Below are 115,343 nucleotides of genomic sequence, written 5' to 3'. Positions count from 1 at the left end.
CACCACCAAAATTGATGGTTTCACTCCGGATCAGCGCTTCTTTTTGTCTATTGCCAGGATCTGGAGAGTGAAAACCCGTGAGGAGTTTTTGCGCACCTATGTGAACACCAATTCACATTCACCAGCCATGTGGCGGGTAAACGGGCCGCTGATGAACTTCACGCCGTTTTATGAGGCCTTTAACGTGCAGCCGGGCGATAAGAACTACAAGCCGGTAGATGAGAGGATCAGGATTTGGTAGAGGGGGAGGAAGTTGGAAGACGGGAGACGGACTCTGGGAGGCGTCCGTACGGTAGCGAAGGGAAGTGCGAAGGAAACTGTCGGCCGCCAGATTAAATAGCAGAAGCTTGGAGGAGACCGGAGTTGGAAGATCGAAGGACATCTCTGGGAGGCGTCGGTACGGCAAGTCGGCCCATTGCGGTGGGGCCGTCAGCCGCCGGAAGGGTTGGAAGAGAGACGGAAGACAGAAGCTGTCGGACTCCCGGGAGCTAGAGGAAACTTCTCAGTGAAATACTCGTTGTCTGACGGCCCTTGCAGGGGTGGCTAGTGGCCGTGCCGACAACTTGGCTGAGCCGGTAGCACCTGCGGGTTTTCACAAAGCGACCTCATGACTTTGCCATGTATGCCTCAATCAGCTCATCCAGTTGCTTTTCCGTCTCGGGGTTGATCACCTGCCTTGAAGCATCTGCCTCAAGCCAGGCCAACGTCCGCCTGATGCCTTGATGAAAGGGAATAACGGCCTTGAACTCCGGCACAAAGCTTTTGATCTTCGTATTGTCAAACACGGCACTATGCGCCTTGTCACCCAACAGGTTGCCAGTTTGGTCTGGCCAGTGCTGGCAGATAAAATCGGAAGGGATGTGGACAATGTTCGGCGCAACGCCTACGGCATCTGCCAGTCCCTCGTAGACCTGGTTCCAGCTCAGCACATCATCGGAGGTGATGTGAAATGCATGACCAATCGCTTTTGGATGGCCCAGCAGACCAACGAACCCGACTGCAAAGTCGTCGGAGTGGGTTAGCGTCCACAGAGAGGTGCCATCGCCATGTACAATGATCTTTTTGCCTTTGCGCAACCGGTCGACAATATTGTATTCCGTCCAGCCGCCCAGAGCCGCTGGTATTACCGTGTCGTAAGTATGCGAGGGGCGAACAATAGTGATAGGGAATCCGTCGTTTCTGTAGGCCGACATCAGCGCATCTTCGCAGGCGATTTTGTCCCTTGAGTACTGCCAGAATGGATTGAAAAGGGAAGTGGATTCCGTGACCAGATAGTGAGAGGCTGGTTTCTGGTAGGCCGAAGCAGAGCTGATGAAAATGTATTGCTTAGTTTTACCGGCAAACAGCTTGATGTCTCGCTCAATTTCCTCTCTGGTGAAGGCAATCCAGTTGACCACCACATCCCACTGATGACCGGCCAGTGCCGTCTCCAACTGCTCAGGCGCATTGATGTCACCTACAATTGAGTTGGCTCCCGGTACTTTCAGGGTACTTTTCCCCCGGTTAATTAAGTACAAATCTATCCCTCGTGACACGGCCAATTTGCTGGTGGCCGTGCTGATGTTTCCTGTTCCTCCAATGAATAATACCTTCATTTCTTATCGTTCTGCTTAGGTGGCTAAGGTACGAAGATCGGGGAACTTCTGGAGTAAAGAGGTCGCTCTGTCCGCAAGCATAGAGCGACCTCTTTACTCATCGGCGCCCTCTAAACCGTCAGTCGCCTGATCACTTCGGCCGCCATGGTCATGCCGAACATGGCCGGCATATAGGAAATGGTACCATAAAACGACTTTTTGTATTTGCTGCCGTCAGTAAGCTTTAGAGAATGTGCAGGCTGCACTTCCTCCGAATAAACACACAAGACCCCTTTGGTTACGCCTTTGCCTTTCAGGTTCTTTCTCACCTGCTGGGCAAACTTGCACTCCCGGGTTTTGCTGATATCAGCGAGTCGTATTTTGGATGGATCCAGCTTGCCGCCGGCACCCATAGACGAAATGAATTTGAGCTTCATTCGTTTCAACGTCAATATCATCGACATCTTCGGAACGATGCTGTCGATACAGTCCATGGCAAAGTCAAAATGATTCTTCAACAGAAAATCGTGCATGACATCAGGCTCCATGAAGTTGTCGACTACCTGAACCTGCAGGTCAGGATTAATGTCCAGAAAACGATCTCTGAGTACAAAAGCCTTCTGTTTGCCGACAGTGGAGTTCAGTGCCTGGAGCTGCCTGTTCTTGTTGGTAGGGTCTACTTCGTCGCCATCAATGATGGTAATGTTGCCCAAGCCAGCCCGTACCAGTGTTTCGGCAGCATAGCTCCCTACACCACCCAATCCCACCACCAGCACATGCGCATTGCTTAGCTTCGCCAATGCTTCCTTACCGATCAATAGCTCGGTTCTTTCTAACCAGTCACTCATATTCCGAAAAATGTTCTAGCGTTGCTGTTTATCTGTCGCTGAAGTTCAGTCATCTCTATTTCAATCAATCCAGCTAAAGTTTCATACACGTCAATAATACTTATGCCAGGCATACTATCCGTTTCCAAAAATAGATGATCGATAGGTAAAGACTCAAACAGGTCTATGTATTTAGCAGGAGGGAGGCCCGGCATGAGCGACAGGTAAAAGCCCTGATCGATCAGCTGCTTTGCCAGTGTGGCATGACGGCCATAGCCATGCACGCACCATTTCTCAATACCAGGAAACTCTTTCTTGATTTCACTGAGCTGACCAAAGGCCCGGACGCAGTGGATAATGACGGGCTTCTTCATTTCATCAGAGATCTTCAGCTGGCTTCTGAGAATGTCCATTTGAACTTCTATCGCCGGGCCTTTCAGGTTATCCAGGCCCATTTCGCCCATGGCCAGACAATGGCTGTCGGCCAGCAGCCTTTCCAACTCCGTTCGTTGTTCGGGAGTCGCCGCCTGCTCTGTCCACCAGGGGTGCATGCCCACTGTGAAGTATTTATGCGCCTTATCTTGGCCCAGGTGCAATGACACTATCTCCATCACATCGGCACGATCTGCCTGCCTCATAGTGTGGGTATGGAAGTCAAGGAAGTGGGAGTCGTGGAAGATCGTTTTCATTGTTGGGCGCATGGCGCTGTTGGAGCCAAAGATAGCGCTAAGTGATTACTACAGTGTGGCCTAAGCTTACGAAAAACCTTTGCAGAATCTATCTCATGATCTGAACAGCTGACAGTAAGCAGCCAGAAAAAAGACGCAAGGCACATACCTTACGTCTTAACTTTTGCTTTAATATTTATATTTTTACTTACTTAATACCAGTGAGTTAAACACCAATTTAAATGTCCCATGCGTTTGAACTCTAAGCTGTGGACGGAAACCTATCATCACTACCTTTCCCCGGCCCAAACCAACGGAAACCATGGCAGTCTTCTCAGCAATAACGTCTTCTCCCAGCAGCCAACCGCTTTGCAGAATGTCTCTTTTTGGATAGGTGATGATCCGGTCTATGGTATGACCCACGTCGGAGCGCACTACCTCATACACATCGTTGTTGCCTACAAACAACCCATAACCTGAGTCAGGCATACCGTAGGCCAGTGGATTCGAATTGTCGAAGTTCATCCGAAGGGTAGAGCCAGGCGACCAGAACTCCTGACTGGCCACATCTTTCACCACATTGCGAATCGGTAGCTTGAATTTTTCGATAGGCAATTCACCTGCGCTACCGAAGGTTACCAGAGTTCCCCCGTTTTCAACAAACGCCTTTAGGGCATCCACGCCTTTTTGCCCAAAACCACTCCTGTATTCGGGCGGAAAGTCTTCCGCCCGGTTCCGGCCACCACCGCCTTCGCCCGTCATCGCCGACATGGCGTCGTCAGGCAACACAATCACGTCGTATTTCTTATTGAGTTCACCGGCAAGAATCTCTTTGTCCATCAAGGTGGTATAAGGAAATTTGAAATTCTCCAGCAACAGCCTTGTCCAGCCTTCATCCATATTGCCGCCCATATAGCGCTGAAATAGTGCAATGCGCTGACGTGTCATCGGTTGGCTAATAGCAGCTACATCTGCTTCTAATGGCCTGAAGTCCACACCGGTTTGAGCGGAGATACTGCTGGCGACGTCGGCAGATACTGTGGACACCACGAAGTCGCCAGGTTGAACTCCGCTGCCTGCTTTGGTTACCCTGCTTACTTTTACTTTATTGTCCCACAGCAGGTTAAGCGCTGTAAAACTATCGTTGTGAGTGCCCGACAACACGTATCCTTTGCTCCCTTTATACACAGTGCCTTTAGAAACCACCTTTTCCGTTACCCTGGGGTAATTGCCTGCTAAAGGTGTGCTTACCGGATCTACCCGCACGCCCATGTACTCGGCCACGTTGTCTGTTGACATATCGTAGGGCCTGATGGGGTCATTGTTGCGGTCACGGGTGTATTCATTATCAGGGTAAAACGTACGGCCCAGCAACCAGCGAACCACCCCCTGCTTAGGTTGTGCCATGCTGACCACATAAGAACCGGCGCCATACACTTTACCCTCGTGAATCAACTGCGAGTCAATTCTCTTCACTTCCACACCCTGACCCAGAAGCACATTTACCAGTTTGTTGGCCGTGAGTACATCGTGCTGCTCTGCCGGAATGATGTAGGCTTTTACTTCACCTTCAGCACCACGTTGCGTTTGTCTGGAAGCTTTCAGGTAAGCATTTTTCAATACGGTTTCTCTGTTGCGGCCTGCAATGTCCGCAATGGCCAGTGCGGCAATCTTTTGCTGCTCCACAATGTCACGCACTCGCCACCATCCGCCTGGCCATGGGTTAGGGAAGGAGGTTTGTGCTTCGTACTTCGGCATGCCGTGAATACTTCCTTCCAACTGATCGGGATGCACGAACAAAGGAGTAGCTAGTCTGGCACTGGCTGATTCCGTAAGCATACCGGCGATATTGTGGAAGGGCGTGATCCAGTGAAAGCCAAAATGGCCCCAACCTGAGTAAATCGCCGCATTCACCACACCCGACTTGTTGTTCTCTTCCTCTTTGTAAGCAATGTGTGCGCCGTACCACGACATCTCTCTCCACACCAGGGGATCGCCGTCGGGGCGGATGGGCTCTGCATAAGGCGGCACATAGATCCTGGCGCCATAAGCGCCCATTTGGTGATGATCGACATACGCTTGCGGCATCCATTGTCTGAAAATGATGTCGGCACCGTAAACAGATTCAATAGTGTTTTGCATGTAGGCATCCCGGTTATTGTCGTGCCCGATATAATGGTGGTAGAGGTATGGCATGCTGTTGCCTTCGTATTCCGTGCCTACATACTTCCGGTACCATTCGGTGATCATGATCTCCCCATCAGGGTTGAAGCAGGGAATGACGATAGAAATGACATTATCGAGAATGGTCATCATTTCCGTGTCTGTACGGGTAAGCATGTCATAGGTAAACTCGGCTGCTGTTTGAGACGCAGCCACCTCGCTGGAGTGAAGCCCGAACGACTGCACTACAACAGCCTTCCCTGTCGCAATGATCTGGTCGATTTCGCTTTGTGGGACGCCTCTGGGGTCACTCAGTTTGGCGTTCATGGCCTTGTACTCGTCGAGTTTGGCCAGGTTTTCCGGTGAAGAAATGTACAACGCAAGGAAAGGGTTGCCCAGGGTAGTTTTACCCATGTTCACCACTTTCATGCGTGGGCTGGCCTCGCCCAACTGGTTATAGTATTTCACCAGGTCGTTCCAGTGAGCCAGCTTGCGGTCGGCACCCATTTGAAAGCCGAAAAACTGTTCCGGTGTGGGAATTGCCTGCGCTTGAGTGTAGGAGGTGGTTAGAAATGCTGCCAGCAGGACTAATCCCAGGCAGCGTTTTATTAACAGTAAAGCATTTTGAGTCATGAGAGATAGTTTTGGATTGATTGATACAGTCAATCTATTTGAACTCTACTGAAATTGAAAGGGCTCAGGTTATGGTTTGCTCTATAGGATGAAGGGCGGTTGGTGGTGAGGCACATCGTTGATCTTATTATCGTCAGGTTATGGAACCGTTAAGCGCCATTCAAAGAAGGACAAGCACCTATCAGCCCACATTGATGATTTGCAATTCGCAATAACATCTTGTTTTTCAAGGGCAAACAGTTTCTTCTGAAATAGTAGAACTAGCGGCCGAAAATTCCTGCATGCGTTCGTTCGAACTATACATTAAATGCTCATTAACTAACCTCCAAAAGCTTAGTAAACCACTAACCTAAGCTTAACAGAGAGTTTCATTTACTCATTGTGTTCCGCTTTTATTTTGGGTTTCCTTTAGCCGGGAGAAGGCTGTAAAGGAAAATTTATACATCCATAATTTCTAAAAGCTTTTCTATGAAAAATTTGTACCAGCTGCTCCGTGCGGGGCGCCACCTGCTAGCAAAGGGAGTAAAGTCCTTTTTGATAGTGGGATTGTTATTCTTCATCAGTCTGCCGTCACAAGACCTGCTGGCAAGAGGCAATATGTTTCAGGCAGGAGTAGTTGTGACTGGAAGCGTAACAGATGAAGAGGGTTCGGCAATGCCTGGAGTGAACATTCTGGAAAAAGGAACCATCAACGGAACTGTGAGTGACGTGAATGGCAGCTACAGACTAACAGTGTCGTCTGCAAATGCTGTTTTGGTTTTCAGCTTTGTGGGGGCTGAAACAAAGGAAGTGGCAGTGGGAGGTCAGTCGGAGATTTCTGTGTCTTTGGCTGGGAGCTCCGAAACACTGGCAGAGCTTGTGGTGATTGGTTATGGCACGCAGAAAAAATCTGATGTAACGGGTGCCATCAGTTCGCTAAAGAGAGAAAATTTTAACAATGGAGTTGTTACAAACCCCGGTCAGCTTTTGCAAGGCAAAGTTTCAGGTGTAAATGTAACTGCTGCCAGTGGTGAACCCGGTGCTTCGCAGAATGTCATTATTCGTGGTATTGGAAGTTTGCGCTCAGGCACGCAGCCACTTTACGTAGTCGATGGCTTTTTGCTCGACAATTCCTCTCAGGGCATTGCCACCAACCCTCTTAACTTTCTGAACCCCAACGACATTGAAAGCATCGACGTGCTAAAGGATGCAAGTGCTACAGCGGTATATGGCGCAAGGGCGTCGAATGGGGTTGTTGTGATAACCACTAAGAAAGGGAAAGCCGGAAAAACTGAAATGAATTTTTCGGCATCAACAGCCTGGTCATCTATGTCTAATCAAATTGATGTATTCAGTGCCGACGAGTTTCGCAAGCAGGTAGTGGCAGAGGGTGGAACCCTGGACGACTTTGGAGGAAACACAAACTGGCAGGACGAATTGACTCAAACAGGTCTATCAAAGCAGATCGATTTATCTATTGGTGGAGCGGGCACTGAGAAATTCTCTTACTACACGTCGGTAGGTTTTCAGGATCAGGAAGGCATCCTGAAGAATAGCAACTTAAAACGCTATTCGGGTAAGTTAAATATGAACCAAAAGGCGCTTAACGGCAGGCTAAATGTAGACTATAATCTTACTGCCTCTCATACGCAAAATCTACGTCCCAGTATCACTTCTACAATCAGTGATATGCTCAATTTGAACCCCACTGTTCCGGCCTATACCAACGGTGAGCCTACCTCATTGATCACAAATGCCCTAAATCCCCTGAAAAGGTATGAACTATACAGTGACCAGGCTATCAATAACCGTATTTTGGCCATTATTTCGCCTTCAATAGAGATTCTTGATGGCCTTGTTTATAAGCTGAACCTGGGTGTTGACTATTCCGCTACAACCAGGGATCAGCAGTACAAGCCGTTTACTTCGGTAATAAATGAGTCCAATATTTCCGATGGGTCACTATCCACACTAATTAGCGGAAACACCAATCAGCTGGTAGAGAATACGCTTAACTACAATTGGCGCAAGGATGTTCACAACTTTACTCTATTGGCGGGACATTCTTACCAAAAATTTCTACTGGAAGACAGGGAATTTTCTTACCGGGGCTTTGCCAATAACAATATCGAGCCCAGGTACCAGGATCAAACCAGTTCAACAGTATATCCTACTTCAGTAGACGCCTCTGCAGTTAAGAACGAGCTACAGTCTTACTTCGGAAGACTTAACTATACCTACGACGACAAGTATATGTTTACCGCCACGCTTCGGGCCGATGGATCTTCGAAGTTTGGTGAGAACAATAAATATGGTTATTTCCCTTCTCTGGCCCTGGGATGGAACATCAGCAATGAAGACTTTATGGCCAACTCAGTTTTCAATAACCTGAAGTTGCGTACCAGTTGGGGTCAAACGGGCAACCAGGAGATACCGTCCAAGATCACCAAGGCCAGTTATTCGGAAAATAGGTTGATAACAGGCAGCCAAAGCCTTAATACTTATCCTCTCGATCCGGATGCAACTGCCATTGGCGGGTACCCATACGGAATTGTTTTCACACGGTTGGCGAATCCTAATCTGCAATGGGAAGTCTCTACGCAAATCAATGCAGGCATTGACTTCACAATCTTTGACAGCCAATTGTCGGGCAGTGTAGACTATTTCAACAAAGAGTCGTCGAATATACTGTTGGAAGTTACTCCTGCCGACCCTGTTCAGCCTACCGCTACGTATTGGACCAACATCCGTGACATGAAAATCCAAAACAATGGTATCGAGTTAGCACTGGACTATAATGGCAGACCTCGTGGTGACTTCTCGTACAATATTGGCGGTAATATCACCTACATTCAAAACAAGGTGGTTGACTCCCCCTACACAGTGCTGACCACAGGATCGGCCCAGGGCTCTGGCCAAACTGGTGCAACTATTAACGGCTATATCAACAATGAACCGATAGGCGCTTTCTATATGTTCCAGTTTGAAGGTATTGGTGAAGATGGGCTGAACATATTCAAGGATATTAACAATGACAACGCCACCCTGGATAACGACCGTAGTGTGGTGGGCAGTGCTATTCCAAAACTCATTTATGCCTATCACCTTAACTTCAAGTACAAAGATTTTGACCTTGGCTTTAACTTCAATGGTGTGGCAGGAAACAAGATTTATAATCACACAGCCATGACGCTGTTCACCAAGGCGCAATTGACCAAGTCTAATAATACAACGGACTTTGCGGTTCAGTATCCAAATGAGGCCATTTCAAATGCCAATACAGTATCTACACGCTATTTGGAGAATGGGTCTTTCCTGAGGTTGAATAACGCCACACTGGCATACAACCTGAACTCAGACAAAATCGGATTGAGCGATGCATTCCAAAACATCCGCTTGTCAGTAACTGGTCAAAACCTGTTCATAATCACTGATTATTCCGGATATGACCCTGAAATCAATACTGGCTCTACTTCTGGAGGAATTCAAACTTTTGGGATCGACTATTTTACCTATCCTAAGGCAAGAACATTTCTGATCGGCCTTAATGTAACATTCTAAAAAGGACACAGACGGTTCTTTTGTAACACACAAAAAAAGAAATCAGATGAAATAGCCATAAGGAATACCATACCCAACGGAAATGAATAAGTGGATCGAAAAGCTAAATATTCATTCTCATTGGTAAAAGCTATTCCATGTGGCCGCTGAGAAATAAATTATATACACATGAATAACATAAGATTTAACAAAGTACTGCCAGTAGCTATATTCTTGCTTACGTTTTTCGGCTGCACCTCTTTAGAGGAAGATATTCTCGACGAGTCCCTGACCGGAACAGGCCAGGCGGAAGTTGTCAGCGGATCGATAGCGCCAGTGTATGGCCTTCTCCGGCAGGTATGGTTGCATACCGTTAATTTTGGGTTGCAGGAGGTTGCCTCCGACGAGGCCATCCTTCCTTACCGTGGCGGTACCGATTGGTACGACGGCGGCAAGTTCATCGCAGTACATCAGCATCTAATGACCCCAAGCAACGCCCTGGTGGGTGACTCGTGGACGTACATCACGTTATGTCTGTCGAGAGCAGTTATAGCTGAGGAGAGACTACGCCCCGAAGCCGAAAAGGGTAATCAACAAGCTCAGGCGGCACTCTATGAGATGGTTGCTATGAATGCATACCTCAACATGCTGGCGCTTGATAACTGGGGCCTTGTTTTCAAGAAAGAGCGGTCGGATCAGGTATCTGTCATTCTGAGAGGACAAGAAGCCATCGATTATATAGAAGGCAAGCTGCTGTCAGTAGTAGACGTGATGGACAACGATAACGGCCCGGGGAGGCTTAACAAAGACGCTGTGAGTGGCTTGTTGGCTCGTTTATACCTGAATGCTGCTGTTTACCGTGATCCTTATGGCACGCCTAACTTTACAAAAGAGGACATGGACAAAGTAATTCAGTATACCAGCTATGTTATTTCCGGATCACATTCGTTGTCTGCCGAATACTTTGATGTGTTCAGTGATGACAACCACACTAACTCTGAGCTTATTTTTGCGCTTGACCAAAGGGGTGTACTTGAAACCGAACACAGCCGCTGGGCCTATTGGCCAATATCCGGTGATCAGGTACCAAGACCAGAATTTCCAAGCACACGAGGCACCGATGCAGTAGCAGCTACTCCTGACTTCTTCCAGCATTGGGTGGACGCTTACGGGAGTGAAGATCCTGCCGATGCCGACGCCCGCTTTTTTATGGAAAACACGATTATCCCCGAGGAGCTTAAAGACCTTACAGGGGTGACCCCAGAAAATGATTCAGAACATTACTATTGCATTGAGGCTGAGAAGTTTGAAATAAACAGAGGCATACTTCGTGGCATCATATGGGGACCCAGAAAAGATGCTGGAGGCAATATTTTGAAATGCGACGATGGCACGGTAAGAATCTATCCCGTTATCAACAAAAGAACCAGCGGTGCCAACATTCGTTATGTGGACCATAACCTCAATGTTGATTTCACTGAACAGGGGAGTCTGCATAACACAGGCTACAGGTTTTCGAAATACCAGTTTAGCCACACAGCTACCAACTGTTGTTCATATAGCAGCGTGGATGTGGTTTTGATCCGGTTGGGTGAAATGTACTTGATGCGTGCTGAAGCTAAGTTGAGAAACGGTGACAATGCCGGAGCGCTCGAAGATGTGAATACCCTGAGAACTTCCAGAACGGCCCGCCCGGCACAGACGCCAGCGGCTTTGACTTCCATCGATCTGGAGGTGTTGTTCCGTGAAACTGGTTTCGAATTGTATTGGGAGGGCCTGAGAAGAACCTATCAGATACGCTTTGGAAAATACGAAGAGAGCTGGACAGGTAAGACCGATAGTGACGTGCACAAAAGATTGTTCCCAATTCCGCAGAAAGCCATCGACGGCGCTTCCAGTGAAAAAGGATTTTTAGTCCAAAACGAAGGCTATTAATTTTATAACAAAGTAGAGTATTGATTAAAGGTCGGGAGCCTAAGCTTTCGACCTTTTTTACCTCACCCAACGCCTATGAAGCCCTTACATAAATTCTTTATTTTCACCGTAGCCGTTTGCTTGTCATTTGTCTCCTTAAAAGCTCAGGAGCTTAAAATGAACCAGATGCAGGTTATTGGCAGCCACAATAGCTACAAAATCGGTATCGAGAAGCCATTGATGGACTTGATCGTATCCCAAAATCCGGAAGCAATAGGCTTGGCCTATACACACATTCCCTTGACGCAACAGCTGGATTTGGGCCTTAGAAGCCTCGAAATCGATGTTGTGTATGACCCGGAAGGAGGGCGATTCTCACATCCCAAAGGACTTGACATGCTTACCTCCATGGGACTGGAGCCAGAACCTTATAATGCGGAGACCATGAACGAGCCTGGTTTCAAAGTGCTTCATGTGCCGGATATCGATTTCAGGAGTCACTGTCCTACCTTCAAAGGATGTCTGTCAGATATTCGTGATTGGTCACAATCTCACAGCGATCACCTGCCGATCATTATTACCATCAATCCAAAGATCTCAGGGCTGGAGAGGCCTGGTTTTGCGGAAGTCCTGCCTTTTGACAGAAAAGTACTGGATGCCCTGGATGGGGAGATTCTTGAGATTTTCAATGACAGCGAACTAGTTACCCCGAAACAGGTTAAAGGGAAGCAAGCAACGTTACGAAAAGCAATTATTGACAAAGGCTGGCCCGACCTGGCGAAGGTGAGAGGAAAGATACTTTTCGTATTTGATGCCGGAAATGAGCTGACGGAACTGTACATGGAAGGCGATGAAAACTATGCAAGACCCATGTTTTCTAGTACCAACAATGATAACCCACATGCCGCTTTTTTCATCATGAACGACCCTGTTAAACAGGAAAAGCAAATAGCTGAGCTGGTAAAACAGGGATTTATGGTTCGCACCCGTTCTGATGCCGACACCAGGGAGGCACGTACTGGAGACAAGACCAGGTTTGAAGCAGCCACTCGGTCTGGAGCGCAGGTGATCACTACCGACTATTATCTGAAGTCGTTGAGCCCTGACAAAGATTTTGAGATTATTTTTGTTGATGGCAGGTATCAGCGATGCAATCCTGTGTTGACAAATTCATCAACATGCGATCTGCCATAATGCAAATGTTTAAATACCCTTCGGGAACAAATCCTATTAACTTTATAACCTTTAACTAAACTCTCAAGCCAGTGAAACGCCGCACTTTCCTATACCAAACTTCAGTAGTATCACTCGGTTTTTTGTCGCTGTCCAGATGTGTGCAGAAAGGCACCGATGCAGCCAAATCCACCGTTTTGCCCCTAAAAGCTGATCCAAAGAATTACATGGACCTGCCAGAAGGATTCTCTTACAAAATCATTTCCAAGGCTGGCAGCACAATGAGCGATGGCTTGCTGGTTCCCGGCAGAGCCGACGGAATGGGAACATTTTTGAGAAAGGATGGCAAAGTCATCATTATCCGCAACCATGAGAACAGCCCTACACCATTGGAAAACAGCCCTTTTGGGTTGGAAAGGGAGTTGCTTGCCAAGGTCGATATCTCCAGGCTTTATGATGCTGGAAGGGGAGAGCTTCCAGGATTGGGTGGCACGACCACATTGATCTATGATGAAGAAAAGGGAGAGGTAATAGAAGAATTCATGAGTCTGGCGGGAACCTACCGCAACTGTGCGGGGGGAGTTACCCCATGGAACAGCTGGCTTACCTGTGAGGAAGACACAACCAAAGCCGATGGCGAAAACATCGAAAAAGACCACGGCTATGTGTTTGATGTACCTGCTGACGCCACCGGACTGGTTGAACCACGACCTATTAAAGCCATGGGCCGCTTCAATCACGAAGCCGTAGCGGTAGACCCGCAAACGGGTATTATTTACCAAACCGAAGATGCATCGGACAGCCTTATCTATCGTTTTATTCCCGAAGATCCCAAAGACCTGCATAAGGGAGGAAAACTTCAGGCGTTGGCCGTGGGTAATCAACCCAAACTAGACACCAGAAACTGGAAGGAGCGAGGCGTAGAGCAGGGGATAGGTTACCCTGTGGTATGGCAGGATGTCGACGATGTAGATTCTCCGCTTGACGACTTGAGAATCAGAGGATTTGAAGGGGGAGCCGCCTGCTTTGCACGGGGAGAGGGCATGTGGAATGCCGACGGCCAAATCTACTTCGCCTGCACCAATGGTGGGCCCAAAAACTTCGGGCAAATATTTAGATATGACATTGAAAAAGAGCAGCTAGAATTGTTCGCTGAATCAGAAGACAAAACGGTGCTACACATGTGCGACAATGTGACCATTGCTCCCTGGGGAGAAGTTTTAGTTTGTGAAGACAACGGTGAGCTCAACCGCATGCACCTCATCAGCAAGGATGGAGAGCTGCGCCAGTTTGCCGTGAACCGGAGCTCAAAATCTGAACTGACAGGAGCTGTTTTTTCACCTTCAGGCAAAACGCTCTTTGTCAATGTGCAGGAGAATGGAGATACGCTGGCTATCACCGGGCCCTGGGAAAAGCTTCAGGCAGTGTAACATACGGCTTAAAAGAAGGGGCTGTTTTGGTGAACCAGAGTGGCTCCTTAACTTGCGTGAAAATTCACACAAACCATTCTCCTTCCTCTATGTTTCACGGCGCAGATTTCCCCACAACACTTGACGAACAGGTTTTTAACGATTGGCTGGAAGCTGGCCGAAACAGCAAGCTTAGCTACACGTATATGCTCATCATTTGGGACGAACTCGACTCGAAGTATTTGCCAGTCTATGCCGAGACCCGGGAAAAAATACAGACTTACGAAAGATACCCTGGAGCCAGCAGCAATGAATCGCTGATAGCTGCCTATGATTTGTATTCTGAGTCGAAGGTGGGGTGAAGGTGTTTGCCTGTTTCAATGCTTGTCCAAAGGTTTTTCACTAATTCTGAACAATTATTGTTTGATACTCTGCCGAATAGGGCTTCGTTGCAGAACCGATATTCATCTGTGAGATGACAAAATCGGAGTAACTAAACCCATCCAGGTAAATAGTAAAGGTATTATCCTTTGGTGCCAACGATTCGACTGAAAGAGATGGATAGAGGTCAACAATTTCGTTGGGGATTTTTGAAAACACTTGCTTTCCTCCAGGTGGGGAATATACCCTCCAGGACAGCACGCTGTTGTAGTCGGCTACAAAAGCGGTCCAACGACTACTTCTCAGATGATAGTCACCAGAAAAAGAAAACTCAGGATTGACAAAACCACTGTTGTCAATCGAAACGGCGTTATCAGGAAAAGGGATGTTAGTAACTGGAGAGCCCAACTTAAAGTATTGCCTCGAAACCTTGTCGCTGCTTTTACTCATCGATGTTCGATAGACATCAAAGCCACTGTTGTAACCCCATTGCTGGGAGCTATTGGAACCGTTGTAATTGAGAAAACCCTTGATGTAGAAGGGATCAACCCCGGGTATGTCGGAAATGCCGGACACACTGCCATAAAAGGACTCATTTACCAACAATTCAATATTGAAAAGATTTTCTAAAGGTTTAAAATCGGTAGTGTAAGCAGCGGTTATCCTGTCTCCGTCTTCTATATCATTTGCTTCAAAATAAGAGGGAATCCCACCTATTGTGTGAGTTGCAAATATCCTTTCTGGCGACTTGGAAAGGTCAATTGTCACATCGCTGGTAGGACTTGATGGCCTTGTAACATATGACTTTGTATTGGTTGAAATATTTATTGCCAGAGGAACAAAGGAGCCCGCAGTCGTGATATTAAATGTAGCAGTTCCTATTTTGGAAGGTGAAAAAGAATCTTCCCTTTTAACTACCCAAGTCTGACCGGGAGTTATGCTCAAGTAACTTGTAAATTCAATGGTTTCGGTGTTTGGTTGGAAATAATGAAAAATTGTAATGTTGACTTTATCGGAGGAGGTTACTCTGTCGCTTTTCAATACAGTTGTTTCACCTGCTTCAAATTGCTTTATGTCGAGGATGTCTCCGGTTTGACTTGTGGCAAATATCCAATCATCGGAAGAGGATGTGGGGAGACTGGCGTCTCGAGTAAATGTTAACAAAGTTATTTCAGGGAGGGAATCATCATTTTGGCAAGCTAAAAACCCAAGCAGCAGACAGATGATTACTATTTTGTTCAATTTCATGATATAGATTCCAAATTATCAATCATAAATATATATTTTTTCAATATGATCTTGTTTAGAACAAAAAAATGGAGGTTTCATTTTGAAAGTATAAATGTTTTTATCTCATAAATTACTATCTTTCATTGACTTATGAACAGAAAAACTAAGCATCCTTATCAAGTTTTTTGTCCGTTCAATTCATCTTCCAAGACAGCCAATGTCACCTTATTTAGGTAATTTCTTACTTTTATCAAATGCAGAAGAAAAATGAATTAGAGGTGATGTAGCTAGGTTGCCGATTGATCAAGCGATCTAGACTATTTTCTTTCTTCTGCGAAACCATTCACCTATGGTGGACACTTTAAAGCATCCTTTACCAAGTCAATAATGTACCACAAACTGTCTTTTATAGCATTTCTTCTTTTTGCGCAGGTGGCCACTGTAGCAGCTCAAACCAACCATGCCTCCCTTGTCAATCCCTTCATCGGCACGGGCGGCCACGGACACACCTACCCCGGAGCGAGTATGCCCTTTGGCATGATGCAGCTAAGCCCTGATACCAGACTTGAGGGGTGGGATGGATGTGGTGGCTACCACTATTCCGACTCGCTGATGTACGGCTTTTCACACACTCACCTAAGCGGCACAGGCATCCCCGACTATTGCGATGTCCTCGTCATGCCTTTCACTGGCGAAGTCCATTGGAATAACAGCGAGTATCGCTCACCATTTTCTCATAGTGAGGAGAAAGCCGAACCTGGGTACTATGAGGTACTGCTCAATAAACACAATATTCTTGCAAAACTCACCACGGCCACACGGTCAGGCATGCATGAATATACATTCGAAAAAGCCGGCGAGGGCAAAATTTTATTGGACCTCAGGCACCGTGATGTAGTGCTGGAGTCTTCCCTGGAGATAGTCAACGACTATGAAGTCAGAGGCATGCGCCGCAGCAAAAGCTGGGCTGAGAATCAGGGGGTGTATTTTCATATCAAATTCGACAAGCCAATCAAAAACTACGGGATCGCCCTGAACGATACCCTGAAGACCGGGGTAAAAGCCGCCGATGGGCTAAACGTCAAGTCTTATTTCAGTTTCGATTTGAAGGCTGACAAAAAACTCAAAATGAAGATTGGTATTTCGGGAGTGAGCATGGAAAACGCCTTGCTCAACCTCAATGCTGAAATACCTGGGTTTGATTTTGAAGAAGTGAAAAAAGCGGCGCATACTGCCTGGAACAGGGAGCTGGGCAAAATTGACATAAAAGGTGGCACCCACGACCAGCAAGTGGCCTTTTACACCGCTCTCTACCATACCAGCCTTAGCCCCAATACCTACACCGACGTAAACGGCGACTACCGTGGCACCGATTTGAAAGTACACACAATAGAAAAGGGTACTTATTACAGCGTTTTTTCACTTTGGGACACCCACCGGGCCCTTCATCCGCTGCATACCATCATCAATCGTGCCCGCACTACCGATTGGATCAACACTTTTCTCACGCAATACCAGCAGGGTGGCATGCTGCCTGTTTGGGAGCTGAGTGGCAACGAAACCTTTTGCATGATTGGCTACCACTCAGTGCCCGTGATAGCCGATGCCTACCAGAAAGGCATCAGAGGCTTTGATGCTGGCCTGGCTTTGGAGGCTATGACCGACTATGCCGAAAGCGACAGGTTTGGGCACAGGCAGTACATTCGGCAGGGCTATGTAAGCAACGATGTCGATCATGAAAGTGCTTCCAAAACAGTGGAATACGCCTATGACGATTGGTGCATTGCTCAGATGGCCAATTGGCTGGGAAAAAAGGACATCAGCGAGACCTACCTGCTGCGTGCCCAAAACTACAAGAACCTTTTTGACTATAACAACCGGTTCATCAGGGGCAAAGTGCAAGGCTTTTGGTATGCGCCTTTTCAGGCGAGCGAAGTCAATAATTTCTATACCGAAGGCAATGCCTGGCACTATTCGTTTACAGCCCAGCAAGACTTAAGCGGGTTGATAAAACTCTATGGTGGAAAGGAGCAAACAGCCCAAAAGCTTGAAGAGCTGTTTACCACAAGTGAAGGCCTCAGCGGACGTGACCAAAGCGATGTAACAGGGCTAATCGGCCAGTATGCCCATGGCAATGAACCCAGCCACCACATGGCTTACCTGTTTGACTACGTGGGAAAACCCTGGCGTACACAGGAACTTGTGCACCAGATCTGCACTGAGTTTTATCCCAACCAGCCCGATGGACTGATCGGCAATGAAGATTGTGGACAAATGTCGGCCTGGTTTGTCTTCAGTGCCATGGGTTTTTACCCTGTCACACCCGGCAGTGGTGTCTATGCCATAGGAACGCCCTTGTTCACCGAAATGAAAATCCACATGGAGAATGGTAAAACGTTTACTGTAAGCGCTCCTTCAGCATCAGGTAAAAAGATCTATATCAACAAGATAACACTGAATGGTAAAGTAAAAAATGAAACGTACTTCCATCACGAAGACTTGGCCAAAGGCGGTAGCCTCACATTCGAAATGACCGACAAACCCAACAAGCAATTAGGCACATTGGAGGGGCAGATGCCATACACGGCCATTGCTGAAGGCGATTTTGTGGCGGTACCCTATTTCAATATGGACAACTTCAAATTCCAGGATTCGCTTCAGGTAGATATCATGTCTATGACTGAAGGAGCGGAAATTTTCTATTCCCTCAATGGCGGTCAGTTTGAAACATACGCAACACCATTTTGGGTGAAAGAGACAGCAAAAGTGGAAGCTTATGTCAAGCGAGGGGCTGTGAACTCGCCAACAGTGGCTCAGCAGTTCTACCTGCTCCCCAACGACAAAACCATAGAGGTACTCAGTGAGGTGTATCCCATGTACACTGCTGGAGGAAATGGAGCATTGATAGATGGGATCATTGGGACGGAAAATTGGAAAGCGGGGCAGTGGCAAAGCTACTACGATCAGGACTTTGAGGCCGTGATAGACCTCAAAACTGAGCGCCCAATCAAGCGGGTGGCTGTGCATGTGTTGCAGGACGTGAGCCCCTGGATTGTGTATCCAGAATCGGTAACCTTCGAAACGAGCAACGACGGGAAGATATTCACTCCGCTCACCGCTGTCAAAAACACCGTTCCGAAAGAGATGATTGCTGCTGAGGTGCAGTTTTTAGGAGCGGCGGTCAACGTAAAGGCCCGCTACGTAAAGGTAAAGGCCAAAACTGGTGGCAAGCTGCCGCCTTCTCACGAAAGTGCCGGCAATCCCTCGCATTTGTTTGTCGACGAGGTGGTGGTGGAGTATTGAGCTCTCCAACTGACAGAAGTCATTGTGGGCATTGGGATTACCACTTAACTTTCCTTTATGTCAAGTTTTAGGATAAGACCCAGGTTCAAGCACCGTATTGAGGCCACTCAAAAGGATGTGCTGGAAAGTACTATTTGTGCTGCGCTGGAGCAGAACAAACAATTCACTTTCACACACTTTCCCGACCATCTGTACATAAAGATAAACCCCGGCGAACGGCATATTTGGTCTCCACAATTGCATCTGTCATTTGACCAGGAGGGGAGCGACGTCACAGTAAGAGGTTTATACGGCCCTAATCCAACTATTTGGGCATTTTTCTTTTTCGGCTACGTGACCATTGGCATTCTAGCACTTTTCCTAGGCATGTGGGGAGCCAGCCTCTGGAGTTTGGGTAGGGATGCATCGATCTTGTGGAGCATTCCAGGGCTCTTCTTTGTGGCATTGAGTTTATACGCTTTTAGCCAGGCGGGACAAAAGTTTGGTGCCCAGCAAATGTTTGACATTCATCATTTTTATGAGGAAATCACTCGGGATAAAGTGATTGTGAGCTAAATGCTTTCAAGTTGGATTTCTTGGAGCATAGCATTCATTGAAGGTGAGAAGCTATTCTTTGGGCGGAAGGTCTATCCAAGCCATTTTCAAAAGGACTTACGGCCCGAATGAAGCCGACATCCTCAAATAGGGACACGCCGCTTGAAGAAAGTGTTGATGACCACCACGCCAGCCAACGAATAAGATATAAATATTATCCATTTCAATGAAAAGTCGAGTTATATTATTCACTTCGCAGCATTAACAGTGGTCTGGAAATGAATAGAAATCGGAATTTTCCGTCTCCTTCCCGAGGCAACCCTGATACCGATCAAAAAGGGGGGAGGTATAGTATCCGTAAAATCCTTGTAGCAACGGGAGCAGTAATAGGTACTATGTTGCTGCTTTTCAAGGTGCTTTATCCTGCATCAAAAGGTAAGACTGAAGACATGGTGCCCGTTGCGGTGCTTTCAAAAGAAGAAAATAGGGCAGTACACCGTTACGTTAACGATTACCATCTTGAGGTAGCCAAAGCGAAAGGACTGGCAAAGCCTTTGGTATCAAAAGCTGAGCACAAAGCAGACGCCAAAGCGTTTAGTAGCCGTTACAAACTCCATGAAATAACCGACAATAAGTACTATGAAATTCCCTATTTAACCAACTCATTACCTTACCTGCAGCCGTCCGCTGCAGAGTTTCTAAACCTTATTGGGGAGAGGTTTTGCGATCGACTCGGGGAACTAGAAATGACAGATTATCGGTTTTCGGTCACATCAGTATTGCGAACCATTGAAGATCAAAAGTCGCTGCGGAAAAACAACCTCAACGCTACGGCTAATAATTCATCGCACTACTATGGACGAACATTTGACATTGCCCAAACACGCTTTTTCGAAAGAGGAAATAGCACGCCCGTTTATTCCTACCGCCTGAGGAATCTATTGCTGCGTGAATTAATCAAGCTGCAGGAGGAAGGCAAATGTTATGTACTCCTTGAAAGTCAAACCAAGTGTATTCATGTGACTGTCAGGTGATTGCAAATATTATCAAAGATCGAGCAAATGTCATATATCTAATTGATATTAAGATACTTATTGTTTATTTATTCAAGTTATGAATCAACTCAGTGCCAACTTGTACCACTTACCCATCGGGCAGCTCTGCACGCTGGTAAAGCAGCATTTTCCGGCACACGAGTACCACTTCAAAAAACACGCTATCGTATTAAAGGATGCTGACCTGAACCCAGTAGGAAGTGTCCGACTGCCACTTCATCTTTCACTGAACGAGGATCTGAATATCATTACCGACCAGGCCCGGGTGCTCTACATAAGTATGGAATCGGGTTATGCCACAATCAGCATGATGCAGGGTGAGGAGAATGTGTATCATACCTCGTTTGGGGCCTACATGACCCGCAAGAAGCAAGGCTTCAGCCAGATCAAGTACCTGAAAAAGAAAGGGAAATCCCGGGCTGGTTCGAGGGTGAGATTGGCTGAAACAATTGAGTTTTTTGAAAAGATCAATTTGACGTTGACTGAGCTTTTGGAGACCTATTCCGTCGACCGACTGGCGCTCAACTGCAACACCACCCTGATCCCTTATTTGTATCAATCGAAGGTGAAGTGTCCATTTGAGAAAAACGATTCCAGGCTGTACAAAATACCAGTGCACATCCCACAGTCGAACTTCACTCACCTGGAGGCAGCGATCAAAAAACTAAAGGCACCTGTCTTGTTTTATGAGGAGCCAAACAAACCCCAGATGGAGCCTCTGATAGCCGCTGCTGGATAGGCAGGCGTAGTATGAATGATGGCATTTCGAAGCATTTTAACCCGTCTACTCTCCCTTTCTGCATTTGATCAGAAAGAAAGGGAAGCTCTCATTGACTTCCGTTATTTCAAACAGCCCAGCCTTGTCAAACGCTGCATGAATGGATTCCCTATCGTAAAAATACATTTTCACTCCTTCGAATATTTCATACCTGTCTTTGCTCACAAGCTGGCCTTTTCCATAGGTGTGCGCTTCTTTAGAAATGGCAGTAAAAACCATGTGGCCGCCTTTTGAAAGTTGATTGTAGCAATCACGGATCAGTTTCTCCCTTTCGTCGGCGTCCAGCAAATGAATCAGCGCATAGCAAAATATCCCATCATACTGATGGTCATCAAACGGCATATCTACTACCGAACCATGATGGATAGTCATGCCTGACCCGTAAAGCTTTCTGGCCAGCTCAATAGCCGTTTTTGATATTTCTATTCCGGTTACCGCTATTCCGTTGTCTGTGAAAATTTGAGCATTCCTTCCGTAGCCAATGCCAGGAATAAGCATGTTCTTCACCGATTTCTGTACGAAAAAATCCTTTGTCAAAACGGCTGACCTTGATGGCTCAAATCCCCACATGGTCTGCTTCTCAACGAAACTTTCTTCCCAAAACTCTGCCATGTTATTTGCAAATTTTATCTTCTAACACATCGCACATAAACCCGGCTTCATTTACCGCTACTCTTATGTTTTCCGGCTGAAATGTGGCCCCTTCTGCCCTCAAAATGCTATGACCGCAGGGAAAGCCAGCTGCTGAATCAGATAGGTCAATATTGACTCTTAAGTAAGGAAAGCCAGTTTGAAGGACATCTAAAATGCGCTCTGCATGCATTTCATTCCGGATACTTGTGACAAAAACTTCTACCATCTTTGTAGGGTCAAATCAAAACTCTTCGTCGGTCAGCTCCTTGTTGATCATGGCACCGACCACGTTTCCGCCATAAACCGCAGTGGCAACAGACCGCATCATGGTGCTGTTATCCCCACAGGCGAAAACACCTTCAATGGTCGTCTTTTGAAAACTATCTACTTTGATATAACCATGCTCTGTCAGCTCACAACCCACCAAAGCTGGAATGTCCGAATGTTGGGTGAAGGGAAGGGCTGCGTAAATGCCGTCAAAGGCCATCCTGGCACCCGTGCTAAAGACGATGTTTTTGACCTGCCCGTTATGATGCTCAATTTCCGAAACTTCGGTCTCAACGATCTCTATATTGTGCCTCTTGAGTTTTGAGATTTGCTCCGGCTCAAACGCTGCTTTTCCCGACGTGAGCACAGTGAGGTTGTCAGTAAGGTTATTGACCAGCGAGGCCAGGTGAAAGGCCCTTTCTCCATTGGCCATAATGCCGGTTTTCCGATTTCGCAATTCATATCCGTGGCAGTAGGGGCAATGCACCACCGAAATCCCCCAGCATTCAGCAAAGCCCTCGATGCCAGGCATGCTGTCTTTTATACCGGTAGCAAACACCAGTTTCTTCGCCGTGAATGCCTGGCCTGCTTGCGTGGTGATGGCAAAACCGGCGGCAGTCTTTTTCCCGCTAACGGCAGAGTCGTTCAGGAATTGCACCGAGCTGTACTTCAAAACCTGTTCTTTGGCTTTCCCGACTATTACCCCTGGCTTTTCACCGTCCTGGGTAATGAAGTTATGAGAATGGGGCGTTTGTCGGTTACAAGGCAGCCCGCTGTCGATAATTAATACCTGGCGCAAAGACCGTCCGAGTGCCATGGCTGCAGAAAGCCCGGCATAACTGCCCCCAATAATGATTACTTCAAAATGCTGTTGGTCTGTCATTTCATTAAGTTGTGTAAATGCTGCTGTAGAACCGGCTAATGCCGATGCTGTCAGAGCAAGCCCGCCATATTTCAATACGTTTCTCCTTGTCACTTTTTTGTAAGCTGTTTGCAAAGCTAGGTATCACTGCCGTTATTGCAACAGAGTCGCAATATTTAATTGCAAATTTGTCGCATTAGAATGAGAAGAAGAAACACAACATCCAAAGAGGCAGTGCTGTCGGTATTGACCAATGCAAGAAAAGCAATGAGCCAGGACGCCATCGAAAGGGAAATGGATGTGGACGCCAACAGGGCCACCATTTACAGAATACTCAATCGCTTTTGCGAAGATGGCATTGTGCACAAAATTGTGGCCGATGACGGCAAGCAGTACTTTGCCGTATGTGTGAAGTGCGACGATAAGGCCAAATTGCCCGACAACCACTTTCATTTTCGCTGTACCAACTGCCAAACCATTGAGTGCCTTCCGGCCCTTGTTCACTTTTCAGTGCCCACAGGCTACAAAGTCGGAAGTTTAAATTGCGTGCTTATCGGAGTGTGTAGCGATTGTTCGTAGGTGTGCAGCTTCTGGTGTGTTATCCAATGGGCCCCGCCGACTAATTTTTGACCAATCTTGCAGAGCGAACGGAGGTGCCATCAAAGACCTGAAGGACATAAACGCCTGGTTTGGCATCCGAAATATCGATTAACGCAAATTTGTCTTTCGCTGTAATTGAAGCCTGCACAATCTGCCCCAGGCTGTTGCATAGCCTGACTTGCGTTAAGTCAAAATGATCGATCGACAGTGTATATTGCCCATCGGACGGGTTGGGAAAGACATGTAGATCTTTCTTGCCATCGAACTTTACCAGTACAATGGGCGAATAGTCAAATTTTCCGTCAAAATCGGTTTGCTTGAGCCTGTAATACGACCTCGTGGTAAATGGACTGGCATCGATAATTTGATATTGACGTGGAGTTTGAGTTGTTCCCGCTCCATTCACGATGGCCACTTCCTGCCAGCTCTCTGCATCTCTGGATTTCTCAATGGTAAAGAAATCATTATTGAGTTCAGAAGCTGTACGCCATTTTACAGTGACATAATCACCGGTTACAAATGCCTTAAAGGAGGTAAGTTCTATAGGCAAAGGAGATGACAAATCTGTGTTGCCCAATGTAAACCGATCTCCGTTCTGGAAATTGACATTTGAGAACACCGCAATATTGCCTGAGACAGTTCCAACTATTGGTGTCACATCGTTGTCGGCAAAACCATCTCCGTCCCGGTCAATCAGGAGCCTCAGGTTAGAGCCGAGGGGATTTCCTATGCCATTGAAATCAAAAGATATGGAAACCGTTCCCACATCACCTGTCTCACTTACTCTCCAAATTCTGTTGTAACGCTGCTCAATGATAATTCCATCGACGCCCGAAGTGGTACCGGTAAGGGCGGCATTGTCATGTCCCCACATCAAATACTCATTGTTTCCAAGTGCGCTGGGGTTCCACATTCTCACGATGCCGAGCCCCCTGGCATCCTTATGAAAGCTACCATCGCTGGCCTGGCCAATGCCCGATACCTGAAAATCGAAGTTCCCATTGCCTGGTGTGTCCATCGTATGAAAATCATTGGCAATGGCGATTCCATATTTTGAGGATAAATAATTGCTTAAAATTATTCTCTTAGTGTTGTCCAGGACAGAACTAAAAACTATCGTTTCAGCTATGTCTCCCTCAAGAAACCGATCCGGAGTGCTGCCGGCAGCATTCACAGTTCCACCGATATATAACGGAGTGTTGTGAGAGGTGATTGGACCTGCATAAGAATCCGTAGAAGGGCCACCTTCGTTGACAAAGTGCTGCATCCCCGGATCAGCATATATACCCGTGTGAATGGCATTTACCCCGTAAGAAATGGCACTTTGTGCTTCGTTACCCAGTGCGTCAATTGCAAACGATACGCTCTGTAGATTATTGTTTCTTAGCAGCGCATATCCATTAAATCCAGCAACGCCCGATTGAATTTTGGAAAGAAACGACGCATAGGCAGTAGAGGAAGCTGCCAAATTACCCACAGTGATCAGCGTTACGTTTTGAATATCAAGGGATGCATCGTCAGCAACTTGCAAATAATCAGAATTTGCGTTTACAAACTGAACTGCGGGAAACCCATTTAGCTGGCCAGTTCTAAAAACAGGCTCCCGACCAGCAACAGCCGCAGCATCGTTGCCATATCCTGAAAGGTCAGTCCATGCCGTCACATTCGTGCCTGTTGCCTGATTAATCGTATTGGCATCTAGCCAAAGCCTGACATCGCCTGATGCGGTGGTACTGCCCACCCCGCCGGGCCCGGAATTTCCCGACGAGAAACTGCCGGTAGGGGTAATAGGAAATGCTCCACAATTTGCCGTACAAGTCACAGCAAATGTACCACAAACCTGACTCAGCGATCCACCATTGAAAAATTGGATGGTGGGATCAGCCCCGCCATTCCCCAGGTTCATCACGCCCTCGCCGCATAAGGTGGCATTTGTCCAGTCAATGTAGATATCGTCTGCGCCGAAAGAGAGGTTATTAATGATTGTTATACTGTTGCCAGACAATATCAGGTCATCAGTGTTTGAAAAATTTCCATTTTCAGCAATCTCAAAGTACCCCAAATTAACAAGGTCTTCATTCACAGTGAGCGTTCCGCCATCTGCTATGAGTGTGTATCCGGCGAGCATCAGCTCCTCGGTGGAAGTAAGCAATCCACCGTTCGCTATAACTATGTCGCCTGTGTGATAGAACATTTGATCAGTTGAACCAGTGAATGTGCCAACATTAGCCAGTGGCAAGTCATCAGGTGATTGCGAACATGGATCGTTGTCGTTGACGTTATCAATAGCAATGGTATGCCCATTTTGAATCACCACATTATTGGATCTTCTCGGATAAACTCCCACAGGCACTGCCCCACTGGAACCATCCGGCGTAAAAGACCAGGCAGTATTAGATTCCCACGCAGTTGGCCCCGCCAGGCGTGAGTAAAATGTATTTCCCTGAAGGCCGGTGTCCTCGAAGGTGATAATTTGCCATGGTGCATCAGCCGATGAACCTGTGCCCACACCTCTGGTGATTTGAAGGTTGGTGGAGCTCGTAATTTGATAAGTAAACCAGTTGTGTCCAGTGTTGTCGTCTGTGGAAAAGCTGGTGCTACCTTGTCTGCCGAAGTTCCCGGGGGCAATTACTCCCGATGCGCTTGTGGCAGTAATGGCAACGGCTCGTGTAGTGACGCCCGCTGTAAAATTTTGTGTGCCTCTTGTCACAGTTGAGCCATCCGTAAATTCGACTACGTAGGTTACAAAGTTCATATTGGATGTTGTGCCCGCCCTTGTGTAAGTAACAGTTGACGCATTTGATAGCTCAGTACGTGGCAAATCAAAAGCATTTACGTCGCCCTCCCACCAATGATTACTCACAACGAAGGCCTTCGAGAGTGTGCCAATGGCCGGGGAAATCGTTGCGGTTGTGGACAGGGATCCGGCAGCCAGTGTCGTCACCAGCTTTTTTACCACAGCTCCCTGATATTCAATCACCTGCCAATAGGCTTCTTCCATATTAGCTCCACCAGGCCCATTACTGCTTATCATTAGCTGCATGTTAGTTGACGTTGTCAGGTTGGCAGATACCCCGTCATCTGCACCAAGTTGCGAACCGCTTTTTCTTGCACTAATGAGTACAAAACTTTTCGTAAGATCCACACACCCAATGGCCACGTTAACGGGCGTTCCTCTGGCAACATTTGTAGAAGAGCCATGCTGCACATAAACACCGCTTTCAAACTCAAAAACCTGCCAGCTGATAGAAACCACGCCTGAATTCCCCGTTCGTGCAAAGGTTAACGTAGTAGCATTAGTGATGGCACCACCAACTTGAAAGTGCTGTGGTTGATTAGAATCAATGGTGGAAGAGAAGACCAGGAAAGACTTCGATCGATCAATTGCAGTGATGGCAATTGTCTGGGTGGTACTTCCATTGGCTATAGTAGTTGTGCCAGATTGCTTCCTGGAAAACTCAGCGCCAAAGGAAACACCAATTGAAAGGGAAGAGGCCAGAAAAAACGCAGAGCACAGCTTCAAAAATCTCATTTTCTTTACTTCAGATTTACTTAAAAACAAACCTTTAAAACTGCCGGAAAGCTGGTATGAAATATTAAAGTGGACGGATAAAAGAACGCAATCCCACGACTACATACACCGTAGCCTTGCCATTAAGGTAGGCTACTTTTACGAATTGTCATATTTTTTATCAAAATAGTTGTAAAACCCAACGATAAGACTTGATCCGATCCAAAAGAAATAAAAAGTCAGGAATTGGGCCAAAGGTGAACGGGTGCAGAAACTCCGACATGACAGTTAATGGATTTAATTCCAATTTCTTTATCATTGTATAACCTTCAACTAAAGTTAAACAACCAATGGCTGAGAATTCTAACGGAAGCAGCAAGACCGCAGGTGTGATCATCATCCTGGCGCTGGTGCTGGTGGTATTGGCGGGCGGATATTACCTGTTTATGTATAAGCCTCAGCAAGAGGCAAAAGAAAAGGCTCGTTTGGAACAAATAGCCAAACAAGAAGCCGAGAAAAAAAGACAGGAGCTGGAGGCTCAGAAGAAAGTTAAATACGAAGAGTTGATAAAAAATGCCGATGTGGCATTTGCGGAAGAGAATTGGGAGACTGCACATTCCCTTTATGCTGAAGCGGCCTCTCTTTTACCGGATCAGCAATATGCAAAGGATCAATTGGCGCTGGTAAGGGCCAAGCTGGATGCATTAGCCGCCAAACAAACACCCGGAACAATTGAAACTGTTGCTTCACCAACGGGACGCTTCTACGTGGTCGTTTCAAGCAGTGTGGATGGCGACCTGGCCATGGACTATGCCAATAAACTGGCCAAAGAAGGAAACAGCTTGAAGATAATTAACCCTTCCGGCACCAATAAGCTATTCCACCGTGTGTCTGTTGGCGATTATCCCACGTGGGACGAAGCGGTAGCCGCTACTTCATCGGCCAGTGCGTTTGGAGAAGGCGTTTGGGTGTTGAAGTATTGAGATCTGGTTCAGGAAACTACAAAATATTTCCAGTTGTGATCCACTGGCATGCAGCGATTGAAGGTATAGAAATATCTACCTCTGTTCTTGGTTTCTTGTCAACAAATTGAAAGAGATTCCAATATCCCCAATCCATGGTATAGTCACTAGATGCCGGAATCGGTTCGAAGTTTTTCTTTCCCTATCAACAAGGTGTTTAAAGCCACTTCGCCTTTATGTCTTTGTATTTAGTTCTTCCAACAGGGATAAGTACGCCATTTTTAAGCTCGGCCATATATTTGCTGCCAGGCTTCACAATAATTTCCCTTACCTCAGACATCTTCAGTAAGTATGATTTGTGGACACGTTCAAAAGTAGGGGACAATAGCTGTTCCAGCTTTTCGAGTGATTTATCATGCAGTTCTTTTGTTCCGTCTGTCAGAAATAGTTCGGTGTAGGCTCCTGCACCTTTAATAAAAAGTAAGTCTTCAATGGGTATCAGCTGTATCCTTTGCCGTTTCTTTACGGCTAAAAATTTAATCTTATTCGCTGCTGTTTTTTCTTTGGTGATGGCACGGTTGAAGGCTTGCTCCAACCGACCTCTGTTAAAGGGCTTAGGTACAAAATCTAACACTCCATATTCAAAAGCCGTAATTGCCAGGTCTTTGTAGGCTGAAATTACGATGGTATGAAACGACTCAGAAACCGCCGTCGTTAGGAGGTCAAAACCACTTTCGCCATTAAGATTCAAATCCAGGAGAACGAGGTCCAATGAGCTATTTTCAATAAATTTCAATGCCTCATGGAGTGTGTTAATGTGGGTGAGAGAGTGTAAGTTGTTGCCAAGAATGTCACGGGTCATCCTTTCAATTCTTTTGGCAATTCTTAATTCATCTTCAACGATTAAAACATTCATCTCGTTAAGCGTATATTTTTAAGACGTTTTTCCAACCATGGGTTGTTGGTTCGGAGGTGAAATCCCAATTCGAATGGTAACTTTCTGTCAATCGAGCCCTTATGTATTTCAGTCCTGTGCCTTCATCTCTATCTCCCGATGCTTGCCTCGCACCAGCAGCAAACGTCAAAAAGGTAAAACACCTGTACTGACTAGTCGATTCAAATACCAACTTAAATTTGATGCTATTGTCTTCCAAAGGCAAGCTGTGCGTAATGCCATTTTCCAATAGCGTATGAAGAATGGCGGGGGGTATTTTTTGTTCAGGGTCTATGCCTTCTTCTTCCCAGGAATAGTTGATTTCTTTCCGGTACGCCATAATCTCAAGATGCGTACGACACAGCGCTATTTCTTGAGCAATAGGGATCAATGTTTGATTTTCTATCTGATTAAATAGATCAAATTCTTTGGCTAGTGCTTCTATGAACAAAACTCCTTTTTTGGGAGATTCTTCCACCCAATCTATTAATGAGGTCAGGGTATTCATTAGAAAATGAGGTTGAATATTCTTTTTAAGTAATTCCAGGCGCAGGCGAGTGGATTGAATGAGAGAAGTTTCATAGGCCAATCGTTGTTCTTTGATATTTAAAGACAGCAAATACAGCATGCCCAAAAGTATAAGTCCCAGGCCCACGTGCAGGCTAATGTTGAAACTGGTTGCAAAATATACCGCCAGGGACAAAAGTAACGTCACCAGTACGAGACGGGCACCTCTGACATTTTTATACCCTCCATATGCGACCATCCCAAAGGAGAAAACCCACATGCTCAAAACCATATTGAGCGCTTTAAAGTCAAAGGCATGATCTTTAATTAGGAAAATGGACGTCAGTATTCCTGCATATAGAATGAGTAATAATTTTTGCCTGGGAAAGGGGAACTGCATCGAGAAATAGAATGGTATCAAAAATGATATTCCCAACAAAAATGTGCTGATGATTTGTAATCTTACGATATGCAGACTGTAATGCATCGGCACATAGTTTTTGCTGTACACGGTCAATACCAGTGCGAAGATGAGAAAACAGCAAATGCTAAAAATGAGTGTAGGATACTCACTATTGTTGTTTAGGAATAGAAAAAGAAAATAAATAGATGTTATCAAAAAGGCACCTGCAAAAATGTGCATATAGGTAGTTTCTATCAGTCGCTGGGTCGTTAGGTCGTCATAAGAATCTATCTCTAAATCCCATATGCCCGTGTGATCCGGAAAATGATTTATACTGGATCGGATAGCTAAAATATGTTCTCCTACTTTCGTAAGATGAGTAGGAATAATATTTGTAGTCCATAGCTTACCCTCAGCACCAAGTTCTTTCTCTTGTCCTGGATTCCCATTTTTTCCGATCAAAACACCATCCCAAAACACTTCATACTCTCCATAGACATGTAGCTGAATGCCATACGGATTCAGGTCTTCGGGTGCCTTTAAAATGTCAATCAGCGTTCTGGACCAGTAAATCTGACCTTCATCTACAAGCGGCTTTCCACTCAGCCAATCCTGATCGTTTAGATCTTTGGCAGCCCATTCCTTTTGATCACCTGTTTTAAATAAAGTACTGCGTTCTTCGAAAACAGGATCCTGGGCATGTGCGGCCTCGGGTAGCAGGAGCAAAAGAAAGAAAAGTAGCGGTCTCAAGTTCTTTGACAATGATTTACCAATACAAGCTAACCATTATAAATGGCTTCTTTGAGTAGTTCATTCATGCATAGAGCAGTTGGCAAATTAAACGATGCACATCAACAACTCTTACAAGAATTTTGATGTATACCCTTCAAAAACTCAACTTCAACTTATGACCATTTTACTCAACTATATCAAACATATCAACAATAGGAGGGGAATGCGGATCACGAAAATGCTCCTATTGGCGAATGTGATCTCTCTCAGTACGGGGCTTGCTCAAGAAAATATTGCAAATGATGCTAACTATCCGCCTTTAGAAGATCGCTACCTCGGTCAAAAGCCTCCAGGCTTAATTCCTGAGGTTTTTGCTCCTGGTATTGTTTCAATAAATGGAAGATATGAAGGTGCTGTTTCCTTTTCTCCTGATTTAAAAGAAGTCTATTTTGGAGCTAATGATGAAGCCGAAGAGACACATATCTATTTTTCAAAACTCGAAGGCAACAAATGGACGCCTGTAGCAAGAGCGAATTTCACCAAAGGGAGAAAAAAAGAGGAACTACACCCATTCGTCAGCCCTGATGGCAACAGAATATATTTCACAGCTTTGGATGCTGTTTTTGTGAATGAAAAAATATGGTATGTAAACCGCATAGGGGATTCATGGAGTGATGCCGTTCTGCTTGATTCACCTATCAATGACGACCTGGTGTTTTTTCCAAATCAGGCTAAAAACGGAGACCTGTACTATTTCAGTTTATCAGCAAGAAAACCGTTTTATGCGCCCAACAAAAACGGCGAATTCCCTATGGTGCAGGAAGTTGAAATTGAATTTGGTCATCACGCTTTCATTTCCCCATCTCAAGATTATGTACTGGTTACTGCTCGAAGCAAAGAAGAGGAAAGCAGAAAAGACAATGATATTTATGTCTGTTTCAAGAATCACGACGGCACATGGGGGAAACCCATTAACCTTGGAGGTGCAGTAAATTCTGATTTTAGTGAGAAAAACCCCACTGTCACTCCAGATGGTAAGTACCTGTTTTTTGGCAGAGCCGAAAGAAGCGGAGAGATTGGATTAGCCAATATTTATTGGGTCAGTACAGAGGTTATAGATGAATTAAGACCAATTGCTCTTGAAAAGAATGCTGCTTCAGTATTTCCATTGCTCACGGGGCCCTATATGGGGCAAAAGCCTCCGGGCATGGTGGCAGAACCATTTGCTCCGGGTATCATCTCCAGAGAAGGCTGGGAGCTAGAGGGCGTCTTTGCCCCGGGTATGAAAGAGTTTTACTTCACAAGAGACCTCGGTGAATACACAAGCTACAACACTGACAATTTCCACCCGACCGTTATTGGCTTCCGGCAGGAAAACAATGTTTGGGAGAAATACACTGAATTCAAGCGGAAAGGTGAAATCGTTTTCTCGCCTGATGGCAATCGCATGCACATGGCCAAAGGGTATAAAGATCGTGTTGGCGACGGTTGGTCGGAGCGCAAAAGCCTTGGGCCCATGTTTGACCGGGAAGACTGGGGGATTATGCGCCTGTCGGCATCCGCAAAGGGCACCTATGTTTTTGATGACTACAAAAGCAATGATGCGATTCGCATTTCGACCATCAAAGATGGCAAGCGCCAGGAGCCTGCGAGAATGGGACCGGTGGTCAACTCAGGCAAAAAGACCGCTCACCCATTTATTGCGCCGGACGAGAGCTACCTCATTTGGGATAGCGAGCGGGAGGGGGGGTATGGAGACTCTGACCTTTACATCAGCTTCCGACAAAAAGATGATTCGTGGGGGCCTGCCATCAATATGGGTGACAAGGTCAACTCCGCTCAATGGGATGCCTATGCTACCGTTACCCCTGACGGCAAATACCTTTTGTTTAATAGAAAGGTAGACGGCAGAAATACGGACATCTACTGGGTTGACGCACAAATCATCGAGACTCTCAGGCCCCAATAACAACTCATCAAAAAAAGGAAGCAACCATGAAATAGCCATAAGGAGAGCCATACCTAGAGGAAATGAATAAAGTCGGAGAACAGTCGACTATAACTTCCGAAATGCTATTGGGTATTCCATCGCTCCGGTGAACCGGTGGCCGCTGAAAATCAAAATTTATACAGATGAAAGCAATAAAATTACTAATGTTGGCATTTTTCATTTCAATCAATACAGCTCTTGCTCAGGAAAAAATTGAAAACGATGCCAGCAAACCGCCCTTAGAAGATCGCTATTTTGGAGAAAAGCCACCGGGCCTAATTCCTGTACTTTTTGCTCCTGACATTGTTTCTCCAGAAGGACTTTTTGAAGGTGGTAACCATTCTCCAGACATGAAGGAATACTATTTCACCAGGAAAAATGGAAAATATGAAAAACGCACATTTTTTGTTATTCGATATGAAAATGGGAAATGGGGGAACGAAACAGAGACTGATATAAAATGGCCAGGATTCTCTGAGGATGGCAATACAATGTACCTTGGAAAGGAGTATAGGGAACGAACTGCAACAGGGTGGTCTGAACTCAAAAGTCTGGGTGAATTCTTAAAAGATCAGGCACATGGTATGTCGATTTCAACTCGGGGAACCTATTATTTTGCTGTTTATAAAAAGAATGATAGTGCGGTAAACGGCTCCATCTATTATTCTGGTTTCAGAAACGGCAAACAAGAAACACCGGTCAAAATGGGCACCGAAATTAATACAGGAATAGATATTGCGCATCCTTACATTGCTCCGGATGAATCCTATTTGATATGGGATGTTGTAAGAGAAGACGGGTATGGTGGGTCTGATATCTATATTAGTTTTCGAGCGAAAGATGGTTCTTGGGTGCCAGCAATTAACATGGGAGCTCAAATAAACACAGGGCTCGAGGAAAGTGGCGCACATGTGACAGCTGATGGAAAATATCTGTTTTTTTCGAGGGGAGAGTGGGAGGTTAGAGAAGATGGAAGTACTAATTGGGTAGGAAAACCTTATTGGGTGGATGCTCAGGTTATTGAGAACCTCAGGCCCCGATAACAACGTAGAGTACATAGGTAAACAGTAACTGACAACCGGGCGCACATTTAATTCTCACCAGAGTAGTTTGCAGGCAACAGCTCCACGATGGACCTGTTGCCTGCTGTTTTTTAGTCAAAAGAGCTTTTTTTCTAGCCCGCACGCCCTTCGTTAGCAATCACATTGATCACCACATTTCCCTTTTTTCGAAATGACTCCACGTAGGTGTGGGCCTCCCTGATTTGTTCCAGGCTGTATCGTTTATCAATGACTGTGATCAGCTTTCCTGCCTCAATGAGGGTTTTCAGCACTGTCAGGTCATCATCCTTTGCCTTCGCATTGCCGGCTACCGAAATGTACTTTCCGGCTGGTTTCAGCAAATGCCGGAGTTGAGATTTACTCGCTTTTCCCACTGCATCAAAAACAATGTCGAAACGTTCCGGTGTTGTTGTGTGTTCATCTTTTGTATAATCCAGAATGGACTCAGCCCCCAGCTGGGCAACCAACGGGATGTTCGCCGTGCTGCACACCCCCGTCACCGTTGCTCCAAAAGCCCTGGCAAGCTGCACACCAAACGTACCCACGCTTCCCGATGCACCATATATCAATACTTTGTCGCCAGGTTTGATGCCGCCGTGCCTCAAAAATCTCAGAGCCGTTAGGCCACCAACGGGAACGGTGGCAGCTTCTTCAAACGTCATGTTCGATGGCTTGATGGCCATCAAATGGTTGGCGGGAAGGCAGGTGTACTCGGCATAGCCGCCAAACCTCAGACCACAAGAGGCGAAAACAGCGTCCCCCTTTTTGAAGGCACTCACTTTGCTTCCGGCTTCTTCAACGATCCCGGCTAACTCAAAGCCCAGTATTTTCACCCGCCTGGGTTTAAATAGCCCATTGAAAAGCCGGGCCAGGAAGGGGTCTGCTTTTCGCAAGCGCCAATCGCCTGCCGTGACCGTGGTAGCGTAAATTTTTATCAGGACTTCATTTCCCTTCGGAGTTGGTTTGTCCACCTCTTTTAGCTTAAGCACTTCGGGTGAACCATATTTGTCATAAACGACAGCTTTCATTCGTCAAAATTTAATTACGTGTTAGTCTTTTTTAAAAGGAACCCTGGGCAAAAGGATGGCCCTGTATCAAAAGCCCTGAACTCATGCCAGGTTGAGCCTTCAAAAAAATGTGGGTTTCGACCCCAACCTGGACGGGGGCTCAACCTGACACATTTTTTTGAAAGCTCAGTGCGACATTGTTTTCGCATTGCCCGGGTTATCGAACCTTCTGCTGATCACCTAAGAGGTTTTAAAGGCTGTGGCGCAAGGTTCGCTATAGCCGACGGCCTGAACCCTTTCCTTATCAGGTAAATCCCCAGCGAAAGCTCGAAGCCAGCCACCAGCACAGCGCTTAGCCCGGCCAGGGGATCCCGTTGCCCGATCAGGCCGAACATTGCCGAAAAGGTGCCCGCCAGCAGCACCGGCCCGCCAATGATTCCAATGAGTGACAGCCCTCTGGGCACAAGACGGGACTTGTAGAGCAAGATGCCAAGCACAACGTCGTTGATGGCAGGCATGAAGCTCTGGCCTATCAGAAACATCCGGTCGTACATTGTCACAAGGGTTCGGCTGATATCCAATGCCCCTGCACCAGCACCCGACTGATGCAGTGCCACCACCGTAAGCAGGAACATCACGCCGACAAAGATGGTAGCCGCCTCCAGCACCCTAAAGCCGACAAGGCTCAGCGCCATGCCCTCATTTTGCTTTTTCAATACTGGATAAAGTGCCACTGCCGTGCCAATGCCGGTGAGCCCCACCACGATTTCCAGAATACCCCCGATGAGAACGGGAGTATCCGGAAATGAGCTGACAACGTAGTTTGCATCGTGAATCGACCCGTAAAGCGCCAGGGTAGGGACGGACACGAAGGTGAGCAGGTACAGTATGCCCGCCGCCAGCGAAGCTTTTCTGTTTGAATCTAATGCTTCCATCAGTTTTGAATTTTGTTACAGTCAGACTAATGCGCTGGATGCCGGTTATCTGGCAAGCGGATTTGACTTCCAGGGCTGGATGAAATACACACTGATGTTGAGGTTGCGGTTGTACAGTTGATCGTTTTGAGCAATGTTGGTCAGCCCATGAGCATACCGCACATCCAGAGCGTACTGCTTTTGCTTGATACGAAAGGTGAGTCCGCCACCTACCTGAACGCCTGCCTCAAACCGCTTAAGTCCTTCGTCGCTATCAAATGACACTTTGGTTGACTTGCCATCTGCCTTAATCTTACCACCGAAGTTGTAGGCGAGCGAGGGGCCTGCATTGACATGGAATTTGCCAAAATGAAACCTGGCCAGCACGGGTGCCTCTACTGCATGCAGCCGCAGCGTTCCATTCTCAGTGGTTAGGGGGTTATACACTCCAAGCTCACCGCCCTTCACCATATAGTACACCTCCGACACCATTGAAAAATGGGAAGAGATGCCACCCTGAAAAGCCAGGCCAGCCTGGAGAGACATCACAGGCTTTTCGTTGCCTCCAATAGCCTTATTACCTTTTTCGTGGTTCAAGCTTGTGGCTGCCAGGTTAAGCAATGGATGCATGTACGTGACGGGCGCTTTTTTGTGAGTGATTTGAACGGACGAACTGTCAATAGTTTGAGCCATTGAGCTTGCGGACAAGGCAACCATACCTAGTACGATGGCCTTCTTGATTGTTTTTTTCATTGTTCCTTGGTTAATTTTTAACAAAGGAAAATGAGCGGCCCGGGCCTTGAAATTTTATTATGCAACGGCCGGGAAGATGTCTGCATAGTGCCGCATTTAGTCTGCGAAATAAATGGGGAAATTACGCCCTGCTTTGGATCAGGTGGTAAAACACGTCCTTGTAAGTATCGGAAATCGGTATCAGCTGGTCGGCTATCCTGATGCGGCCACGCTCTACGGATACAATTTTGCTCAACGACACCATATACGACTTGTGCACCCGGCATATTACGCCCGGCGGAATCAGTTTTTCGAACTCACTGAAATTCTGGAGGGTCATGATCTTCTTCGTAGGCGTGTGGATTCTGCGGTAGTCACGCATCCCTTCTATATAAACTATTTCATTGAGCATGATTTTTTCTAGCCGATTTTCCGTTTTCACGAATATGAATTCCGGGGCCGGTTCCGAATGGCGGTAGGAGAGGTTCTCCTGCGCTTTGTTCACTGCCTGTATAAACCGGTTGAACGTAAAGGGCTTCAGTAAATAGTCCGTTATTTTCAGCTCGTAACCTTTCAGGGCATACTCCTGGTAGGCAGTGGTAATGATCACATGGCTGTTAATTTTTGTGCTTTCCAGGAGCTCTATTCCTGACAGCTCGTCCATATTGATATCGAGAAAAAGCACATCCACTTTGTGGCTGTTGAGATAGGCGAGGCCGGTGAGAGCGTTGTCAAATGTAGCACTCAAATGCAGAAAGGGCACTTTTTCTACAAAGCCCTTTGTTTTCTCCAACGCAAGGGGCTCGTCTTCAATGATCACACAGGTATATTTATCCATGTTGAATGGCCAGGTTTACACAATATCGCTCATTGTCGTTATCCACTACCAACTCATGCTTGCCAGGGTAAATAAGGCTTAGCCTTTTCTTTATCAGCTCATTGCCAAGGCCGCCGTGTGCCTGGGGAGCCATTTTTGAATCGTATTTATTGCTGCAGGTCAGCCGTACGTTGGTGTCATCAATACTGATCTGTATGGTAATGGCATTCTCCACTTTTTTGTTGGTGGTATGCTTAAAAGCGTTTTCGACAAAGGGAATAAACACCATGGGAGCAATCAACTTGTCGCCAACCGTGCCTGTTATCGAAAAATGGACGTAGGTTTCATTGGCTGTCCTTATTTTTTGCAGGGCAATGTACCTTTCCATGTATTCGATTTCCTTCGAAAGCGGGATTTTATCGGCCTTGGTTTCATAAAGCACAAACCGGATAATGTCGGACAGCTTGTTCAAATAGTCGGAAGCCAGCACGGCGTCTTTCAAAATCAGGGAGTCGATATTGTTGATGGTGTTAAAGAAAAGATGGGGGTCAAACTGGTTTTTAATCAGCTGTAGCTCCATCTCGTGGTTTTTCTCCCGCAGAGCCTCCTTCAGTTTAATCTCATTGAACCAGGTGACAAATCCCTTCATCACCAGGGCCACGCCACCGCTTACCAGGCCGATTACAGACATGACCACGATGGTTTGAAGCGCTGTAGACCTGCCGTGCCGTCCTCCTTCATCCATGTCATAAATACGGCCCGTCTCAATGAAAAAGCGGATTAAAATATAGCCCACTACGCCAGCCAGGATGGCCATCAGCAATCCGACGAAGATGGCTTGAATAATTTTCTTCTTCTGGAGGTACCTGGGAAACAGAAAATAGTAGTAGGCGTAAAAGCACAGGGCTGAGGGCACTACAGCAAAAAGCAGTACGCTGTACAGCGCATTCATCAGGCGATCCACATCATGATGGCTTCGATAATACAAGCCCAGCGCAATAAACACCAGCAGGAAATAGCAGGCCCAAAAGCCCACATGAAGCAAAATGACGAAGGGTCGTTTCATCTGTATAAAATTTACTTTTTAGCGGCCAGATGGAATAGCCAAAACCTTTCGGAAGTGATAGTTGTTTGTCTGCTGACGTTATACATTCCGTTGGTCATAGTATTCTTGTCGCTATTTCATAGCGAAATGTAGCGAATAAAACGAGATTCAAAATCAGGTAGGGGTGGTGAAAAATGAGTCGGGGCACGCTGATTGGGCAGGCAACAGAGTGTGTGCAGAAAAACTATTAATAGCCTGGGCAAAGGGCCCGGCCAGCGTAGGCCCAGGCGTTGGCAAAGCAGCTCCAGAGAGCTATTTTGGTTATACTACTTCTGATACTCTATTTTAAGAATTTTCCATACAAAATCACCCATTTTGGTTTTAACGATGGCTTCGTCTCCCACAGTTTTACCAAGGAGCGCTTTAGCCATTGGGGAGTCCATAGAGATATAATCTTTGTTACCTATTAACTCTTCGTAACCAACAATTCGAAGGCGGTTTTGAAGACCTTTCTCTTCGTTTTTTATTTCTACCCAGGCACCAAAATTCACTTTTCCTTCCTGGTTGGGGTGGTAGTCAAAAATTTTAAAGTCATCAATACACTTACGCAAATAACGAAGGCGATTATCAATTTCCCGAAGACGTTTTTTGTTGTAATGGTAATCGGCATTTTCTGAACGATCCCCCAAACTTGCGGCCCATGCGACCTTAGCGGTAACGTCCGGACGTTCAACTCGCCACAAGTGATCATGTTCTTCCCTTAATTTTTGAAGGCCTTCGGAAGTAATCATTTGCGAGCGATTGAGTTTTGGTAGCGTTGATTCCGGGATTTTTCGCCTCATAATAAATGACCTTGTTTTGACAACTTTCGCAAGATAATAATCCAACGCATTTATCCAGGTTGGAAAATGGCCATACCTCGACGGTGCTGTTGCTTAGTATCGGCCAGTTGCCCAGCCAGCGTGGCCCGGCCAACGTGGCCCGGCCATTTCGGCGGGCAAAAGAGTGTGGGAAGAAAAACTATTAATATCCCGGGCAAAGGGCACAGACAGCACAAGCCAGTAGCGTAGGTTGATGTTCTTCTACTAAAAATGATTCGTTGTGAGATCCGTGATTTGCTTTATCATAAAATCTATCGTTATCGTACTGCGTAGCGATAACTGATTTTATGATAACCATTCCGCCAACCGGCGGACTGGATGCAAATCACTATATTAGTTATATAATTTATATTATGTTAAGTAGTATTGCCAAATACCACGCTGCTCTTTCCTCACTTCAAATCAGCTGTTCATCGAATCAGGCATCTCGTTCATCTATAACACCCTGTCCCGCCGGTTACTATATAGCGTTGAGACGTATTTTTAATCAAACACTTGATCGTTATCTTTGTATGAGACAGCTATTGAAATTTATACCTACCTACTTTACTTATGACTGCAGATAAGAAACCATACCTCATCTGGTTGCCTGTTGCGCTTGTCACAGCTCTGCTTTCGTTAAGTATCTTCTACACGTACTATAACCAGCAGGTCATTCACGAAAACCATGTGATAGAAACTGAGGCCGAGCAAATTCGCAGCAACGTTTCCGAAGTTCTTTGGGGCACTATTCAAGGAATTGATTTGGGTATCAGGGCCTACGGATTAATTCGGGAAGAACGTTTCATAGATCCAATGGAAAAAGCCCTGGCAAACAAAGATTCTTTGTTTGGCGACATAGAAAAAGCTTTGCTCAAACAGGGGTTTGAAATGCCCGTCTATTACCAGTTTCGTGACTCTTTGGAAGCGTACGTGGAATTCGTAAATAGGATGAATTTTGAGCTGAAGCAAGGCGACGATTCAACTTTTCTTGCCATGTTGAGTCAGGATTTGGGCTACAATCTTTGGCTCAATTATGACCAATTTAGGCAAAGAATAGACGCCTTTGAGAACCAGGTGAAAGCTGAGGCCGATGGGCGCTATCAGTCGGCATCGATGAACCTCTACCTGGCGCAAATCGGCTTGCTAATGGTGTTGTTTCCCACAATGATGCTGTACGTTTACTATTTCCGAAAGTCCCTCCGGGTATCGGCGCAGCTCATCGAAACCAGGGATGCACGTGCTGAGCTGATCCGAAAGCAAAATCAGGAACTGGAGAACCAGGTATCGGAGCGAACCAAGGCCCTTAGAATGCAAATGAGCATTATTGAGTCACAGCACGAAGAGCTTATGGCCGTGAACCAGGCCAAGGACAAAATTTTCTCTGTCCTCTCCCACGACTTGCGTGGCCCGCTGAATAACCTGCAGAGTGCTATCATTGGCTTCCATAATAAGATTTTTACGCCGGAAGAAGCGGACATGCTGCTGCAAAAACTGGAGACCAACTTTGAGCAAACCAATGAGCTACTCAATAATTTGCTTGTATGGTCAAAAAGTCAGATGAAGGGTATATCGCTGGAAAAAGACGATTTTGACCTGACTGAGAGCCTCACCGACTTAACCGAAGTCTTCAGGGAGACTAGCAATGCGAAAAACATAACCATCACCAACGATTCCGATGAGCACCTTCAGGTGAAGGCCGGCCGTGAAATGATAGAGATGGTGATCAGGAACCTGTTGAACAACGCCATCAAGTTCACGCCCGAGGGCGGCGTGATCAATATCCACGCAGAAAGTAAAGACGACGCAGCTGTGGTAGAAATATCCGATTCGGGTGTTGGGATGAACGATGAAACTGTGGACACCATTCTCAAAGAAGGCTATGTGGCCAGCACGCCAGGTACCAACAAAGAAAAAGGAACAGGCATGGGACTTATGCTGGTCAAAGAGTTTATCAAGCTGCATCACGGCACCTTCGAAATTATCTCCAAACAAAGCCGAGGCACAACGATAAGGTTCTCAATTCCTAAAAACTAAGTAGTTAGTTGTTGTATGCTTCGTGAATGCATGCAATACACTATCCTCGACTAAGTCCCTCGATGCCTTCCAGCAGTCTGTCCAGGTCGGCTACGCTGTTATAAAGATTGGGTGTTACCCTCACCACCTCCCGGTCTTTCAGTTGACGCTTCACAGTAAATACGCCATATTCATCCAAAAGTCTTTTGACTGTGTCATCAGCGCTTATGCCCACAACACTGAAGGCAGCAATGGCACCACTCTGGCCAGGGGCCAGCGGCGTGTGTACCTCTACCCTTTTCATGGCAGCAGCTTTCGAGGTCCAGTAAGCTTTCAGGTAGTGTAGCCTTGCTTGCTTAACTTTAATCGTCACGAGGTTATTGAATTTACCTGCCACCGGAATAGTTAACAGCGCCGGGCTGGCCAGCGTACCAAAGTGTCCCAGTTTATTGATGCTGTCAGCCGGTTGTGTGAAGTCGCCAAACATGGGCGATAGCTTATTGATTTTTTCCTTCTTCACATACAGCAAGCCAGCGCCAAGCGGATTGGAATACCACTTGTGAAGGTTGACGCCAACCATATCGGCACCCAGGTCGGCCAGCTTGTAGTCCAGATGAGCAAAGCTGTGTGCTGCATCTACCATCACCTCTACGCCTTTGTTGCGGGCCATTTCGCAGATCTTTTTCACTGGTAGCACCTGTCCTGTCAGGTGGGTCAAATGCGTAACCAAAATGAGGGTTGTTACGGGTGAAATAGCCGATTCGTACAATTTTACTACTTCATCGTCGCTTTTCGGCAACAGTGGCACATCGATAAATTTGAGCATTATACCCTTCCGCTTCTCCAGCATTTGAAAGGCCTCAATCATGCTGTGGTAGTCGTGGTGTTGAAGCATTACTTCATCCCCTGCCTTGAGCGGAAACCCGTTGATCAGAATGTTCAAAGCTTCCGTGGCGTTGCGGGTGACCAGCAACTCTTCTTTAGAAGCACCAGTGAAGTCGGCGAGGCTGTCCATCACCATTTGCCAGTCGTTCCAGTATTCCTTTCGCATATAGCGGGACGACTCACGGTTGACTTTGTCGACAAACTGATGGTAGGCAGCATTGACAGGAATTGGCTGAACGCCAAAGTACCCATTTTCCAGGTTGATGAAGTCGGGAGATATGTCGTAAAAATCTGCTGCGAAGCGTTGCCAGAAAGCTTCGTCGCTCACAATAGCTTCGCTGAACTTCCCCTCCCATTGTTCAAATAAATCATTCGGACGTTCTGGCGGCAACTCCCCGTTATAGTTTCTGCCATAAGCCATCAGTGGCAATGAGCCTACTCCAGCTCCCAAAATTTTGAATAGCTTCCTTCTGTTCATGGACAAAGTTTTATGTGTGGACTGCCAGGCGATGAGACACACCACTGACTAAGAGGCGTTTATACATTAGGCCAGGGCTGCTGGTTCTTTTCTGGCTTTTAAATTAGCAATAAAACCTTCAAAAAGTCTTTAAGGATTTGTTATTAATACAAAGCAGATAAACCCGTCAGAAAGCAAAGTAAAATTGGAATTGGCTAAATGTTTCCGCCTATCAATGACTTATTCATAAAAATAAGTATTGTGTTTGGTATTTATTTATCAGGAGTATGTGGAGCTACCGACCTAAGTGAGGAATGAGTCAGTTGTTGGCGCTTGGTTAAAAAAAGGGAAGGAAATCCATGTCGATAGCTTCTATGACTGTATTTTCCCTCCCTACCAGCCTAACCTTTGAGCATTATGGTTTGTGTAGAACCATAACTAAAGTATCAACATATATTTATTTTGGCAACTATTTGGGACAAAAGACAGAAAATAATCGATGAACACCCGATAACGGGGGACGAAAATTTTGGATTTTTCTTTTTTGGACGATTTTGAGAAAAAGATATGGCTTTACCGGGGTGGCTAATGTGCCGGGCAAGGTGTTTCAAAGACCAAATTGACCACCTTACTGCATCAGATTGAGTCTGCGTATCAACTCGTCACGATATACTTTCCCAAGTGGAATCAGGTGTTCAGCGATTTTTACCTGATGCAGGTCGATGGCCTGCACATGCTCCAGGTTAATCACATAAGAGCGGTGCGCCCTGAAAAATGCATCTTTCGGCAGGTGATCCAGAATATCCTTCAGGCTTGACCGAACGACATACTTTGATGCTCCGGTAACAATATTGGTGTAGTTACCATCCGGCTCCAGCCAAAGCATCTGGTCAAATTTCACCTTTACGAACATTTGTCCATTCTTAACAAACATGCCATCCTTTACCAGCATTTCCGTTTGCCGGGAAGCTTCGGGTGCAGCGTTCGAATTAACAGGTATGGCAAAATTGACGAGGGCAATTTCTATTGATGAGTAGAGCTCGTCTGCATTAAACGGTTTCACCAGATAGCCGTTGGGCTTGGTTGCCTTGGCCTCTTCCACAGTGGCCTTGTCGGCGTGCGATGTGCAGTAGATAAAGGGAAGGTCGCAGTTGCTTCTTATATGGCGAGCCAGCTCAATACCGGAAGGCCTCCCTCCCATCATAATATCCAGCATGACCAGGTCTGGCTGATATTTGTCCAAAGCCTCCAGCCCCTCTTTGAGGTTCATTGCTACAAAAGGCACCTCATAACCCATTCCCTCGAGCAGCTCACGCATGTCTTCAGCTATGATCAACTCATCTTCTACAATCAGAATTTTTATTTTACTCATCGGCTTGGCGAATCCCTCTACACGGCTAGAATCTAATATAGACCAAAAAGACTAAAGGTTAAATGCTTTTTTAAAAATGAAAATCTTTTGGGAATGCCTCAGGTCGAAAAACTATGTTTCGCCCTGCTTAATGTTGTTTTTTCAATGCTGCAAAATCGCTCAATACGCATGCCTGAGCAGCAACTTTCGCTTTGGGTTGCAATGGTAGCGATTGGTGGCTGAATAGCAAAACGATTTAGTATAAACGTAAACCAGCGGCCAGTCAACGCTGAAACCAGTGTCTATTCCTCTCGGAAATTTGTTAAGTGGTAAGCCTGTCCTCGTGAAGCACAATAGAGAAATGAGCCCCTTTCACCGAGTGAAAGGACAACTGTCCGTTGAGCTGACGGGTGAGAATATTGACCAACTTTAAGCCCAGCGATTTCACGTTGTCGATGCTGAAGTCCTCTGGCAAACCGTTTCCGTTGTCGTCAACAGCAAGTTGCAGCTGGCCATCCGCAGTTCTTGTCAGCTCTACGCTTATTTCTCCTTCCGGCTTTCCTTCAAAAGCGTACTTGTATGCATTTGAAATTAACTCATTGAGTATAAGGCCCAAAGGTATGGCGAGATCAATATCTAGTTTAATATTTGATCCAGCTACCTTATTCACAATTCCGTTTTGTCCATTTGGGCTAAAAACAGTGGAGAGATGTTCCACTAATTCTTCTGCGTATTCCCGGAAATCAATCTCGGAAAGCTTCTCTGTCTGGTAAAGCTTTTGATGGATCAGGGCCATGGCTTTCACCCGGCTCTGCCCTTCCTGAATGGCGGAAATCATCTCAGGGTTGGCTGTGGACCTGCTCTGCATGTTGAGGATGCTGCTGATAACCTGGAGGTTATTTTTCACCCTGTGGTGTATCTCTTTAAGCAACGCCTCCTTCTCGCCCAGCGACCGGGCCAACTCCAGGCTTTTTTCCTCAATCTCCTGATTTTTCAGTTGAAGCAAAGTGTTGGATTTCGATTTGACTCTTTCGGAGCGGTAAGCGTAAACCAGGAAGACTGTCAGCAATGCAAGGCCGCCGAGCAGCAGGTACCTAAGCCGGGCCTCCGACCTGAGGCTTGACTGCTGCTGGGCGAGCGTCACCTGATTCAGGGCCAGCTCCTTGTCTTTTTTTTCACTTTCATATTTGGCTTCAAGTTGCATCACGGTTTCTCCTCTTTCAATGCGCTGAAGAGAATCCGAAAGCTCCTTCCAAACCAGTGTATAAAAATAAGCTGAGTCTATTTGATTAATGGCAGCAAATGACTCACGAAGCCCATCAGTGGATTTCATGCGTAATTCCAGGAATTTGTACTGCCTGGCCAATGCTATCGAAGCCCTCTCATGCGGAATGGCCTTTTCAGGAAAACCGCCCCGCCGGTAGTTGACAGCCAGGTTGTGGTTGGTGCTCGACATTCCATATTTATCGCCCGACCGGCTTTTCACACGCAGAGATTGCGTGTAGTAGTAGAGCGCCGAATCAAACTGAAGATTCTCGTCGTAGGTTACTCCCATATTATTGTAAAAAGCACCAAAGCCCCTGAGGTTGTCATCTTCTTTCAGCCCGGCCACTGACCGGCGGTAATAGCTCCGTGCCGAATCATACTTCTTTAAATTCATATAGGCCAGGCCAATATTGTTGTATGCACCTCTGATTCTGTTATCAGGAGCTCCTCCCTCAATGAGTAGATCGTGTGCCTTTTTGAACTGCTCTAATGACTTTTGATGCTGATCCTGAGCTTTGTAAACAAACCCAATGGCATTAACAGTGGAAGAAAGGGCTAGCGGGTTTCCCAACTTCTCCTTTATTTCGAGGGCGTTAAGATAGTACTCCATCGCCAGGTTCATGTTGCCCAGCCGGTCGTACACCAGTCCTATATTATGGTAGGAACCTGCCATTCCGCTTTCATTATGGCTGGCTTTTTCTACGCTTAGCGCTCTCTCAATATACTGTATGGCCGAATCCATCTCTCCTTGTTCTTCGAAAGCCCGTCCGTAGTTTTTATAAGCGTAGGCAAGCATCACGCTATCATGAGCGGCTTCTGCCAGTGCCTTTTGCAAACCAGCATAGTAAACAGAAGAATCAAAATTTTGCTGTACGAAACTGTACGACAGTTCATCAAGAAAAACCAACCTGAGTGAATCCGTGGGGGCTGTTTTGAGCTGTATTCTCAAGTCGTCAAACCTGTCATTTTGGGCAATTGCATTCACAGAGGCGAGGAGCAAAAAGGCAACAAAGAGTCTCCAAATACGCCGCATTGCATTGCTTGACGAACCCATCATACGCTCACTTTCATGTTTTGAATGACAATTGAGAAACGGGCTCCACCTGTGGACTGCACGGTAAGTTGGCCGTTGAGTTGCCGTGTAAGTATGTTCACCAGTTTCAGCCCCAGAGATTTCGCCTTCTCCAGATTGAAGTCGGCCGGAAGACCTTTGCCGTTATCAGCTACTTCAAGTTGCAATTGATCCTCTCCTACTCTTTTCAGTTCTACGCTGATGGCACCTCCAGTTTTTCCTTCAAAAGCGTACTTATATGCATTGGAAATCAGCTCGTTAAGAATCAGTCCCAGGGGAATGGCCATATCGATATCCAGCTTAATGTCGGGTGAGGTAACCGTTTTTACAATGCTCTCTCCGGTAGAGGACTCAAATATAGAGGAAAGGTGATCCGTGAGTTCTTCGGCATATTCCTTAAAGTCAATTTCTGATAACTTTTCAGTCTGGTAGAGCTTCTGATGAATCAGAGCCATAGCTTTCACCCTGCTTTGTCCTTCCTGGATGGCCGTGAGCATTTCGGGACTTGCTGTCGACCGGCTTTGCATGTTCAGAATGCTGCTGATCACCTGGAGGTTGTTCTTTACCCTGTGATGGATTTCTTTAAGGAGCGACTCCTTTTCTGCCAAGGCCGATTCGATGAGCTTATTTTTAGTTTCTATTTCCTGGTTCTGAATGCTTAGCTGATCGTAGGCTTTTGTTTTGGCACGCTCACCCCGGTAGATCAATCCGGCTAATAAAAGCACAATAATCATCCCTCCTATGAGGACAGACCGAAGCCTGGCTTCCTGTGTGAGCAATACCTGCTGCCTGTCGATATCGGCCTGTTTGAGTACCAGCTCCTTTTCCTTTTTCTCGGTTTCGTACTTAGCCTGCATATCATGAATGACCTGGCTGTTTTCAATATTGTAAACGGAGTCTTCCAGTTGTTGATATTGCTTATGATAACGCAGCGCCTGCTTGTAATCACCCAGCTTTTCATAGCTTTCTGACAGGCTGTGGCTCAGGTTAATCCTCAGCTGGTGATTGTTTATCTTTTCGGCTAGTTCGAGGGACTTGTTGCCGTAATAGCCCCCCTTTTCCGGCATGTCGATGCTGTTGTACAAACTATTCAAATGGAAATAGCTAAAGGCCATCGATCGAAGATCCCCCCTGGGTTCAGATAGCGCCAGCGACTTGTTAAAATAATACAAAGCGCTGTCCGGCATTTTCAGGTCAGTGTAGTCGTTTCCTATGTTGTTATAAGCACTTGGCAGGTTGGGTTCGTTGTCAAGCCCCTCATAGATAGCAATAGTTCTCAGATAGTTTTTAATGGACTTTCTTGAATCACCTTCTTCTCCGTAAATGATAGCCATGTTTGACAGCACCACGGCCACTCCTCTTTGATAGCCGATGCTTTCGAAAATATCCATGGCACGGGTGTAATGAAGGATTGCGTCGTCATGATAGCCAAGATAATTCTGTGAGTTGGCAATTCTATTGAGCACCTTGCCAGCCTCCAGGGAGTCGTTGATGCTTTCGTAGTAGGCAAGGTTTTCAAACAGCACTTTAATGGCTTCTGCGCTTCGATCTTGTTCTTCGTAAAGTTCAGAGAGTTGCAAATTAGCACTGGCAACCCCTTCCTTGTCTTGCGATTCACGATAGGCTGCGAGGGAAGCATCAACATACTTTTTTGCCGAATCGTAGCTGAAATGCTCATAGTGAAACTTTCCGAGCGCCAAATTGGCGTCGCCACGTTCCTTTGTCAGGTTGTGCTCTTTCGCAAGTCCAAGCGCTCTGTTCAGGTAGTTTAAGGCAGCCGAAGAATCGGTCTCAGTACTTTGCTGCCCCATGGTAATCAGCAGGGAAACTTTCACACCTGGCTCTTTGGCTGCTTGAAAAAGCTGCTGCAGGCTATCTGTCTGGGCTTGCAAATAGCCGGAGGCTACCAATACAGCAAAAAGCAACAGGCATGTTTTCTTGATCATCTTTCAGCTTGCTTTTGATACGTGCAGTCCTTCGTTGAGAGGCTAATATAGTGCTTTTGAGGGCAATTGTGCAGATTAATCAATGTTTGTACATCAAAGGAAGCCATGGGTTATGGACAGCTCTGTTATATGCGTGATCCGGAAAAAATATCAAATAATTGTTTGTAACGAGGCTACAGGCCAAAGCGCAATATAATTCAATTGTAACTAATTGATTATAAATTAAATATATAACCTATCATAAAGTATCAAGTTAGGTATGGTTTTTTACTGTTTTTTCAAAAAGCAGCATTCAGTTACGCACCTGATAAAACCCAGGCGGGTTTGCTTTCGTTATTTGTTTTGTCGATTTTTGACCCAGTTTGAAAAGAATCCTACAAATAGCGCTTGTTTTCACTTGGCTCCTCTCCATTGCAGGGGTAGTCGTGTCAAGGCATTATTGTGGCCCTTTTCTTAGGAACGTTGAGCTGGGGCACTCCACCAAGCACTGCTGCATGGATGCTGCCGACGAACCTAACGACTGCTGTGAAAACACAACAGAATACCAGAGCCTGGATGGAAATTTCGTTAAGGTTGAAAAACTGGCGCTTGGAACTCCCTCTCTTTATGTGCTCTACGCTATTGAGCTTCCCGACTTTCTGTCCTACGACGAAGAATATTCAACTCATTCACTATCATTTGCTGCAGATACTGGGCCACCTTTGCCTTTGTATCCCGCCTATATTTCCTTCGGTGCTCTTTTGATTTAGCCATTGGTCTTTTGCACAAAGCATGTTCCCATGCTTTAATATCCATTTGCATCAGACCAATGAATTTACTTTATGCTAAATCAAATCATTCGTTTTTTTCTACATAACAGGCTGGTTACTATCCTTATATTGATAGTGCTGGTGGGTTGGGGCATTGTTACGTCGCCATTCAATTGGAAGGTAGACGCTCTCCCCAGAGATCCTGTGCCGGTAGATGCCATCCCCGACATTGGCGAAAACCAACAAATTGTTTTCACCGACTGGGCAGGCCGATCACCGCAGGACATCGATGACCAGATTTCATACCCTCTAACCACTTACCTGCTGGGCATACCCGGTGTTAAGTCGATCCGAAGCTCCTCTGTTTTCGGGTTTTCGATGGTCAATATCATTTTTAGTGAAGACATCGAGTTTTACTGGTCCAGGTCCAGAATCCTTGAAAAGCTAAGCTCTCTGCCATCCGGTTTGTTGCCCGACGGCGTGCAACCCATGCTGGGGCCCGATGCCACAGCCCTAGGTCAGGTATTTTGGTATACACTCGAAGGCAGAGACAAAGAGGGCAATCCCACGGGAGGCTGGGACCTGCATGAAATCCGCACCGTGCAGGATTTCTATGTAAAGTATGGGCTCAACGCTGCCGAAGGGGTATCAGAAGTCGCTTCTATAGGCGGCTTTGTGCAAGAGTATCAAATCGACGTCAATCCCGATGCGCTCAAGACCTACAACATTCCCCTGATGGCAGTCATGCAGGCTGTGCGGCAGTCGAACAGGGATGTAGGCGCCAAAACCATCGAAATGAACCAGGCGGAGTACCTGGTGAGAGGCCTCGGCTATATCAAGTCGGTAGAAGATATTGAGAAGGCTGTTGTGGCCGTGCAGGACAATGTGCCCATCCGCATCAGTGACATTGGCCGGGTGAGCCTTGGCCCGGCTGCCCGACGTGGGGTACTTGATAAAGGAGGCGCAGAAGTCGTGGGTGGCGTGGTAGTGGCCCGGTATGGCTCCAATCCTCTGGAAGTAATCAACAATTTAAAAGCCAAAATTGCAGAGATAGCGTCGGGGCTTCCCAAAAAGACGCTGGCCAATGGTGTCGAAAGTCAGCTGACCATCGTGCCATTTTACGACCGTACCCAGCTCATTCATGAAACGATCGGCACACTTGAAACAGCGTTGTCGCACGAGGTACTCATTAGTGTGATTGTGGTGCTCATTCTCCTGCTCAATCTCCGGGCCTCTATTATCATTGCCAGTTTGCTGCCCGTGGGCGTGCTGGCCACGTTCATCGTGATGCGGTACTCAGGCGTTGATGCCAATGTGGTGGCCTTGTCGGGCATTGCCATTGCTATTGGCGTGATGGTCGACGTTGGGATTGTTTTCGTGGAAAACATCATTCGCCACCTGGAAATGCCGGAAAACCACGGCGCCAGCGGCACTGCGCTCCTGAAGGTGATTTATGAAGCCACAGTAGAAGTGGCGTCGGCCATCACCACTGCCCTTGCCACCACAGTGGTGAGTTTCGTTCCCGTGTTTGCCATGGAATCAGCTGAAGGAAAACTGTTCAAGCCACTTGCCTTCACAAAGACCTATGCGCTGCTGGCCTCATTTGTACTTGGCCTTGTGGTGCTCCCTACCCTCGCCTATTTCATTTTCGGCGTCAACTACGACAAGAAGAAAGTAAGACGGGTATGGAATTGGAGCTTCGTGGCCGCCGGCATTATGCTGGCCGTCTATTTTCAGATGTGGTTGCCTTTGGCACTGACCGTTGCCGGTATTAATAACATATTGGAAAGCAAATGGCCTCAACAGATCAGGCGATATACCAGCTACCTCAATCTGGCACTAGCCGTGCTCATCGCTACCTATTTTCTCGCTGAAGAATGGATGCCGCTGGGTGTGGGAAACTCACTAGTGCTGAATTATCTCTTTGTCATTGTGTTGATAGGGTCAATTTTGCTGGCACTTCTTTCGGTGGTGCATTTTTATGAACCGATCTTGAAATGGTGCCTGGTGAATAAGGGCAAGTTCATGCTGCTCCCGGCGTTTACCATTTTGCTTGGCGTTGTGATTTGGCTCGGGTTCGACACCGTTTTCAGTGTAGCTGGCAAAAAGGTGAGAGCCTCCCGGCCATGGAAGGTGCTGGCTGAAAAATTCCCGGGTATAGGTTCAGAATTTATGCCTTCGCTCAACGAAGGAAGTTATTTGCTGATGCCCACCTCCATGCCTCATGCCGGCGTGGAGCAAAACCGAAGAGTGCTTGGCCAGCTCGACATGATGGTGAGCCAGATTCCCGAGGTAGATATGGTGGTAGGGAAAATGGGCAGAACGGAGTCGGCACTTGATCCGGCGCCAATCTCTATGTACGAAAACATCATCAACTACAAGCCAGAGTACGTGGTGGATGAAGACGGCCACAGGTCAAGGTTCAAAACTGACACCGACGGCAATTTTGTGTTGACCTCCGGGGAGTCGCTATCCAACGAAGAGGCACTGCGGCTGGGAACAAGATACAGCCACCTCATTCCCGACAAGGACGGTCAATACTTCAGGAACTGGCGCCCCCATATCCAGTCTCCCGACGATATATGGGACGAAATTGTGCAGGTGACGAAAATACCTGGCGTCACATCCGCTCCGAAGCTCCAGCCGATTGAAACACGCCTGATCATGCTGCAAACTGGCATGAGAGCGCCCATGGGCATCAAAGTTTATGGCCCCGACCTGCCAACCATCGAGGCGTTCGGCATGCAGCTGGAGGGTATTTTAAAAGAAGTGCCCTCAGTAAAAGCGGAGGCTGTTTTTGCTGACAGGATTGTAGGCAAGCCCTACCTCCATCTCAATATCAACAGGGAGGCGATTGGCAGGTATGGCCTGACAGTTGAAGACGTGCAGCAAAGCATCGAAACGGCTATCGGCGGTATGAAAATCACCACGACGCTGGAAGGAAGGGAAAGGTTCCCGGTGCGGGTTCGCTATCCAAGGGAGCTTCGGGACGACCCGGAAACATTGGGGCGGATTTTAATCCCCACTCCTTCCGGCGCTCAGATTCCATTGGGCCAACTTGTGGAGATGGAGTATGTGAGGGGTCCGCAAATGATCAAGAGCGAAGAGACGTTTCTGGTCGGCTATGTGCTGTTTGACAAAAGGGACGGCTTTGCCGAGGTGGAAGTTGTTAATAGTGCACAAGCCGCCATTCAGGAAAAGATCGATGCCGGGCTTCTCAAAATACCTGCGGGTGTCAGCTATAAATTTTCAGGAAGCTATGAAAACCAGGTAAGAGCTGTGAAGCGACTGTCTATCGTGATCCCCATTAGCTTGCTGGTGATCTTCCTGCTGCTTTACTTCCAGTTCAAAACGGTCATTGCTTCCTCGATCCATTTTTCCGGGGTGTTTGTGGCGTTCGCAGGCGGCTTCATCATGCTTTGGCTCTACGGCCAGGAGTGGTTCCTGAACTTCTCCGTGGCTGATGTCAACCTGAGAGACCTGTTCCAAATGCACACGATCAACCTGAGTGTGGCCGTTTGGGTGGGCTTCATTGCCCTGTTTGGCATTGCCACCGACGACGGCGTGATCATGGGAACCTATATCCATCAGGTATTTGAGGAAAAGCAACCAACGACCATTCAGGGAGTTCGTGAAGCGGTGCTGGAAGCGGGCAAAAAGCGAGTCCGGCCAGCCATGATGACGGCGGCTGTTGCCATTATTGCGCTGCTGCCTGTCCTGTCATCCACTGGTAAGGGCTCAGACATCATGGTGCCCATGGCCATCCCGACATTCGGCGGCATGACGATTCAAATCATGACCATGTTTGTAGTGCCGGTGCTGCAGGCATTTTGGAGGGAAACAGTGATCAAAAAACAAATCAGGGAGGCAAAATGAAAAGCATCATCTATATCATCTTGATTTTGGCTGCCGGGGCAATTCAAGCACAAACGCTTGAAGAGTACCAGCAAATGGCCGCAGAGAACAATCCGGGTCTGAAGGCAACTCACAAGGCATTTGAAGCAGCCCTCGAGCAGGTGTCGCAGGCAAGTGGCTTGCAGGATCCGAATCTTACAGTCAGTGCTTTTGGCCAAATGATTGAAACACGTGTGGGGCCCCAAAGAGCCAGGTTCAGTCTTTCTCAAATGTTCCCCTGGTTTGGCACGCTGAAGGCGCAGGGCCATGTCGCTGCCTTGATGGCTGAGTCGAAGTACCAGGCATTTTTGGACGAGCGAAACAGGCTGTATTATCAGGTGGCCGCTGCTTATTATCCGCTTTACGAGCTCAACGCCTTCAAAACCATCGAAGCAGACAATATCCGGCTTCTGGAATCATACAAGGCCATAGCGACAGCAAAATTCAGTAGCGGCAGCGGTACGATGGTGGATGTGCTCCGGGTGGACATCATGCTCCAAAGTGCCAACACCAGGTTAACTATTCTTGACAAGGAAGAGGCTTCGCTGAAGACTGCCTTCAACAACCTTTTGAATCGGGATATAGGTGAAGACATAGTTGTTATCGATTCGCTGGCAGTGGACGACGCCCTAACTGCCGGCGATTCATTGCCCTCCACTCACCCACGGATAGCCGAACTGGAGTTGAAGATTGAGGGAAGCCAGGCAGCTGAATATGCAGCCCGTAAGCAGGGGCTTCCGAAACTGGGCGTCGGACTCGATTACATTATTGTTGGGGAAAGGACGGATTTAGCGGCAGGGGCTGCACCACCAGCCGACAATGGCAAGGATGCTATCATGCCAATGGTGTCTGTCAGCCTGCCGGTTTTCAGAAAGAAATACCGGGCGGCTGTGAAAGAGGCACAACTGATGCAGGAAAGTTATGCCTTTCAGAAGCAGGCCACTGTCAATGCCCTTGCTACCGACTACGAAGTCACAAGGTTTGAGCTTGCTCAACAAAGGGAGTTGGTAGGTCTTTACGAAGGACAATCCACTCAAACTGACCGTATGCTGGAGCTTCTTTTCACAGCCTACAGCAATTCGGAAGCTGATTTTGAAGAGGTGCTGGCCACGCAGCAACAATTGCTGCAGTATCGGAAAATGAAAGTCGAGGCAGCCGCAGCTTACCAGGCGGCACTCGCCAAATTGTATTATGTGACAGCTAAAGTTTATTGAAATGACAATAGATAAAAAAACAATAATAACCGGCCTGGTTACCCTGGTAATGGGGCTGTTGATTGGATGGCTGATTTTTGGGGATTCTCCAAAAATATCAGCAAATGAAGACCATCAGCATGGTTCAGCAGAAGAGACAATATGGACATGCTCGATGCATCCCCAGATTCGTCAAAATGAGCCTGGGCAATGCCCCATTTGCGGAATGGACCTCATCCCACTTGAAAGTGGCATGGACGAAGGCATTGATCCAATGGCCATCAGCATGTCGCCTGTGGCTATGCAGCTTGCCAATGTGAGCACAGCCGTGGTTGGTTCAATGGCGCCAGTCAAATCGGTGAAGCTCATTGGCAAAGTACAAGCCGACGAGCGCCTGATTTTTTCGCAATCATCTCATATTCCTGGCCGTATCGAAAAGCTACTCATTAATTTTACGGGAGAATATGTACGGAAAGGACAAACCATCGCCTTTTTGTACTCCCCTGACCTCGTGAATGCGCAAAAAGAGCTTTTGGAGGCATCGAAAATGAAGGCCACCCAGCCGCAGTTTCTGGAGGCAGCCAAAGAAAAGCTTAGAAATTGGAAGCTGACCAATAGCCAGATCGATGAAATACTTGAAAGCGGCGTCGTCAAAGAATCGTTTCCGTTGCTTGCCGATAACTCTGGCTATGTAATTAACAAACTAGTGAACCGGCATGACCACGTTGCACAGGGCCAGGTAATCTACGAAATAGTCGATTTATCCAGCGTATGGGTGCTTTTTGATGTTTATGAATCGGATATGACGTGGGTCAAAAAAGGCGACAAGATACCTTTTAATGTAGCGTCTTTGCCAGGCGAAACCTTCAGCGGCACCATCTCTTTTATCGACCCCATCATTGACGCCCAAACGAGGGTGGCAAAAGCAAGAGTGGAAGTGAAGAACAGCGCATCGAAGCTGAAGCCGGAAATGTTTGTGTCGGGTACGCTGGAAGCCAACCTTCCCGGCAAGGCTGAAAATATCGTCGTTCCCAAAACTGCAGTGATGTGGACAGGTCAGCGGTCGGTGGTATATGTAAAAGCAGCCAGCAGCCAGTCAGTTAGCTTTGTCATCAGAGAGGTGGTGCTTGGGCCTGCCCTTGGCGATAGCTATATAGTGAAGGAAGGCCTCGAAAACGGCGAGGAGATTGCAGTCAATGGCACATTCAGCATCGACGCAGCCGCACAGCTGGCAGGAAAGCCCAGCATGATGAATCGTCAGCCTGATGGTAAGGCGGCCTTTAATCACGACCATATGGTCATGCTAACGGATCAGAAAACAGCCGAGAGTCAATCCGGTTCGGGTGTGCCTGCGGCATTCAGAAACCAGCTGACAGATTTCGCCATGGCTTACATCAGTTTGAAAAATGAGTTGGTCAACGACGATCCCGAAAAGGCTCAAAAACTGGCGGGAGCAGCAAAGGAAAAGTTATCGAAAATTGACATGAAGCTCTTGAGCGACCACCAGGTTCATATGGCCTGGATGAGCACACTGGAGTTGTTGGAAGAAAACTTAAAGTTGATCGCCAACACCGGCGAGTTGGCCACTCAGAGAGCAGCCTTCGTGCCCCTGTCTTCTGCTCTCATTCAGGCAGTGGAGCAATTTGGCATAGCGAACACAACCTTCTATCAGCAGCATTGCCCTATGGCCGACAGCAACAAAGGTGCCGACTGGCTTAGCCTGGAGAAAGAAATAAGAAACCCCTACTATGGAGATGCTATGCTCTCCTGCGGGTCTGTAGAAAGAACAATTACCCCTGTAAAATAATTATTAACTAATTTTAATCCCTATTATGAGAAACATTGTATTGACTTCCCTTTTTGCTGCAGCATTGGCATTGAGTGCATGTAACAGCAACCCAAAAACTACTGAAGAAGCAGCGACGCATGATGACGCTCATCACCACGAAGCAGCTGCCTCCGACACTACTGTGGCAGCCGCTTCCTATATTTGTCCTATGAAATGCGAAGGCAGCGCAAGCGATAAACCTGGCAAGTGTCCCGTTTGCAAAATGGACCTCGTTGCGGTGGAAGAAACTCCTGCTGAAAAGTAAGTGATGAGAGTTATTCATATAGTATTGGTCTGTGCGGTTTTTATGTTGGCTGCCTGTAGCGACGGAAATAAGTCTGGCACAGCGAACTCCTCCGGACAAAAGCTGGCTGCGAAAGACATTTCTCTTGCTACACTGAAGCTTCGAAACCTCGACGGTAGCGAGTTGGATGTCACCACCTTGGCGGGCAAACGGGTTTTTGTCAATTTCTGGGCTACCTGGTGCAAGCCTTGTTTGGCCGAAATGCCTTCCATTGAAAGAGCAACCGAATTACTTGCGAAAGAAAACGTCGTGATGCTGGCAGCGTCGGATGAAAAGCTTGAAAGGATATCGAAATTTAGAGAGAAGAATAGCTATTCTTTTGATATTGTTGCCACGGAAGCCGACTTGGGTGTTTTGGAAATATTTGCCTTGCCCACTACTTTCATTTTCGATGAGCAGGGAAAGCTGGTATACAAGGAAACTGGTGCCCGGGAATGGGACAGCCCTGAAAGCATTAAGTTAATTAACGAGACAAATAAGCTATGAAGAAAGAGTTATTTGGGGCCATCATTGTTGGTGGTTTGATTTTAAAAGGATGCGCACCGGCGCCGAGTGAAGAGCGGATGCCTGTGCAAAGACTTGAGGCCACTCACCTGAGTGGAGCCTCGCTGCCTTTTCTGTCAACGGATGCATCTGGCAAGGTTATCCTCTCTTATGTGGTGGACAACGATTCTTCGGCGGCCTTGCATTTCACCACACTTGCTGACCAACAGTGGAGTGCGCCGGTGAAAGTGGCTGAAGACACCAACTGGTTTGTCAACTGGGCCGACTTCCCGTCGGTCATTTCCTGGGGCGATGGCAAAATGGCCGCACACTGGCTGGAAAAAAACTGGACGGGAGGCACAAACTACCACGTAAAAGTCAGTCGGTCTCAGGACTTCGGTGCTTCATGGAACACACCGGTTACTTTGCACAGCGATACGCTTCCGAGGGAGCATGGCTTCGTTTCGCTTGTTCCCTTCCCTAGTGGCCGCATGTTTGCTTCCTGGCTCGACGGACGCAAGTATCCACCCGCCAGCGAGCATAGTGGGCACGACTTGAGCAATGAAATGACCCTTATGGGTGGCTATGTCGCAATTGACGGACATGTGGAAGGAGAAGAGCTGCTCGACGAACGGGTATGCGACTGCTGCCAGACAAGTTCTGTTTTAAGTGACCACGGCCTGATTACCTTCTACCGGGATCGCTCCGATGACGAGGTGAGAGATATAGCCGAGGTGAGATGGACAGAAGAAGGATGGACAGCGCCCAGTCTGCTTGGTGAGGATGGCTGGGACATTATGGCCTGCCCGGTAAATGGCCCTCAGTCGGACGCCATCGATGAGCAGGTGGCTGTGGTCTGGTTTACAGCAGCCGATGAGAACCCCAAGGTGCAGCTGTCGCTGTCAGGTGATGCTGGGGAGCATCCCTCGGTTCCTATCAAAGTCAGCCATAAGTCGACTGTTGGAAGAGCAGACGTCAAACTTATCGACAAAGACTACGTGGCCGTAAGCTGGATAGAGGTAGTTGAAGAAACCGGCATTTTAAAAGTAGCTGTGTTCACTATAGATGGGCAGCGGCTTGAAGAATGGGACATCACAGAGATTTCAACTGAGAGGAAGACAGGGTTTCCACAGCTGACTTCTGACGGAAAAAGCCTTATTATTGCATGGACTTCTGACAATGCTGTCAACACGGCAATGATAGCACTCAAAGAACTCTAGTATATTCGTTCAATTAATCTGTTGTTAACTAAAACCCTTATAAGTAATGAAAAACGTTAAATTATTTTTTGGTGTATTGGCTGTTATCCTTTTCGCTACAGCGAGCCAGCGTGCAATGGCTCAGCTTCAAGCTCCTGCGCCTAGCCCAGCAGGTTATGTTTCGCAGAATGTTGGCTTTACAAAAATTAGCGTTGACTATTCATCGCCAGCAGTAAAAGGCAGAAAAGTTTTTGGTGACCTGGAAAAGTACGGTGTAACCTGGAGAGCAGGTGCCAACGGCCCAACGATGATTGAATTCAGCACCGGTGTAAGCATCGGCGGAAAAAATGTAGGAGCCGGAAGGTATTCTCTTTTCATCACTCCTCAGCAGAGTGGCGAGTGGACTATCCACTTGAACAGCAAAGGCAATTCAGTATTTGCCTACATGAAAGATGGTAAAATTGACGAAGAGGCAGTAGCCAAAGATGATGTGGTTGCTGTAAAAGCCGCCCCAGTAATGGCTGCCGATTCGATGGAGAGATTGGCGTATTCTGTTTCTGCTGAAGACAACAAAGTGGCTAAAGTAACCATGGCCTGGGATAAAGTGAGACTTTCATTTATGGTCGACACTCAGGTTAGCCAGAAATTGGAAGGATTCACGAACACGCTGAAATAAGCAGTAGCTGTTTCCTCAGAGACTCAACGGCCCCGTTCAAACGATTTTGGACGGGGCTTTTGTTTTATTAAAAGGTTTATGTCGCAGCAGCACCTATCTTTGGAGTTCGCCAATCAACACAAGCATGAAAACCATCAAAATAGCTGTTATCATATTTGCCTTTGCCTGTCTAATAGTCAGTCATGCAGGGGCTCAAAGCATTTATAGCAAAAGCAACCTTTTTGCATGGTGCATTGTGCCCTACGATGTTAAGCACCGCAGCCCGGCTGACAGAATAGCCATGCTGAAGGAACTGGGCTTCAAATCATATGCTTACGATTGGAGGGCAGAACATTTGGCTACTTCGGTTGAAGAGTGGAAGCTGGCAAAAAAGAACAACATCAAAATAAATGGGGTTTGGATTTGGATAGACGCCAATACAGATAGTCCCCAAAAGCTTAGCAGCGCCAATCTTAAGCTTCTTAGCTACATAAAGGAAACCAAACTGAAAACGCAGCTGTGGGTGGGTTTTCATGCCAACTTTCTGGAAGGGCTCGATGAGGAGACGAAAGTTCGCAAATCAAAGGAGATGCTGGACTATCTTCATGCAAAAGGTGCCGAGGTTGGATGTACCGTAGCGCTTTACAACCATGGCGACTGGCTTGGAGAGCCTGCCAACCAGGTGAAAGTAATTAAGGCCAGTGGATTCAAGGACGTAGGCATCATCTACAACTTCCACCACGCCCATGAGCAACTTGACGAGTATACCGATATTATTGATGTGGCTCTCCCCTATTTGTGGGCGGTAAATCTGAATGGCATGAGGGAAGAAGGACCCAAGATATTGCCCATCGGTTCAGGCGACCGGGAAAGTGAGATGATGGCTTACCTGACGAAGGTCGGTTTCAAAGGCCAGATTGGTATCCTGGGGCATATCGAAGAGGAGGATGTGGCGATTGTTTTGCAGCAAAACCTTTCTGGTCTCCAGCGCATATTATCATCAATTGGAGACAAAGAAGCCCTGAGTACCTACGGAAAAAACTAAGCGAAGCCGGCCGAAGCTCAGGTCGATATATCGTTTGAATGTCCGGCCTTCATTTGGTCGGCGTACTCCGATGGGCTCTGCCCAAAAAGTTTCTTAAAGCAATTTCTGAAGTACTTGGGATCATTGAAGCCAACCATATAAGCTACCTCCGAGATCGAGAAGTCGCCCTCGGCCAATACTTGTGCGGCCCTCTTGAGCCTGATTGTTCGTATTACTTCATTGGCCGACTGACCTGTCAAAGCCTTCAGTTTTCTAAACAATGTGGCTTTGCTCATCCCCACGTCTTTGCACAGGTCGTCAACAGAGTAGCTGGTATTTGATATATTCGCCTCTACGCTCTTAAGTGCCTGGTTGATAAATGTTTCATCTCGTGAGGTTACAGTAATATTCTTAGGCTCAAGCGTCAATGTCCTGCTGTCAGCGAACATTTCTATCAGCTTCTTTCTTCCGTCCAGCAAATTACGCACCTTGAGTGCCAACACTTTGCTATTGAACGGCTTTGTGATATAATCGTCGGCACCTGTTTCCAGCCCCTCAATCTTATATATCTCGGAAGTTCTCGCTGTTAATAAGATGATTGGGATATGACAGGTGGCTTCTGTTTGCCGAAGAGCATTGCAAAGAGCAATCCCATCCATCACCGGCATCATCAAATCTGATATCACCAGGTCAGGGCTAGTCTCTAAAGCCTTCTCAAGTCCCTCTTTGCCATTGAAGGCCGTTACTATTTGGTAATCCTTCGACAGAATAGACTGGATATAACCTGACACTTCCTTGTTGTCTTCTACAATCAAGACCGTCGGCGTGCCTTCAGGATGCATGATGGGGTCCGGTGCAGAAATTGCAGGCTGCCCGTGAGAATGAAGACCACGGGGCGAGGTTACCGACATATCTATTCTTCCTTCAACAACTTCTGTAGGCTTAAAGTGAACATTGCCAAGTGGCAGCGTTAGGATGAATCGTGCAAACTGTCCCTCAACACTCTCCACATCAATAGATCCATGGTGCAATTCGATGAGGCTCTTGCTCAGGGAAAGACCAATGCCCGTGCCTGTAGAGTGCCTTCCTTCCTCGTAACTAAAAAATGGTTCGAAGATAGTCGTTAAGTGTTCCCTTTTTATTCCCGTGCCATTGTCGAAAACAGAAATATAGACTTTGTCGGGCGTTTGCTCCAGTTTGATACTCACCACACCCTTTTTAGGTATTTTTTTAAATGCGTTCGAAAGAAGATTGAAAATCACTTTTTCCATCTGATCCGGGTCAAACCAAACCATGATTTCCTCGTGGCTGCTCTGCAACGTAAAGTCGGCGTTCATTTCCTCGGCCAGTGTATCGAAAGAATATTTGATCTCCTTAATGAAGCTGACCAGGTTACTTTCCATGGCCGTCACTTTCATATTCCCCGATTCCACTTTGCGGAAGTCGAGCAGCTGATTGACCAGCTTATGGAGCCTCAGCACATTGTGGTTAACCGCTTGAAGCTTTCCCTTGATCCCTTTCTCAATGCCCTCTGAGTCGATCAGGTTTTGTATGGGGCCTATAATCAGCGTTAAAGGCGTTCTGAACTCATGAGAAATGTTTGTAAAGAATTGCAGCTTGGTTTTGTTTAGCCGCTCCACACTTTCGAGCTTCAGTCTCTCCAGCCGCAAGTCATTGATAAAGTGAGCCCTGATCAGCGTAATCCTGCGAAACAGGTAAAGCAGGGATATCACAATCGCTATGTACCCCATGTAAGCCCAGGATGTTTCCCACCAGGCAGGAAGCACAGTAATGGCCAACCGGGTTGGGTTGTCGTTCCAAACGCCATCGTTGTTGCTCGCCTTTACTTCAAAAACATAAGTTCCCGGATCAAGGTTGGTATAGGTGGTGGACCTGGTTTCGCCCACAAAATTCCATTTGTCGTCAAAGCCAATCAACCGGTAGGCATACTGGTTCTTATCACTGGCCGACATATTGAGTGCTGCGTATTCGATACTGAAAATGTTGAAGTCACTTTTCAGACTCAGCTCCTTGGTTTCGCTAATGTGTCTGGTAAGAATGGAATCTCCGCTGTTAACCCTGACCGACTTATTGAACACTTTAAAGTCTTCCAGCACCACCAAAGGAGGATGCGGATTGTCCAGAATTTCTGACGGATTGAAAGTGATGATTCCGTTGCTTCCTCCGAAATACAGCAGCCCGTCGGCGTCTTTGAAGGATGAATTTCCCTTAAACCCATTGACCAACAGCCCGTCGGAGTCGTCGTAGTTTTTAAAGGTTTCATTTTCTGGGTCAAACACGCTCATTCCATTGCTGGTGCTTATCCACAAGTGGCCCTGGTTATCCTCCAATATGCCTTTTATGTTGTGATTGGTGAGCCCGTTGTCAATGGTGTATCGCTCAAAGGCATCTTTGCTTTTCAGGTGATAGAGCCCCGATTCTGTGCCTGTCCAAAGACGTCCCTTACTGTCCTCGAACAAGCAAAAAATAACCGAGAGTATATTTTCACTGTAGTTTTCGCTCTCTGCAAACACAGGCTCCATTTTCATTTTCTCCGAGTTATACAGCTTTAAACCGCTGTTCGTCCCAACCCAGATATTGGAATGTTTGTCCTCGAAAATTATTCTCAGGTTATTAATAGAAGCGTCTTCTGCCCAGGTTGAATCCACAATATGCGTGAATGATTTTTCATCCTTCGAGAAAAGTACGTTAAGGCCATAGTACGTCCCCATCAGAATATTGGCCTTCTGCCTGTCCTGATGCAAAGCATATACATTTTGATTACCTAAGTCTTTTCTCGAACTCCCTACAGTTGCGTACCGATCAAAGCTTTGCGTGGCTTCGTTAAAAACAAAAACACCTTCCGCCCATGTTCCAACCCAAATATTGTGGTTGCGGTCTTCGTAAATCGTCAGCACAGGAATTCCGTTCTGGCCCGATTCAATAGGATCATTCAAGTAGTAAGAAGTATTGCCTTTGTACACTTTCATAATACCGCCTTCGGTACCTATCCAGAACCGTCCTTTTGAGTCTTTATACAATGCGTTGACAACCGTATTCTGATAGGCCGCCTTTAGCGATGTAAACTTGTTTTGATACGGGTCTATCACGCTCAAACCAAATGAAAACGTACCGATCCATAGCCTCCCTTCATTATCTTTATACAGCGCCTTAATGGAGTTATCGCTGATTGACTTTGGATGGTCTTTGTCAGCCACATGGTGCTCAAACTTGTTTGTGCGAATGTCGAGCCGGCTTAGACCGCCATTTTCGGTACCCGCCCAAATGTAGTTACCATCGGGACAAACAGTTCTCACCACATTTACCAAAGGACCGTTTTCTCTGTTTTCGGACGTTCTGTAGTGAGTGAATTTGCTGGACTTGACATCGAGCTTGTCCAGCCCACCTCCCCTGGTAGCAATCCATAAATTCCCTATATCATCTTTTGCAATAGAGTATAAATAATTGTAGCCCAGCGAATTAGAATCTTTGGGATCATGAGCGTATACCTTCAGGTTGCCTGTCTTTCGGTTCCATTTGTAAAGCGCAGTGTCCGCCGCTACCCAAAAATCACTCTTGTGAATTTGCTCGATGCCGATAATCGACAGGCGCCCCTTAAAATTGCCGGTATGGTCAGTCCAGCTATTGTCTGACAAATTAAGAGACTTTATTGTGGTGCCCACGAACCATACCCGTCTTTCGCTGTCTTCTCTGATGTCATTGATCACCAGGTTATTAAATTCAGGAACCCGGATAAAAGTATCTAATTCTCTATTGTACCGGTGCAATGTGCCCTTGGCTGTGCTTACCCATAGCGTGCCGCTGCTATCTTCAAAAATTGAAAGGATTCTATTTGTTAAAAGCGTGTGCTCGTCAGACGGATCGTTCCTGTAAATCTTAAATTCATAGCCATTGTAACGGTTGAGGCCGTCCTCAGTGCCTACCCACAAATAGCCTTTGCTGTCTTTATGGATGGCAGAAATAGTGACCGACGAAAGTCCCTGCTCTACAGAAAGGCTCGAAAAAGACTCATTCTTGCCTTGCCCATGTGCCGCCAGCGGTAAAAACAATGAAATCCACAAGAAAAGTGAAAGCAGGTAAAATGGTCTCATAAAATATGTAAAAGTCTAATGGGCGCACCTGGCTCAGAACAACATTCGGGCTACTATTCAGCTTTGGTAATTTAGTTGAATATCTTAAAAAAGTCTAATCTCCGATCAAACTACAGGCAGGCAGTAAAAGGCAACAGCAGACATCTTCCGAGTAGGCTGCGCAAAATACTGACTGTTTTCGATATCACAATTGTACAATTATCCACAAATATAATAAGGAAGGTTGAGGTATTTGCAGTGAGTCACCAAGAAGCCCATGAATAGGTTTTGGAAACATTTGTCATCTATATTTGAAGGATTTATACCTCCTCAATTGTTTTATTCTTCTCAACTTGTGTCAATTGCCATAATGCAAAAAAGTGCTACGTTATGTGTGTATTACCGCTTGAAGTATCAAACCCAATATTGAACACAATGGCACTTCGAAAAATCTAATATTTATACTATCTTGTACTATAACCTCGTAAAGCTTAAATGATTATGCCTATGAAATTAACCCCTAAAGCAAAATCCTTAAACCCCAAATGTGGAGGATTCAGTTCCTGACTCCCTGCACACCCGGTGTATACTATAAACACTGGTTAAATCATTTTAAACCAATTCATTCATGTTATGAAAAACAATTACCTACTTATTAGCTTATCGCTGCTTTTCTTTCTGGCATGCTCAACAGCATTTGCCCAGCAGAGAACTGTAAGTGGTAAAGTAGTTGACCCTAATGGCACAGGTTTTCCCGGTGTCAACGTAATTATTAAAGGGACTGCTACCGGTACCACTACCAATGCGGACGGCGAGTACAAAATCGCTGTTCCCGACAACAACACTGTTCTCGTGTATTCCTTCATAGGATACGCTGCACAGGAAGTAACAGTTGGAAGTCGCTCTGTGCTGGATATTACCCTGGCAGAAGACGTGACCCAGCTTAGCGAAGTTGTTGTAACTGCCCTTGGGGTAGAAAGAAGTGTAAAAGCGCTTCAGTCATCCGTGACCACAGTGTCAGGTGACAACTTCACTCAGGCTCGTGAAAACAACCTTGGTAACGCCCTTTCAGGAAGAATTGCTGGTGTAAACGTTAGCAAAATTTCTGGTGGCCCTGCCGGTTCTTCACGTATCGTTATTCGTGGTAACAAAACACTGGGCGGACAAAACCAGCCTTTGTATGTAATCGACGGTGTGCCTATGGACAACTCTGGCTTCGGTCAGGCTGGTCTTTGGGGTGGTCGTGACGAGGGAGATGGTCTTACCAGTATCAACCCTGACGACATCGAGTCTATCACAGTGCTTAAAGGTGCTAGCGCAGCTGCCCTTTATGGCTCACGTGCTGGTAACGGTGTTATCAACGTGGTAACCAAAAAAGGTACCAAAAGAAAAGGTCTTGGTATTGAGTTCAACTCAAACTACGTGGCAGAAACTGCTATCAACCTGAGTGACCTTCAGAAAGACTATGGTACTGGCAACTATGTTGATCAGTCCAATGATGGTATTCGTAATGGAGTTGCCACAAAGCCGAGAGATGCCCGTGAGGCATTTGGGTGGGGCAATGTGGCCTGGGGACCGAAATTTGACGGTAGCCAGGTTTTGCAGTTCGATGGTGTGGCTCGCCCCTACTCCTATCAGGGTGACAACTGGAAGCGCTTCTATCAAACAGGTAATGCTTTTACCAACAGTGTGTCTATCAGTGGTGGAAGTGACAAGCAAACTTTCAGGTTGTCAGCGGCTGATTTGAGAAGTAATAGTATCATCCCTAATTCCGGGTACGACAGAACTAACCTTTCATTGTCCACAAGCTCAAGGTTTGCAGACAAGTTAACTGTTACATCAAAAATGATGTACACCCATGAAACTGCACATAACCGTCCGGTGCTTTCTGATTCACCAGGTAATGCCGTTCAATCCATTTGGAGAACACCAGGCAATGTCAATGTAGAAACGTACAAAGGCGACCCTAACAAGCTTGGAGCTATTCCCGAAGGCACAACTCAGGAGCAGTTGATAATTTATGGACAAGGAAGCAATGCCAATGCCAGAAGACCAGGCCAGGAGTTGCTACCCGCAGCTAACAACTGGGGACAGAACCCTTACTGGGCTACTGAACAGTTCATCAACGACGATACAAGAGACCGTTTGATCGGTTCTGGTGATGTTCGCTATGACATTACCGATTGGTTGTATGCTTCAGGAAGTATCCAGATGGACTGGTACACCAGAAGAGACAAGTCTTTGACTCCTCAGGGAACGGGCTACCAGCTTGGCGGATCCATGTCTGAAGGCGAGGATCGTGTGCGTGAAACCAACACTCAGTGGATATTGGGCGGAAACAAAACTTTCAGCCAGATCAGTGTCAACGCTTTCGTTGGAGGTAATGTGATGCGGAGGTCAAGTGAAAGAATCGCAGCCAATGGTAATGGATTTAACGTGGACTTCTTCCCTGCCATTAACAACGCCGCCACCAGAAACTTTGGTTATGGCTTCTCTGAATCTGGCATCAATTCTGTATTTGGTTCAGCTGAGATCGGTTACAACGGTTACCTATTCTTAACTGCTACTGCCAGAAACGACTGGTTTTCAGTTTTGAATCCCGACTACAACAGTATATTATATCCTTCAGTTGGGGCTAGCTTTGTATTCTCAGACGCATTCACAGGCCTTCCTAGCTGGTTGAGCTTTGGTAAAGCAAGAGCTTCTTGGGCACAAGTGGGTATCGTAAATATCAACCCTTACGATGCTAACCTGACATATTCATTGAATGGTAACTCACACTTGGGGCGTACCATGGGAACGTTCTCATCAGCAGGTGGAAATAATGGAAGAATACCTAACCCAACCTTACAACCTGCAACCTCAACGGAAGTAGAAGTTGGATTTGATACCAAGTTCTTCGACAACAGATTTGGTGTTGACTTTGCTTATTATCACCAAAAAACTACCGACGATATTCTTGGGATAACTATTTCTCGAGCCTCTGGTTTCGGTCAGACTTTCATTAACGTAGGAGAGTTAGAGAATAAAGGAGTAGAGCTGCTTTTAACAGGTACACCAGTGCGAGGAGAAGTTACCTGGGATATCTCTGTAAACCTGGCCAAGAACGTAAACAAAGTTATTAATCTAGTAGATGGCCTGACAGAAATCACATTGGAAGAACCACGTACCAGAAACGTGTTTATTAAGCACATCATAGGTCAGCCCTTTGGCACCATTACTGGCCGGGTACAGCAGATGAGCCCTAATGGAGAGCCTATTTTCCTTCCGGATGGCAGACCATTGGCATCAACAACTTACGTTCCTATTGGCAATGGTTTGGCTGACTGGACAGGTGGTATCAACAACTCTGTTTCCTGGAAAGGTGTTAACCTAAGCATGTTGATTGACATCAAGCTTGGCGGAGATATCTTCTCTGGAACAAACAACCGTTTGACCCAGTGGGGATTGCATCAGCAATCACTTATCGGACGTGAGGGTGAAAAACCACTACATATCAAGGGTGTTACAGACAACGGTGATGGTACCTTCACCCCTGTTGACAGAGACCTCACTCCACATGAAGCAAACAGCTATTGGGGTTCAGTAGGCGGCGAAAGCACTGCCATCTCAAGCATGTTCCTGTACGACGCTTCTTTCATGAAGTTGAGACAATTGACTTTGGGCTACAGCTTGCCAAGAACTATGCTAGAGAATACTCCCTTCCAGAATGTGTCACTTTCTTTTGTGGGAAGAAACCTCGCTATTCTTTTCAAGAATATCGACAACGTAGATCCTGAATCTGCCTATTCAGCTAATGCTGGTGCACAGGGCCTTGAGTATTTTGCGATGCCTACTACTCGTAGCTACGGCGTCAACTTAAGAGTAGGATTCTAACCATTAAATAGCTAAGAAATGAAATACGTTAGAAATAAAATAAACAAGATCATCATCGCCTCTGTCGCAATATTTGTATTCACGGCAAGTTGCGATACGGATGAATTGCATGAGTTGAATATCAACCCCCAGGCCCTGAATCAGGTAAACATGAATTATTTGTTTACGGCAGCTCAGCTTGGTTCTGCAGCGGGTGGTTCAGCTGGAGACAACCGCTATATTGACTGGAGAACAAACATTGGCCTGTGTGCCCATGCTATTCAGCAGCTGGCCAACGTTAGTGGCGGTATAGCTCCCGGTGACAAATACACTGACAACGTTGAATCCTACAACGCACCATGGGAGTTTATCTATGGTGATCAGTTGAAGAACCTTGCTGAGGTTCTCAGACAAACCGGCCCTGACGGGTTTGAGGCAGGTCAGAGAAAGAACATGCGTGAAGCCGCTAGAATCCTTCGTGCATTTAATTTCCACAGACTGACCGATTATTATGGTAATATTCCTTATTCCGACGCATTGCAAGGGATACAGGGTACTTTCCTTCCTGAGTACGACGATCAGCAAACCATCTATATGGACTTGTTGAATGAGTTGGATGAAGCAACGGCTGCTTTAAGTGCTTCCAATCCTGACGAGGGCTTTGCTGCGGCTGATTTGTACTATAACGGTGACGTTACCAAATGGAAGAAGTGGGGTTACTCTCTGATGCTTCGGTTGGCCATGCGTATCTCTAATGCGGATGCGACCGCTGCAGCCACGTATGTAAGCAAGGCTGTTTCTGGTGGCGTTTTCACCAGCAACGACGACAACACATGGGTACCAATGGATTTAGGCCCAAGTGAGTGGACTAACCAGAACGGTATTTCGAGAGCATTTGCTTCCGGTGACGGTGGTCAGCCATCCATTCTGAGCAAGACTTTTATTGACATGCTCAAGGGAGCAAATGCTGCAAGCACAGCAGATGATGATCCAAGACTTCTCATCTTTACCGATGGCGTAGGCGGAGACAAGGATCCACTGGTTCAGGAAGGTATGCCAAACGGACAAGATGGAGGTACCATAGGTGCTTATATTGGCGAGAAGTTTGGTGACCCTACATTGAGCCCTAGTTCTGTTTTCTCTTCCATTAATGTTGCTCTGCTTGACGATAACGATCCGTACATGCTGATGAACTATGCCGAGGTTGAGTTCTTACTTGCCGAAGCAGCTGAGCGTGGAATAGGTGGAGTAACTGGAGCTTCTGCTCACTACAATGCTGGTGTTCGTGCGGCTATGCAAATGTACACTCCTTATGCACAGGGTGACCCCGATGTTGAAGAAGCTCTTTCTGTTACTGATGCCCAGGTGGACGCCTATCTTGCCGCCCACCCCTACACAGGTGGTGCAGCCGGTCTTGAAATGATTGGTAACCAAATGTGGGTGAGTAAATTTTTCAACTGGTGGGAAGCCTGGTCTGATTGGAGAAGAACTGGATTTCCAGTGTTGGTTCCCGTCAACTACCAGGGTAACGTGACTGGAGGCACTATTCCAGTCAAACTGAGGCTTCCAACACACGAAGTAGCAGTTAACTCGGCAAATATCAGTGCCGGCGCTACTTTGCCTGACCAGCCAACCACAAGAGTTTGGTGGGATGTGAATTGATTTCAATAAACCATAAATCAAATAAATAGTGGAAAGTCCCCGATGATAGTCGGGGACTTTTTTCATTTGGGGGTCAATAGAAATTCATTTAACTTGATTGAATAATGAGAAAGCAATTCGGTCAGTTCTTCATCATGCTTTTGCTTGTTGCCACAGGCGCTTGCCTGGATCCCCTGGATCCTGCCACTTCAGATTGTGAAAGGTCAGGGTTGGCCATATCAATTATTAATGTTACGTCCACAGATTGCGGCATACCAAATGGGCAGATCGAAGTATTTTCATCTGGTGGTTTGGGCGATAAAACATTTTTCTTAAATGACGGACCAGCACAGAAAACTGGTGTGTTTCATAGCTTGAGACCTGGTATTTACTCAGTCTCCGTGATGGACTCATTGTACTGTCGCAGAGCGGTGACGGTGCATATCTCATCTGGAATTTCTTTTAAAGAATCGATACAGCCTATCATCGAGAATAGCTGTATCATCAACACTTGTCATGATGGTTCGGGTAGCATCAGCTTTAAGGTGTTCGCCAACATCAAAAAATCAGCGGCTGACATCAAGGGGCTCACTCAGGCACGAGTTATGCCTAAGGTTGGCAGTTTAACAAATGACGAAATTGAGCAAATAGCCTGCTGGGTAGATGACGGAGCACTATTTAACTAGCTCTACAAATCTTTTTTTTCACCTGACCGCTAGCCAGCCGAAACAATTTCTTGGTATTCCTGTTTTCCAGGAATGGATGCCAATCACTTTACTAAATTTGTTTTGTTGCTTTTTCTAATCACGGTAACCTCTTGTGAGCAGGAGACTGATGTAGTTGATAAGGACTGTACCGGATCAGGGCTGACACTGACATTACTTGGTTCGACGGATACTTCTTGTGGCGCTTCAGCGGGTGTAGTCGAAGTTGAAGCGTCCGGCGGTTTTGGAGACTACAGGTACCAGCTCGATGGAGGTGCCCTTCAGTCCAGCGGAACGTTCGGCGGCGTTGGTCCGGGGAAATATATTGTGGGGGTAGTAGATTCCGAGGGGTGCACCAATACCCTGGACGTTCAAATCTATTCCGGCGTAAGCTTTGCAGCCTCCATCAAACCAATTATTGAGGCCAATTGCGCCATCAGTGGTTGCCATGATGGCTCGGGAAATATCGACTATAATAATTTTGACAATATTAAGCTTAACCCATCGGACATAAAGGCACGCACGCAGTCGGGAGACATGCCGAGAAACGGAGCGCTTACTGCGGCCGAAATAGACATGATAGCCTGCTGGGTGGATGATGGGGCTTTGAACAACTGAATGCTTGGTAGAATATCTAGGAGGCCCCATCAACGAATGAATTTAAAACCTATACCCCACAAAAGAATATAATCTGGTACTGGTCGCTTTAAGTGCGTTATAGTTTACCATCCCATTTCCTTTTTCTAACCGCATTTCAATACTCAATCTACTGACTTTAACACCTCCCCCAAAAAGAATGCCTTGCTCATATTTTCTGGTTTCGCCAATAGCCTTTGTGGTCTCAAATACAGTTTCTCCGTAGAATTGACCTTCGTTTCTGCTTTCATTTGTTTCGTTTATTGCTATTCCATTTGAGAAACCCAGGTTAACAAAAGGCTCTACGTTTCCAACGGGATACTTGAAGCGAATCATATTGTTCATTTTTACATAAGAATACCCGATTGTCGAGTAGCGTTTTGTGTAGTAGGCTTCGTTTTTGTAGTCGTTGAAGAACCCATTTACCTTATAGGAAGAATAAATAAGCTCGTTGTTAAACGAGAGTTTACCATTGTTCCTTGGAGCTATCGCTTCAAAGAAAACCCCAACAGAAAAATTATAAGAAGGGTCATAAATTCCGTCTATGAGCATGTAAAACACCTCATGTTTCCCTTCAAAATTTAATGTAGCTATCGAAAGCCCTGCGAGAGCTCCGAATTGCGAAGTAAATTTCTCAGTCTCTTTTCTGAAAATAATATTGCTGCTGGTACAATCATAGTAGCGAAGAAAGAGCTTTTCAATACTACTTTTGGAATAGCCGATATTTGACGTGTATTCTCCAATGTTGGGGCAATCAAAAAGATAACTCATCAGTTGAATTTTAAAGGTTTTATCTTCTTTGATTTCATTGGTTGTTACACCTTGTGATAGGTACTTTTTATATTTCAAAAGTATAAACTGATCATTATCCCCAATAAATAGATTCTCATTTCCATTGCTATTTCGATAGTAGTAAAGACTTTTATCGCCCCGGACAATGACTTGCAAAAGAACTGTATCAACTTCAATTTGTAGCGACTGGTCAAAGGTTAGATAGTTAATTTTCGAAGGGCTGATTTCTGTATCAACAATAGCACTAACATAAATTTCATCTAGCACATGATACTCACGAATCTGATTGAAAGATAGGGTGTATACATCGCCATTCTGAATCGTCTTGAATGATACTTTCGTCGGATTAACTTCGGAGTTGTTATACCTAATAAAGCAACTTAAGGTGTCACCCTCTGATTTGATAATTATACCTGGAAAATAGCTATTTTGGGCAAAGACATTGAAGAAAATTGCTGTAGAAAGAAATAAGATTAAAGCAGTAAATAAAATATTTTTTTTTCTCATCGCTGTGACGCTCCTTTTAGTTACTTCAATTGAAATATTGTCCAAATTACTACTGTGCTTTTTGGAATTTTCTAAATTTCAAAATTTTATCTAATTATAACAAAAGGCCGGCCATAAATGCTCTTAAAAATTACTGAAAAAATAATGGCAGCTAATTCAAACTCAGCTCCCCCCTTCTCAAGCTATACTCAACTCCCGTCTTTTCATTAGTAAGCCGTAGCTCTCTGCCGTACAACCACGCTTTCCACTCAGTCTGGTCATTTTCAAAAATGATTTTCCGGTGCCTTGTGTTGATGACTGCCACGCCACTTTCCTGGATGTCACCCGCAGCAACAATTGAATAGTTCCCGCTCTCGTCGATGCTGAAGACTGTCTGCTGTAGTCTTTCCACCTTGTTCCGGTTCCTTATTTTGTAAAGCTCCCACTCCCCTACAATGGTGCGCTCGAATTCTTCGAAGCCAGGCACCTCGCTGATTCGGGTAAAAGACAATGTCACATTTCGGGCTCTGTCGTCTTTCCCTTTCAGCTTAAGGAGATCTTTGTACCGAAATACCGACCAGGTAGAGTTGAACCATTCCACGTCCGTACTGTACATAGCCAGCTTGTCTGACTGTAGCTTGTACACACCACTCAGGTCTCCTTTTACCCTTGAAACGGCAAAGCTTCTGTTGTCATTGATTTCTAAAAAGACGGGACTAAACGATTTTGCCAAAGCGTCTTGCTCGTAGGTTTCCAGTTGCCAGAGTCCTTCAATGTCCTGGATTTGGTAAGTCCTTTGGCAGCTTGCGAAAACAGCGGCCAGAAAAAATAGAAAACTTGTTAAAATCCGTGCCATTTCAGTCAAGTTAAGTAAAATATAGCTGAACACAATGTTATTCAATAACCGGCAACTGAGCACTTTTTTTGCAGTGTTTAGGTTCGATTTGGCAGCAAACCGACTGGAACACTATTCAGTTTTCAAAGACTCCACAGGGTTGCCCCGAGCAGCCTTCCACGTGCTGTGACTAACTGTTAAGACAGACACAACAAGCAGCAAAAAAGCAGGTACCACAATGAACTCCACACCCATTTCGACCCGAAAGGCATAGTTTTCCAGCCACTGTTGTCCGCCCCAAATCACCAGCGGAATGGCAAGTGCGCTAGCGACAAGCAGCAAAACCAGATATTCTTTAGACAAAAGGGTCATCAACTGTCCAACTGAAGCGCCCAGCACTTTTCTAATACCAATTTCTTTGGTTTTCAGGCTGGCAGAAAAGGACACCAGGGCAAAAAGGCCCAGACAGCTAATGAAAATGGCCAACACTGAAAATGCCGTGAACAAGTTGCCAAACTGCAGATCAGCCTGGTACTGGCGGTTGAAGGCATCATCGAGGAAGAAGTAATTGAATTCGTTCCCAGGATATACCTCATCATATGCAGTCTTGATGTAGTCAATGGTTTGAGGCATATCAGACAAACTCACCCTAATAGAATAATAGGCGCCATAGGCATTATTTAACATGTAAATACTGGGAATCTGAGCTTCTTTAAGTGAGTGCCAGTGAAAGTTCTTCACCACGCCGACGACTTCAAGTGTGTCACCGGCTGACACGACAACCTTCTGGTGTAGAGCATTCTGCGGACTGCCGAGCCCCAACTGTTTCACGGCTTCTTCATTGACAATAGCAACTCCTGCATATGACGCTTTCATCAGATCTTCACGGAAGGGCTCACCTGAAAGAAAATTCAAATCAAAGGTTTTGGTGAAGTAGCCATCTACTTGATCAATAGACACCAGCTTTCCGTCATCAAGTAGTTCACCAAGTCGCCAAACGTCACCTGTCCACATATTTCCCTTTCCTGGCACCGACCCTGTTCCCGAAATGCTTTCTACGCTATGGTGTTGTACTACCTTCTGTTGGAAGGCACTAAAATTTGACAACATTGCGTCAAATTCAAAAGTTTGGAACCGAGGCCCGTAAACCACCAATATTTTCTCCATATCAATGCCCAGATCCTGATCTCTCATATACTTCACCTGCCTGTAAACCAGCCATGTGCCAGAGATCAAAAGAATTGACAGAAAGAACTGAAACAAAATAATTCCCTTGCGAACCACCAAACCCTGACTGAACCCTCTAAATGAGGATTTAAGCATACTTACGGGCTTAAACGAGGATAGCACAAATGCTGGGTAAAGGCCCGACAATAGAGAGCCAACAACAACAACTATTACAAACTGTAGCCAAAATCCTGAAGACTGCATAATAGTAAAAGCGAGCGTTTTCCCCACCATTTGATTGAGAACAGGCAAACTCAAAAGTGCAATACCAAAAGCAAGTATGACTGCTAACCCATTGATCAGAAATGACTCTACCAGAAACTGGCCGATCAGCTGCCTCTTGCGAGCGCCAATGGCCTTCCTGACCCCCACCTCTTTGGCTCGATGCAACGAGCGTGATGTAGATAGATTAATATAGTTTGCCCAGGCCATCAACATGACAAAGACTGCAATGACACTAAACAGCTTAATGTTAGCTATATCTTCATTGTTACCCGACGGGTCTTGTAAGTTGTCAGAGTAAAGATGGATCTCCTTGAGCGGTTGTAGATCAAATGTCCATTTCTCATTGCTTGCTGCTAGCTCCTTTCCAAAGTATTGGTCGGCAATTAAATCGAATTTGTCACTTACCACGTTAGGGCTCGCTGTTTCCGGTAATAGTACATAGGTTGAAAAATTTCTCCACCCCATTCCGTCGTTGTTCTTGTAAGATGGCTCTTCACTCAATAGCAGCTTCATAGGCAATAGAAAGTCGAACTGCATGTGGCTGTTCACTGGCAACTTTTGGAGCACACCAGTAACTATATAGTCACCACCTGGCCATCCACCGCTGATGTGAAGCGTTTTACCAATTGGATCCTTTTCACCAAAAATTTTGGAAGCCATTTGCTCTGTCAACACGATGTTGCGCTTTTCACTAAGTGCGGACTCTCTGCTACCAGACAGCAGTGGAAAGTCAAATACGTTCAAAAAACTATCATCGACAAACCAGACATTGTCTTCCTGATAAGGAATGTCATTTTCAGGGTTGAAAATCCCCAGTTCGTAGCGCCAAAGGTTGATACGAACTACTTCTTCAATCTCTGGAATATTTTCTTTTCCAAATTTCCCAAGTTCATGAACTGTGCTGATGTCTCGTCCCTGCCTTACACCATTCTTCAAGTCGGTTTCAACAAGTCGATATATCCGGTTCGACCTGCTGTGAAACTGATCATAACTCAACTCAAAACTGATGTACTGATAGATCAGTAAACAAACACCCAAGCCCACTGCCAAGCCGAGGATGTTGATGATTGAGTAAGCCTTACAACGGCTCAGGTTGCGAAACGCTATTTTTACGTAATGACTGAACATGGGAATAGATGATCTGGATGGCTGTTTCTTTTTCACAAGAAACCACAAAGGCAAAACAGTGAGAGTGTCCCAGAAGAAGCTAACGCTCGCCCTACCCCTTCCCCACTCTTTGGCTCTGTATTCATACAACTCCAAAAAGTCACCTTTCAAGTCTTGTCGACTAGGCGGGCAAAATCTGTCAAGAAGCCAAAGCAATATTTTGGGTGCAGTTTTCAATTAGCTATTCGTTTTGGGAAACAATTGAAATACGCCTGCCGGTATGTCTTTCCATAGCTTCTGCCTGTCATCCATGGCGTCCTTAAGCACACGTTGCCCGCTGGCAGTCACCCGGAAGAACCGTTTCGGTTTGCCTCCCCTTACTTTGGTGGCTTCTCCCAACCTCGACTCCAGATACCCTTTTTCCTCCAGTCTGTAAAGTCCGGTATGCAAGGCACCCATGCTGACCGAGCGTTCCAGCCGTTTCTCTATTTCCATTTTAATGCCCAGCCCATAGGCCTCTTCGCCCAGCACCCCTATCGTGAGCATTACGATCTCCTCGAATTCCCCCAGGTTGTTTCTTGTCGTCACTATTCTATTACTTTCTATTTGCAGGTAATTTATAGAAACTTATTATACCTGCAAATAGAAATAAAATAAATCACTTGAATCGGAGCATACGCATTTGATGTTGGATCCAAAAAAAGGGCATGATGCCCCTTTTCCTATTTCATTGGTTATTAAGTTCTCCTATTCACTCATCCTTCAGCGTTCTCGTCGGATTCACACTCGCTGCCTGATAGGACTTCACGCTCACGGTAAGCGCCCCCACCAAAAATGCTGTGAACCCAGCCAGCAGAAAAGCGGTCAACGTTAGGTCAGTTCTAAAGGCAAAACCGTTGAGCCATTCCTGCATATAATACCAGGCCACCGGTGCCGCCAGCACAAAGGCGACGATCATCAGCCTGGCGTAGTCTCTGGAAAGCAGCATGACTAACCCTGCTACACTGGCACCATGCACTTTTCTGAGACCAATTTCCTTGGAGCGCAGGTCGGCTGAAAAGGATGACAAGCCAAACAGCCCCAGGCAGGAAATGAAGGTCGATACTATGGCGAAAATGTTTACCAGAGCGCTGAGCGACATTTCCGTGCGGTAGGAAGCAGCATAGCTGGTGTCCATGAACTCATACTGAAAGGGAAAAGCAGGGCTAAGGGCCGTTGTTACCTTCTCAATAGCTGCGATGGCCCCGGGTATGTCGTTTTGAAGTCTGATGAGTGCTACCGAGGTGTATAGAGGATTGTAGGCGACGACAAGAGGTGCAATCGGCTCATACAGGCTCTGCATGTGGAAGTTCTTCACGATGCCGATCACTTTGCCTTTGGTGCCCCAAACAGACAAGTTTTGACCCAGAGGCTCGTCGAAACCCATGATGTTGGCCATTACTTCATTGATAATGTAATTGGCAGTGTCTGAGGCGAAGTCCTTCGAGAAACCACGACCGTCAACTATCTCCATTCCCATGGAAGAGAAAAAACCCAAATCCACCATCAATACATTGACTTCAATTTCTGCATTGGGATCTTTGCCGTCCCACTGCGAGCTGCCAGTCGAGCGGCCGTACTGCAGTGGATTGCCGCTGGCAAAAGAGACTTCCTTTACCTCGGGTATATTGAGCAACTCGGTTCTGTATACGTCCCTTCGGTTGGCCAGATCCTGCGGCATGTACAGGTATGCCATGTTTTCTTTGTCGAGGCCCAGGTTTTTGTTGAGCACAAAGTTCATCTGCCGGGCGACCACCAGGCTTCCAATGATCAGAATAATGGACAAGGCAAACTGGAAAACGACAAGGCCGTTTCTGAAGTAGATGCTTGAGGCAGACTGCCGAACTGCTCCTTTCAGCGAGTTAGTCACTTTGAAGGATGGCAATAACAAGGCCGGATAACTCCCGGAAAGCAAGCCGGTAACAGCAATCAAAGCGCTTATGCCCATCCAAAACCTCGAGTCAGTAAAATCAAGGTAAAGTTGCTTGTCGGTAAGGCCATTGAAGTAAGGAATGATAAGCAGCACAAGCCCAATGGAAAGCAATGCCGCTACAACGGTGATCATGAATGACTCCACCATAAACTGCTGGCCCAGCGTGCGCCTTTGGGCACCAAGCACCTTTCTGACGCCAATTTCTTTCGTTCTGCGGCTTGCCCTGGCGGTAGATAAATTCATGAAATTGATACAGGAAATCACCAGCAGAAAAATAGCGATGATCGTAAGTATTCTAACATATTGAATTCGTCCGCCGGAGGGTACACCGTTTTTAAAATTGGAATGCAGGTAGGTGTCGGTGGCTTTAAGCACCATGAGCCGCTCATCAGCTGCATTGTCAGTATTGTTGTTGATCTCTTGCTCTATCCTTTGCTGCACGGCGGCCAGATCGGCGCCGGGCTTCACAGTAAAGTAGATACTAAAGCCGCCATTGAACCAGCTTTTGATCCATTCGTTGCGGGCGATATACTCGTGGGCAGGGAGCACAAAATCAAAAGTCATTGAAGACTGACTACCGATGTCTCCAAAAACACCACTCACTGTAAACTCCTGACTTTCATCTATTTTAATCACCTTACTTAATGCATCTGTTTTCCAGCTTTCTCCAAAATACTTTTTAGCGAGTTTTTCGGAGATCACAACCGAATGCGGGTCATTCAAAGCGCTCGCCGGATCACCGGCAGCAAAAGGAAAACTAAAAATGCTGAAGAATTCAGGCGACACATACCTCCCCTTTTCATAAGACACGTTTTCCTCGAGACGAAACAACAGCTCCAGTTCCCAGCTGTAGTAGGTTACTTCATCCACTTCAGGATAATTGTTGGCCAGCGCCCCTCCTAAAGGGCCGGGAATGCTTCCGGTGGTGATTACCTCTCCGTTGGCCTGGTACATATTGCGCCATACCTGATAGATGCGGTCGGTGTTTACATGAAACTGGTCCTTTTCTACCTCGTCGTTGACCCACAGTAGAATAAGGATACTCGACGTAAGTCCCACAATGAGCCCGAAAAGATTGAGAGCAGTGTACCCCTTGTACCTCAGCGCATGGCGAATCGCCATTTTAATGTGATTAAATAGCATAGCGTTGTTATTTTGAGTTGTGACAAATGCAAAGTTTTTGACGATACCAGGGCGAAGGAGCTTTACTACATCCAACGCAAATAGCCACCGTGCCCGGGTTGGACTGGTTTCCTCCCGTTGCTCGAACAATTCGGTCAGATCGCCTTCCACGTCTTCCAGAAGGTCTGGATCGCAGAACCAGCGAAGAAACGCCAGTAGCCACTTGGGCGGCGATGGCGTGGGCTTTTCTGTAGGTTTGTTGCTCATATAAACTTAAAGTCGAAGGCGACTGAAGGAATGGCCTCCCAAAGTTGCTGACGAGCCGCCATGACCTCTTCAAGCGCCTTCTTCCCAAAGGGAGTTACTTTGAAAAAGCGCTTTCTCTTCCCGCCCCTTACGGCTGTGGCTTCGCCAAACTCGGAGGTCAGAAAGCCTTTCTTCTCAAGCCGTTTAAGCGCAATACGCATGGCACCCACACTTACTGACCGCTTGAGCCTCGTTTCTATTTCTTCTTTGATGGTAATGCCGTAGGCGTTGCCGTAAAGCACCGCCACGGTCAACAACACAATTTCCTCGAACTCCCCTATTGAATACTTGCCCATGATTTTTATTTTAATACTAAATGTAATTAAAATATTTAAATCCTAAAAGCAATCTTAATAGAAATGAACACAAAGCATGTGGCTTCATGGCGCTATAACTGCGATGAATTGAAAAAGTAACGGGGGGATCCCAAAAGTATTTCTTGTCTACAAAAGATTGCCTGCCTACCGCCCTTTGTGTTACTGTCATTCCGTAAGGTACCTGAGCCGACGCCGGAACGAAATCTTCTACGGCATTGTGGTTTGTTCTTCGTAGGGAGGGTTAGTTCTACTTGGGACTAAGGAGAAGATTTCTCCGTGTTACTACGAAATAGCTTCGCTAAGTGATGATACCGCTTCGAAATTGGAAACTGAGTCGCCGGAGTATGTTATCCTTCAACCGTCTGACCTAACAGCCGCCCCCGTGTGACAGCCATTCCGTAGCCCTGCGGAGGAATCTTCTAGAGTACGATGGTTCTTGGCGTGGGTTTATCCATTACGCTACGAAATGTCTTCGCTGATTTGAAAAGTCGGTTTCGAAAGGGAAAAGAAATTAGCGTGGCAACATAACCTTGAAAAGATCGCCCGATCGATCACGGGGACCCCAATTTCCCATAAGCATTACCGCTATCTTTCGTATATTTCATTGAATTCACTGGCCATTAAACACTTATCACCATGAAAGCTTTTCCCATCAACCGAGATTTCTATTTTTTTGGAAGCTTTCTTATCGGCCTGTACATTGTCGCTAACACACTCCAAACAGTTGTTCAAATGTGTGTGGGCTACCAAATGTTCTGGCTGCCGTCGTTTGGTAGCTGGTTGCTTGTTACATGTGTTATTTACATGCTTCCGTCCCTGTTCCTCTTGAAATACTATCACCAAAATCAGTACCGGCTGGCTTTCTTCGGCACTGTGGCATCCAGCATCATGGTGTTACTACAAGTGATTGTCTTTACAGCCATATTACGAGCACGACAATTGCAGGATTTTTACAACCCGGTACTTTATTTATTGCTTTTTGCAGGCCTTCTTCACGCCGCAGGTCTTTTGACCTCTGATGCCCGAAAGAAGCCCTTGCTCAAGACCGTCGGCCTCGTGATTGGTATAGTGAACGTGATCTTACTCATTTCCCTCACCTGGATGTTGCTTTCGGGCAACAATTCTTCCACTAGTATCTTTGTCCAAAAGCTGGCGGAGTGGGCAACCATTGCCGGAGGGCTCGTTTGGGTATTGTTCATCAGGCAATTTATGGAGGAGCGCAGCCTGCTAATAGAAGAACAGGTAAGCACAGAGAGCAGGAAATCGATCGCAGACATATATGCTTTCCTCAGTTTTATGGGGGTGTTTTTTCTCCTGCTTTTTGGGTTCATGATAGTCAAGCAAGGCTACTATAACACTCACGCCACCCCGGCCGCCAAAAAAATGGCGGATCCTTACGAGTTTCGCTCCTACACCAGCAGCAAAGGTGTAACGTTGCAGTACAGGTTTCTGAAACCTCTCGATTACGAGCCGGGGAAGAAATTTCCGATGGTCGTTTGCTTGCATGGTGGCGCTGGATGGGGAACGGACAACACCAGGCAGTTTGATGGATCATTGGCAGCACAAATGCTTTCTGACTACACCAGAAGGGAAAAGTACCAGGCATTTCTTTTTGTCCCCCAATGCCCTCCCATGCATAGCTGGGGAGGCATACCTGCCTATAAGTCTATCGACACGCTGGTATTTGAAGCCATGGCAGCGCTGGAAAAGGAATTTGACATCGATGAAAAGAGGCGCTACGTTATGGGGAGTTCGCTTGGCGGCTATGGCACCTGGCACTTTATCAGCACCCGTCCTGATTTGTTCGCAGCGGCTGTACCTGTTTCCGGTGAGGGCGATCCACAGTTTGCTCAACAAATTGTGGATGTACCGGTGTGGGCCTTCCATGGTCGAACTGATGTCAATGTGCCTGTATCAGGCTCTCAGCACATCATTCAGGCGGTGAAGAATGCTGGTGGTTCCCCTCACTACACCGAGTACCCCGACCGTGGCCACGACATCTGGAAGCAGGTAAGGGAAACTCCTGGTTTGATGGACTGGATGTTTGCGCAAAAAAAAGAATAGCCCGTGGCACCCAAACAATCCTGATGAAGTTGTTCAATAAGCCCTGCCCACTGTAGATTGTTCAGACATATAAACCGTTGTTGGATAAACCCTTACCAGGAAAGAATTTCCATGCCTACCTTTGGGCAAAAGAGCTTTGTGAAGCCGCAAGGTTCGACCCAACTGCCCCATGACCAACCACCGTCCTAAAAGTAAAATCTCTCTGATCTTCATCCTGGGGCTGCTTACCGCCATCGGCCCCTTTTCAGTGGACATGTACCTGCCAGCTTTTTCGGGTATTGCCAAAGGCCTGAACACCAGCGTGGATCAGGTCATGCTATCGCTGTCCAGCTTCTTTGTGGGTATTTCGGCCGGGCAATTGCTCTACGGCCCTTTGCTGGAGAGGTTTGGACGCAAAAACCCTCTCTACTTCGGACTGAGCCTGTATCTGGTGGCTTCCGTTGGTTGTGCGATGGCAGGTTCGGTAGAGGTATTGATTGCTGGCAGGTTTTTGCAGGCATTGGGCGGCTGTGTTGGTATGGTGGCTGCCCGTGCTATGGTACGTGACTTGTTCGAAGCAAAAGAAAACGCCAAGGTCTTTTCGTCGCTGATGCTGGTGGTGGCGGTCTCCCCTATTATTGCCCCAACAGCCGGTGGCCTCATTACTTCAGTGTTTGGCTGGCGTTATGTCTTTGTCGCCCTTGTTGTGGTGGCCATTGGCGTTCTGGTGGGAGTCTATTGGTTGTTACCGGAAAGTAAAAAGCCTAACCCTTCCTTTTCACTGATGCCCAGGCCTATCCTGCGAAACTTTGCCAGCGTATTCCGATATGCCCAGTTCACTACATTCGCCTTTACGGGTGCAGTGGCTGCAGCTGGCCTGTATGCCTACATCAGTGGTGCCCCCCATGTGTACATGGAAGTGTTCCAGCTCACGGAAGGTCAGTTCAGCTGGGTGTTCGCAGTTATTGCCATGGGGTTGATTGGCTCTACTCAAGTCAATAACCTCATGCTCAAGAAATACTCCAGCGAACAGATCATTGGAGTGGGACTGTCTTTTCAGGCCGCCGCCGGAATGGGATTGGTAGCCCTGAGTTTCCTTGGCCTGGCGGACTTCTACAGTGTTACCGCCCTTGTGTTTATCTTTTTATGCTGCCAGGGCTTTATATTCCCCAATTCCTCAGCCCTCTCCATGGCGCCTTTCCACACCAATGCAGGCAATGCATCGGCGCTGATGGGTGCCATTCAAATGGCCATTGGGGCAGGTGCTTCGGTGCTGGTGAGTGTTTTCAACGACCCCACTCCTCTTCCCATGGCTGGCGTAATGGCCTGCTGTGCTTTGTCGTCTCTGGGTATTTTCCACCTCGGGAGAAACATCATCAAGCACAAGGCTACCCTCAAAGAGGTGGAGCAGGAAGAAGTGGACATGATTGGTACGTTATAGCCAGGAGTTGAGCTTACTGGAGTAAGTTGCTTATTTGATTTTTACCGGTATTGGCCCGCCGCTCGACACATAGCTACCTCCTAGCTCGTCAATATTTACATCCAGCTCGTCGCTGGTATCTATTCCCACAATGTTTACATCCAATTCATCACTTGCACTTATTTTCACCGTGATGCTTCCGTCTTCATTGAGAGGGACGAGACCATAATTTGTACCTGATATCATTGCTGGACTGGTCGATTCACCTGCATATGCCTTTGGAAAAAGCTCAACCTGCTCAAACGTCAACACTGTTAAACAGAGGGCGATTACTGTCAGCACAAATTTTGTGTAGTTGTCAACTTTGGAATTGTTCATGATTGTATGATTTGAAGTTTTAATGCCACTGGATAAATAGCAAAAACTATGCAGGTATTGAGAACGCTCCGAAGTATTGTTCTGTACGATTTTCTTTTACTTTTAGCCACAAAGGCACTAAGGCTCGAAGCAGAGCGTATTAAAACTTTGCGGTTTGCTCCGGCAAACTTGCGCCTTTGCGTGAGTACTTTTCTGACCTTTCGAATAAACTCTTTCTTTTTGCCACAAAGGCACTAAGGCTCAAAGCATAGCATATAACGGCTCTGCGGTTTGCTCCGGCAAACTTGCGCCTTTGCGTGAGTACTTTTCTGACCTTTCGAATAAACTCTTTCTTTTTGCCACAAAGGCACCAAGGCTCGAAGCATAGAATATAACGACTTTGCGGTTTGCTCCGGCAAACTTGCGCCCTTGTATGAGTACTTTGGTGACCTTTCGAATAAACTCTTTCTTTTGGCCACAAAGGCACTAAGGCCCTAAGTATGCCATATCGAGAACTTTGCGGTTTGCTTCAGCCAACCTGCGCCTTTGCGTGACTATCTCACCATCTTTGCGCTACCACAGACAAGAGTTGATTAGCTGACTAGCGGAACGAGAAAAGCCTTGTGTGCCCAGTCCCGTAGGGACGATATGCCGGTAACACCGGCTCACTAAAATCGGGCTTACTGCGAGTGCCGTAGGTACGGCACATCTACAACCTTTGCGGTTTGCTCTGGCAAACCTACTCTTTTGCTTGTGAGCCTGGATAGTTGGCCTGCTTCCTTTCAGCCATGAATATACTGGCGATAGACGGTTGGAAAGAAAAGTTAACATTTACTTCGTCAAAACGAGTGGGTTTGTAGTGTGTTGAAAGGCCTCCCCATTGTTGAGGATAAAAGATAGTTGAATTGAAAAGGAATCACCTTTGCCAGGAGCATCCGACAATTTAAACTGAAATTGCTGGTCGATAACACCATTATGGTTGTCTACGATGTAGTTCGACAGGGGTACAAATTTCTCAAAATCGTCGTAGAAAAAGATCCAGTCTTTTATCAGAACGATTTGATTGATGGTGTCTCCTGCAGCATAAGTGTCGTTGTAGTCATACATCGTACGAACAAAAATAGTATCAACCCCAATCTTGTCCCCGGCATACCCCTGCTCAGCACACTCAAGGGCCATTAAAGATTGGCCGTAGTCCGACACAATGGCAGCAATATAATCCGCTTGAAAATTGAAGCTTATAAAAAAGCTATCCCAGAGGACTTGCTCGTTTCCGATAATTTTTCTCCAGGGATTTGGCTCCGAAGTGGTAAGCCTCATGTTAGTAGATTCTATCCCCTTTATCCTGAAGTGAGGAGGGCCGGATTCACAACTGCCATCCCTGGTCAGGCATGAGACAATACATGCACCCAGCATAAAAAAAATGATAAGCACTGTTTTAGTCACTCTCATATCACTGTCGTTTTTCCAAGCTTAAAAAATTCTTTGCCTGAAGAGCGTTTTCTCCACACTTTCTCCCAAACCATCTAGCAGTCCGACGCCGCACCCACACCGATTACTGCCTACCACTTACTATTTACCTACTACCTCCCTCGTACCCCTTCCACATCCAAACCAGCGTATTAGCCAGGGTCATTTCATATACCTTGGTGTCGCAGTGCTTGGTGGCTTTGCTGAAAACATAGCGGTAGTCGTAGCCTTTGGCTTTGAGGGCGTCGGCAGTGCGGTTATTGGCCATTACCCAGTTGTGGTAGGTTTCCTCGGCGTCGTCATAGCGCAGGTCGAATTCCGATACATGGGTAAAAACGTGGAGCGGTTTCTTGTCCGTCGTTTCGATGAGCTTCATGCCAGAATGGTATTCCCAGGCCCCTAGTGGATAGGTGGCCTCTTCGGCTGCATCATCGTCCTGCTGATCGACGAAAGTGCCGGAATAGGTTATCAGTCGCCTGAAAAGGTCTGGTCTGAACCAGCCCATGGTCAGCGCAGCAGCACCGCCCGAGCTGCAACCCATCACGGCTTTCCCCCAGGGGTCAGCAGTAAAGGCGATGTTGGGATAAGCCGCTTTGATGGCCTGGTTGCTGAGCACAGCAGGCAGCACCTCATCGTTGATAAAACGGGCAAAGCGATCCGACATAGTATCGTATTCAAGGCCCCTCTCGCTGCCTTTGGCATCATCTCCCCCATTCTGCACGGCGATGGTGATGAAGGCGGGCAATTTGCGAGCCGCATCTGTCGAAATGGTGAGGTTGTCAAGGGCGTTGCGCACAAGGTCCAATCGGCTGGGGCCATCCAACGTAACCAGAATGGGTGCTTTCGTTCCATCTTTGTAAGCAGCGGGAACGTAGACAAAGATCTGCCGAGTTTCCCTCACTGGCTTTTTAGGGTCGAGCGTAGCATCGGTGCCAGGAAAAATATTGCTGTCGGCTAAAGGCATGGAAAACTCGAAGTACTTTCCATTGGGGTTGCCGAGGTCGGTGAGTGCCGGGTCAATTGTATAGTCGGGGCCAACGACAAAGTTGCCATTGCCATTTTCGCTAGCTGACTGTGCTGCTACAGTATAGGTAAGCAAGCAGCAGCCAATGGCCAGCGGGAGAAATGATTTAAAAAGCATGGTAGGTAGTGTTTAATGATCGGGGGTGCACAGGCGCAGCCCCGAATGAAGTTAGGCTTTGGCACAAAGAATTGCAACACTGGCATGGCTATTCAGCATTGGCTGTCTTTCCTTATTTCTTTGTGTTGTCCTGCAGGAGTTTGTCAAATTGAGTCCAGTTCAGGGAGATGATTTTTGCATACCTCGGCGTCCAGTCAAGACCTCCTTTTGATATTTTTAAGGTGCCTAATTTGCCACCGTCCTGGGTCACATCAATGATTACGTCGGAACTTCCAATCTCAGTGGAAGGCAAATTGAGTTTTACGCTGTGTTTGGGCATGGTAAATGTTTTGGTTTGTGTACTGGTTGAGTCTTTATCAGGCTTTGATCGTTTTGACTAACAGCAATTCAATCAAATTGGCCTACCGAATATACACAATCACATTTATTTCTTTTGCAGTCGCAGGTAGATCTGGTTTTTGATTTACCCTATCGCCCTCCACACCTCAAATCCCCAGCACCTCCTTCAACTTGGCATAGCCACTCTGGCTCAGCGGAATGCGGGTACCACTTCTTAAAAGCGCCAGATGGCTGTCTTTTTCGGCGGGCTCAATACGGGTAAGTTCCTGCAGGTTCATCAGGTAAGAGCGATGGATGCGCACAAACTGCTTGGGGTCAAGCACTTTTTCAAAGTGACCCATGGTCTTCTTTTTCAGGTAAAACCCCTCTTTCGTGTGGATTTTCACATAGTCGTCGTACGCTTCCAGATAATGCACGGTCTGAATGGGGACAATCACAATGTTGCTGCCTTTCTTAACCACAATGCGCAGCCGCTCTTCGGGCAACGAGGTATTTTCGAGCAGTTCTGTGGTGCCCTGCTGTGCACCTCCCTGCTGGCTTCTCCATTTTTGAATCGCCTTGTCGAACCTCTCTTTGCTGAAGGGCTTTAGCAGGTAATCCAGCGCATGTTGCTCGAAAGCCTGAATGGCATACTCGTCGAAGGCAGTGGTGAAAATGACCGCTGGAGGGTTCTCTACCAGTTCGAGCATTTCAAAGCCATTGATTTTTGGCATCTGAATGTCGAGAAAAATAAGGTCAGGCTTGTGTTGCGCAATCGCTTTTACGCCTTCAAACCCGTCGTTGCATTCGTCAACAATGGCAATGTCGGCATAAGCGCTGAGGTATTCCTTTACCATGCTGCGGGCCAGTTGCTCGTCATCTATTAATATCACTTTGATCATATCGATGGCGGAATTTTGATAGTGGTGGTAAATTCTCCTCCCTGCTGTGAGGTGAGAAGCAAATCGTTTCTATGATAAAGCAGGTACAGTCTGCGTTTTACCGACGACAATCCAAAGCCAGTTCCTCTGGCAGTGACTGACGTTTCAGGATCGAAAGGGTTCTTTATTTCAATTTGCAGCATGGTACCCTGCATGGCGGCCTTCACGGAAACGGTGATTTCTCCTACCGTGTCATACAGCCCGAATTTAATGGCGTTCTCCACTATGGGCTGCAACAGCAGCGAAGGGAGTTTGTGGGCCATGCAATCATCATTTTTTAAAATTTCTACTCGTAGCCTATGACCAAACCTAACTTTTTCGATATCCAGGTAAAGCTGTAAATGCTTCAGTTCTTCTTCCAGTGTCACTAGCTTACCGTCTTCTTTTTTGACGGTGCCCCTCAGAAAATCAGATAGCTGCTGAATCATGCTGCGGGCTTCCTCGGGGCGTGTACCTACCAGTGCGCTGATAGAATTGAGGCTATTAAATAGAAAGTGGGGCTGCAATTGCTGGCGAAGCTGGCTGAGCTCTGCCTCACGGGAGAGCTTCATGGCATCCTCTTTCCGTTGTTCAGTTTCCGTCCTTTCAGTGACGTACACCCAAAACCAGGTAAGTATGGCCACCAGCATCATCGTGAGCAAGCCAACCATACCCCGAACCGCCAGCGTATTCCCAAGAAACGCTTCATAGCCAGGGGTTTTGGCATTGACCTGTTCAAGGATGAATTGTTGAGCGAAAAGGCAAATAACGCTTAACACAATTGCTCGCATAAGCACAAATATTGCCGTCCTTCTGCCCGGTTGATAAGCCTGCATGGAGGTGTTCATGGTGTAACCTGCCACAGCATAGATCAATTGAGTGATGGAAGCATCCGTCAGTGCCGTTTCCCAGTCAAAGCCAGCAAGCAGCATAGCGTAGGTTTGAACGGCCATCCAAAGCATCCACCAGGCCAGGTAGCTCAGGGCGATGGTGGTGTAGGAAACGAGTGATTTGGTCATGTTACAACACAGGGTTATGCATCAGCTGGAGCAAGGCTGCCTTTTGATGCACATAATGAACATAGGCTTTGCTTTCTTCCGGCTCGTGAATTTGCGAAAATAATTCAACTCCATCTTTTAATTCGTCGACCGGAATCACGTCGCAAACGTCGATGAACTTCCACTTCACTGTTTGATTATGCACATTGGCAAAAGTATCTTCTTCACTACGGCCAAGCATTCGTGCTTTCTGAAAAGCCTCTTCATCACTATTGGCTTGTATCAGCCGCAGCGTTTCATCAAACTGCGGCCGATCTCCTGCGCAAATCTCAAAGACGATTTTTGACAAGTACCATTCCATCACTAGTAGCTCTTAATATCCAGTCCGCCGAACATCACTGTGCCCTTCAGTATCAGGACTTTGCTGTTGTCATCGGCCTGCACTATTGGTCGCTTGTCGTCGATGCCTCCCAAAATGGCAGTGGCCTCGTTCCTGATGTTCCAATGAGGCGGCACTATCAGCTTAACGCCACCGAAAGCCACACTGAAATCCATCACGATGGTGCCCTGGAAATCGGCTTGCATCAAATCCAGATCGGTGCCACCAAAAATGTTGTCAACTCTTCCTCCCTGGAAGTTCTTAGTGATTATCTTTTTTTTCACACCTCCGAAAAGCACAGATGAGTCGATAAAGTCATCGGAAGAGTTTTCCATGGTAAGTCCTCTCTCCCACCGGTTATGTTTTGGTCTCAGGATCATATAGAGACCAGCGCCTATGATGATAACAGGCCAGAAAACATGGCGATACTCATAACCCAGTAGTTCATCCTGAACAAGAAAGATGGTTCCAATGACAATAGGCACTATCCATCCACCAGGCTGAAACGACCTGCGTGCACCAATGAACAATCCTACGCCGATCAGGATCATTTCCCAGGAGAAGATCCAGCGGGGCACATCGAGGTGCATTTGCCTGGCCAATAGCACCGAGCCAATGACTATCAGAATTACTCCCGCAAGCGGGCGATTAGATTTTGGAGAAGCCCTTTGGGCGTTTTCCGGAGAAGTGTTTCGTGTATCCATTTGATTAAGTTTTTCTGAAAGTAACGGCAGAAAAATGACCCTGGCTATTGCAAAACGGCCACGACCGGAGAGAAGTCGGTGAACAAGGGGTTAGCGTCGGTAAACGAAGTCACCCCCACTTCAACCCCACGCCCCAGGCACCAACAGCACTAATAAGAAGCACTGAGCCTTCGTTGTACACGTCGTCGAGAGAGATGCTTAGGATATTGATGCCCAGCACATACCAAAGCCCAACGGCCAGCAAGCCTACCAGCACGCCGCCACTGAACGATTTCCAGGAAAACTTGCTGTCGCTCTTGAGGTATTTAACGCTGGCTCCAATGAGCCCACCTATGAGTGTGAAAAGGAGAAAGGTGTAAGGAAAGTCGTACTGAAAGCCCTCCAGATTGGAGCTAAAGCCGGTGGAGAAGGCGGCCAGCTTCACAGGCCCATCGCCCTGGGAGCGGATGTAGACGGTTTTTGTTTCGTTGTTGCTCAACACAAAGCTCTCTTCCGACAGTGTGCCTGCTCCCTCTTCAAACGAGAACCTGATCTCAGCGCTACCGCTTCCAATTCCTTTCAATATCACCTCAACGGGCACCTCCTGTATGCCATAGCCCTGTGCGAACTTCTTGCGGGCTTTGATAGTAAGGGGCGACTTCACCCCCACTTTGGCGATATATCCTTCCGGATTCAGCCGGGTACGGAGCCTCAGCTCTGCCGAATCCTTCAAGTTGACGGTAGCTGTAAGCTTGATACTTGATGAGGGTAGGTTGAGGTGATCAATCTCTATCCAGCCCGGGCTAATGCCTCCTATCTCCAGAGAAGCGGGTTCGATGAAGACAGGGTCAATTGTAGGTAAATGGCCGCCGCCCGACTCAGGCAACAGAATGAAATTGATGCTGCCCAAAAAGGCGTTCTGAGAAAAGTCGTACTGTAGCGGCAGCGCCGAGGTGAAAAAGATGTAGTATCTGATGTCCTGACTTTCGGTTTGGCCCGGCAGCACAAACACTTCGGGGATCAGCTGTTCTGGTGATACGGTTGTGTCGCCGGTTGTGAAAACTGGCCTTGTTTCCTGCTGCTGGAGCACCTCCCTGGCTTCGGCACCGGCTACTTCCACTTTGTCGCCAAAGCGAACCGCCTTTAGTTGGTTTTGCCGCAGGGTGATTTCACCGTCTTCAACAATGTTGATCTCAGGCACCGCTTCTTGCTGCTGAAACGTGGCCTCTCTTAGCTGTGTGGAATTGGCTTTGAAGATCTTACCAAGCTTGTCCCGGTCGATTTTTCGGTCCTGTCCCCACACACTTTGCTGGCTAAGAATACCAATGAGTAGAACCATTACCCAGCGCATGAAGCGTTGTTCTTGTATCTTGAAACTCATAAAAAATAAGGATAGCTATTATAAATATAACTATTAAAAAACTATATCTGCCGCTCACCGGCTTTTCTGCTCAACCGAAAAGGCTGTCTACATGAGCGCATCCACTTTGCTTTCCAGTTCATCGATGCCAATCGTATCCAACTTGTCTTCGAGGTTAAAAAACAAGCGATCAAACTTATTCTTTAGTAAAATATCGGTGGAGCTCTTCATCATGCTCGTGACTTTGGGCTTAAAAATAGACTTCTTCTTCGAAGGAAACTGACCTGCATACCATGTACCAACCCTTACCCCCATGTATAAAACAGACGCCTCCCGATTGGTGCAACCGTCAAACTTGCAGGCTTGAAAAAACATTTTGTCGGCCTTCTTTCTATCGGTGGAACTAACATCGGGGTTCGCACCCTCGCCTACAAAATAGTCGTGCACAACCGATGCCCGACGAAAGGCCCCTACATAAGGCGACCCAATGATGCTCCAAAAAGCAACCGGGATGGTCGCTCCATTCAAAAAGCTGCCCGCAGGCACGCTCCACTCCTTTCCAGCCGGGTCAACATACCCGAAAGGCTCCAGCAGCTTCATGTCCCTGTGATTAGCGCTCCAAATTGTTTTTACAGTACCTATAAATCGTTCTGCCATGGCTTGTTAGGTTAAATGATTAATATTCCTGCTTCTGGCCTGCCTGCAATACCAAATTATCAGTACTTCCAGCTATCAGCAGCTTGTCTATGCTGTCGAAACAGATCTCACAACCACAGGACTTAGCTCCAGACAGGGGTCCGACTTCCATGGACTGCCCTTTTCCAGCGACAGGTACTCCGCTACCCTACCATCGAATTGCTTGATATTGATGCCAGGGTAGAAACCCTCCAGGTCTTTAAAGCGCTTCACCAGGTCTCTCTGTCGTCTTAGAGTGGTTTTAATGAGGTGGATAACGATCTCCCTTTTTGTGTCTTTGCTGACCAGAAAATCATACAACCATTCCGTTAGCTTCTCTTGTTTCTTTTTTACCTGGCTCAGGTAGTTAATCACTGCAAAAGGCGGTAGCGGCCCATAGTGATCCACAATGGTGTGCTGCGGGCCTTCCACTTTCGAGCCAAATTCTACCTCCCATTCATTCATTTTGTCGATCGACGGCAGATCAATATCGGTAATGACCAGTGTGTCGTACCAAAACCTCTTCGAGGAGGGCAGGAATTTGTGCGTTCTGAGAGGAACTTCGTTTTTCTGTGACCACTCCTGCATATGCCGAAAAAGCGGCTTGTTGAACGTCAGTATATCGTGATGCGACGTCAAATGATCAGGTTTGCGCTTGAACACCGCCTTGAATTTCTCATACTGCGCATCGAGTTCAGCCTTGATCTGATCAACAAAAGCTTCCCGCTCGTAGTCAGTGTCGAAGTCAGTGTATTTGCGAAAGTATTTGCCATTGAGCAAGTTGCTGACATTGCCAGCCGAGACCGGCTCCCCCGAAGTAATGGTAAAGTGCAAGCCTACGTGCGTAGTGTCGTACAGCTTGCGGCTGTCACCCACCCTCTCATACGTACGCAGGAAATCGTACCAGCCCCTCAGGTAGTCGCCATTGGCGTCGTTGGGCCGGTTAACAAACACGGCAATGGAATTGATTCTACCATACCTGAGAGCTACTTTAGCGCCCATATCAATATCGTCCACCACACCAATATCATCGGCAGTGACAATTAGTTTCTTCTCTATAAATGGTATTTCGGAACTGGCATTGATGGCGCCGCTCCACACAAAGGTTTGGTTGGCTAGCACATACCACATGTCAACTTCCTTGTACATCTCACCTCTGATGGCATGCGAAATCTCTACCACGGTTCCGACAGGCAACGCCGGTGCCCTTTTTGCCCTGACGGTCGGCTTATCCAGTCTTACATTCACCAGCTGAGTGACGGTTCCTTTGATCTTTCCCATTACCCAACTGCTTTAGTTTCCACCGCATCTGCCTTTCTGGGGTCTTCCTTCGCTGCCACCGGCATTTGCAGGGAGCTTCTGATTTTCACCAGTTTATTCAGCAGGTCGAACCAAAAGGGGCCACCCAGCGAAATAGCAAAGGCTGTAATGAGGTAGCCAAATCCGGGCCAGGTGTCGGTTTCTTCTTTTTGGCTGCTCAACACAGCATTGTATTTAGCAATTTCGCTTTTTACGGAGTCCATGTACTGCTTCTGCTTAGTAAAAGCCTCCGCATCGACACCGTCGGGGTGCTGGGCCAGAAACTCAGTGGCCCCCGCAACAAACATTGCCCTCATGTCTTCGTTCTTCGACAGGTCTGAGGCAATTTGAATAGTGTCAACCTTAAATGATATCGCCAGGCCGAGTCCGATCAGGAAGGTCAGGAAAGTCACCTTACGCTTATACCAGCCGACAATGCGATCCATTTGCTCGTTGTACCATTTCTCTATCAATGCCCTGAATTTGTCAATGTCATTGGCGGCATCGTACCAAAGCGATTTCAGCTGGTAGTTGGTTTCTTTATCGATGGTAAAGGGTTGGAGAATTTCAGCACTACTGCGATTGGCTTTCTTTTGAAGATCGCCTTTGAGGTAGGCCAACTCCTCAGAAAACGCCTCGAATTCAAACAGATCCTTTTTTGCGTCAAGCTGGCTGATATCGCTTTCGAGCTGATCGATCCGGCCTTGCAACTCTTTCAGGTCAAACCGGGGAATGATGCCGAGCGAGGCACTGATATTTTCTCCTTCGTCGTCGTAATCACCACTTCTCAACAGGTCGATCATGGCAGCACTGAACCTCTCTGGTGCGATATAAGAAGGCCTGCTGGTTGCCAGGCTAACTAAGCCCTTCTGTGCCAGAAATTTGATAGACGGATGCTTGTAGAAGGCTTCCGTGAAGCCGTTGCCACGAAAAGCAATAAAGAGATTGAGAAATGTGTAGTTGAATCTGTTGGTGCTTTTGTCATCCGAAAGCATCCTGTCAATACCTGCGAGAAGGTTTTTGCCCCTGGAACCAAAAGAAGAGGTGACAGACTCCACAATGGTGGTAGCAAAAAGACTGTACAGCAAAAAAATGAATATCAGGCTGATGAAGACATCGAGCACAACTAATCCAGTCATTACAGTAGGTGGTTGATAAGACAATGAATTTCAGTAAATTTTCACACCCTTGCAATCCCTATTTATCGGTATTTTGATGGTAACGACTTAATAATCATACGATTATCGGTTGTTACAGATGGTATTCAATGAAATGGACTCGAAAAAGGTGTCTTCGATGTCAGCCGACTTGCCAGGCCTTATGTAACATTTTACAAGGCGGGTTGACCACGTGACAATATATTTGGAGGACGATTGCTATCTTCACTCCATGTCTAAACGTCTGCTGCTTACCCTCGCACTCCCCATAGGTTTCGCCCTCGCCATTATTAGCTGTAACTCACAGCCTGATGAGGCTACCCTGGCTAAGGGCAAAGACTTGTTTACCAAACACTGCATGTCATGCCACGGGCTACAAGATGACGGCATAGGCCCACCGCTTGGTGGGGTGACTTCAGTGGTAACTGATCAACAGCTTATTGACTTCATCAAAAACCCATCAAAATACATTGATTCACAGGACATTAGATTTTCATTACTAAAGAAAAAGTATAAGCTGGTAATGCCGCCTTTTGAATGGTTGCCGGAAGACGATATCAGCGCTATTGTAGCCTACCTCAAGCAGCAGACTGAGCTGTTCGATATTCCCCCTTTGGATGTGGCGCAACAAAGCAAAGAAGCAGGGCTCTCAGGGCAACTAGTAAGTGAACCTCAACCATCAGGTATCAGTATAGAACTGGAAGAGGTCGTTCAGCTACCAGCCCTGGGTGAATCTTCCGACCTTGGCGTGGTCACGCTGCGCTCCTCTCCCATTGGCGATGGTGCTATGTTTGCCAGCGACCAGCACGGCGTCATCTATCGCATCAAAGATAGAAAGGCGACTGTATTTATAGATCTCAGAAACGAGCTTCCCTACTTCCAAAGTGGCCCCGGTATCGCCACCGGCCTTGGCGCCTTCGATTTTCACCCGGACTTCCAAAGCAATGGTCTGCTCTATATCAGCCATGCCGAAGCCTATAAGGGCCAGCCAGCCGACTACGTCATTTCCGACACACTTCGGTCGGTGGCGCAGTGGATCGTTGGTGAGTGGAAGGCCAACAATCCAACGGACACAGTTTTCTCAGGAACCTACAGAGAATTACTGCGGGTGCATGCCCCTACCTTTGCCCATGGCATGCAGGACGTCGGATTCATCCCTGGGTTGGAAAAAACCCACCCCGACTATGGCCTGCTCTACTTTGGCTATGGCGACGGTGGCTCCAACAACATCCACCACCCGGAGCTGGGTCATCACCCTCAATCGTTCCTGGGGAGCATTATGAGGATTGACCCCGCTGGCAGCAACAGCAACAACGGTAAATACGGGATACCAGCAGGCAACCCTTTCTCACAGGATACTGGCGATGGCGTGGTCAGGGAAATATATGCTTACGGATTCCGTAACCCCCACCGCATGGCTTGGGACGAAACCGACGACCATAGGATGTTCGTCACCGACATCGGGGAGGCCAATATTGAAGAGTTGAATATTGTACTAGCCGGTGGCGACTATGGCTGGCCGGTACGGGAGGGCAATTACGGCATCAATACAATCAAAAATCTCAAGGCAGTTTACGAACTCAGCACCACAGACAAAGCATTGTACAAAGGTCCGTTTGCCCAATACGACCATGAAACGGGCAATGCCATCAGCGGTGGCTATGTGTACGAGGGAAACTTAGCTGCGCTAAAAGATAAGTATGTGTTCGGTGACATTGTAAACGGCAAGTTGTTCTTTGTCAATATCAATCCACAGCTCAGCGATTCAACGATTTACCAACTCTCGGTTTCCAAAAACGGAAAGGAAACAACCATGCAGGAACTGACAGGCATCAAGCGTCAGCATTTGCGCATTGGCTACGACCGTGTCGAAAAAGAGATGTATATTATTACCAAAGTGGACGGAAAAATCTGGAAGATCGTTAAAGCTTACTGATGGCAGACTAGCTGAAAGCGAAGGGTCAAGCAGATTGGTGCAGGGAGGTGAATACTTAGGCGACTAACAAAAAAAAAACTGGTTCAATGCGTCTCGCCCGGCCGGGATAGGCTTGGACCTTTTGTTTTTTTATTACCGGCTCGCATGAACTATTTACCGTTTTTTTTTACCAGACAATCCCCAGAAATGGAGATCGATTCAAAGATAACTCTTGGAGGGTTTCAATAATAAGGCTCCCCTCAATGCTGTTAAACTGCCTATTCAGGTATTTTGGCGGCTTGTCTCGCCAGCATTTTCCATTGGTCGCCCTCCTTTCTCCACACCATCAAAATGATGATGTCCACCTTTGAAGGATAGCCGGGGTTGTTGGCATCGGCCACCAGCCTGTGCCTGACAATGGCATTGTTACCAGATACTTTTATCGTCTGGTTCAGAATGTCCACCTTGCTAAAATTGGTCTGCCGCTTCATGAACTCATCAATAAAGCCCTGCTTGTCTCTGACCGTGCCGCTGGAGTGCACATATTCCAGATCGTCGCTGGCAAGGGAAGCCAGCACGTCGCTATCAGGCTCGGTCATGGCCTGACGGAAACGCTCAACAGCCTCAGCCACCAGTTTTTCTTCAGGCCCTTGTTGTATCGGAGCGAATTTCAGGCAAACGGGTTTGTCGACAGCAATGCTTTGGCCTGTGGCAGTCAAAACACCTGTGGTTTCATCTCGCCGGAACACGATCACCTCATTCGTATCCTGGTTGGCTACCAGCAGAAACCTGCCCGTCGGGTCGATAGCGAAATTCCTTGGCGTTTTACCCATTACCGGTTGGCGGCCTATCCTTGTGAGTTTTCCCTTCTCATCAATCGAGTAAATCGCTATTTCGTTGGCGTCGCCCCGGTTCGAAGCATACAAGAACTTTCCATCGGGCGACACATGAATATCAGCCCCGGACAGACGACCATGGAAACCTTGGTCTACCATACTGATGGTCTGCTTTTCCTTCAACCTGCCTTCCTGATAGTCGAGCGCCATCACGGCACCCTGTAGTTCCAATACCAGGTAAGCATATCGGCCATTGGGATGGAACGCAAGGTGCCTTGGCCCCGCACCTTTGGGCACCGACAACCATGGCTGCGAAGCTGGTTTCAGTATTTCGACTGATGTGGTACTCAGCTCGTACTGGTACACCTTGTCCGTTCCCAGGTCGGGTACCATCAGGTAGCGCCCATCGGGGGACAGTACCGTCGCATGCACATGGGGTGCTTCCTGCCTTTCTTTGTTCACACTGCTCCCCTGGTGCTGAAGAAGCTGCACACTTGCCTCGTCGAACGATCCATCGGCATTGGTGCGAACAGCCTCCGTATTGCCGCCACCGTAGTTGCCTGCAAAAACAGCGTTGCCACCAGGAGCAACTGAGACGTAACAAGATCCGGAGGAAGGAACACTATTGAGGAATGATAGATGACCTGTGCCGGGGTTAAAAGCGTAGGCATTGACTTTGGAACCGCTTACTGCGTAAAGATTGGACTGGTCGTTGTTAACCGCCAGAAAGGAGGCGTTGCCCAGCTCGGTAACCGGCTGCACCTTTCTCAAAGTGCCAGTTTCACTATCGAACTGATAAGTATGGATACCGTTGGGGCCGGCCTCAGTGGCATATGTGCCTATTAAAAGGAAATATTGGTTTGTACTTTGGGCTCTACCGAAGGTGGCACCCATTAAACAGCACAGGAAGACAAAAACTATCTTTTTCATTCAGGAGGGTGTTTGTGAAAACAATGCTACGTGTTGGTGCTAAAGTACCAGATTTCAGTCAATTATGCCTGCCACATCGTGGGGAGTTACCTTGAATTTGGTGTTAAAGGTAAGTTTACCCCCATCTAGCCTGCCACCAACCAAACAACACTTAATATGGCGGCCCCAATGGTGCCAAACAACAACCTGTCTTTAAATTTATCTGAGCCCATCCTGTTAATCTGCCGCTTCAGCTCCTTGTTTTGCTCTTTTAATTCCTGAATCATCGCATCCAGGTCGGTTGTATTTGCTTCGAGGTTTTTGTTGGTATCGTTAAGGCTGACTGACAGGGTCGTAAGCATGGCAACCACTTCATTTAAAGCTCCAATTTGAACGTTACCCTCGGTGTTATTGTCCAGCAGCTTCTCCAGCGATTCCTTCGTTGTGCTGAGTTGCGCAAGCAAGCGTTTGTTTACGCCAATGTTCGTATTGTATCGTTGAAGCAATGCTTCATACTTATAGGTAAGCTCATTGATTTGGTATATCACACTGGAGCTCAGCAAAGAAGCAGTGTCGGCCTCTATGGCCACTGTGTCGCCCGGAAACAAGGTCATTTTTGTGTCCTGTGACGTAAACACCTTTACCTGAGCCAGGCCCTCCACGCTATAACTAATCATGAAAAACAAGACGGCTAAATACCTCATATCCAATTATTTTTCATTGAGGAGCGTTCTGAGACTTCTTATCGTTTCCACATCGTCCAACTCAAGGGTATCCACCTCCTGAATGATCTCCACGATATTGGCATGTGCAGAGGCAATCAGTAGCGTACTTTGCCTGTTTACACTGTCAAGCCGCTGACTAATGGAGTCAAGGCTCATTGTGGTCTGGTCAAGTGACGTTTTAATTTCCTGGTATTTCAAAAGCGTGCTTTTGTAGTTCTTGCTTAACTCAGCGAAGTTCTCTGTCAAAGCCTCGTAGTTCTTCTGAATCTCCCGGAGGTTCTTAATTCTTTTGCTTTGAAAAAAGCTAAGTGCGGCCAGTGCGATGGCCGAGGCTATAAGTAAATAGACAAAAATGGTTTTCATAGTTTGGTTGAAGTAGGTTGGCATGAATTCCGTTCAACAAAATAGGAAAATTTAGAGCAAAAGAGAATGCGGTAGCAAAAGCAAGAGTAAATAGCGAATACCAAGAGCTCAATTCCTGGCACCCCATGCCGCAAACGCCCCACTAAAATGGCGTTATCACGCAGCGACAGTTGGGCTAACAGACGCTATCTTTGTGTTATCACTTAAACCAACTATTATGAAAAGGATCAACATCCTCTATTGGGTATTCACCGGTCTGTTTGGCGGCTTCATGATGTTTTCCGCTATACCCGACATTATTTCTGTTCCGGATGCTGTTGAAATGGTCTCAGGCCAGCTGGGCTATCCTGAATATATTATTCCCTTTCTCGGGGTGGCCAAAGCACTTGGTGTAATTGCCCTTTTTATACCTGGATTCCCAAGGGTCAAAGAATGGGCATATGCCGGGCTGACTTTCGACCTCATAGGCGCTACCTATTCAGGCATTGCCGTCGGCGGCTTTGATCCTGCCATGCTGATGATGGTGGTGATATTTGGGATAGAGGGATTGTCCTACATCTATTACCACAAGCGACTAAAGCTTGGAGAGGCAAGTTAGCGGTTGACGACAGGCTCGCTCCAACGTAGAACCAAAGGAAGTTATCCGTAGTCGAAATACCACTATCCCGCAAGCGCCAACGACACCGGTGAAAAACAATAAAGGCCCCCGGGTGGGGGCCTTTATTCTTATTTTATGGCTATATCCTAGTTATTTGGCCAATTTGACCAGTTGCTGCAATGGCCGGCATTGTCAGTTCCCGATATATTTCGTCGGGCAACACTATATCCGGCGTTCATCAGAGCTGCAGGCGCAAAGTGCAGCTTTCCGTTTCCACTGGCGAATGCCTTACCAAAATGGGCCTGGCTCAATGCATGGCCTGCTTCATGAAGAATCACTGTTTCCAGGTCATATATGCCATTGCCAAGCACATCATCGGGTGCATCCTGCCAGTTGAATACATCGTTAATGTAGATTTCTTTGATGGCCACATCAGATTTTCCGTCTGCGTCAAGGTCGTCAAGCCATACAAAGGTAAATGTCACTCCTAAAATTGAACTCGCTCCGCCAGGCGCAACTGCATCAAAAAATGCTCCCGGAAGGATACCTCCATGAACCACAGTGCCTGGAAAATACCCCGCAATTCCACCAAAGCCAAGCAGGTACTGAACGTAGCCTATATCAAAGGGAGCGACACCCAAATTCGGAATCTCCAACCCGGACGAGCACGTAACATTGCCCCAGGTTTCCATAGCAGCCACCGTTGCACTATAGGTTTCAAATTCAGACATCCCGGAAGATGTACCTAATTCTGTGCCGTCGATAACATAAGGAACATCAATCCCTGTGCCGTTGCGTGGGTCGTTCGGCACGAAGTCAGACGATAGTTGTTTATTACCATTGTTGGCAAAAAACACAGTGTTTCCAGCCTGCTCAGCCCCAAGAAATTCCATTTTTTGTATTGCTAGGCCCTGAGAGGCAATCGTTTCATTGACGCTGGCAATCCATTGTTCAATGCCGGCGGTTCTGCCGTTTCTGTTTTCAACCGATGATGGGTCCACCCTGGTTAGCTTGTCCTTTAGCGTAGGGTTGAACTCAACGGTTTGGGGCACATTCTCATTTGGCTCGCAACTCCAAATGAATAAAACAACGGTTAATAAGGCGATGATTAGTTTTCTCATAACTGTGTAGATAATGGGTTAATTGATTGATTTAACCCAATAAATTAACGATCAAATACCAGTCTGACAAATATTGAATTATAGGGATATTTTCTATAACAATACTTATGTTACCCTTGGGAGAAATTTCCGAAAAAAAAATTACCGCTGCAGTTAGAGATTAGGCATGGGTTAAAGCCTTTCGAGCGATTCATTAACCATTTCAAAAAGACACACCTCAATAGCCCACCTTACCAACCCGCACCGGAACTTCAAGAGCAGAGAAATTTAAGCTGGCTCCAAGTCCCTTTTTGACTTTCTGTAAAGAAAAGAGTTGAAGATATTTCGCTTGCCAAACCTGTAGGGCTTGTCTGAATTGATCAGGCCTTGATAAACGTGCTTTGTCACACCAAAATACTCATAGGTGGTACCATCCAGAAAGGTTACTTCAAGTACCAATCCCTTGAGCTTGAAATCGACGATGCCGGATTCAGTTGTAGTAGTGGTGTACTCAGCCAAATTGGCTTCTTTGGTTTCGGGCGCAATGCTGACCAGAAAATGGTAAGCGTCGATGATTTGTAAACTCTTCTGCTTTGCTTCCGCAGCCTTTTCATCATCCTGCTGAAACTTATCAGGATGCCACTCTTTCACCAGGTTCCTGTAAGTGGTTTTTAGTTGTTTAAGGTCTGTATCTGCCTCAGCATTAAACAGTTTCCTGTATTCATTGATGCGCTTCATTGCTTCCCTCTGTTAATTCGGCTGCAAAGCTAGAGATTTAATAATTGAAAGCGAGACGCCGACAATATTGCGTATTCAAATTTCTCCGTGCCCAGTATTTTAAATTTCCAACATGCCCCTTTGCTTGACCAGTCATCTCACTTAGTAGCAACCCAGGGCTGTTCTCCCGGACTGCTTCCTAGAAGTCCAGATATCTCATTTCTCCTTCACGCACATTAAAGAAATTGTAAACAAGTAAGATCAACAGGACATACCACAAGATGATCAACCAATTGGCTGCTTTTTTCCCTACGTACTTTACCAAAAATGAATACATACCTAAGCTATAAATAACAAAGCTTTAAATACCTCCAATGCTTCGGAAAAAGAGTCTTCTTTGATCCAGGCAAAACTAATCACTACAAAATTGAAAGTAAGAATCACAGACGCACCTCTCCACAGCATTTGCGTAGACCTATTCTTGAAATCAAACTGAAATTTTTTGTCGAATACTTGCCAGGCCGCTATTCCAAGGCCATGAAAAATCCCCCAAACAACGTACCTCATAGAAACTTCGTGCCATAGGCCTAGAACCAGCATCGATGAAACGATTGCAATAATTGGCATTCTGGTATATGAAGCTATTGGCAGAAAGATGTAGTCCCTACACCACTGTGACAAAGATATATGCCACCTTTTCCAAAAGTCATTTATGTTTGTTGCAAGGAATGGGAAGTTAAAATTTTCAACGATTCTTATCCCCATTAATAGTGAAATCCCAATGGCTATGTCAGAATAACCTGCAAACTGAAAATATGAGTTGGCAGCATATCGAAGACAATCCAGATAGCTGGCGAGCCATTTATGTTCTGCCCCCAGGTTAAAAATAAATTTATATAATCCGTTGGAAATTAAGTAGTTACCTAGCAGTACTATTTTTACATATCCGAATAAAATTCGCTCCAGACCTGACGAAAAGACATCCGTATCCCATCTTCTACGACGGATTTCACGTTCCCATTCGGGATATCTGTTGATTGGCCCTACCAAGAACACTGGAAAGAAGAGTAAATAAGACATAAAGTTGGCAAACTTTACATCCCTGATATCGCCCTTATACACCTCCAGGCAAAAATGCAACTGCCTGAAAATGTAGTAGGACATTCCCAAGGGAAGGGCTCTGTTTCGAATAAAGCCATGCGAAGAAGCGAAATCAACTTTGAAAAATAAGAATATGACAGCTAGTATTGTGCCGATGACAAGTATCGCAACTTTTTCTTTTGTGAGCCTGTGTAGGGTGTAGTATGTAAAAATGCTTGTAGCTAACAGAACAGCCAACGAAACAGCATCAAGATATGCTAACAAAAAAAAGCTAACTAAACCAACGGCCTTTATCTGATAGTTTTCGGGCAAAAGCCAGCAACCAAGCAGAGCGGGTAGAGTGGCAAAAATGATGATTGATAATTCTTCCACTGCTACTTCTGGTCTTTTGCACTGATAAAAGGCGTCACCCGCCCACCTACCTGATCAATGAACCAGCTGGTATATATTTCCTCTCCTTTGGGATTCATATGAGCAAGGTCAAAGTAGCAACTGAACGGCAAATCTCTATCAATGTCCAGAAAGTCAAATCCAAAATTGCCTTTATACCATTCAACCAAGTCTTTGTATGCGTTTGAACCTCTAAGAGAATCCATTACATTTTCTAGTTTACTGGGGTATGGTATGTTGATCGCCACCAGTTTGATGTCATTTTCTGTCATTTGACGCAGGAATTTCTCCATACCATCTTTCTTGACTCCGTCAACAACCTTTGAAGCTTCGATTTCACGAATCTTATCCTCCAACTTTACGCTATCGACTGTATTTATTTGCAGTTCATTGTCGTTGGGAGGAAAAACGATATTTGATTTATCTCTATCATTTTGAAACAGTTCTCTCAATGCCCGGGTGCTTATTCTCTTGCCCAACGTAAATTTTTCCTCTTTGTAAAAGGCAATCAGGGATTCCTGGATAAACAAGTGTTGCGGTTTAAATGCTATGATTTCATCAGTCAAATTTTCGCTCTGGTAGAAGTCACCCACACTCCCTCCTCTACGATAAATTTTTACAACTGAAAAATCTGTGTTGTATTTTTCCTTCAAGTTTTTTTCTATTTCCTCAGAGTCATTTAGTCCCTGGTGAATCAGAGAACTGCCAATAAGGACAATTCTAATGGGATGGGCTGAGTAACTTTTCTTTTTTTTAAACGTGTTATGTAATTGCAAATCGAAATATTCATTCTCCAAATGAGTGAAATACTTTTTTGAAAAAATGAGGCTAAGCAGGGCAATAGCAAGCGTCAATATCCAAACCTTGATAGGTGGAGAGGTCATTGTTTGTTGACTTTGGTTTGCACTATTGTTTCAAGGGCATTAAGTGTTGATATCCCCAAAATGTCTTTAGTAGAAAACTGTATCTTAAAATAGTCCTCTACACTTGTTGCTAACGATAAATGCGCCAGGGAATCCCACCCCACTATGTTGCTGGAATGCTTGCCAAAATCACTGTCTTCAATTTGAGTATTAAAAGCCTTAACTGCCAATTTTCTAATTTCCGTACGAATCGAATCCGATTTGCCATTATCATCCACAGAGTTCATAGCTATAGTCTTTCTTAACTCATCAATCTGAACTTTTCCTGAGAGGCCTTTTGGAAGGCTCTCTACAAAATAGATGGCGGACGGCAGTTTTTCTGACTCTAAGTGCATCTGGCAATAACCAACGATGTCGATGGGGCTCAACTTTCTGTTTGCCTCAAGAACCACCGCTGCACAAATCTTTTCGCCCCAAATAGGGTCATTCTGACCAAACACGTGTGCCTCAAGGATATCGGGGTGTTGATTGAGAGTCTCAATGACTTCTTCGGGGTACACATTGATGCCTCCTTTTATGATGACATTCTTCAAGCGACCCTTGATATAATAAATACCAAGCGGGTCACGAAATGCCAAATCGCCAGTCATAAAGAACCCCTGGTGAAAATTATTTTCATCCGGGTTTAAATAGGACTTAAATACATTATCGCCTTTTAAACCTAGTTCTCCGGTCACATTTTCTCCAACTTCCTTACGCTCTTTATCGAAGATGGCTGCTTGACAATCTACGGGTTTGCCGACAGAACCAATAATCAGGCTTTCCGAAGAGGGCCCTGCGAACAACCCCCCTGTAACCGTCTCTGTAAGCCCATATACATTGATGATACTAACTTTAAATCGCTCAATGGTCTCATTCCATAGGTCACTTTCCAGAGCGGCTGCACATGATATCAGATACTTAAATTCACTAGTTTCAAAGCTTTTCTCATACCCTTCAGAATACTTATTGATAAGCACAAGCATTGTTGGCACGGTGACAAAATGGGAAACTTTGAATTTGTAAACAGCATCAAGTAGATGAGGTATTTTTGCGATTTCAAATTTGAAGGGTCTTATTAACGAAACCTGATTGTAGGCGGCCAACACGGGCCCCTGAACCAAGCCATCGACATGATAGAGAGGCAAAATATTCATTATCACTGAGCTTTGGCTTAGCTCATACTGTTTTGACAGAGTCTTGAGATGGGAAAGAATATTCCCATGAGAGATTGGGACCCCTTTTGGATTACCTGTTGAACCAGATGTAAAAATGATGTAGGCGATTTCGTTACCACTCACAATTTGAAAGTCATCAAACTCCTTGGTGTCTTTCAAATAGAATTCAAAAGTTTTTTTTTGTACACTAACTTCTTTTTTCAAGAGCTTGCTAAGCAGTTTACTCGAAGATCCGGTCTGGGCTTCCACGGAAAAGGCCAGGCTTGTTTCAGGAAGCTCCCAGGCATCTGCATTTTCTTTGCTGCAAATCCATCCGTCAACTGACACGGTGCTTAGAATCTTTTTAACTCTTTCCTTTTTCGCATCGGGATCTATAAGAACTGCCGTTATCCCGTTGGCTACAAGCGCAAGGAAGCAAGTAATCATTTCGAAGTCGTCCGATACAGAGACCACCACATTGTCTCCTGTTGATACACCACAATTCCTGACTGCACCCGATACCCGCCTTATTCTGGTTAGCAGATTTCCGTATGTATATTCAGAAGCGTTCGATTTTAAAAAAACTTTTTTTGAGATACTTTCTTCAGCAAGCGCTTCAACAAAGTCTTTGAAACTTTCAACTTGCATGGTGTCCAGCATTAAGAGTTGCCATCATTTCCTTTTTATCAATTTTTCCCCGTTGGTTCAAAATAAACTGTTCAACTTCAATAATTGTCCTTGGAACTTTACCTTTCCCCAACTGATTTGAAAGATGTAGTTTTAATTCCTGATCCGTTGGTTTTTGAGTTATTTGGTCGGTGACCATGTAAAAAGCCACCAAATATTCTTGCCCCTTATCTGACATGCTGCCAACAAGTGCATCCTGTATTCCTTCGTATTTTGACAAACACTCCTCTACTTCTTTGAAATACACGATCTCTCCGCTTTCATTCTTTATCATGTCTCGTTTTCTTCCTTTGAGGTAATAGTAGCCATCACGATCTCTCATTGCAAGGTCACCAGTATAGAGCCACCCATCTTTAAGAACTAAGTTTGATTCACCTCTGGTCAGATAGCCTTTCATGTGCCTGTCTGAGTAGATTCGAAGGTTTCCTGTCTCTCCTGGCACCACAAGGTCATTGTGGTCATCCACTATTTGAGCGATTGCATCTATCTCAATTCCTATTGAGCCTTCCTTTCCCTGCTCCTTATCAATTGGCTCCCCTAAGCAAAACCCCGTGGTTTCAGTCAGTCCATAGTAATTGTAAATTGGGATAGCAAACATGTCATGGAATTCTTGAATCAAAGTAGGGGGCAGACTGGCGCCAGTGCATATAATTCTGGATACACTAGAAATTTGGGCTTTAGCACGCATTCCTATTTTCAGGATTTGGCTAATCAACGCCGGAGTTGCTGTTAATATAGTGACTTCATGCTTTTGGATTTCATCCATTAAGCTTAGAACAGTATTGTTGCTGCTAGTCTTAGGAATCACGATGGTTACTCCTGCAAACAATGGCGCAATGCAGACGTTTCGGAGGCCACTCATAGAATCCAATTCAGCCGACATTAAAATGCGATCTGAAGATTTCCAATGATATGATTCCGCTAAAAGTTTGCCACTCTCGTATAAGGCGCTATTAACAAGTTCTATCCCTTTGGGTTTCGCCGTGCTGCCAGAAGTATAAAGAATGGTAGCCACATCATCTGGCATCAGCTCCTCATTATCTGAGTGAGCTACTTCGAAATCATCTTGCAGCCAGTTTGAGAATAAAGAAGGGATATCTATTTCCTCGTTATCAAAAACCACCACATGGGTTTCTAAACGCAGCCTTAACTCTGTGTCAGCAAAAACAATACTTGGAGGGGCCTCCCTTAGTATATCTTCTTTAATATGTAGAGGCTGGCTGGAGTTAATTATACTCACCTTTACTCCCATTCCTGTGGCGGCCCAATACACCAAGATTGCCTCAAAGTGGGGTTTTGAAGAAATACATATCAAGCTGCCTTTTTTAAGACCAGCCGCCCTCAGTCTAGCCTGAATAGCTTCAGTAAGCGCATTCGCTTCTTCAAAGCTTATTTTACTATCATCCTGGCTATTTATTATCACTGGTTGATCACTGTACATTAGGCTGGCTCGAGGCAACAAATGAGCTATCGTATGATCAGAATGGAGCGTGTTGACAGCCTGCTTCGAATGATATTGCTGCAACAACACTCCCTGCTCAGAAATTGGAAGTACTTGTAATATGTCTTTTTCTATAAGCTCGTCGATAGCCACGAATATTTCTGAACTGTCAAATTCAAATTTTTCAATCAGTTGACTCACCGAGTAACCATGCTGCGACAGGTATATAATTCTAGCTTGCGCTTCAGTTAGTTTGAAACCATGCGTCGATTGCACCTTTTCAATATAAACGGGGTGCCGATCCATCATGTGTCCAACCATTCCATTTAGATGCTCTCGATCAAGAGTAACGGCCTGGTTCGAAAGATCATACACAAAGAAAGGATTGACCAGAATTCGAAGCTCGTCGGCGCTGTATTTTTTGTAGTCAAATGGCCTCAGCTTCTTACCAGTAAGTTTGTCGGGCAATATTGCGATCATTGCATTGTAGTCTCTGGTGCCAGGGTCACTGACAATGCTTGTGGGTTGAGCCAGGGAAAACATTTCAGGCTCGGACAGAACGAAAGCCTTATGACCTCTGCCTGCAAGAACTTTTCTAAAATACGACTCGTAAGCCATTCCATGAAGCTGCCTTTCACCCCTTTCGAAGAAAGGCTCTGGCTCCGAGTTGGTCAGATGAATATGAGGAAAAATGAGAATACCGTCATCTTTAAGAACCCTGAGTAGTTCAGGTACTAAAACTTTCTGGTCGTACCTGTGAAGTGTGTCTAGACCGTAAATGAAACTGGCTGTATCGCTCTGAAACGGGAGAGGCTTGTTTAAGTCGTGAAAAACTATTTCCAAATTTGTAGGTCTCACCGTTTTGCCGAGCCAAAAATCAAACCCCTGATAGCCAAGTGTGTCCTTGTTTCCTTCCCATATGGATATCACTTTTTGATTGGGAAACAGCCCAGCTAAAAAGAGCGAACTCCAACCTGTACGGCACCAAGTATCAATGATTACATCGCCAGCCTTTAAGTTGGCACTTATCAGATGTAAGAAGGGATATATTGATCTTGAAGACTCATTAAATGGTTGAAAGGCAGAGTAAGGGTCGAGTGTTTTTCTCCACTGTTTGACTCGCATGAAGTTTCTGTAGTCAGGCCTTTTTTCAATAATAACGTCTTTAACACGATCAAAACAAGAATCATCATTGAGGTAGACATCATTGTCTGATTCCGTAAAATAGAAGATGCCGTTAACGACCGGGATCTGGATGTGGCAGGTACTGCATTTTATCAAGTCGCCTTCTAGAGAGTCGTTATCACTCGACAAACTATAACGGGAAAGTGCGGAAGAACAAAATGGACATCTGTAGCTCCGTAGTTGCTCACTCATGTATCAGAAAAAATAATAACAAAATAATATTCAAGGAATCCCATCACCGGGAACCAATTCTTGGTCGACATGACCAAGTCTTACAATAAAAAATTCCGTAGCTGATCTGGTCAACAAACTACAAGCTCTTATATCAGAAAGGCAGCAATTTTAATACTCAAACCTAGAAAAATCATTTTATTATTTCTACTCCTCTGATCAGAATAGTGTAAAAATTCAGATAAAATTTGGGTGGATTTAGAATTCATTAGAATTCAGATTACAGCCTGCCAAACTCAAAACACCCCATCGCCATTCGACCCCATATAAGCTCCCCATCTTACAGGGTTGCCCATTTCGATACCCGTCGATATTCGCTTGATCTTCATGCCAAGAAAAACCATCAGGTCAGAGGTGGGATTGAAGTACTGACAATGAACAATATCGAGGTAGCCATCATTGTCCATGTCTCCGATATAAGGCGTTGAGAAAATGTTCTTGAACCCGTTGAGCTGGTCGATGGGAATGACTGATTTGTCTGTGAAATTGATGGCCACCAGTTTTGTAAGTATCTCGCTCGATTTCTTGTTCACAAAGCCTTCTGCACAATCGAATTCGTTGATGCTGATAATTGCCTCGTCTACCCCATCATCGTTTAGATCGTAAACAACGGGCGAAGAGAAACCAGTGCAGCCCATTTCGGCCATGTAGGCGATCTCTCCTGTTTTTCCGTCAAGCATCACTTGTACCGAACCGGTGTTTTCCGGCCAGGCACCCCTGCTCACGAAGGTAAAAAAGTCGGGCACGCTGTCGTCAGTGAAATAGCCCACAGCAAAGCTATTGCTCGACTCTGAGTCTTCAATCTTTTTTGTCCAAATAGGCTTTTCAGTTTTCCCGTCGATGGCAAATATGCTACTAGCATGTGAAATAGCTACAATGTCATAAAAGCCGTCACCAGTAATGTCAGCCACAGAAGGTGGTGCAATGAAACCGTGGTCAATTTCTGAGGCAAGGACTTTGGCATCAGATAGCCGGTGATTTTTTAAATCAGCCAGAGTAGTTGCATACAGACTGCCTGAGATCGTCTCCCCTCCTGTGCCGAACAGTACCGTAACGTCATCACTGCCCGGCTGCTGAAAAGCAATAGGCGACATATACGACTCTTTGCCATCAGGCATTGTATCCGATGCCAAAATCTCACCTGTTTTGGTATCCATCAGCATCAATACACCAGGAAATCTATTGCTGGTGGAAAATGGCTCAACTTTGGAATTTCCGCCATTCACAATCAGCAAGTCCTTGAGTCCGTCCCCATTTTGGTCAGGCACCAGCACACTATTGTAAAAATTGAAACGGGCATACTGAAGGAAGGAATCCTGCAGGTACAACTCATGATTATAGGCCCAGATAACCTCACCTGTTTTTCCGTCCAGCGCCCTTAAATGGGGCGACCTCCCACCAATAAACACATCCGGCACCTGGTCACCGTTCACGTCGTAGAGTGTCGCCGAACCAAACACCTGGTCAGTAGTTTCTTGTCTCCAAAGCAACTCACCGGTTTTTCCGTCCAGCGCCATCACACCAAATTCTGATTTTTGGTATTCGTTCTTCCCGGCACCCATCACAATATCCAACACTCCATCCAGATTAAGGTCAGCGGCCCTTGGCGACGACTGAGAGCCAATGATGGAGAAATCCTGCACCCAGGCAACTTCCGTCTTCTTTTTTTTGCAGGAGGTAACTGCCACGCCAGCGCACACGACAAATAAGAGCAACAGTTGATTGAAAAATTTCATAATAATCGCTATTTCGGTCGCTAAAGTATTGAAAAACGAACATAAAGCTAAATAAAGGAAGGCCCAGCCAAATCTTTCAACACCAGTGAAATATGCCTCCGGCTCTCCGGTGCGGAGACACTACTTAAAAAACACTTTGAGCACTACCAAATGCTTTTTATAAACATTAACTTGTGTTTGGTTTGGATCGAAGAAATATCCAAATCTCTGACCCGCATTTGATAAAATGCAGCCATATTTGAGAATTGAACCCTTACGAATTGTGATGTTGGATTTTTACTTCTTCCCTGATGGACGCCCGTAGATACATATTGAATCAATTCAGCGCTATTTCGATCAATAATAATTTGATTGTTAATATAATAATAGCACTGTCTTTCATAAGCACATTGTCCTTTGGTCAACAAAAAGGACCGCTTTTTGAGCTGATGCCCACAGCTAAAACAGGCATTACATTCAAGAACATATTGACGGAGAGCCCTACTGCCAACGTGCTCACATACGAATACTTCTACAACGGCGGCGGTGTGGCCATTGGCGACATCAACAACGATGGCTTGGACGATGTATACCTCATTGGTAATATGGTAGAAAATCAGCTCTACCTCAACCAGGGCAATTTCAGCTTCAAAGATATCACGAAGTCATCAGGCACCGCCGTAAGCGAGGGGTGGAAAACAGGGGCTAACATGGTCGACATTAACGGAGATGGATGGCTCGACATCTATGTATGCCTTTCAGGTAAAACAGCGCCCGATACCAGAAGGAATAAACTCTTCATCAATAACAAAGACCTGACCTTCACAGAAAAGGCGGCAGAATACGGCTTGGATGATCCGTCGCACAGCACCCACTCGGCCTTTTTTGACATCGACAATGATGGTGACCTGGACATGTACCTGCTCAATCACAACATTACTGTGATCCGTGAGTTTGAGTTTGCCAAGGCAAAAGAAACACGTGATCCCTACGCTGGTGACAAGCTTTACAGGAACGACAACGGGCGCTTTGTCGACATCAGCGCCGCAGCCGGCATCAAAGGCAATCCGCTTGGTTTCGGATTAGGCGTTAACATAGCAGACGTGAACCAGGATGGATTTCAGGATATCTACGTGTCGAACGACTATGTGGAGCCAGACTACCTCTATATCAATAACGGCGACGGCACATTTACGGATGAGATGACCAACTACATGCAGCACATCTCCTACTTCTCCATGGGCTGCGACATCAGCGATATCAACAACGACGGCTGGCCCGACATTTACACGCTCGACATGCTGCCGGAAGACAATAAGCGACAAAAGCTGCTTTACGGGCCGGAAAATTACGAGCATTTTGCCCTGCTGGTAATCAACGGCTTCTATTTTCAGAACATGCGCAACATGCTCCATCTGAACAACACCGATGGAACCTACAGCGAGATTGGGCAGTTTTCCGGCATTTCCAACACCGACTGGAGCTGGTCTCCCCTCTTTGCCGATTACGACAACGACGGCTGGAAAGACCTGTTCATCAGTAATGGCTATTTCCGTGACTACACCAACCGTGACTTCCTGAAATACAAGGGCGACTACTTCTTTGATATGGCCAGAGAAAAACAGCCTGCCGACACCTTTCACCTGGTCTCCACCATGACGTCCACCCCCGTTCATAACTATATCTACAAGAATAATGGCGATCTGACGTTCACGGACATGAGCGACGACTGGGGCTTTGCCAATCCGGGTTTTTCCAGCGGCGCTGCTTATGCTGACCTTGACAATGATGGAGATATTGACCTGATCGTCAACAATCAAAACAATGCCGTTTCCATCTATAGAAATCAAACCCAACAACGGCATCCCGACCGCAACTACCTCGACATTACACTGAAAGGCCGTTCAAAAAACTCAAGGGGCTACGGTGCAAAAGTACATGTGTATGCAGGCGGACAGGTACAATACTTTGAACAGATGCCCACCAGAGGCTTTCAGTCTTCGGTAACCGGAAGGCTTCATGTCGGACTTGGGCAACAGAACAAAATAGACTCAATCAAAGTGACATGGCTGAGTGGTGCTGAGCAAAAGCTTTCAGGCATTACTGCCAATCAAACTATTACAATAGAGGAAACAAGCCGTGAAAAGCCTTACCTGTTTGCTTCTGCCAGAGCATCGTTTGAGCCAACTAACTTTTCAAGGGTAGAATGCCCCGTCTATTATGAACACCTCGAGTATGGTTTCAACGACTTCAAGCGGCAGCCACTCCTGATGACGATGCTCACCAACTGCGGCCCGATTATGACGACGGGTGATGTGAATGGCGATGGCAGGGAAGATATATTCGTGGGCGGCGCACAGGAGAACCCCGGCATGCTGTTCATTCAATCGGCCACTGGTTCGTTCGAGCCAGGCAACTTTCCGGTAACTCAGTCCGACCTGCAGTATACCGACGCCGGTGCCAGCTTCTTTGATGCCGACAAAGACGGTGACCTCGACCTCTACCTTGTTAGCGGTGGCTACAATGATTACAGTGAGAAGGATAAAGCCACACAAGACAGGCTTTACCTGAACGACGGAAAGGGAAATTTCACCAAAGCGATGGATGCCTTGCCTGACATGCTCGTGAGCAAATCATGTATTGCCTACGCCGATTTTGACAAAGATGGTGACATGGATCTTGTGCTGGGTGGAAGGGTGATTCCTGGCCGGTATCCCGAAGTGCCTCAAAGCTTTTTCCTTGAGAACAAAGGAAACGGCAAGTTTGTGGACGTAACGGCTGCCAAAGCCAAAGAACTCGGTACTATTGGTATGGTCACCGATGCTTCCTGGGTGGATTTGAATGGCGACAAATGGGATGACCTTGTCGTAGTCGGTGAATTCATGGCCATTGAAGTGTTCATTAATAAGCAGGGAAAGTCGCTGGAGCGGTCAACAAGCGAGTATTTCGACAAGTCAATTTCAGGCCTGTGGAGCAAAATGGTAGTACATGACTTTGACAAAGATGGAGACTTGGATATTGTGGTTGGGAACTTCGGGCTAAATACCCAGCTTCATGCCAGCGAAAAAGAGCCCATTACCCTTGTTTACAAGGACTTTGACAACAATGGTTCGGTGGATCCCATCCTCAACTACTACATTAAAGGCGAGTCGGTTCCATTTGCCAGCAGAGACGAACTGCTTGATCAGATTTACGCTATGCGAAGCAAGTACACCGACTACTCTTCCTATGCCGATGCCAGGCTGAGCACCATCTTCTCAAAAGCTGACTTAAAGGATGCCAAAGAGCTGAAGGCCACTGAACTGCGCAGTATGTACCTGGAAAATAGAGATGGCAAACTCATTCCTCACGCCTTACCAGATGAGGCACAGTTCGCTCCTGTTTATGCAATGACGCTGGTCGACTACAATAATGATGGCAACATGGACCTGGTGGTTGCGGGTAACCAAAGCTCTATTCGCATTCGCATGGGGGTTATCGATGCTAATTTTGGCCAACTGTATGAAGGTGACGGCAAGGGACATTTCAAATATGTATCACAGTCAAAATCTGGCTTCAGGTTCACTGGAGATACCAAATCACTCGACGTGATAGACGTGGCTGGTGAGCAGTTCCTGCTCGTGGGTGTGAACAATATGGGTATCGAAGCGTATAAATTGAATAAGTGATGAGAAAGACTGTTATACTGGGTGTTTTGCTGGGCGCTATGCAATTTACGGGCTCGGCGCAGACCAGCCTGAGCAATACGGAAGCGGCCAAAGTGTTCGCCGAGAACGCCTTCCACCTGTCGGAGGTGATGCTTCACGATGTGGCTAACCCACCTGCTGCCAGCCGGTTTTATGCTTATGCAATGCTGGGCGCTTACTACACAGCTAGCTCCAGTGGTAGCGACATTCCTCAAATTGGCCCAAACTTCAAAGTAAACCCGGGCGTTCATGCCACCTACTCCGCAAAAGGCTTTGACCTGACCTTTGCCGCCACCTATGCCATGCTGGAGGTGGGGAAAAAGATCATGCCGTCGGGCTACCTGCTAAAAACCAATCAGGAGCAGCTGGAAACACAGTTCAAAGAGCAATACAAGCTTTCATCTCGTTCTGTTGAAGCCAACAAGAAGTACGCCATTGAAATAGCAGACCAAATCATTCGGTATGCCAAAAGCGACGGGTACAATAAGCTGAGCACCTATACCAGGTACACGCCAAGCAAAGAGGAAGGTCGGTGGTACCCCACACCTCCTGAATACATGTCGGCCATCGAGCCGCAATGGAAAACCATCAGACCGTTCTTTCTCGAGTCGTACGACCAGTTTGTACCAACAGCCCCTGCTCCTTTCAGCCTCGATACCGCCAGCTCGTTTTTTAAGCAAACAATGGAGGTGTATGACGTTGTGAAGAACCTGACACCTGAGCAGAAGCTTATCGCCAGCTTTTGGGACTGCAACCCCTTTGCCGTGACCTATTCAGGCCACATGGCCATCGGATTAAAGAAGATCTCCCCTGGCGGCCACTGGATGGGTATTACCGGTATCGCTTGTGAAAAGGCAGATATTCCCTTCGATTCCACCATTTTTGTGCATGCCATGGTGGGCACTACCCTGCACGACGCTTTCATAAGCTGTTGGGATGAAAAATACCGGAGTGACAGGATCAGGCCTGAAACCATGATCAACAAGTACGTCGACTCCGAATGGCGACCAATTCTTCAAACACCTCCCTTTCCTGAATACACCAGCGGGCACAGCGTAGTGTCTGCAGCCTCTTCTGTTGTGCTCACAACACTTCTCGGCGATAATTTCGCTTTTAGAGACGACTCTGAGGTGTATTTCGGATTACCGGAAAGGGATTTCAATTCGTTTTACGAGGCTGCGGCCGAAGCGGCCATTTCAAGGCTTTACGGCGGCATTCACTACCGAGACGCCTGCGACGAGGGCGTGAAACAAGGCCGGGCTGTCGGCACAAATTCCATCAACAAGGTTCTGAAGCCAGCCAGCAGCGGCACAAACTGAAAAAGTAACGGGTATTTCTGCCGGATCGAATGTTTCGTTTGTGGTTAAATAAAAAAGCAAAAGGTCCAAGCGAGACGCATTGAACCAGTTTTGCTTTTTTATTGTCGCCTATTTGCTGAATCGAATACCACTCCTTTTGAGTTTTATCCCCCAGATTTTCCGCTTGATCCTCGTTCAGCAGGAACCTGCTGACTTCTACTCGGTGAGACTGAAAACAAAAAAGCTTTCGGGCGAACCCGAAAGCCTTTTACCTGCTCAGGAATGAGGTAACTAAACCTCTTTTAGACAAGATTTAGGCTCCTCCTTATCGCAACCTTCCACTGTTAACCTGCCCGCCAGCTGGCGGGCGAGGTCCGCCAACTGGCGGATGAGGCCTGGTTTTGGCAAGAAGGTTAACCCGGAATTGTATTCATGTTAGGTTTAGGACCATCTGCCTGCTCAGGATTTAATACGAAGTTAGAGCATTCAATACTTTTTGACAAAGAGAAGGAACCAATATTTCTATTAATTTTTTGAACCGAAATAAATGGCAAAAAGCATCGTTTATAGGCACCTTAAAGCTCCTTGATCATGATGTTTCTCCACTTCACACGAATACCACCTCCATCGTGAATTTGAAGGGCGATTGACCCCGTTGCCTGCCCAATCTTTTCATCTTTGAAAGAGATCATCTCGGTGCCATTCACCCACGTAGTCACTTCATCGCCCACCACTTTAATGCGCATCGTGTTCCACTCACCCATCTTCAGGGCCTTGTCCTTTTCAGGGTCTGGCTTGATCAACCAGCCTCTGCCGTAGGACTCGTAAATTCCACCGGTATCATGTCCGGGAGGCGCCACTTCCGCCTGCCAGCCAGTGATCTTTGTGCCCTCAATGCTCGACCTGAAAAACACACCGCTGTTTCCATTGGCTTCCTGCTGAAATTCGAGCGTAAGGTCAAAATCCTTGTAAGTTTTCTCTGTTGCAAAATAGCCGTATCCTTTATCCGGCCCACTTTCGCACACCAGTAAGCCGTCTTCGACAAACCACTTTTCAGTACCGTAAATCTTCCATCCTTTTAGGTTCTTGCCATTGAAAATGGACTTTTGAGCAAACGCCCCGTTAGTCATCAAAAGCGTCAGGCCAATCCCCAAGGATACCCCCGTTAATTTCATTCTTTTCATTGTTGCTTATTGTTTAAGTATATCTGTATTAGCTATTAAATTGTATTACCTGCTGTCGGCTCCAGAGGCGAAACTTAGCAGAGCAAAGGCTATTTTTCAAATTGAATCGTTTTCAATACGGCCAGGTTGTCATTCGGCTTTTCTGGTTTCATGATAAAGAAATACATATCATGGCGTCCCTCTAACGGTTTTTCCAGTATTCCGCTCACGGTGCCATTTTCTCCCCAGGAGCCTGTGGCAACAAAATCTGTCTTGCTGACAATTGGCCCTGCATATGAGTCCAACCGCACCTCTATATAGCCATTTTTCTTGTCTGCGGCATACTCGTAGCTGAACCCTTTGATCCC

86 protein-coding genes (2 of these 86 running past the window's edge) are annotated in these 115,343 nt (G+C 46.5%); 34 read left to right on the top strand and 52 right to left on the bottom strand.

The genetic code is table 11. The features are described from left to right. Nucleotides 1-241, top strand: partial view of a M13 family metallopeptidase gene (locus ACMVP2_RS25810; protein WP_416865721.1) — the end only. The gene continues 1,781 nt to the left of window position 1, outside the view; the window shows 241 of its 2,022 coding nt (coding positions 1,782-2,022); the start codon falls outside the window, past its left edge; it ends in the stop codon at nt 239-241. A 364-nt stretch (nt 242-605) separates the two neighbouring features. On the opposite strand, the gene ACMVP2_RS25805 is transcribed toward ACMVP2_RS25810, so the two are convergent. The 4 genes from ACMVP2_RS25805 to ACMVP2_RS25790 all read right to left on the bottom strand — a co-directional run bounded on the left by ACMVP2_RS25805 (nt 606) and on the right by ACMVP2_RS25790 (nt 5,865). Next, nucleotides 606-1,595: an SDR family oxidoreductase gene (locus ACMVP2_RS25805; protein ID WP_416865720.1), complete on the bottom strand. Its 990-nt coding sequence runs from the start codon at nt 1,593-1,595 to the stop codon at nt 606-608. A 110-nt stretch (nt 1,596-1,705) separates the two neighbouring features. Beyond that, the gene (locus ACMVP2_RS25800; RefSeq protein ID WP_416865719.1) at nt 1,706-2,422 is read right to left on the bottom strand and encodes a ThiF family adenylyltransferase; all 717 of its coding nucleotides are present in this window, start codon (nt 2,420-2,422) and stop codon (nt 1,706-1,708) included. Continuing rightward, entirely contained in the window at nt 2,419-3,090 is a 672-nt protein-coding gene (locus tag ACMVP2_RS25795; protein ID WP_416865718.1) for a TatD family hydrolase, read from the bottom strand. The genes ACMVP2_RS25800 and ACMVP2_RS25795 overlap by 4 nt, the downstream gene beginning before the upstream one ends. Before the next feature lie 183 nt (nt 3,091-3,273). Then, nucleotides 3,274-5,865, bottom strand: a complete 2,592-nt coding sequence (locus tag ACMVP2_RS25790) for a M14 family zinc carboxypeptidase (RefSeq protein ID WP_416865717.1) — start codon at nt 5,863-5,865, stop codon at nt 3,274-3,276. Between the two features lie 468 nt (nt 5,866-6,333). Between ACMVP2_RS25790 and ACMVP2_RS25785 the strand changes: the two genes are divergently transcribed. The 5 genes from ACMVP2_RS25785 to ACMVP2_RS25765 all read left to right on the top strand — a co-directional run bounded on the left by ACMVP2_RS25785 (nt 6,334) and on the right by ACMVP2_RS25765 (nt 14,242). Beyond that, on the top strand, nt 6,334-9,405 hold the full coding sequence (locus ACMVP2_RS25785; protein WP_416865716.1) for a SusC/RagA family TonB-linked outer membrane protein: 3,072 nt from the start codon (nt 6,334-6,336) through the stop codon (nt 9,403-9,405). A gap of 168 nt (nt 9,406-9,573) precedes the next feature. Next, nucleotides 9,574-11,319 (top strand): RagB/SusD family nutrient uptake outer membrane protein, encoded by a 1,746-nt coding sequence (locus ACMVP2_RS25780; protein WP_416865715.1) that lies wholly within the window; start codon nt 9,574-9,576, stop codon nt 11,317-11,319. Nucleotides 11,320-11,394: 75 nt separating this feature from the next. Then, nucleotides 11,395-12,492, top strand: coding sequence for a phosphatidylinositol-specific phospholipase C1-like protein (locus ACMVP2_RS25775; RefSeq protein WP_416865714.1), 1,098 nt, complete (start codon nt 11,395-11,397; stop codon nt 12,490-12,492). 71 nt (nt 12,493-12,563) lie between these two features. Beyond that, nucleotides 12,564-13,901, top strand: a complete 1,338-nt coding sequence (locus ACMVP2_RS25770) for an alkaline phosphatase PhoX (protein WP_416865713.1) — start codon at nt 12,564-12,566, stop codon at nt 13,899-13,901. 89 nt (nt 13,902-13,990) lie between these two features. Next, the gene (locus tag ACMVP2_RS25765; protein WP_416865712.1) at nt 13,991-14,242 is read left to right on the top strand and encodes a hypothetical protein; all 252 of its coding nucleotides are present in this window, start codon (nt 13,991-13,993) and stop codon (nt 14,240-14,242) included. A 40-nt stretch (nt 14,243-14,282) separates the two neighbouring features. Here the strand turns inward: ACMVP2_RS25765 and ACMVP2_RS25760 are convergent, their stop codons facing one another. Further along, a complete protein-coding gene (locus ACMVP2_RS25760; protein ID WP_416865711.1) occupies nt 14,283-15,425 on the bottom strand; it encodes a hypothetical protein in 1,143 nt (380 codons plus the stop codon). A gap of 453 nt (nt 15,426-15,878) precedes the next feature. Here ACMVP2_RS25760 and ACMVP2_RS25755 point away from each other — a divergent pair, with 453 nt between their 5' ends. The 4 genes from ACMVP2_RS25755 to ACMVP2_RS25740 all read left to right on the top strand — a co-directional run bounded on the left by ACMVP2_RS25755 (nt 15,879) and on the right by ACMVP2_RS25740 (nt 21,122). Then, nucleotides 15,879-18,794 (top strand): GH92 family glycosyl hydrolase, encoded by a 2,916-nt coding sequence (locus ACMVP2_RS25755; protein ID WP_416865710.1) that lies wholly within the window; start codon nt 15,879-15,881, stop codon nt 18,792-18,794. Nucleotides 18,795-18,851: 57 nt separating this feature from the next. Then, a complete protein-coding gene (locus ACMVP2_RS25750; RefSeq protein WP_416865709.1) occupies nt 18,852-19,349 on the top strand; it encodes a hypothetical protein in 498 nt (165 codons plus the stop codon). A gap of 257 nt (nt 19,350-19,606) precedes the next feature. Then, nucleotides 19,607-20,362, top strand: a complete 756-nt coding sequence (locus tag ACMVP2_RS25745) for a DUF5715 family protein (RefSeq protein WP_416865708.1) — start codon at nt 19,607-19,609, stop codon at nt 20,360-20,362. 79 nt (nt 20,363-20,441) lie between these two features. Further along, a complete protein-coding gene (locus tag ACMVP2_RS25740) occupies nt 20,442-21,122 on the top strand; it encodes a hypothetical protein (RefSeq protein ID WP_416865707.1) in 681 nt (226 codons plus the stop codon). A 45-nt stretch (nt 21,123-21,167) separates the two neighbouring features. On the opposite strand, the gene ACMVP2_RS25735 is transcribed toward ACMVP2_RS25740, so the two are convergent. The 3 genes from ACMVP2_RS25735 to ACMVP2_RS25725 are packed head-to-tail and all read right to left on the bottom strand — an operon-like array spanning nt 21,168 to nt 22,944. After that, a complete protein-coding gene (locus ACMVP2_RS25735) occupies nt 21,168-21,773 on the bottom strand; it encodes a class I SAM-dependent methyltransferase (RefSeq protein WP_416865706.1) in 606 nt (201 codons plus the stop codon). A gap of 1 nt (nt 21,774) precedes the next feature. After that, nucleotides 21,775-22,020, bottom strand: coding sequence for a hypothetical protein (locus ACMVP2_RS25730; protein ID WP_416865705.1), 246 nt, complete (start codon nt 22,018-22,020; stop codon nt 21,775-21,777). Nucleotides 22,021-22,035: 15 nt separating this feature from the next. Beyond that, nucleotides 22,036-22,944 (bottom strand): NAD(P)/FAD-dependent oxidoreductase, encoded by a 909-nt coding sequence (locus ACMVP2_RS25725; RefSeq protein WP_416868227.1) that lies wholly within the window; start codon nt 22,942-22,944, stop codon nt 22,036-22,038. A 180-nt stretch (nt 22,945-23,124) separates the two neighbouring features. Here ACMVP2_RS25725 and ACMVP2_RS25720 point away from each other — a divergent pair, with 180 nt between their 5' ends. Beyond that, a complete protein-coding gene (locus ACMVP2_RS25720) occupies nt 23,125-23,502 on the top strand; it encodes a Fur family transcriptional regulator (RefSeq protein WP_339795284.1) in 378 nt (125 codons plus the stop codon). 40 nt (nt 23,503-23,542) lie between these two features. On the opposite strand, the gene ACMVP2_RS25715 is transcribed toward ACMVP2_RS25720, so the two are convergent. Continuing rightward, nucleotides 23,543-27,055, bottom strand: coding sequence for a T9SS type A sorting domain-containing protein (locus ACMVP2_RS25715; RefSeq protein ID WP_416865704.1), 3,513 nt, complete (start codon nt 27,053-27,055; stop codon nt 23,543-23,545). Nucleotides 27,056-27,384: 329 nt separating this feature from the next. Between ACMVP2_RS25715 and ACMVP2_RS25710 the strand changes: the two genes are divergently transcribed. Beyond that, nucleotides 27,385-28,017: an SPOR domain-containing protein gene (locus tag ACMVP2_RS25710; protein ID WP_416865703.1), complete on the top strand. Its 633-nt coding sequence runs from the start codon at nt 27,385-27,387 to the stop codon at nt 28,015-28,017. Between the two features lie 196 nt (nt 28,018-28,213). On the opposite strand, the gene ACMVP2_RS25705 is transcribed toward ACMVP2_RS25710, so the two are convergent. Then, on the bottom strand, nt 28,214-28,912 hold the full coding sequence (locus ACMVP2_RS25705; RefSeq protein WP_416865702.1) for a LytR/AlgR family response regulator transcription factor: 699 nt from the start codon (nt 28,910-28,912) through the stop codon (nt 28,214-28,216). A 4-nt stretch (nt 28,913-28,916) separates the two neighbouring features. Further along, nucleotides 28,917-30,590 carry a histidine kinase gene (locus ACMVP2_RS25700; RefSeq protein ID WP_416865701.1) on the bottom strand — a complete coding sequence of 558 codons (1,674 nt, stop codon included), beginning with the start codon at nt 30,588-30,590 and terminating at the stop codon, nt 28,917-28,919. Nucleotides 30,591-30,747: 157 nt separating this feature from the next. On the opposite strand from ACMVP2_RS25700, the gene ACMVP2_RS25695 reads away from it, so the two are divergent. Both ACMVP2_RS25695 and ACMVP2_RS25690 read left to right on the top strand, forming a co-directional pair. Beyond that, nucleotides 30,748-32,541 carry a TolB family protein gene (locus tag ACMVP2_RS25695; RefSeq protein ID WP_416865700.1) on the top strand — a complete coding sequence of 598 codons (1,794 nt, stop codon included), beginning with the start codon at nt 30,748-30,750 and terminating at the stop codon, nt 32,539-32,541. Between the two features lie 164 nt (nt 32,542-32,705). Further along, the gene (locus ACMVP2_RS25690; protein WP_416865699.1) at nt 32,706-33,605 is read left to right on the top strand and encodes a hypothetical protein; all 900 of its coding nucleotides are present in this window, start codon (nt 32,706-32,708) and stop codon (nt 33,603-33,605) included. A 131-nt stretch (nt 33,606-33,736) separates the two neighbouring features. Here ACMVP2_RS25690 and ACMVP2_RS25685 read toward each other — a convergent pair whose 3' ends face one another. The 6 genes from ACMVP2_RS25685 to greB form a co-directional block, all read right to left on the bottom strand. Next, a complete protein-coding gene (locus tag ACMVP2_RS25685) occupies nt 33,737-34,651 on the bottom strand; it encodes an NAD(P)-dependent alcohol dehydrogenase (RefSeq protein ID WP_416865698.1) in 915 nt (304 codons plus the stop codon). Nucleotides 34,652-34,866: 215 nt separating this feature from the next. Next, nucleotides 34,867-35,565, bottom strand: coding sequence for a DUF4386 domain-containing protein (locus ACMVP2_RS25680; RefSeq protein ID WP_416865697.1), 699 nt, complete (start codon nt 35,563-35,565; stop codon nt 34,867-34,869). A gap of 45 nt (nt 35,566-35,610) precedes the next feature. Further along, nucleotides 35,611-36,297 (bottom strand): porin family protein, encoded by a 687-nt coding sequence (locus ACMVP2_RS25675; RefSeq protein ID WP_416865696.1) that lies wholly within the window; start codon nt 36,295-36,297, stop codon nt 35,611-35,613. A 121-nt stretch (nt 36,298-36,418) separates the two neighbouring features. Next, nucleotides 36,419-37,114 carry a LytR/AlgR family response regulator transcription factor gene (locus ACMVP2_RS25670; RefSeq protein ID WP_416865695.1) on the bottom strand — a complete coding sequence of 232 codons (696 nt, stop codon included), beginning with the start codon at nt 37,112-37,114 and terminating at the stop codon, nt 36,419-36,421. Beyond that, nucleotides 37,107-38,159, bottom strand: coding sequence for a sensor histidine kinase (locus tag ACMVP2_RS25665; RefSeq protein ID WP_416865694.1), 1,053 nt, complete (start codon nt 38,157-38,159; stop codon nt 37,107-37,109). Before ACMVP2_RS25665 ends, ACMVP2_RS25670 begins: the two co-directional genes overlap by 8 nt. Before the next feature lie 305 nt (nt 38,160-38,464). After that, the gene (gene greB / locus ACMVP2_RS25660; RefSeq protein ID WP_416865693.1) at nt 38,465-38,980 is read right to left on the bottom strand and encodes a transcription elongation factor GreB; all 516 of its coding nucleotides are present in this window, start codon (nt 38,978-38,980) and stop codon (nt 38,465-38,467) included. A gap of 591 nt (nt 38,981-39,571) precedes the next feature. On the opposite strand from greB, the gene ACMVP2_RS25655 reads away from it, so the two are divergent. Continuing rightward, nucleotides 39,572-41,035: a sensor histidine kinase gene (locus ACMVP2_RS25655; protein WP_416865692.1), complete on the top strand. Its 1,464-nt coding sequence runs from the start codon at nt 39,572-39,574 to the stop codon at nt 41,033-41,035. 40 nt (nt 41,036-41,075) lie between these two features. Here the strand turns inward: ACMVP2_RS25655 and ACMVP2_RS25650 are convergent, their stop codons facing one another. The 4 genes from ACMVP2_RS25650 to ACMVP2_RS25635 all read right to left on the bottom strand — a co-directional run bounded on the left by ACMVP2_RS25650 (nt 41,076) and on the right by ACMVP2_RS25635 (nt 47,991). Next, complete coding sequence (locus ACMVP2_RS25650) at nt 41,076-42,377, bottom strand: aminotransferase class V-fold PLP-dependent enzyme (protein ID WP_416865691.1); 1,302 nt, start codon at nt 42,375-42,377, stop codon at nt 41,076-41,078. A gap of 607 nt (nt 42,378-42,984) precedes the next feature. After that, on the bottom strand, nt 42,985-43,728 hold the full coding sequence (locus ACMVP2_RS25645) for a LytR/AlgR family response regulator transcription factor (RefSeq protein WP_317491756.1): 744 nt from the start codon (nt 43,726-43,728) through the stop codon (nt 42,985-42,987). Between the two features lie 301 nt (nt 43,729-44,029). Next, a complete protein-coding gene (locus tag ACMVP2_RS25640; RefSeq protein WP_416865690.1) occupies nt 44,030-46,030 on the bottom strand; it encodes a tetratricopeptide repeat protein in 2,001 nt (666 codons plus the stop codon). After that, nucleotides 46,027-47,991 (bottom strand): tetratricopeptide repeat protein, encoded by a 1,965-nt coding sequence (locus ACMVP2_RS25635; RefSeq protein WP_416865689.1) that lies wholly within the window; start codon nt 47,989-47,991, stop codon nt 46,027-46,029. Before ACMVP2_RS25635 ends, ACMVP2_RS25640 begins: the two co-directional genes overlap by 4 nt. 362 nt (nt 47,992-48,353) lie before the next feature. Here ACMVP2_RS25635 and ACMVP2_RS25630 point away from each other — a divergent pair, with 362 nt between their 5' ends. The 9 genes from ACMVP2_RS25630 (at nt 48,354) to ACMVP2_RS25590 (ending at nt 59,341) form a co-directional block, all read left to right on the top strand. Further along, a complete protein-coding gene (locus tag ACMVP2_RS25630; RefSeq protein WP_416865688.1) occupies nt 48,354-48,740 on the top strand; it encodes an HYC_CC_PP family protein in 387 nt (128 codons plus the stop codon). A gap of 72 nt (nt 48,741-48,812) precedes the next feature. Further along, nucleotides 48,813-52,616: an efflux RND transporter permease subunit gene (locus ACMVP2_RS25625; protein WP_416865687.1), complete on the top strand. Its 3,804-nt coding sequence runs from the start codon at nt 48,813-48,815 to the stop codon at nt 52,614-52,616. Next, complete coding sequence (locus ACMVP2_RS25620) at nt 52,613-53,848, top strand: TolC family protein (protein WP_416865686.1); 1,236 nt, start codon at nt 52,613-52,615, stop codon at nt 53,846-53,848. The genes ACMVP2_RS25625 and ACMVP2_RS25620 overlap by 4 nt, the downstream gene beginning before the upstream one ends. A 1-nt stretch (nt 53,849) precedes the next feature. Next, nucleotides 53,850-55,634, top strand: coding sequence for an efflux RND transporter periplasmic adaptor subunit (locus ACMVP2_RS25615; RefSeq protein WP_416865685.1), 1,785 nt, complete (start codon nt 53,850-53,852; stop codon nt 55,632-55,634). Nucleotides 55,635-55,659: 25 nt separating this feature from the next. Next, entirely contained in the window at nt 55,660-55,920 is a 261-nt protein-coding gene (locus ACMVP2_RS25610) for a heavy metal-binding domain-containing protein (protein WP_416865684.1), read from the top strand. A 3-nt stretch (nt 55,921-55,923) separates the two neighbouring features. After that, the gene (locus ACMVP2_RS25605; RefSeq protein ID WP_416865683.1) at nt 55,924-56,445 is read left to right on the top strand and encodes a TlpA family protein disulfide reductase; all 522 of its coding nucleotides are present in this window, start codon (nt 55,924-55,926) and stop codon (nt 56,443-56,445) included. After that, nucleotides 56,442-57,662, top strand: coding sequence for a hypothetical protein (locus ACMVP2_RS25600; RefSeq protein ID WP_416865682.1), 1,221 nt, complete (start codon nt 56,442-56,444; stop codon nt 57,660-57,662). Before ACMVP2_RS25605 ends, ACMVP2_RS25600 begins: the two co-directional genes overlap by 4 nt. A 46-nt stretch (nt 57,663-57,708) precedes the next feature. Further along, on the top strand, nt 57,709-58,317 hold the full coding sequence (locus tag ACMVP2_RS25595) for a DUF2911 domain-containing protein (protein WP_339793272.1): 609 nt from the start codon (nt 57,709-57,711) through the stop codon (nt 58,315-58,317). Between the two features lie 124 nt (nt 58,318-58,441). Beyond that, complete coding sequence (locus ACMVP2_RS25590; RefSeq protein ID WP_416865681.1) at nt 58,442-59,341, top strand: sugar phosphate isomerase/epimerase family protein; 900 nt, start codon at nt 58,442-58,444, stop codon at nt 59,339-59,341. A gap of 17 nt (nt 59,342-59,358) precedes the next feature. Here the strand turns inward: ACMVP2_RS25590 and ACMVP2_RS25585 are convergent, their stop codons facing one another. Beyond that, nucleotides 59,359-63,432 (bottom strand): hybrid sensor histidine kinase/response regulator transcription factor, encoded by a 4,074-nt coding sequence (locus tag ACMVP2_RS25585; protein WP_416865680.1) that lies wholly within the window; start codon nt 63,430-63,432, stop codon nt 59,359-59,361. A 612-nt stretch (nt 63,433-64,044) separates the two neighbouring features. Between ACMVP2_RS25585 and ACMVP2_RS25580 the strand changes: the two genes are divergently transcribed. The 4 genes from ACMVP2_RS25580 to ACMVP2_RS25565 all read left to right on the top strand — a co-directional run bounded on the left by ACMVP2_RS25580 (nt 64,045) and on the right by ACMVP2_RS25565 (nt 70,229). After that, nucleotides 64,045-67,287: a SusC/RagA family TonB-linked outer membrane protein gene (locus ACMVP2_RS25580; RefSeq protein WP_339793269.1), complete on the top strand. Its 3,243-nt coding sequence runs from the start codon at nt 64,045-64,047 to the stop codon at nt 67,285-67,287. A gap of 18 nt (nt 67,288-67,305) precedes the next feature. Continuing rightward, nucleotides 67,306-68,928 (top strand): SusD/RagB family nutrient-binding outer membrane lipoprotein, encoded by a 1,623-nt coding sequence (locus tag ACMVP2_RS25575; protein WP_339793268.1) that lies wholly within the window; start codon nt 67,306-67,308, stop codon nt 68,926-68,928. Between the two features lie 104 nt (nt 68,929-69,032). Further along, nucleotides 69,033-69,593, top strand: coding sequence for a hypothetical protein (locus ACMVP2_RS25570; protein WP_339793267.1), 561 nt, complete (start codon nt 69,033-69,035; stop codon nt 69,591-69,593). A 105-nt stretch (nt 69,594-69,698) separates the two neighbouring features. Beyond that, entirely contained in the window at nt 69,699-70,229 is a 531-nt protein-coding gene (locus tag ACMVP2_RS25565; RefSeq protein ID WP_339793266.1) for a hypothetical protein, read from the top strand. A 42-nt stretch (nt 70,230-70,271) separates the two neighbouring features. Here the strand turns inward: ACMVP2_RS25565 and ACMVP2_RS25560 are convergent, their stop codons facing one another. The 6 genes from ACMVP2_RS25560 to ACMVP2_RS25535 form a co-directional block, all read right to left on the bottom strand. After that, nucleotides 70,272-71,591: a hypothetical protein gene (locus tag ACMVP2_RS25560; RefSeq protein ID WP_339793265.1), complete on the bottom strand. Its 1,320-nt coding sequence runs from the start codon at nt 71,589-71,591 to the stop codon at nt 70,272-70,274. A gap of 106 nt (nt 71,592-71,697) precedes the next feature. After that, nucleotides 71,698-72,381, bottom strand: a complete 684-nt coding sequence (locus ACMVP2_RS25555; RefSeq protein ID WP_416865679.1) for a hypothetical protein — start codon at nt 72,379-72,381, stop codon at nt 71,698-71,700. Nucleotides 72,382-72,492: 111 nt separating this feature from the next. Continuing rightward, nucleotides 72,493-75,156, bottom strand: coding sequence for an ABC transporter permease (locus tag ACMVP2_RS25550; protein ID WP_416865678.1), 2,664 nt, complete (start codon nt 75,154-75,156; stop codon nt 72,493-72,495). After that, nucleotides 75,157-75,507: a PadR family transcriptional regulator gene (locus tag ACMVP2_RS25545; RefSeq protein WP_416865677.1), complete on the bottom strand. Its 351-nt coding sequence runs from the start codon at nt 75,505-75,507 to the stop codon at nt 75,157-75,159. Between the two features lie 163 nt (nt 75,508-75,670). After that, nucleotides 75,671-78,280: an ABC transporter permease gene (locus ACMVP2_RS25540; RefSeq protein WP_416865676.1), complete on the bottom strand. Its 2,610-nt coding sequence runs from the start codon at nt 78,278-78,280 to the stop codon at nt 75,671-75,673. Further along, nucleotides 78,277-78,615: a PadR family transcriptional regulator gene (locus tag ACMVP2_RS25535; protein WP_416865675.1), complete on the bottom strand. Its 339-nt coding sequence runs from the start codon at nt 78,613-78,615 to the stop codon at nt 78,277-78,279. Before ACMVP2_RS25535 ends, ACMVP2_RS25540 begins: the two co-directional genes overlap by 4 nt. Before the next feature lie 657 nt (nt 78,616-79,272). On the opposite strand from ACMVP2_RS25535, the gene ACMVP2_RS25530 reads away from it, so the two are divergent. Together ACMVP2_RS25530 and ACMVP2_RS25525 are read left to right on the top strand one after the other, a co-directional pair. Beyond that, a complete protein-coding gene (locus ACMVP2_RS25530; protein WP_416865674.1) occupies nt 79,273-80,700 on the top strand; it encodes a prolyl oligopeptidase family serine peptidase in 1,428 nt (475 codons plus the stop codon). Nucleotides 80,701-80,869: 169 nt separating this feature from the next. Continuing rightward, complete coding sequence (locus ACMVP2_RS25525; RefSeq protein WP_416865673.1) at nt 80,870-82,120, top strand: multidrug effflux MFS transporter; 1,251 nt, start codon at nt 80,870-80,872, stop codon at nt 82,118-82,120. A 30-nt stretch (nt 82,121-82,150) separates the two neighbouring features. On the opposite strand, the gene ACMVP2_RS25520 is transcribed toward ACMVP2_RS25525, so the two are convergent. From ACMVP2_RS25520 to ACMVP2_RS25465, 12 genes are all read right to left on the bottom strand, one after another. Beyond that, nucleotides 82,151-82,477 (bottom strand): hypothetical protein, encoded by a 327-nt coding sequence (locus ACMVP2_RS25520; RefSeq protein WP_416865672.1) that lies wholly within the window; start codon nt 82,475-82,477, stop codon nt 82,151-82,153. Nucleotides 82,478-83,287: 810 nt separating this feature from the next. Further along, entirely contained in the window at nt 83,288-83,908 is a 621-nt protein-coding gene (locus ACMVP2_RS25515; protein WP_416865671.1) for a hypothetical protein, read from the bottom strand. A gap of 124 nt (nt 83,909-84,032) precedes the next feature. Continuing rightward, on the bottom strand, nt 84,033-85,067 hold the full coding sequence (locus ACMVP2_RS25510; protein ID WP_416865670.1) for an alpha/beta hydrolase: 1,035 nt from the start codon (nt 85,065-85,067) through the stop codon (nt 84,033-84,035). A 112-nt stretch (nt 85,068-85,179) separates the two neighbouring features. After that, the gene (locus tag ACMVP2_RS25505; protein WP_151996645.1) at nt 85,180-85,386 is read right to left on the bottom strand and encodes a hypothetical protein; all 207 of its coding nucleotides are present in this window, start codon (nt 85,384-85,386) and stop codon (nt 85,180-85,182) included. Between the two features lie 166 nt (nt 85,387-85,552). Beyond that, nucleotides 85,553-86,287, bottom strand: coding sequence for a LytR/AlgR family response regulator transcription factor (locus ACMVP2_RS25500; RefSeq protein ID WP_416865669.1), 735 nt, complete (start codon nt 86,285-86,287; stop codon nt 85,553-85,555). Then, nucleotides 86,284-87,324 carry a sensor histidine kinase gene (locus ACMVP2_RS25495; RefSeq protein WP_416865668.1) on the bottom strand — a complete coding sequence of 347 codons (1,041 nt, stop codon included), beginning with the start codon at nt 87,322-87,324 and terminating at the stop codon, nt 86,284-86,286. Before ACMVP2_RS25495 ends, ACMVP2_RS25500 begins: the two co-directional genes overlap by 4 nt. 1 nt (nt 87,325) lies before the next feature. After that, nucleotides 87,326-87,664 carry a DUF4288 domain-containing protein gene (locus tag ACMVP2_RS25490; protein WP_416865667.1) on the bottom strand — a complete coding sequence of 113 codons (339 nt, stop codon included), beginning with the start codon at nt 87,662-87,664 and terminating at the stop codon, nt 87,326-87,328. A 2-nt stretch (nt 87,665-87,666) separates the two neighbouring features. Then, on the bottom strand, nt 87,667-88,386 hold the full coding sequence (locus tag ACMVP2_RS25485) for a LiaF transmembrane domain-containing protein (RefSeq protein ID WP_416865666.1): 720 nt from the start codon (nt 88,384-88,386) through the stop codon (nt 87,667-87,669). A 109-nt stretch (nt 88,387-88,495) separates the two neighbouring features. Then, nucleotides 88,496-89,746, bottom strand: a complete 1,251-nt coding sequence (locus ACMVP2_RS25480) for a hypothetical protein (RefSeq protein WP_416865665.1) — start codon at nt 89,744-89,746, stop codon at nt 88,496-88,498. 87 nt (nt 89,747-89,833) lie between these two features. Continuing rightward, the gene (locus ACMVP2_RS25475) at nt 89,834-90,382 is read right to left on the bottom strand and encodes a DUF1353 domain-containing protein (protein ID WP_416865664.1); all 549 of its coding nucleotides are present in this window, start codon (nt 90,380-90,382) and stop codon (nt 89,834-89,836) included. Between the two features lie 87 nt (nt 90,383-90,469). Continuing rightward, on the bottom strand, nt 90,470-91,681 hold the full coding sequence (locus ACMVP2_RS25470; protein WP_416865663.1) for a ChbG/HpnK family deacetylase: 1,212 nt from the start codon (nt 91,679-91,681) through the stop codon (nt 90,470-90,472). Next, complete coding sequence (locus tag ACMVP2_RS25465; RefSeq protein WP_416865662.1) at nt 91,681-92,838, bottom strand: hypothetical protein; 1,158 nt, start codon at nt 92,836-92,838, stop codon at nt 91,681-91,683. The genes ACMVP2_RS25470 and ACMVP2_RS25465 overlap by 1 nt, the downstream gene beginning before the upstream one ends. Nucleotides 92,839-93,088: 250 nt before the next feature. Between ACMVP2_RS25465 and ACMVP2_RS25460 the strand changes: the two genes are divergently transcribed. Continuing rightward, nucleotides 93,089-94,792, top strand: a complete 1,704-nt coding sequence (locus tag ACMVP2_RS25460; protein WP_416865661.1) for a PQQ-dependent sugar dehydrogenase — start codon at nt 93,089-93,091, stop codon at nt 94,790-94,792. A gap of 257 nt (nt 94,793-95,049) precedes the next feature. On the opposite strand, the gene ACMVP2_RS25455 is transcribed toward ACMVP2_RS25460, so the two are convergent. The 3 genes from ACMVP2_RS25455 to ACMVP2_RS25445 all read right to left on the bottom strand — a co-directional run bounded on the left by ACMVP2_RS25455 (nt 95,050) and on the right by ACMVP2_RS25445 (nt 97,604). Then, nucleotides 95,050-96,537, bottom strand: a complete 1,488-nt coding sequence (locus ACMVP2_RS25455; RefSeq protein WP_416865660.1) for a beta-propeller fold lactonase family protein — start codon at nt 96,535-96,537, stop codon at nt 95,050-95,052. Nucleotides 96,538-96,662: 125 nt separating this feature from the next. Continuing rightward, a complete protein-coding gene (locus ACMVP2_RS25450) occupies nt 96,663-97,220 on the bottom strand; it encodes a hypothetical protein (protein ID WP_416865659.1) in 558 nt (185 codons plus the stop codon). Nucleotides 97,221-97,226: 6 nt separating this feature from the next. Continuing rightward, the gene (locus ACMVP2_RS25445) at nt 97,227-97,604 is read right to left on the bottom strand and encodes a hypothetical protein (RefSeq protein WP_416865658.1); all 378 of its coding nucleotides are present in this window, start codon (nt 97,602-97,604) and stop codon (nt 97,227-97,229) included. 217 nt (nt 97,605-97,821) lie between these two features. On the opposite strand from ACMVP2_RS25445, the gene ACMVP2_RS25440 reads away from it, so the two are divergent. Beyond that, a complete protein-coding gene (locus ACMVP2_RS25440; RefSeq protein WP_416865657.1) occupies nt 97,822-98,202 on the top strand; it encodes a DoxX family protein in 381 nt (126 codons plus the stop codon). A 146-nt stretch (nt 98,203-98,348) separates the two neighbouring features. Here ACMVP2_RS25440 and ACMVP2_RS25435 read toward each other — a convergent pair whose 3' ends face one another. The 7 genes from ACMVP2_RS25435 to ACMVP2_RS25405 form a co-directional block, all read right to left on the bottom strand. Next, nucleotides 98,349-99,323 carry a hypothetical protein gene (locus ACMVP2_RS25435; protein ID WP_416865656.1) on the bottom strand — a complete coding sequence of 325 codons (975 nt, stop codon included), beginning with the start codon at nt 99,321-99,323 and terminating at the stop codon, nt 98,349-98,351. A 267-nt stretch (nt 99,324-99,590) separates the two neighbouring features. Continuing rightward, complete coding sequence (locus ACMVP2_RS25430) at nt 99,591-100,040, bottom strand: KTSC domain-containing protein (RefSeq protein ID WP_317491717.1); 450 nt, start codon at nt 100,038-100,040, stop codon at nt 99,591-99,593. Between the two features lie 318 nt (nt 100,041-100,358). Continuing rightward, nucleotides 100,359-101,492: an MBOAT family O-acyltransferase gene (locus tag ACMVP2_RS25425; RefSeq protein ID WP_416865655.1), complete on the bottom strand. Its 1,134-nt coding sequence runs from the start codon at nt 101,490-101,492 to the stop codon at nt 100,359-100,361. A gap of 2 nt (nt 101,493-101,494) precedes the next feature. Then, nucleotides 101,495-102,307: a hypothetical protein gene (locus ACMVP2_RS25420; protein ID WP_416865654.1), complete on the bottom strand. Its 813-nt coding sequence runs from the start codon at nt 102,305-102,307 to the stop codon at nt 101,495-101,497. A gap of 83 nt (nt 102,308-102,390) precedes the next feature. Then, a complete protein-coding gene (locus ACMVP2_RS25415; protein WP_416865653.1) occupies nt 102,391-104,217 on the bottom strand; it encodes an AMP-binding protein in 1,827 nt (608 codons plus the stop codon). Beyond that, nucleotides 104,207-107,074, bottom strand: a complete 2,868-nt coding sequence (locus ACMVP2_RS25410; RefSeq protein WP_416865652.1) for a class I adenylate-forming enzyme family protein — start codon at nt 107,072-107,074, stop codon at nt 104,207-104,209. The genes ACMVP2_RS25415 and ACMVP2_RS25410 overlap by 11 nt, the downstream gene beginning before the upstream one ends. 275 nt (nt 107,075-107,349) lie before the next feature. After that, nucleotides 107,350-108,849, bottom strand: coding sequence for a PQQ-binding-like beta-propeller repeat protein (locus tag ACMVP2_RS25405; protein WP_416865651.1), 1,500 nt, complete (start codon nt 108,847-108,849; stop codon nt 107,350-107,352). Between the two features lie 290 nt (nt 108,850-109,139). Here ACMVP2_RS25405 and ACMVP2_RS25400 point away from each other — a divergent pair, with 290 nt between their 5' ends. Both ACMVP2_RS25400 and ACMVP2_RS25395 read left to right on the top strand, forming a co-directional pair. After that, on the top strand, nt 109,140-112,496 hold the full coding sequence (locus tag ACMVP2_RS25400; protein ID WP_416865650.1) for a VCBS repeat-containing protein: 3,357 nt from the start codon (nt 109,140-109,142) through the stop codon (nt 112,494-112,496). Then, nucleotides 112,496-113,833, top strand: coding sequence for a vanadium-dependent haloperoxidase (locus tag ACMVP2_RS25395; protein ID WP_416865649.1), 1,338 nt, complete (start codon nt 112,496-112,498; stop codon nt 113,831-113,833). Before ACMVP2_RS25400 ends, ACMVP2_RS25395 begins: the two co-directional genes overlap by 1 nt. A gap of 554 nt (nt 113,834-114,387) precedes the next feature. Here ACMVP2_RS25395 and ACMVP2_RS25390 read toward each other — a convergent pair. Beyond that, nucleotides 114,388-114,942: a 3-keto-disaccharide hydrolase gene (locus ACMVP2_RS25390; RefSeq protein ID WP_317492358.1), complete on the bottom strand. Its 555-nt coding sequence runs from the start codon at nt 114,940-114,942 to the stop codon at nt 114,388-114,390. Nucleotides 114,943-115,085: 143 nt separating this feature from the next. Next, nucleotides 115,086-115,343 carry the 3' portion of a ThuA domain-containing protein gene (locus ACMVP2_RS25385; RefSeq protein WP_416865648.1) on the bottom strand. The gene runs 3,192 nt beyond the window's last position, so 258 of the gene's 3,450 nt are visible here — the last part of the coding sequence; its start codon lies off the right edge, out of view — the gene reads right to left on this strand; its stop codon occupies nt 115,086-115,088.

Source organism: Imperialibacter sp. (genome assembly GCF_048007035.1).
GTDB lineage: Bacteria > Bacteroidota > Bacteroidia > Cytophagales > Cyclobacteriaceae > Imperialibacter.
The sequence above is the reverse complement of the archived record's forward strand: the minus strand, read 5'-3'. Positions and strand labels throughout refer to the sequence as shown.

Excerpts from the sequence above, each read along its gene's own strand:
- ACMVP2_RS25590 (WP_416865681.1), top strand. The coding sequence starts at position 58,442 with ATGAAAACCATCAAAATAGCTGTTATCATATTTGCCTTTGCCTGTCTA.
- ACMVP2_RS25665 (WP_416865694.1), bottom strand. The coding sequence starts at position 38,159 with ATGAAACGACCCTTCGTCATTTTGCTTCATGTGGGCTTTTGGGCCTGC.
- ACMVP2_RS25435 (WP_416865656.1), bottom strand. The coding sequence starts at position 99,323 with ATGAGAAAACTAATCATCGCCTTATTAACCGTTGTTTTATTCATTTGG.
- ACMVP2_RS25485 (WP_416865666.1), bottom strand. The coding sequence starts at position 88,386 with ATGGATACACGAAACACTTCTCCGGAAAACGCCCAAAGGGCTTCTCCA.
- ACMVP2_RS25505 (WP_151996645.1), bottom strand. The coding sequence starts at position 85,386 with ATGCCCAAACACAGCGTAAAACTCAATTTGCCTTCCACTGAGATTGGA.
- ACMVP2_RS25715 (WP_416865704.1), bottom strand. The coding sequence starts at position 27,055 with ATGAGATTTTTGAAGCTGTGCTCTGCGTTTTTTCTGGCCTCTTCCCTT.
- ACMVP2_RS25480 (WP_416865665.1), bottom strand. The coding sequence starts at position 89,746 with ATGAGTTTCAAGATACAAGAACAACGCTTCATGCGCTGGGTAATGGTT.
- ACMVP2_RS25655 (WP_416865692.1), top strand. The coding sequence starts at position 39,572 with ATGACTGCAGATAAGAAACCATACCTCATCTGGTTGCCTGTTGCGCTT.
- ACMVP2_RS25500 (WP_416865669.1), bottom strand. The coding sequence starts at position 86,287 with ATGATCAAAGTGATATTAATAGATGACGAGCAACTGGCCCGCAGCATG.
- ACMVP2_RS25450 (WP_416865659.1), bottom strand. The coding sequence starts at position 97,220 with ATGAGGTATTTAGCCGTCTTGTTTTTCATGATTAGTTATAGCGTGGAG.
- ACMVP2_RS25620 (WP_416865686.1), top strand. The coding sequence starts at position 52,613 with ATGAAAAGCATCATCTATATCATCTTGATTTTGGCTGCCGGGGCAATT.
- ACMVP2_RS25795 (WP_416865718.1), bottom strand. The coding sequence starts at position 3,090 with ATGAAAACGATCTTCCACGACTCCCACTTCCTTGACTTCCATACCCAC.
- ACMVP2_RS25735 (WP_416865706.1), bottom strand. The coding sequence starts at position 21,773 with ATGGCAGAGTTTTGGGAAGAAAGTTTCGTTGAGAAGCAGACCATGTGG.
- ACMVP2_RS25750 (WP_416865709.1), top strand. The coding sequence starts at position 18,852 with ATGTCAAGTTTTAGGATAAGACCCAGGTTCAAGCACCGTATTGAGGCC.
- ACMVP2_RS25720 (WP_339795284.1), top strand. The coding sequence starts at position 23,125 with ATGAGAAGAAGAAACACAACATCCAAAGAGGCAGTGCTGTCGGTATTG.
- ACMVP2_RS25520 (WP_416865672.1), bottom strand. The coding sequence starts at position 82,477 with ATGAACAATTCCAAAGTTGACAACTACACAAAATTTGTGCTGACAGTA.
- ACMVP2_RS25610 (WP_416865684.1), top strand. The coding sequence starts at position 55,660 with ATGAGAAACATTGTATTGACTTCCCTTTTTGCTGCAGCATTGGCATTG.
- ACMVP2_RS25585 (WP_416865680.1), bottom strand. The coding sequence starts at position 63,432 with ATGAGACCATTTTACCTGCTTTCACTTTTCTTGTGGATTTCATTGTTT.
- ACMVP2_RS25455 (WP_416865660.1), bottom strand. The coding sequence starts at position 96,537 with ATGAAAAAGATAGTTTTTGTCTTCCTGTGCTGTTTAATGGGTGCCACC.
- ACMVP2_RS25685 (WP_416865698.1), bottom strand. The coding sequence starts at position 34,651 with ATGAAAGCTGTCGTTTATGACAAATATGGTTCACCCGAAGTGCTTAAG.
- ACMVP2_RS25675 (WP_416865696.1), bottom strand. The coding sequence starts at position 36,297 with ATGAAAAAAACAATCAAGAAGGCCATCGTACTAGGTATGGTTGCCTTG.
- ACMVP2_RS25680 (WP_416865697.1), bottom strand. The coding sequence starts at position 35,565 with ATGGAAGCATTAGATTCAAACAGAAAAGCTTCGCTGGCGGCGGGCATA.
- ACMVP2_RS25525 (WP_416865673.1), top strand. The coding sequence starts at position 80,870 with ATGACCAACCACCGTCCTAAAAGTAAAATCTCTCTGATCTTCATCCTG.
- ACMVP2_RS25730 (WP_416865705.1), bottom strand. The coding sequence starts at position 22,020 with ATGGTAGAAGTTTTTGTCACAAGTATCCGGAATGAAATGCATGCAGAG.
- ACMVP2_RS25740 (WP_416865707.1), top strand. The coding sequence starts at position 20,442 with ATGAATCAACTCAGTGCCAACTTGTACCACTTACCCATCGGGCAGCTC.
- ACMVP2_RS25785 (WP_416865716.1), top strand. The coding sequence starts at position 6,334 with ATGAAAAATTTGTACCAGCTGCTCCGTGCGGGGCGCCACCTGCTAGCA.
- ACMVP2_RS25475 (WP_416865664.1), bottom strand. The coding sequence starts at position 90,382 with ATGGCAGAACGATTTATAGGTACTGTAAAAACAATTTGGAGCGCTAAT.
- ACMVP2_RS25405 (WP_416865651.1), bottom strand. The coding sequence starts at position 108,849 with ATGAAATTTTTCAATCAACTGTTGCTCTTATTTGTCGTGTGCGCTGGC.
- ACMVP2_RS25470 (WP_416865663.1), bottom strand. The coding sequence starts at position 91,681 with ATGGGAAAGATCAAAGGAACCGTCACTCAGCTGGTGAATGTAAGACTG.
- ACMVP2_RS25400 (WP_416865650.1), top strand. The coding sequence starts at position 109,140 with ATGGACGCCCGTAGATACATATTGAATCAATTCAGCGCTATTTCGATC.
- ACMVP2_RS25515 (WP_416865671.1), bottom strand. The coding sequence starts at position 83,908 with ATGAGAGTGACTAAAACAGTGCTTATCATTTTTTTTATGCTGGGTGCA.
- ACMVP2_RS25600 (WP_416865682.1), top strand. The coding sequence starts at position 56,442 with ATGAAGAAAGAGTTATTTGGGGCCATCATTGTTGGTGGTTTGATTTTA.
- ACMVP2_RS25775 (WP_416865714.1), top strand. The coding sequence starts at position 11,395 with ATGAAGCCCTTACATAAATTCTTTATTTTCACCGTAGCCGTTTGCTTG.
- ACMVP2_RS25530 (WP_416865674.1), top strand. The coding sequence starts at position 79,273 with ATGAAAGCTTTTCCCATCAACCGAGATTTCTATTTTTTTGGAAGCTTT.
- ACMVP2_RS25535 (WP_416865675.1), bottom strand. The coding sequence starts at position 78,615 with ATGGGCAAGTATTCAATAGGGGAGTTCGAGGAAATTGTGTTGTTGACC.
- ACMVP2_RS25640 (WP_416865690.1), bottom strand. The coding sequence starts at position 46,030 with ATGATGGGTTCGTCAAGCAATGCAATGCGGCGTATTTGGAGACTCTTT.
- ACMVP2_RS25390 (WP_317492358.1), bottom strand. The coding sequence starts at position 114,942 with ATGACTAACGGGGCGTTTGCTCAAAAGTCCATTTTCAATGGCAAGAAC.
- ACMVP2_RS25790 (WP_416865717.1), bottom strand. The coding sequence starts at position 5,865 with ATGACTCAAAATGCTTTACTGTTAATAAAACGCTGCCTGGGATTAGTC.
- ACMVP2_RS25690 (WP_416865699.1), top strand. The coding sequence starts at position 32,706 with ATGAAAGCAATAAAATTACTAATGTTGGCATTTTTCATTTCAATCAAT.
- ACMVP2_RS25780 (WP_416865715.1), top strand. The coding sequence starts at position 9,574 with ATGAATAACATAAGATTTAACAAAGTACTGCCAGTAGCTATATTCTTG.
- ACMVP2_RS25460 (WP_416865661.1), top strand. The coding sequence starts at position 93,089 with ATGTCTAAACGTCTGCTGCTTACCCTCGCACTCCCCATAGGTTTCGCC.
- ACMVP2_RS25635 (WP_416865689.1), bottom strand. The coding sequence starts at position 47,991 with ATGATCAAGAAAACATGCCTGTTGCTTTTTGCTGTATTGGTAGCCTCC.
- ACMVP2_RS25695 (WP_416865700.1), top strand. The coding sequence starts at position 30,748 with ATGACCATTTTACTCAACTATATCAAACATATCAACAATAGGAGGGGA.
- ACMVP2_RS25605 (WP_416865683.1), top strand. The coding sequence starts at position 55,924 with ATGAGAGTTATTCATATAGTATTGGTCTGTGCGGTTTTTATGTTGGCT.
- ACMVP2_RS25465 (WP_416865662.1), bottom strand. The coding sequence starts at position 92,838 with ATGACTGGATTAGTTGTGCTCGATGTCTTCATCAGCCTGATATTCATT.
- ACMVP2_RS25755 (WP_416865710.1), top strand. The coding sequence starts at position 15,879 with ATGTACCACAAACTGTCTTTTATAGCATTTCTTCTTTTTGCGCAGGTG.
- ACMVP2_RS25580 (WP_339793269.1), top strand. The coding sequence starts at position 64,045 with ATGAAAAACAATTACCTACTTATTAGCTTATCGCTGCTTTTCTTTCTG.
- ACMVP2_RS25805 (WP_416865720.1), bottom strand. The coding sequence starts at position 1,595 with ATGAAGGTATTATTCATTGGAGGAACAGGAAACATCAGCACGGCCACC.
- ACMVP2_RS25670 (WP_416865695.1), bottom strand. The coding sequence starts at position 37,114 with ATGGATAAATATACCTGTGTGATCATTGAAGACGAGCCCCTTGCGTTG.
- ACMVP2_RS25445 (WP_416865658.1), bottom strand. The coding sequence starts at position 97,604 with ATGAAAACCATTTTTGTCTATTTACTTATAGCCTCGGCCATCGCACTG.
- ACMVP2_RS25410 (WP_416865652.1), bottom strand. The coding sequence starts at position 107,074 with ATGAGTGAGCAACTACGGAGCTACAGATGTCCATTTTGTTCTTCCGCA.
- ACMVP2_RS25430 (WP_317491717.1), bottom strand. The coding sequence starts at position 100,040 with ATGAAGCGCATCAATGAATACAGGAAACTGTTTAATGCTGAGGCAGAT.
- greB (WP_416865693.1), bottom strand. The coding sequence starts at position 38,980 with ATGAGGCGAAAAATCCCGGAATCAACGCTACCAAAACTCAATCGCTCG.
- ACMVP2_RS25495 (WP_416865668.1), bottom strand. The coding sequence starts at position 87,324 with ATGACCAAATCACTCGTTTCCTACACCACCATCGCCCTGAGCTACCTG.
- ACMVP2_RS25595 (WP_339793272.1), top strand. The coding sequence starts at position 57,709 with ATGAAAAACGTTAAATTATTTTTTGGTGTATTGGCTGTTATCCTTTTC.
- ACMVP2_RS25570 (WP_339793267.1), top strand. The coding sequence starts at position 69,033 with ATGAGAAAGCAATTCGGTCAGTTCTTCATCATGCTTTTGCTTGTTGCC.
- ACMVP2_RS25510 (WP_416865670.1), bottom strand. The coding sequence starts at position 85,067 with ATGCTTTTTAAATCATTTCTCCCGCTGGCCATTGGCTGCTGCTTGCTT.
- ACMVP2_RS25490 (WP_416865667.1), bottom strand. The coding sequence starts at position 87,664 with ATGGAATGGTACTTGTCAAAAATCGTCTTTGAGATTTGCGCAGGAGAT.
- ACMVP2_RS25645 (WP_317491756.1), bottom strand. The coding sequence starts at position 43,728 with ATGAGTAAAATAAAAATTCTGATTGTAGAAGATGAGTTGATCATAGCT.
- ACMVP2_RS25575 (WP_339793268.1), top strand. The coding sequence starts at position 67,306 with ATGAAATACGTTAGAAATAAAATAAACAAGATCATCATCGCCTCTGTC.
- ACMVP2_RS25395 (WP_416865649.1), top strand. The coding sequence starts at position 112,496 with ATGAGAAAGACTGTTATACTGGGTGTTTTGCTGGGCGCTATGCAATTT.
- ACMVP2_RS25705 (WP_416865702.1), bottom strand. The coding sequence starts at position 28,912 with ATGAATGTTTTAATCGTTGAAGATGAATTAAGAATTGCCAAAAGAATT.
- ACMVP2_RS25555 (WP_416865679.1), bottom strand. The coding sequence starts at position 72,381 with ATGGCACGGATTTTAACAAGTTTTCTATTTTTTCTGGCCGCTGTTTTC.
- ACMVP2_RS25615 (WP_416865685.1), top strand. The coding sequence starts at position 53,850 with ATGACAATAGATAAAAAAACAATAATAACCGGCCTGGTTACCCTGGTA.
- ACMVP2_RS25725 (WP_416868227.1), bottom strand. The coding sequence starts at position 22,944 with ATGACAGACCAACAGCATTTTGAAGTAATCATTATTGGGGGCAGTTAT.
- ACMVP2_RS25800 (WP_416865719.1), bottom strand. The coding sequence starts at position 2,422 with ATGAGTGACTGGTTAGAAAGAACCGAGCTATTGATCGGTAAGGAAGCA.
- ACMVP2_RS25415 (WP_416865653.1), bottom strand. The coding sequence starts at position 104,217 with ATGCAAGTTGAAAGTTTCAAAGACTTTGTTGAAGCGCTTGCTGAAGAA.
- ACMVP2_RS25710 (WP_416865703.1), top strand. The coding sequence starts at position 27,385 with ATGGCTGAGAATTCTAACGGAAGCAGCAAGACCGCAGGTGTGATCATC.
- ACMVP2_RS25745 (WP_416865708.1), top strand. The coding sequence starts at position 19,607 with ATGAATAGAAATCGGAATTTTCCGTCTCCTTCCCGAGGCAACCCTGAT.
- ACMVP2_RS25625 (WP_416865687.1), top strand. The coding sequence starts at position 48,813 with ATGCTAAATCAAATCATTCGTTTTTTTCTACATAACAGGCTGGTTACT.
- ACMVP2_RS25440 (WP_416865657.1), top strand. The coding sequence starts at position 97,822 with ATGAAAAGGATCAACATCCTCTATTGGGTATTCACCGGTCTGTTTGGC.
- ACMVP2_RS25650 (WP_416865691.1), bottom strand. The coding sequence starts at position 42,377 with ATGAACAGAAGGAAGCTATTCAAAATTTTGGGAGCTGGAGTAGGCTCA.
- ACMVP2_RS25765 (WP_416865712.1), top strand. The coding sequence starts at position 13,991 with ATGTTTCACGGCGCAGATTTCCCCACAACACTTGACGAACAGGTTTTT.
- ACMVP2_RS25540 (WP_416865676.1), bottom strand. The coding sequence starts at position 78,280 with ATGAGCAACAAACCTACAGAAAAGCCCACGCCATCGCCGCCCAAGTGG.